This is a genomic window from Streptomyces sp. NPDC088812, assembly GCF_044750285.1.
Classification (GTDB): domain Bacteria; phylum Actinomycetota; class Actinomycetes; order Streptomycetales; family Streptomycetaceae; genus Streptomyces.
Window position 1 is genome coordinate 218,321 of record NZ_JBIVJP010000010.1, and the last position, 97,742, is coordinate 316,062.

Genomic DNA, 97,742 nt, shown 5'->3' on the forward strand with positions numbered 1-97,742 from the left:
CATGACGTCCGTCCGCCTCAGGCCAGCAGGTCGATCGCGTCGATCGAGGTGCCCGCGCTGAGATAGGCCGTCGTCCCCGAACCGCTCACCACGTCGATCCTCAGCACGTTGTACTGGCTGGTGTCCGTGAGCCAGGCACTCGCCGGAACGCTGTAGGTGAACGTGTAGTTGTTGCCCCGGTAGGACCCGTTGGTCAGCGACCGGGTGCTCGGCTGCGTGGGCGGGGAGGGGATCGACGACGTCCAGGCGCCGTTGACGACGACCTGCGGACGGCCGTTGGCGTAGGCCGTCGTCACTCCGATGCGCAGCGTGTGCGCGGCGGCGGCCTGGGCCGCGGTCAGCTTGAAGTACACCAGCAGCCCGCTGTTGACGTCCTTCCAGAGGTAGCAGGGGAAGGCCGAGGTCTCGGTGCCGCTGCCGATGACGACGTTGCCGGTCCAGGCCGAGGCCCGCACGTCGGAGGGATGCGCGTACGTCATCAGGTCGGCGTTCTTGAAGCCGCCGGGCGTGCCGTTCCAGTCGTTGATCCGCCAGATCGCGCTCGCGTTGCTCGGATCGTTCGAGGAGGGGATCGCGATGGTGTTGAGCGTGGTCGTTCCGCCGGCGGACACCGTCACCGAGGTGGTGTACACCGCCAGCTCGCCCTTGAAGACGGTCAGCGTGTACGTCCCCGGCAGGACCCCGGTGATCGAGAAGTATCCGTCCGAGGAGCGTGCCGAACCCCAGTACTGCGCCGCCGAGTTGGCGAGCCCCACCGTGTAGGCGTACGCCGTGTCCCGCCCGGTGATCCCGACGCCCGCGACCCGGCCGCGGCCGCCCGAGGCCACGTAGCCGGACAGGCCGAGCGAATCCGCCCACGAGGTGGTGAGGGTTCCCGGGTACAGCGAGGAGGAGGGCGCGCCGCCGTCCGTGAAGGCGATGACGTACGGGCCCTGGAGGCCGTAGCGCTCGGACTCGGTCTGGTTCTGGCCGTAGTACAGGATCTCGTACAGGCCGCCGCCGTCCGCGCTCTGGTGGCGCAGCAGCGAGCGGTAGAAGGGCCCGCCGGAGGCCTTCTCGTGGTTGCTGCGCACGATCCACAGGCCGACGCTGCCGGTCGTCCAGCCGATGTAGTCGTAGTCCATCACCCGCAGCTTCGAGTAGTGCTTCGAGCGGGTCTGGCCGTCGGACTTCGCGAACACGTCCGAGGCCTCGATGGTGGTGGGCGCGTAGGTGTAGGAATCGGGCTCGTCGTTGAGGAACAGGCCCGCCTTGACGCGCACGATGTAACGGGTGGCGCTGACCGAGCTGTCGGCCTTGTTGGTCCACAGGTAGATGTTGTTCTCGCCGCTGCGGGCCGCGTAGTAGTGCTTGAGCGTGCCGTACGTGACGGAGATCAGGATCGTCGAGCCGGACTGGGTGATGGTCACCGTGGAGGTGCCGAGGCCGGACTCGATGTGCGAGTTCTTGCCGTCGTAGCCCTGGTACTCGGTGCCCTTGTAGACCAGCGAGGTGAGGTCGCCGTTGGTCTTGCTGACCTTGAAGACGAGGCTGGCGCCGGTGTCGACGACGTAGTTCGAGCCGTCGTCGGTGTAGCCGAAGGTCGCGGCGGACGCGGGGGCGGCGAGCGGCCCGGCGAGCGCGGCCGTGCCCGCGGCCGCCGCGGTGCCGAGGACGAAGGCGCGGCGTCCGACCGTTCTGTTCGGTGCGGTTTCGGACATGGGGGTGCCTCCTTCGAGACATGTGGGGGTGGTGCGGGTGTGAGTGAGGGTGACAGTTGAATCGATTTCGCGAAAGGGCTTTCGCATTCGAGGAGTTGGCAATCGCTGGATGTGAGTCAAGGGTCTAGAAAGCGCTTGCTGAAGGCGGTACCGTCCAGCCGCCAGCCCTGTCACCCGTGATCGAGGAGCCGCAGTGAGACGTTTCACCCCAGCCGTGCTGGCGGCGCTGACCCTGACCACCGCCCTGACGGCCGTCCCCGCCGCCCAGGCCCACGACGGCGGCCCGGGTCTCGGCATCGAGAACTGCGCCGACACCGCCTGCCACTTCGACGTCCCGCCCGGCACCTACGACGTGACGGTCCTCCTCGGCGGCGAGGCGGCGTCGAGCACCGCCGTCGGCGGGGAGACCCGGCGCTCACTCCTCCCCGAGACCGCCGTCCCGGCCGGCGAACGCGTCGCCCGCAGCTTCACGGTGAACGTCCGTATCCCCGAGGGCGAACCCACCGGCGCCGCCGGGACCGCCGGTCTGGACCTCGTCCTCGGCGGTTCGGCCCCCGCGCTCGCGGACATCCGCGTCACCCCGGCCCGCCTCGCCGGCGCCTCGCGCGGCGGGACCTCCGCCACCCGCCAGATCTTCCTGGTCGGCGACTCCACCGTCTGCGACCAGCCCGGCGACCCCTACTCCGGCTGGGGCCAGCAGCTGCCGCAGTACCTGCGCAAGGGCGTCTCGGTCGCCAACTACGCGGACTCCGGGGAGAGTACGGTCAGCTACCTGGGGAACCCGCAGCTGTGGGCCACCGTGCAGCCCCAGATCCGCCGGGGCGACCTGGTGCTGGTCCAGCTGGCCCACAACGACAAGACGACCGACGAGGCGACCTACCGGGCGAACCTGGAGGCGCTGGTGGCGGGCGTCCGCGAGAAGGGCGGTGAGCCGGTCCTCGTCACCCCGATCGTGCGCCGCTGGTTCAACGCCGACGGCACGCTGAACAACGGCACGGCCCTGCTGGTCAACGGCCTCGGCGTCGACCACCCGGCGGTGATCCGCGAGGTCGCCGCCGCCCGGGACGTCCCGCTGATCGACCTCACCGCCCTGACGAAGGCGCTGGTCGAGTCCCTGGGCGTCGAGGGCTCCAAGGCGCTGTACCTCTACAACGAGAAACGGGACAACACCCACACCTCCGCGTACGGCGCCACCGTGTACGCGGGCCTGGTCCGCGATGCGCTCCTCGACCTGCGTCTGGTCCCCAGGGGCAAGGTGCGGGCGGGATGAGCCCCTGGGGGCGCCCCGACCGGAACCGGGACGCCCCCAGGCCCCTGACCGCGCCGGGACCGGCACGCCGGCCGGTCCCGGCCCCCGACGGAAGAGAGCGCCGATGCACCTGCCGCCGCCCGACCACGCCCTCAGTCCCCGCACCGGTTACACCCGCGCCCACTGGGAGGCGGCCGCCGACGCCCTGCTCGCCGCCGTGGAGCCGTACGCCACCGCGGACCACGCGCTCTACCACCTCCCCGGCGACCGTGAGAGCTGGTCCGGCCGTCTCTCCGACGGCCTGGAGGGCTACGCCCGCACCTTCCTCCTCGCCGCCTTCCGCCGTGACGAGACGGCCCTGGAACGCTACGCGGAGGGCCTTGCGGCCGGTGTGTCCGGCGTCTGGCCGCGCATCGAGGACCACGGCCAGCCGCTCGTCGAGGCGGCCTCGATCGCGCTCGCCCTGCGGCTGACCCGGCCCCTGCTGTGGGACCGCCTGGACGACCGCGTACGGCAGCGGGCGGCCGGCTGGCTCGCCGACGCGCTCACCGCCCGGCCGTGGCCGTGCAACTGGGAGCTGTTCCCGGTGACGGTCGGCGGTTTCCTGGACGCGGCCGGCTGCGCGACGGACGCCGCGCGCGCGGCCGTCGAGCGCGGCCTGGACCGCATCGAGCGGTGGTACGTCGCCGACGGCTGGTACACGGACGGCGAGCGCCGCGCCTTCGACTACTACAACGGCTGGGCGATGCACCTCTACCCGGTCCTGCACGCCTGGCTCGCCGACGACCCCCGCCTGCTCGACCTCTACGGCGGCCGGCTCGCACGCCACCTCGCCGACCACGCCCGCCTGTTCGGCGGCGACGGCGCCCCGGTGCGCCAGGGCCGTTCCCTCACCTACCGGTTCGCCACGGCGGCCCCCCTCTGGCTCGGCGCCCTGACCGGACACACCCCGCTGCCGCCCGGCGAGACCCGCCGGCTGGCCTCCGGCGCACTGAAGTACTTCCTGGAGCGGGGCGCCGTCGACGGACGGGGCCTGCTGACCCTCGGCTGGCACGGCCCCGACCCCTCCGTGCTCCAGGGCTACTCGGGCCCGGCCTCCCCGTACTGGGCGAGCAAGGGCTTCCTCGGTCTGCTGCTCCCGCCCGAGCACGCCGTGTGGACGGCGCCGGAGACGCCGGGCCCGGCCGAGCGCGCGGACGCGTCCACCCCGATCGCCGCGCCCAACTGGCTCCTCCAGTCGACGTGTTCGGACGGCGTGGTCCGCCTCCACAACCACGGCAGCGAGGACGTCCGCTACGACCCGTACTACACGCGGCTCGCCTACTCGACGGTGACGGCGCCCTCCTCGTCGTACGACAACAGCGTGATCGTCGGGGACGACCCGAGCCGTACCGGCATCGAGCCGCTGGGGGTCGGTGAGGGCTGGGCGGCCTCCCGGCACACGGCGGGCGGCGGGGCGCGGGTGACGAGCGTGGTGCTCGTGCGCGGGGCGGCCGAGGTGCGGGCCCATCTGGTGACGGGGGCCGCGCCGGGCACGCCGGTACGGGTGACCGGGTGGGCGGCGGAGGGGGAGGCGCGCGCCGAGACCCTGCCCGTCCTCGGACTGGGGGAGTCGCTGGCCGGGACGACCGGCGACGGCGACAGCCTTTTCGTCGCCCTCGCCCGGCTGACCGCCGAACCGGATCCCGTCCCGCTGGCGCAGACCGTGTCGGTCCGGGAGGAGGGGGCCCACGGGCTCCGGGTCCGCTGGAGCGAGGGCCCCGCGGTCCGGGTGGACCTCTCGGGGGACGCCGTACGGGTGGTCGTGGAGAAGCCCTGACGCCGGTGCCGACGCCGATACGAAGCCGTTCGATTCTTTGTTGCCCGGCGTCGGGGCCTGCACGAGAATCCCCGCATGACTTCCACGATCCGCCATGTGACGATCGACAGCTCCGACGCCCATGCGCTCGCCGGTTTCTGGTCGCGGGTCCTCGACCGGCCGCTCCACACGGACGGCGAGCCGGGCGACGAATGGGCGCTGATCGAGGACGCGGGCCTGCTCTTCGTCACCGTCCCGGAGGGCAAGAAGGCCAAGAACCGCATCCACTTCGACCTCGAGCCGCAGGACCGCACGCGCGACGAGGAGGTCGAACGACTGATCGCCCTCGGCGCCACCCTGGCCGACGACCGCCGCAACCCCGACGGCACCGGCTGGGCGGTCCTCACCGACCCGGAGGGCAACGAGTTCTGCGTGGAGCGGAGCGCGGGGGAGCGGAGGGAGGACTGAGGAGGAGCCGCCTGGGCCCGAAGGGGGCGCTTTTTGCTGCCCGTGAGGAGCTACGCGCCCCGCTCCAGTTCTTAGGGACTCAGACAGTCTTCCGGTGCTCCGCCCAGCGCTGGGACGCATCAAAGACAGTGGTTGTCCATGTGCCCGGGTCCGCTGAGGCGATGTCTTCCCACAGGTTCGCTGACGCCAGCGCGAAGGCCGTGACGGCTTCCGGTGCTGCCGTCTTCCATGCGGGAACACGTGCCGCCCATCCCTCCGCTGACTGGGGCTCTAGCTGGCCCGCCGCCATGAGCCACACGACCCAATGGGCAGCGTCCAGCCATGCGGCACCGCGCGTTGCCCAAGCCCAGTCAACGAGGAAAGCTGGGCCGTCCACCATGACGTTCTCGTTGTTCAGATCCGTGTGAAGCAGGGAGTTGCCCGCGAAGTGTGCAACGTCCGTGGGCTTGGCCACGTACGCCTCGAGGCGCTGTTCCGCGTGCCGCAACTCGATTGCGGGACAGGGGACTTCCCCCAGTCGGCAGAGCAGATCAGCCACCTTGGGAAGATCCGGTGAGCCTGCGGAGTAGTCGGCGTGGTGGCCGTCCAGCGCCTCGAATCCCAAGAGCACCCAACCGGCGTCTTTCACCTGCCAATGAAGCTCGGGTGCGATCCCGCGCAGATACGGGTTGACTTCGGCCTCCCGGCTCTGAGTCCATACGCGCTTGTGGTCGGCTCTCAGGCCCTTGACGAAGAAGGAACCGTCAGTGGTGAAAATCCGCGCCGCGATTTCGCTGTTGAAGCCCTGAATTACCGTTTCGGTCTTGATGATCTCCCCAGCGTGAGTTTCGACGTGAGAAAGCACGGTGGGCGGTAGATCGTCGAATGACATTCGTTGCGTTGCCACGGTCCCCAGACTCTCATACGACGGTCCGTGCGGACCCCGCAGCGTGAGAACGCCACGGAGCCCGCACGGACCGCGCTTGTATCGGCGTGGCTACCGGTACGGGTTGTCGTCGTTGCACCCCGGCACGGTGCCTTCGGTCAGCGACTCCACGTCGTCCACGATGACCAGCCCGACGGGTTCATAGGTCTTCGGCTGGTCGGCCGGGGCCGGAACCAGCCCCAGCGGCGGACGGGGAGTGATCTCGACTGCTACGGCGCTCATGCTGTGTCGTCTCCGTTTCCGTGTTGACAGTAGGTGTTCAGTGGTGCCTTCGCCGCCTGGTACGCCTTGGCAAGGGGCCGACAGACCCGGCAGGTTGCCGAGAGTCGGCAGCCGCTACAGCCACCGGAGCGAAGCATTTGGGTATCTGCAATGGCGGGAAGACGAGAAAGGCCGTCCAGTCCCTCAGCCATAAGACTTACAGGATTCTCGCGACCTACCTTGCACATGGTGGCAAACCCGTGGGGATCCACGTGGAAGAAAGTGTGGCCGGCCGGGCATCCCTGAAAGACCGTGGACCGGTCCAGAAAGCCGGGAGCCTGAGCGGCGAGCGGTTCCGGATTGCCGTCATAGGTGGGCGAGATATTCGCGTATTCGATGTACGTCGCCGCGTACTCACCTGCGATTTCTCGCATGGCCTCAATTTCGTGCGCGTTATGTTTGGTGACGATCAATGCGAGTTCGAGTGACACGCCCGCCTCTTTGGCGGCCTTGAGCCCTTTCAGGAGCAGCTTGTAAGCGCCCGGCTTACGGGTAAGGGAATCGAAACTTTCGTCAGACGCGCCGTAGAGGGAAACTGTCACCTTGTGCGGGGGCATCGCGGTAAGAAGCCCGATGGTTTCCGGCCGGTGCAGTCGAGACCCGTTCGTCAAAAGTTCGATGAGCATTCCAAGCCCGTAGGCCGTTCGGTAGGAGTGAGTGAAGTCGCGGTCAATGGTGGGCTCACCCCCGGTGAACTGGAGCCAGAGAACACCCGCGTCGCGGAGCATTAAGAGAAGCCGATCTTTGTCTTCGCGCGACAGGCCCTCAAATTTTCGTTCGGCAAGGTAGCAGTGCTCGCAGTTGAAGTTGCACCCCTTGTTGATTTCCCATGTTGCCCGGCTGTAATTCAGTGGAGTGAGGGGGCGAACCAGAACAGTGCCCTTGGCCGGGCACCCAGCAAGGTCGATCCCCCATGCCTGCCGCGCGGCGTCGGCAAGCCGCCCCGGTACCGCCTGACCGCCGGCCACGGCATCGGCAAGTTCTCGATGCATGGCGAACGGAACATGTACCCCCTTACGCGCTCCGGGGCGCGCGATGATGAACTTGTCACCCTGCGGACTGGCGATCACCTGGTGCATAGGGTTCCTCCGGGATTTGGGAACCCGCCCCTGCACTGAATGTCTTCCCATGGGGAAGATTCGGTGGGATCCGGCAGAGGCGGGGATTCTGATTGCCGTTCCGATGATGAAACCGCAGGTATCCGGTTCTCGACATCCGTGCTTGCACGACTCCAGACGGCACGGAACGTGTTGGGAACCGGGCGGGAAGCAGACCACTCCAGACTTGACGTCCAGCGCTTCCCCATATTCGGTCCACCAACCTGCGGGACTCTTCGCATACGGAGGGCCGGCGAACGGGCCGGTGGTGCTCTCGTCCGACACTCAGAGGCCTCGGCGCGTGCGGGTGTTCACCTCGGCCACCGCATCGCTCAGGGCGTCGGACTGTATGGCCGGACGCATGTCATCGGCTTCAGCTTCCCACTCCCTGCCGCCGTTCAGCGGACGGAGCTGGTAGTGGGGGCCGACGTGGCCCATGACACGCCCCACACGGCCCGAGCTTGTGTCGTGCACGACCTCCCCCGGCTCCCACACGCGTGGGTGCTCACGTGGCCTCTCAACACTGTTCACGGCGACTCCTGCGCTCCAGCCCGTCCCGGACCCGGAGCAGCACCGGCCATGCGGGCGATGCGTAGCCGCTCCGGGGCACCCACTCCGGCGCGAGCCGCCAGAACCCACCCGCCTGCATCAGGGCGGTCAACTGATTCATACCGTCTGTCTCACGGGCGAACTCGTGATCCATGTCGGGGTCCTTCACTGTGGCCTCGTCCCTTGCGCTGCTCGTTGCTCGCTCTAGCTAGACAACCGCCCCGCTACGCCGAGCGGTACTGTTGCAACAGCGGCAGGACTTAAGAGCTTTAAGTGGCTTCGCGGTGAGGGGAGTTGAGGAGTGGTGGCCCATCGGGAACCGAACGCGGAGCTTGAGCGGCTGCACAGGGAGACCAGGTGGACGCTGCGACAATTCGCGCAGGAGGTCAACCGCTTGGGGACGCAACGCGGGACGCCGCTCCGATACCGAGAGCCATCGGTGCACCAGTGGCTCAATGGGCACATGCCGAAGGAGGACGTCCGGCCGCTGATTCTGGAAGCTCTGGCGCGGAAACTCGGCCGTCCGATCACGCACAGCGAAGCGGGCTTTCCTCAGCCTCCTGCCGAATCGTCGAGCTACCTCTCCGGTACGGCGGAAGGACTACTTGACCTGGGGAGGCGCGACATGGATCCGTCCCGTCGGAGTGTTCTGGGGGCCGGTCTTTTCTCTGTCGCCCTCACCGTGCCCAATTGGCCGGACGTGATGGGACGGATGGAGGCCGTCCATAAAGGAAAGGTGCAGCGTATAGGGATGCCGGACGTTCAGTCAGTTATTGCAATGACCGAACGGCTCTCAGATCTGGACGATCAATTCGGCGGACGGACAGCGCGTCCCTTGGCTGCCGCATACATGGTCAACGCCGTGGTCCCCTACTTGCGCGCCGACGCTCCAGAGCATGTCCGCAAGGCCATGATGGCTGCTGCTTCGGATCTTTCGTATCTCACTGGCTACATGGCTGTTGATGAGGGTGTACATGGAATAGCGCAGCGGTATTACCTCAAAGCACTGGAATTGGCCGGTGCCGCAGAGGATCACTTGACGTACTGCACTACTCTTCGCGGAATGAGTGTCCAGGCAGTCGACTTGGGTCACAGCGCTGAGGCGCTGAGGCTTGCAGATGCGGCAGCCGCTGCGTCTCCTCAGGCGGGCCCCAGGATGCGTGCATTTCTTGCGGGACAGCAAGCACATGCGGCTGCGCAGGAGGGCGACGACCGAACGGCTCTGCGGTGCCTTAATGAAGCTGAGGTAGCCATGGAGAAAGCCGAGTCGCAGTCCAAAACGTTCGGCTCCTACAATCCCTCTTCGCTGGCTTACCACGTCGGTCAAGTGCGCTACGAGTTGGGCGACGTAGCAGGATCCATCGCCTCACTCAAGGAGTCCGACAAGCTGCGCCCCACCGTATTCCGGCGGACCAGTGTCCGCTATCTGTCCATGCTGGCCGAGCGGCAACTGCAAGTCGGCCACCTCGAAGCGGCTTGTGAGACGTGGGGACGAGTCCTGGATGTCTATCCACTAGTGCAATCCGGGCAGTGCGATCGCAGCATCTCCGCCATGTACAGTCGCCTTAGGCCGCACCTTAAGAACAGTGCCGCCCGAGACCTCTTCGAGCGAGGCCGCCTGGTAACCCCGGCCAGACTGCTTCCCCGTTGAACGCGTGAAGACTCCCGATGCTCGCTGCATCATAGAATGCAACAAGTGCGGGGGTTTCATGGTAGTTGGGCGCACCAGTAGACGGGCTCAGCCTTTCCCTTCCTCCTCTTCTTCTTCTTCCTCCTCGCGCGGCCAGTGGACGAGGGCCGTGTGCAGGGCGTCGACCGCCTTCTCCCACGAGCGCCGCACGTCGCGGGGTGCGCCGAAGCCGCCGCCGGCCTCCAGGGCGCAGTAGCCGTGGAAGGTGCTGCGCAGCAGGCGGACGGCGTCGGTGAGGTCGGGTTCCTCCAGGCCGTAGGCGCGGAGCATGCCGTAGGTGATCTCGGTGGTGCGGCGGAAGGCGGGGGCGTCGGCGACGAGGTCCCGGTCGGCCTGGTCGACGGGGATCTGCGTCGCGGCGTACCGTCCCGGATGCCGTAGCGCGTACTCCCGGTAGGCCCCGGCGAACCCGGCGAGCGCCTGCCGGCCGGCGCGCCCGGCGACGGCCTCGGCGATGGCGTCGATCATCTCGCCCCCGGCGAGGAGTGCGACGCGGGTGCGCAGGTCCTGGAGGTTCTTGACGTGTGAGTAGAGACTCGCGTCCTTGACGCCGAAGCGGCGGGCCAGCGCGGAGAGCGTGACGTTGTCGAACCCGACCTCGTCGGCGAGATCGGCGGCGGCCGCGACCAGGCGGTCGACGGTGAGGCCGGCTCGGGGCATGGGGTCCCTCACTGGTAGGGGAACGGGGTCTCTGGGCAGGTCAGGGGAATCCTAGAGGGTGCCGGGAAGCTGTCGCTTCGCGGCAGTTGTGACGTGATCATGCTCACTTCGCCCCGGAGGAGACCTGTGAACGTCTTGTGCTTCCACCCGCACAACCCTTAGATCGTCCCCACTCCTGATCATTTCGGGGTGGGCGGTTCTTCCCGGCCTCACTCCCCGTCAGAGGAACCCGGCCGGAGGAACCCGGCCGGAGGAACCCGGTCAGTGGAACCCGGTCGGTGGAACCCGGCCGGAGGAAGGAAGCACAGCAGCGTGGTCGGCAGATCCCCCGAAGAGCCCGAGGGCGGTTCGTCCCTGTCCGACGACGCGTTGCGCGCGTTCCTGGAGGAGAGCGAACGCGGCGCGGACTCCGCCCCCAAGGAGCCGTCGGCGCGCGCCCGCATGGTCACCGAGCGGCTGCGGCGGCAGGGTGAGCCGGAGGGATGGCGAACCGGGCCCGCCTGGCGGGAGCTGGACGGACGGGCCGCTCGGCGCCGGAAGGTCTGGTCCGTCCTCGGCGTGGCCGCGGCGCTCGGTCTGCTCGCCGTGGCGCTGAAGCCGTCGTTGCTGCCCGGGGACCTCTTCGGCGCGGGGGAGCCGGAGGCCGTCGCGGCCTCGCCCCTGCCCCCGGAGACGGCCGCGCCGACCGGGCCGCCCGCCGAGGCCCCGGAGGACACCCCCACCCTCGACCGGCCGTTCGCCGGCTCCCCGGCCCTCGACTGGGCCGACGGCGAGGCCGGTGTCGTCCTGCCGGCCGCGCGGGCGGTGGGCTCCGTCTCCGAGGAGCGGGTCGCACAGGCGCTGCGCCTGACCAGGCAACTGCTGGTCGGCGCCAACCTCGACGAGAAGACGCTGCGCGGCGGACGCCCCACGGCCGCGTTCGCGGTGCTCGACCCCCTGCAACCGGAGCTCGTCGAGCACCTGGACACCTCCCTGAGCGCCCCGGACGAGGCCCACGACCCGCTGGAGCTGTTCAGCCGCTTCGACCCCGAGGAGGTCCGGCTCGTCGGTGACGTGGTCAAGACCCGCGGCCGTATGACCTTCGGGAAGGGCGAGTACGGCGGCGTCGCCGTGCACGCCGACTACACCTTCGTCTATCCGGTCGTCCGCACCGACGGCTCGACCGAGGTCACCCGCACGATCGTGCGCCGCGTGATCGACGCCGAACTCGCCGACCCGGCGCGCTACCAGGTGACGTCCGGCCGGCTGCTCGTCCGCAGTTACGACCAGGACCTCGCCAACTCGGCGTGTGAGGTCCACGACGGCTTCCTGCACCCGCAGTTCGCGACCGCCGAGCCGACGGGTCCGCGGCCCTCCGGCCCGGCCACCGACCCGTACGACCGCAGCAAGGACGTCGGCGCCGACGCCTTCGAGGGCTGCGGGACGGTGTCCCGCGTCTGACCGCGGCCCCGGCGGCGGGCTCCGTCCGGACGGCCCTCACCGGGCGGCCCGGACGGATTCCCCGGGTACGCGCCGGGCTCAGCCGATCGGCGCGTACAGCTCAGCCGATCGGCGCGTACACCACGCCCAGCTTGTCCACCTCGTCGCCCGCGCGGCCCGTGAAGCCCACGATCTGCCGGCCCGCCGGAGCGGTGAAGGTCCTGGTATCCGCGGTGGCCGTGCCGGCCGACAGGGTGCGGCCCCGGTCCGTGGTGAAGGACGCCGAGAAGATCCGTGTCCGGTCGTCCTTCTGGCCCTGGGTCAGCCGGACGCTCGTGAGGTGTTCGCCCGCCCCGAGGGTGAGGGACGCCGCCGTCCCGCCGGTGCCGCCGTGGGTCAGGGAGGTGCCGCCGTCGTGCGTCAGGGACACCGCGTCCAGGCGTGCGCCGCCCCTCAGGGTCAGGGTGCGGGGGGAGACGGTCGCCGGCAGGTCGTCCGCGTCGTTGAACGCCGTGCCGTGCGGGCCGCCGAAGAAGTCGCTCGCCGTCAGCTCCGGGTCGAGCGTGTACGAGAAGCCGGCCGTGTGCGGGAAGTGGTCGGAGAGGTTGCCGCCCGCGGAGTCCAGGAAGGCCGCCCACTCGTTGTGGTAGCCGGTCGCCGTCAGGGAGAGCAGCGCACCGCTCCGGTAGAGGATCTTGTCGACGACCTCGCAGTCGTCCGGCGGCGCGGTGGCCGGGCAGAGCAGCGCGTCCGCGCCCTGGGCCGGCGGGGTGCCGCCCTTCACCAGGTCCACCCACGCGTCCGTCAGGCCGTTCTCGGTGACGAGGGTGCGGATGTTGTCCCCGGCGCGGGTGTAGCGCGTGTTCGTGTCCCCCATCACGATCACCGCGTTGCCGGAGGAGTTGTCCTGGACGAAGTCCGACAGCTGCTGGACGTTGGCGCGGCGGGCGGCCAGCGCCTCGTCCGTGTCACCGGCGTTGGTGTGGACGTTGTAGAGGTCCACGAACGCGCCCTCCGCGAGGCGGACCCGGGCCAGGGTGAAGCCCTTCGGGGTCAGGCAGTCGGTGCCGGTGCAGTCGTTCCAGCGGACGCGCTCGAAGTCCTCGAAGGGGAGGTCCGACAGGGTGTTCAGGCCGTCGCCGATGCCGGCCCCGCCGCTGGTGGCCGTACGGTACGGGTGGTCGTCGCCCGCGTACAGCGCCGCGTGGTAGTTGAAGTCCTCCTGGACGTTGACGAGGTCGTAGGCGCCCAACCGGGGCGAGATCAGCGGGGTGTTGGTCGCCGGGTGACCGGAACTCAGGCCTTCGGGCAGGCCGGCCACGTTGTACGTCAGGACGGTGAAGGTGCCGCCGGCGGCGGCCGCCGCGGGTGTCGCGCCGGTGCCGGCGAGGCCGGTGAGGGCCAGGGCGGCGGCCGCGAGGGCGCCGAGGAGTCGTCTCATGGGGGGAGCTCCGGGGGACGCGGGGAACGGACGGGAAGATGAACACTGCTCGCGTGCGATGGCCAACAGTGTGAGGGCCAGGGGCAGTTGAGGGAACAGTGGAAGAAGGGGCGAGCCGGACGCGTCCCGCCGGACGTCCGGCTGGTGACCCGGGACCATGTGCGGCCCCAGTGGCACGACGGGGAACCGGTCCTCACCGCCATGCCCGTCGGCGGCACCCTCGTCCCCTTCGAGGTGCCCGACCCGACACCCTGCTGCGCGGACCACTGACCTTCACGGACGCTCGCGGCGGTCCCCGCGCGGGCGGCGCGGCGCGTCCAACCCGCCCACCGGCGCCCGCGCATGGGCCGGGTCCCGCTCGCCGCCCGCGCACCACCACACCGCGGGGTCCTCGTCCTGGCTCAGGTGCATCCCGAGGCGGTGTTCGGCGCAGACCGGCCAGACCTGCCACAGGACCCCCATGACCGTCTCCTGAGCGGCCTCCGCCACCTCGGCGCTCGCGGCCGCGACGGAGGCCGTGGAGCCGTGCCACAGGTCGTTGCCGTGCCACCGCCCGTCGGGCAGGGCCACGTACACGTGCTCGCGCGGGTCCTCGTCCTCCTCCGCCGCCCAGGGCGGCAGGGCCAGCAGGCGCAGCGGGCCGGTGCCCGGCAGCAGTGCGGCCAGGTCCCGGTTGACGAGGTCCAGCGCCCGGTCCCACAGCGGGTACTCGCCGGGCCGGACCTCGCGGGGGCGCGGGGCGCCGTCGTAGCCGTCCATGGCGGTCATCCTCCACCACCGGCGGAGGCCGCCGCACGGCCGGTCCACCCGGTCGGTGCGGCCCTGCCCGTCCTACAGCCCGTGGACCGCCGAACGGGCCCGGGTGACGAAGTCCGTCAGCGACAGCCAGAAGGGGTCGTAGTACTGGTCGAACGAGGAGAGGGCGGTGGGGTCCCCGGTGATGGCCGCTTCGAGCGCCCGGTACGGCGGCCTGGTCGACAGCCGCAGGTTCTCCGCCGCCTCGGCCACCTCGTCGGGCCCTTCCAGGGTGATGACCCAGATGAAGTGCCGCAGCTTCGGGTACTCCTCGCGCAGACCGGCCCTGACCTCCTTCAGGGCGGGCAGCTGTTCGCTCCGGGGGGCCGCCGCCGCGTGGATGTCCGAAACCTTCCAGTACAACTCGGCCATCTTGTGGGCCTGTTCGATGAGGCTGACATAGGCCGTCCGGCGTGCCTCGCTCACCCGGACCGCACGCTGGGTCCGTTCGGCGGTGTGCGCCTGGATCTGTGCCGCGCGGGCGGTGCCACGGCTGGTGACCCAGCTCGCCAGCACGGCCGTACCCGCGGTCAACGAGGAGATCCACAGGGCGGAATCGGTCATGCGGTCGATCCTTCCCCGGACCGCCGGGTGTGATGGCTCCGCCGGGGACCGGCGTACGGCGACCACCATGGTTTCGGCCATCCCGCGACGGCCGGGACAGCGGTCGACGGCCAGGACGTCGGGGGCGGGGGAGCCGGGGCCGGCCGGGCGGTGCGCGGCCGGCCCCGGGACCGGGTCAGGCGCGCACGTCCGGGCCGGTCTGCGAGAACACGAAGGAGAACGCGGCCGGCGCGACGTCCAGGAAGTAGCGGGGCAGCGGGCCCGGACCGCAGGACTGCGAGCCGATGCCGTGCTGGCCGTGGTCGAGGTTGACCCACACCGTTTCGCCCGGCACCAGGTCCGTGCGGTGCCGCGCCGCGTCCAGCTGCTCGGTCGTCCAGCGCCGGGCGCTGAACCAGAACTCCGGCTCGCCCTCGATCCGCAGCCCGCCGAGCTCGGCCCAGCGCACGTCGGCGCGGGCGCCGTTCTCCTGCGGACGGACGTACGGCGTCTGGAGGCCGTCGACGGTCGACCGCCAGCGGCCGACCCGCGACGCCGACCGGGTGTCCGGGTACGCCTCGCCGGGGCCGCCGCCGAACCAGGTCACCGCGTCGGCCCCGGACAGCCCGAGGCGCACCCCGAGCCGGGGCAGCGGCACCGTCCAGGCGCCCTGCGGGGTCACGGACACCTCCAGCCGCAGCCGGGTCCCGTCCGACGTCCACCGGTACACCGTCGCAAGGCCCACCTCCCAGCCGGCCGGCGCCACCCGGGTCCGCACCGTCAGCGCGTCCTCGCCCGGCTCGACCGCGTCCACCCGGTGCCGCATGCGGTGCAGCCCCAGCTTGCGCCACAGCTCGCCGTACCGGACGTCGGACTGCCACGCCGCGCCCTCGTCGTTGTCGGTGAGCGCCCGCCACACGTCCAGCCGCAGCCCGGCCACCGCCACGGAGCCGATGGCGCGCGGCTCGCCCGTGCGGGCGTCGAAGACGGCCGGGCCCAGCGTGATCACACCCCCGTCGGTCACCGGAGCGGCGGTCGCGGCCACCGACGGCACCGCCCGCGGCGCGACCGGCACCTGGCCCCACGCCACCACGTGGCCGCGCGGCGCCCACGCCGTGTCCTCGGCCAGGACGGCCCGCACCGTCCACCCGGTCTCCGCTCCCGCCCGGACGCCCTCCGGCGGCTGACCCAGCTTCACCTCCGCCGACTCGCCCGCCGCGAGCGCCGGCACCGGCAGCGGGCCCGACGCGACCGTCTCGCCGTCCGCCTGGAACGCCCACTCGAAGGCCAGCGCCGACAGGTCGGCGAAGTCCTGCCGGTTGGTGACGCGGACGGTGCCGGCCGCGCCGTCGCCCACGATCGCGACCGGCTCGATCACCTTCTTGTACTCGACGAGGCCGGGGGAGGGGGTGCGGTCGGGGAAGAGCAGGCCGTCGCAGACGAAGTTCGCGTCGTGCAGCTCCTCGCCGAAGTCGCCGCCGTAGGCGTAGCCGTACCGCTCGTCCTCGATGCCGTGGTCGATCCACTCCCAGATGAAGCCGCCCTGGATCCGCTCGTGCGCCTCGAACAGCCGCTGGTAGTCGGCGAGGCCGCCGGGGCCGTTGCCCATGGCGTGGCCGTACTCGCAGAGGACGAAGGGCAGCGAGCGCCGCCTGAGGGTGCCGCCGTCGAGGCCGCGGCCGATCCGCTCGACCTCCTCGTGGAAGGCGTACATGCGGGAGTAGACGTCCGTGTCGCGGCAGTCGAGGTCGCCCTCGTAGTGCACGAGGCGCGAGGTGTCGCGGGCGTGGATCCACTCGGCCATCGCGGTCAGGCCGCGTCCGGTGCCGGCTTCGTTGCCCAGGGACCACATCACCACCGACGGGTGGTTCTTGTCCCGTTCGACCATGCGGGCGGCGCGGTCCAGCAGGGCCGGGGTCCAGCGGTCGTCGTCGACGGGGTTGTCCCGCCAGTCCTGCTCGACGAAGCCGTGCGTCTCCAGGTCGCACTCGTCGATCACCCACAGCCCGTACTCGTCGCACAGGTCCAGGAAGGCCGGGTGCGGCGGGTAGTGGGAGGTGCGGACGGCGTTGACGTTGTGCCGCTTCATCAGCAGCACGTCCTCGCGCATGGTCTCCAGGTCGAGCGCCCGGCCCGTGCGCGGGTGCCACTCGTGCCGGTTGACCCCCTTGAACAGGACGGGCCTGCCGTTCACCCGGATCAGACCGTCCGCCAGGACGACCGTACGGAACCCGATCCGCAGCGGGACCCGCTCGCCCGCCGTGACCAGCTCACCGTCGTACAGCCGGGGTGTCTCGGCGCTCCACGGCTCGACCGGCACCGTCACCGTCGCGCCCGTCACGACATCGATGTCCAGCGCGGGCACGGTCACCCGTCCGTCGACGTCGGAGTCGACGCGCAGGGTGCCCTCGCCCGTGACGTGGTCGTAGGAGGCGTGCACGAAGAAGTCGCGCACACCGCCCGCGGGCCGGTGCAGCAGCGTCACGTCACGGAAGATGCCCGGCAGCCACCACTGGTCCTGGTCCTCCAGGTAGGAGCCGGCCGACCACTGGTGCACCCGGACCGCCAGCACGTTGCCCGAGGCCTTCAGCAGCTCGCCGACCGCGAACTCGTGCGGCAGCCGCGAGCCCTTGAACTCGCCGATCTCCGTGCCGTTCAGCCACACCCGGGCGCAGGACTCCACGCCGTCGAAGCGCAGGACGGCGCCGCCGTCGGCGAGGTCGGGCCAGTCGTCGGGCAGGTCGAAGACCCGCAGGTGGTCGCCGGTCGGGTTCTCGGTCGGGACGTGCGGCGGGTCGACCGGGAACGGGTAGAGGTGGTTGGTGTAGATCGGGGCGCCGTGCCCCTGGAGAACCCAGTGCCCGGGGACCGTGACCTCGGCCCAGCCGGCCGCGTCGTACCCCTCCGCGGCGAACGAGTCGTCCTCGGCGTCGGCCGTCGCCGACAGGCGGAACCGCCAGCTGCCGTTCAGGGACAGGGACTTCGCGTCCGACGAGGCGTACCAGGCGCGGGGCGCGAGGGCCCCTCGGCCCGGCGAGACGTCCTCGACGTAGCCGGCGGACGGGAAGGTGGTGCGCAAAGACATCGGTCTCCAGGTCGTGAGTCGTGAGGTGTGAGTCGTGAGGTGTGGGTCGTGGGTTGCGCCGGGTGGTCGTCAGCCCTTGATGCCCGTCCGGGCGATCCCCTGCACCAGCCAGCGCTGGAGGAAGAGGAACACGAGCAGCAGGGGCAGGAGGGAGAGGGCCGTGGCCATGAAGATCAGGTGGTAGTTGACGGTCTGGTTGGTCATGTACGACGACAGCGCCACCTGCACCGTCCAGGCGCTGGGGTCCTGGCCGATGACCAGCGGCCACAGGAAGGAGTTCCAGCCGTTGATGAAGGTGATCGTCGCGATGGCGGCGAAGAAGTTGAGCGAGTTCGGCACGACGACGCGCCAGTACGCCCCCCAGTGGTTCAGTCCGTCCACGCGCGCCGCCTCCTCCAGCTCCTTGGGGAACCCCAGGAAGTACTGCCGGAAGAGGAAGCAGGTGAAACCACTGAAGAGGCCCGGAATGATCAGACCGCGGTAGGAGTCGATCCAGCCGAGGGACGACACCAGGACGAAGCCGGGCACGAAGGTGACGGCCGTCGGCACCATCAGCGTGAACAGGACGGCGTAGAAGACCTTGTCGGCGTGCCGGTAGGGGATCCGGGCCAGTCCGTAGCCGGCCAGGGAGCACACCAGCAGGGTGCCGGCCGTGTGCAGCACACCGACGACCAGCGAGTTCCACAGGGCACGCCCGAAGTCGACCGTCGGGTCGTCGAACGGCTCGGTGACGTTGCCCCACTGGATGTCGGTGGGGAAGAACGCCCACTCCTCACCGGTGATCTCCGGGTCCGTGGAGAGGGCGTTGCGGACGAGGACGTAGAACGGGACGAGGAAGAGCAGGGCGGCGACGCCGACGGCCGTGTACAGGCCGGCGGAGCCCATCACCCCGCGGCGGCCGGTACGGCGCGGCGCGGCGGCCGGAGCGGCCTCGCCCACCTCGGGTGCGGTGGCGGTCACCGGGATCCCTCCCCTCTTCCGAAGCCCATGACCTTGCCCTGGAACAGGGTCACGACGACGATCAGCAGGGTGAGGATCACCGCGCCCGCGCTGCCCGCGCCGTAGTCCTGGCTGTCGCCCAGGGCCGTGTAGTACAGCTCGACGAGCGGCGGCCGTCCCCAGGTGGTCTTCGACAGCAGGTTGAAGAACTCGTCGAAGGCCTGGTACGCCGCGATCAGCAGCAGCAGGATCACGGCGGTCGAGGTCGTCCGCAGCTGCGGCAGCGTGATGTGGCGGAAGGTCTGCCAGCCGGGCCGGGCGCCGTCCAGGGCGGCCGCCTCGTACAGCTCGCCGGGGATGTTCTGGAGCGCGGCCAGGAACAGGATCATGTAGAAGCCGGACTGGAGCCACAGCCGGGCGCTGACGATGACCAGCCAGTACCACGGCGGGTCGGGGTCGGCGAGCCAGGCGATGTTCTCCACGCCGAACCAGCCGAGCACGGTGTTGGCCAGGCCGAAGCGGACGCCGTTGAACAGGGACATCTTCCAGATCAGGGAGGCGGCGACGTAACTGCACGCCGTCGGCAGGAAGAAGACCGACCGGAAGAACGCCCGCGCGAACCGCAGCCGGTTCACCAGCAGGGCCAGCCCGAGCGAGAGCGCCCAGGTGGTGGGCACGATGATCGCGGCGAAGACGGTGAAGGTGACGAGGGCGCCGGTGAAGGTGCCGTTCTCCAGCATGTACCGGTAGTTGTCGAACCCGACGAACGTGCTGGGCGTGACGGTGAAGCGGGCCTCGAAGAAGCTGAGCCAGAGGCTCCAGCCGATCGGGACGTAGACGAAGATCAGCAGGCCGGTGAGGAACGGGCCGGTGAAGAGCCAGAAGGCGAGGGTGCCGCTGCGCCGCGGCCCGCGCCGCGACCGGCCCGCGGCGGTCTTCGCCGGGGCGGGGCGCGCGGGGCCGCGCGTGCTGGTCGTCGACATGGCGTGGTCCGTCCGCCGGGCTATCCGAAGAGCTTGTCGAGTTCGGCGCCGACGACCTTGTCGCACGTGTCGAGCGAGGCCTCGGGGTCGCCGTCCTTGCGTACGCAGTCGGCGAAGACGTCCTCGGTCGCCTTGATCATGGCCTGGGTCCAGCCGATGTTGTCGAAGTGCCCGTACTCGGTGAAGAGCCGGACGCCGTCGGCGGCCAGGCCGGACGTGAGCTTGTCGGCGGACCCGGCGATCGAGGTGCGCGGCGGGATGTGGAAGCCGTAGGAGAGCGCCCAGTCCTCCTGGTACTCCTTCTGGTCGATCCACAGCCACTTCACGTACTCCCTGGCCTCCTCGGCCCGGTCGCTCTTGGCGTTGACGAACATCGACCAGCCGCCGTTGTAGACGGCGGGCTTGCCGGCGGCGGTGACCTTCGGGAAGGGGAAGACGCCGAGGTCGTCGCCGAGCGCCTGCTGGAGGGCGGGCATGGCCCACATGCCGCAGAACTGGATGGCGGTCAGGCCCTGGTTGAGGGCGGACGGGTCCCAGTAGTCGGCCGGGGCGTCGAGGAGCAGGTCGCCGCTGGTGAACAGGGTGCGCATCTTCCCGAGCCCCTCGACGACCCCGTCCGTGTGGTAGGCGGGCCGGTTCTGGGCGTCGAGGGTGTCGGCGCCGGCCGCCCAGATCATCGGGCGGATGACCGCCTGGAGCGTGTTGCCGAGGTAGACGCCCTTGACCTTGTCCGTGGTGAGCTCGGCGGCGGCCGCGATCAGTTCGTCGAGGGTCTGCGGAACGCCCACGCCGGCCTTCTCCAGCAGCGACTTGCGGTAGAAGAAGAACTGCGGGTCGTCGATCATACGGATGCCGTAGACCTTGCCGTCGACCGTGTGCGACCGGATGTCGGCCTGGTTGAAGTCGTCCCGGACCGGCTCGACGAGGTCGGTGAGGTCCGCCACTTGACCGCTCTTGACGAGCTGGATCTGCGGGTGGAACTCGAAGAGATCGGGCGCGTTGTCCGTGAGCAGGCTCGCGAAGAGCTTGCTCTCGAAGTTCGACCCGGTGATCCACTGGGTCGTCACCTTCGCCCCGTCGTACGCGGCCGCGTACTTCTTGATCGCCTGCTCGGTGCCCGCTTCGCCGTACGCGTGGAAGTACTGCACGAGTCCGCCGCCCGCACTCCCGCCGCCCCGGCCGTTGTTGCTCCCGCAGGCGGTCAGCGCGCCGGCGGCGGCCAGGCCCGCGGCGGTCCGCAGGAGCGATCGGCGGGACCGGTTGCTGTTGATCGGTGCCGGCATGGTGACGTCCTTGTCTCGAGTACGGCTGCGGCGCGCTGTACGGCATCAGCGCCAGATGGCTCGGAAAGGCGTTGCGGTGCGGGACGTTAACCTTCGGCTAAGGCTTCGGCAAGGGGTTGGACGAAGGCGGTTCGAAGCGTTGTGTGACGTTCGGGATACCGGACGTGACGGGGTGGGGGTCGGGGGCCGGAAAGCGGGGCCCGGTGCCGGGGCGCGGGGGAACCGTCCGGGGCGCTGCCGCCGGGTCAGGGACCCTGCCTGCCGCGGCCCTTGAGGCCGGCGTCGGCGGTGCGCTGCGCGCTCCGCTGCCCGACGGACTGCAACGCCCCTTCGAGCGCGAACGTCGCCGCGCCCAGGCAGACCGGGTCGCCGGGGATCGGGGAGAGGACGATGGCGGTCGCGGCCAGCGGCCGGCGCAGTGCGTGCCGGGCGACGGCCTCGCGGACCTCGTCGAGCAGGGGCTCGCCGAGCCGGGCGGCGACCCAGCTGCTCAGCACGACGACCTCGGGGTTGAGCAGGTTGACCAGGTCGGCGATGCCCGCCGCCAGGTAACGGGCGGTGTCCCGGACCACCTTGACGGCCACCAGATCCCCCGCGGCGACCGCACGGGCCAGCGCGTCCACCGTGGCGGTCTGGTCCTCGGGGTGCAGCAGCGGGCTGCGCGGGCCGATCTCGCGCAGGTTCTGCATGATGCCCGGCGCGCCGACGTACGTCTCCACACAGCCGTGGTTGCCGCAGTGGCACAGTCGTCCGTCGAGGACGAGCGTGGTGTGCCCCCACTCGCCGGCGCTGTTGCTCACCCCCCGGTGCACCCCGCCGCCCAGCACCAGGCCGGCGCCGACCCCGGTCCCGAGGTTGACGACCACGGCGTCGCCGTGCCCGCGCGCGGCCCCGAACCACAGCTCGGCGACGGCGCAGGCGCGCAGCGGATTGTCCAGGTGGAGCGGGTGGGCGAGGTGTGCGGAGAGCAGGTCGAGCAGCGGCACGTCGTGCCAGTCCCAGTTGGGCGCGTACTCGCAGACGCCGGTGGAGCGGTCCACCTGCCCCGGCACGCTCACCCCGACGCCCAGCACCCGGGCCGGCTCCACGCCGGCCCGCGCGGTCACCGCCCCGACGGCCGCGGCGACATGGCCGACCACCTGTTCCGGCCGGCTCTCCCCGGGGCGCATGTCCTCCTCGGCGCGGGCCAGGACGTTCAGCGCGAGGTCGAACAGCTCGACGTGGACGTACGTCTCCGCGATGTCCACGCCGATCAGCGTGCCCCCGGACGTGTCGACGGCGACGAGGCCCCGCGGGCGGCCGCCGGCCGAGTCCTCGAACCCGACCTCGGTGATCATGCGCAGGTCGAGCAGCTCGCCGACGAGGGTGGCGACGGTGGCGAGGCTGAGGCCGGTGGCGGCGGCCAGCTCCTGTCGGGAGGTGGGCGACCGGGCGATGATCTGGCGCAGCACCTCGTAGCGGTTCGCGGTGCGGATGTCGCGTGACGTGCGCTTCACCGGGGAGCCCCCCTCCCGTCCGTGCGGCCGCGCCGGAGCGGTCGGGCACCGGCGCGGCGTCAGGCTATGGCGTGCGGACACCGTTCGACAAGGCCTTAAGAAAGGGGCTGTACGAAGTCCGGCGCGCCCGTTCCCCAGCAGCGTTCCTCAGCCGCCGAGGACGTCCGCGACGAACGCGTTGGTGAAGGCCCCCGCCGGGTCCAGCTCCCGTACCAGGGACCGGAAGTCGCCGATCCGCGGATACCGCCCGCGCACCACGCCGGCCGGCACGGCGTAGACCTTGCCCCAGTGCGGGCGCGGCGCGAACGGCTCCAGCGCGGCCTCCAGCTCCCGTACGACCGGCAGCACGGCCCGCGTGTCCTCGACCCAGGTGAAGTGCACGGCGACGCAGTCGTGTCCGTACGCCGGGCTCAGCCATTGTTCGTCGGCGGCGACGGTGCGCACCTCGCACGTCTGGAGCACGGGGGCGACCGTCGCGCGTATCGCGTCGATCGCGCGCAGCACGTCGACGGCGTGCTCCCGCGGCATCAGGTACTCGCTCTGGAGCTCGCTGCCGCTGCTCGGGGTGAACTCGGCGCGGAAGTGCGGCAGCCGCTCGTGCCACGGCCCCGGCACCCCGAACTGCTCGGTGCAGTTGACCGCGGGCATCCCCGGCACCGGGTGCAGCGCCTCGGTGGCCGGCGCGGCCCACGGGAAGCCGGCGAGCGGCTGGTCGGCGCGCCGCTTCAGCCACACCTGCCGGAACCCGGGCGCCCGCCAGTCGGTGAACAGGCTGACGCTGTACGCGGCCGCCGCCACGGTCTCGAAGTCCAGCTCCGCCAGGGGCAGCTCCGTGAAGACGTGCTGCTCGACGTCGAAGGCCGGCTCCAGGTCCAGGGTCAGCGCGGTCACGACGCCCAGGGCGCCCAGCGAGGTCACGGCCCCGCCGAACCGCTCGTCCGCCCGCCCGATCACGACCGTGGACCCGTTCGCCGTCACGATCTCCACCTCCCGCACGGCGGCCGCGAGGGACCCGTTGCGCACCCCCGATCCGTGGGTGCCGGTCGCCACCGACCCGGCCACCGAGATGTGCGGCAGCGAGGCCATGTTCGCCAGCGCGAGCCCGTGCGCGTGGACCCGCCGCGCCAGCTCGGCGTAGCGCACGCCGCCCCCGACCCGTACGGTCCGCGCCGCCGTGTCGACGTCGACCTCCACGGGCAGGGCGTCCAGCGACAGCAGCACCCCGCCGTCGCCCGGCTCGGCGATCTCGTTGAAGGAGTGCCCGCTGCCCAGCACCCGCACCCGCGCGCTCCCCGCCACGAGCGCGCGCAGCGCACCGAGCGTGGGCGGCCGGTGCAGCTCCTTGGCCGCGAAGGTGATGTTGCCCGCCCAGTTCGTCACGGTCTCGCCCATGCCGTCGCCCTTCCCCGAGGAGAACCAGAACCCGGTATTCCCAGGTGAACCTACCGTGCCGGCGACATGGGACCCCCCGCCCCCACCTCCCGCGGGGCAGGGGCATACCGTGAGGAGTCGTACGCCTGAGCCGGGAGGAGAGACGGATGGGCAGCCGTACCGCGCTGGTCGAGGATCTGATGGAGCGCTTTCCGCACGTGCCGCGGGAGGCGGTCTTCAAGGAGGACCTGCTGCGCGGGGGAGTGGCCTTCGACCCCTCCGCCCTCAGCGACAACGAGTCGGGCGAGGTCAAGCCCAAGTCGTACTTCATCTTCTCCTTCGACCACGGCACCCTCCCCGAACTGGGCGAGGCCGCGCTGCGGCGCCCCCCGGAGGAGATCATCCTCACCGGCGGCCCCTACGACCTGCGCCGGACGGTCGTGTCGGTGCGCGTCAATCCCTCCTCGCCGTACCGGGTGGCCGCGGACGACGAGGGGCTCCTCGGGCTCTACCTCGACGGGAAGCGGATCGCCGACGTCGGCGTGCCGCCCATGCCGGAGTACTACCGGCACACCCTCTCCAACGGGAAGTCCGTGATGGAGGTGGCCCCCACCATCCAGTGGGGCTACCTGATCTACCTCACCGTCTTCCGGGTCTGCCAGTACTTCGGCGCCAAGGAGGAGTGCCAGTACTGCGACATCAACCACAACTGGCGCCAGCACAAGGCGGCCGGCCGGCCCTACACGGGCGTCAAGGACGTCGAGGAGGTGCTGGAGGCCCTCGAGATCATCGACCGGTACGACACCGCGAAGGCGTCCACCGCCTACACCCTCACCGGCGGCGCCATCACCAAGACGGTCGCCGGCCGCGACGAGGCCGACTTCTACGGCCACTACGCCAAGGCCATCGAGGAGCGCTTCCCGGGACGCTGGATCGGCAAGGTCGTCGCCCAGGCGCTGCCGAAGGACGACGTCCAGCGGTTCAAGGACCACGGCGTGCAGATCTACCACCCCAACTACGAGGTGTGGGACGAGTACCTCTTCAAGATGTACTGCCCCGGCAAGGAGAGGTACGTCGGCCGCGACGAGTGGCACAAGCGGATCCTGGACTCGGCGGAGATCTTCGGCGCGCGCAACGTGATCCCCAACTTCGTCGCGGGCGTGGAGATGGCCGAGCCGTTCGGCTTCAAGACGGTCGACGAGGCCATCGCCTCCACCACCGAGGGCCTGCGCTTCTTCATGTCGCACGGCATCACCCCCCGGTTCACCACCTGGTGCCCGGAGCCCACCACCCCGCTCGGCAAGGCCAACCCGGCGGGCGCCCCGCTGGAGTACCACATCCGGCTGCTCCAGGCGTACCGGCAGACGATGGAGGACTTCGGCCTCTCCTCCCCGCCCGGCTACGGCCCGCCCGGCCCCGGCCACGCCGTCTTCTCGGTCAGCTCCTTCATGGACAGCCTGCCGGCGAAGGAGCCGTCGGAGCTCCGGTAGCCGCCCCGGGGAGCGGCCCGAGCCGGTCCGGGGAGCGGCCCGGGAGCGGCCCGAGCGGCTCGGGAGCGGCCCGGGTGGGGGAGCCGCCGGGGCCCGGCCGGGCTGTCCGGACATCCGCACACGGCGCTTGTCAGTTGTGCGGGACATGTGAAAAGCTCTGCCCCTGCCGCGAGGTTCCCCCCAACTCCATTGCGTTCAAGGTGAGTTGACCTCGCCTGTGGATGCAGGAGACTCATGCCCGACCTGCCGACCCCGAAGGACGCCGCCGAGGCCGCGCTGTTCTCGGAGTGCTGGGACGCCGTGCTGTCGTACGCCGACCTGTGCACGTCCGGCTCGACCGCGGCCAACCAGCTGGCCCGTGAGGCGTTCGCGCTCGGCATCCGTGAGGCCCGTGCCGCCGAGGACGGGTCCCGGCACAGCGTCGGCCGCCGCGCGTCCCGGCTGCCCCGGATCCCCCTGCTGCTGACCGCCGTGCGCACCACGGCGGCCGCCTGGGAGGCGCAGGGCCAGGGACACCGGCTCGACCCCGATCTACGGCTGTGGCTGAACTCGGAGAAGGCCGCACGCTACACCGGGCCGCCCCTGCGCCGCCCGATCGCCCTGCGCGGGCTGCGCGACATGCAGGAGCCGGACGCGGCGCTGCTGTGGCTGGCGGAGGTGGAGGCGCTGCCGCTGCGGGCCGTCGCCCGCCGGCAGGGGCTGGACCCGGCCGCCGCGACGGAGGAGCTGAACCAGGTCCGCGGCCTGTTCCGGGACCGCTGCCACCGCAACCACCTCGACACGCCGATGGACGCCGAGTGCCGCAGCTACGTCCGGCTGCTCGACGCCGTCACCCGCTCGCCCGTCGCCGACACCCCCGAGGACCTCTCCCGGCACCTCGCCACCTGCGTGGAGTGCGCGGAGGCCGCCGCCTGTCTGCGCCTGCACGGCGGCGGACTGCCCGCCGCCCTGGCCGGCGGGGTCATCGGCTGGGGCGGCCTCGCCTACCTGGAGCGCCGCCGCCGCGCCGCCGAGGTCCGCTTGGGAGCCGGCCGCCCCGACGCGCCCGACCCGGACGGCGACGCGCCGGACGCCGCCGCGAGCCGGGCACGCGTCCGGCGGGGCGGGCTGCTGCTCGCCGCCGGCGTCGTCTCCGCGCTGGCCCTCGCCGTGACGCTGATGCCGTCCGGCGGTGGCGGCGACAGCTCCGCCCAGGGCGGCGCGCCCACCGGCGGCAGCCCGGTCGCCGGCCCCGCCGTCTCCTTCTCCGCCTCGCCGTCGGCCGTCGCCCCCGGCCCGTCGTCCCCCTCCGCCTCCCCGGACCCGTCGACCGGCTCCGTTGCCCCCTCCGCCTCCTCGGGCACCGGCTCGCCCACGACGACGGACCCCGACCCGGAACCCCAGGGCACCACCTCGTCCACCGCCGGCGCCGGCGGCACCGGAGAGACGGTGGGCTGCACGGCCAGCTACGACCTGGTCAACCAGTGGCCCGACGGCTTCCAGGCCACGGTCACCGTCACCACCGACCGGGCCCTCAGCTCCTGGAGCGTGGCCTGGTCCTTCCGCGACGGCCAGCGGGTCGACCAGATGTGGGACGCGGGCTTCTCCCAGGACGGCTCCCGCGTCACCGCGACCGCCGCCGACTACAACCGGTCCGTCCCCGCCGGCGGCTCCCTCTCCTTCGGCTTCCTCGCCTCCTGGCAGGACCGCAACACGGCACCGTACGACTTCAGCCTCGACGGGGTCGGCTGCACGGCGTCCTGAGCGGCACCCCCAGGGCCTACACCGGCACGAGGCCCGGGTTGCCCGCCTCCGTCACGAAGGACGCGGCGGTGGAGACGGGGGCGTCCGGGACGGTCACCGCGGCGACCGTCCGGAAGTCGGCTCGGGCCAAGGCGCGGTCCAGCCGGACCCGCACATAGCCGCGCCGGCCGTCGTAGAACCTCAGGTGCGGGTTGGCGGTCAGGTACGTCTGCCAGTTCGCGGGGCGTTCGGCGCCGTCCCGGCCGCTGGCGATCGACGTGGCGACGATCTCGGTGCCCAGGGTCCGCGACGCGGGGTCGTCGAAGTCGGCCTTGATGTCGAAGGCGTATCCCACGTGGACGTCGCCCGTGAGGACCATCAGGTTCTCCACCCCCGCCGACCGCGCCCCGGTGAGGATCCGGCCGCGGGAGGCGCGGTAGCCGTCCCAGGCGTCCATCGACATCAGCGGCTGTGCGGTGAGGTCCAGTTTGCGCTGGGAGAAGCAGACCTGCTGCGGCATCACGTTCCACAGCGCCTGCGACGCCCGCCACCCGTCGATCAGCCACCGCTCCTGGGCCGCCCCGGTCATCGTGCGCGCCGGGTCGTCGGACTCGGGGCCGGGGACGTGCTTGCCGTCGCCGTAGGCCTGGTCGGAGCGGTACTGCCGGGTGTCGAGGACGTCGAACTGGGCGAGGGTGCCCCAGTGCAGCCGGCGGTGGAGCCGCATGTCGGGCCCGACGGGCTGCTGTGCGGCGCGCAGCGGCTGGTGCTCCCAGTACGCGCGGTAGGCGGCGGCCCGGCGCAGCAGGAACTCGGTCGCCGGGTTGCCGTGTTCGTCGACGGCACCGGCGTAGTTGTTCTCGGTCTCGTGGTCGTCCCAGGCGACGACGAAGGGGTGGGCGGCGTGGACGGCCCGCAGATCGGGGTCGCTCTTGTAGAGGGCGTACCGCAGCCGGTACTCCTCCAGGGTGACGGTCTCCCTGTTGAACGCGTCGGGCAGCACCAGGTCGGTGTAGCCGCGGGCGCCACCGGCGGAGTTCACGGCGTACTCGTAGAGGTAGTCCCCCAGGTGGAAGACGACGTCCACGTCCTCCTGGGCCAGATGCCGGTGCGCCGTGTAGTACCCGTCGTGGTAGGCCTGGCAGGAGACGGCGGCGAACGACAGGGACGCGACGGCGGAGGAGGGCGCGGGCGCCGTACGGGTGCGGCCGGTCTCGCTGATCCAGGTGCCCGTCCTGAACCGGTACCAGTACGTACGGCCGGGCTCCAGCCCGTCGACGTCGACGTGGACGGTGTGGTTGTACTCGGGCAACGCCAGGGCCGTACCGCTGCGCACGACCGTGGCGAACCGCTCGTCCCGCGCCACCTCCCACGCGACGGAGACGGACCGCCCGGCCAGCCCCCCGCCCGGCTCGTACGGGTCCGGTGCCACCCGCGTCCACAGGACCACGGCGTCCGGCAGCGGGTCCCCGGAGGCGACGCCCAGGGTGAACGGTTCGCCGGCGATCCGCGCCCCGTCGAGCTCACGGGCGGCCGCCGCGCCCGTCGCGGGTACCTGGGCGGCGAAGGCCAAGGCCGTGGCGGCGGCGCCGATCGTCAGGAAACGCCGGCGTCCGAAGTGCCCGGCGGCGGCGCGCGGTCCGTGCGGAGCGCGGCGGTGACCGGGGCTGTGACTCCGCCTCAGCCCGTGATCGTCACCGTACGGGGTGAGGGACCGCTCGGGGGTCAGGAGCCGCTCGGTCAGCAGCCGTTCGGGCAGGGACCGTGCGGGCAACGGGGTGTGACGGCCTGTCGGGCGCATCGGCCTGGGCTCCCGGGGGCAGGGGTGCGTCTGCGGCCCACGGGCCGGAGCCTGCGGGCGGCAGGCATCTAGATGCTAAGCAGATAAACTGCATAAATCCGGCAGGCGTGGCGGCGGACTCCGGCCGAGTCCACGGCGGTCCGGGCCCCGCTCCGGTCGCGCGGTTCGCGCCGTTCCGGCGCGCGTCGGGGCCGTGTTCGGTGCGCGTTCGGGGCGCAGCCGTCTCGGTGGCCGGTCCCTCCGGCGGCGCCACAGGGATGCCCCAGGGCGCCACGGGGACGTCACGGGACGTCACGGGGACGCCACAGGGGACGGAACCGACCGTGTCAGTAAGTGAGGTAGAAGCGGACGGTGGTGCCCTTCTCGGAGGTGTGCACGCGCACCAGGTCCGCCACGTAGTGGACCAGCATCAGGCCCCGGCCGCCGATCTGGCCGTGCTCGGGCGGCCTGCGTCCGGCGAGCGGATCGGTCAGCCGTCCCTCGTCGCGGACCTCGCAGACCACCTGGCCGCCCTCGGCCCAGACCGCCAGAGTTCCGCGTCCGCCGCCGTGCACCACGCTGTTGGTGGTCAGCTCCGCCACCGCCAGCTCGGCGTCCTGCAACCGCTGCCCGGCCAGGCCCAGCCGGGCGGCCCGCGCCACGGCGAAGTGACGGACCGCCGGCAGCTCCGCCGCCTCGAAGGCACGGACGGCGGCGTCGGCGGCGGGCACCAGCGCCTCGTTGTAGCGGGCGACGACGGCCTGCCAGTCGTAGGCCTCACTCGGCTGTTCGCGGCCGCCGGCGATGACGGTGGGGTGGGTGACCCGGGCGTCGGCCAGGACCTCCGCGTCCAGACGGGACTCGTCGTACGGACACAGGATCGTCACCGCGCGGCCCTTGAAGGCGGCGTTGATGAGCGCCTCGTGCTGCGCGCACGCCGGGTACTCCACCGTGCTGCGCTCCGCCCAGATCGGCTCGCCGATGATGCGCACCCGGCTCTGCCGATGGGCGTCGGCGAACGCCTTGAGGACGCCGGGGATGATGCGCCCCGGGTTGCGGCCGGCCTCGGTCATGTCCAGGAGGCGGACGTCCCGGGCGTCCGCCCCCAGCCCGGACCTGATCAGCTCCAGCCGAGGACCGGGCACCGCCACCGCCACGGGCTCGCCCGCGGCGAGGCCGTCCCGGACGAACGACACGGTCTGCTCGGCGTACTCCCGCGCGGTGCGGTAGAAGAGTGCCGGGTGGGCGAACAGCTCGTCGCCTGCCATGGAGCTCATCGGGGCGCCACCTCGATCCCGCGCAGGGCCGGCCAGAACAGTGCCAGCACCCGTGGCACCTGGGGCGGCGGGTGCTCCACCACCATCCGCCCGTGCGACAGGCTCATGGCCGTGACCGCGAGCGCCGACACCCCGGCCACGTCGACGAACCCGACGCGTGACAGCTCCACGTACGACACGTCCGTGTGCCGCCGGGCCAGTTCGGTGAGGGCCGCCTCCCAGGAAAGGCGGGTGGCGACACTGATCTCACCGCTGACGCATATCCCGGAACGACCGGGCAATGGGCTCACCTCCAGCACGGCCCCGCCCTGCACCGGAGCACGTTCCCCCGTGTCGTGTGCGGCCTCCACACTCGGTCTCCTCAACGGTCCGCCGCCCGCCGTCCCGGCGGAGTCCGGCGGAGACGACCCATTCCGGACAGGCAGCCTACCGTGCCGTCCGGGGCCGCCGGATGCGACGTGCGGCCGCGGCCGGGCGCCATCGTCCGTCCCCGGCGCCCGTCCCCGGCGCCCGTCCGCCACTGTTCATGCGTCACCGTCCGTCCGGCGGCGACCGGTCCAGCGCGTCACCGTCCGTCCGTCCGGCGGCGACCGGTCCAGCGCGTCGCCGCACGGCCCGGCGGGCGGCCCGGACGGCCCGGCGGCCCGGACGGCCCGGCGGCCCGGACGGCCCGGCGGCCCGGACGGCCCGCCCGCGTTCTCCCGCCGGGGCGTTTATCCGATCGCGCCGGGTACCCGGGCCCTCCTATGATGGGCCTCGCTTCACACGGGGGCGGGACACCGCCGCCGACAGCCGTACGAGGAACGGGAGGTGTGACCGATGACCGTCGCCACCACGGGTGCTGTCCACAGCGACCAGACGCTTGTCCACTCCACCTCCGCGGCCTCCGGCTGACCACCTGTCACTTCCGCGCGCCCCCGCGCGCCACCCGGGACCGCCCTGTGAAGGGTCCTCCTTGAACCTCTCCGGCCTCTCCGGCCTCTCCTCCCTCTCGCCCTCCCCCCACCCGCTCGCCCCCTACGGCTGGGACGGGCACTGGGAGGCCGAGTTCACCGGCCACGCCGAGCGGGGCCTGCTGCCCGGCCGTGTCGTCCGGGTCGACCGCGGGCAGTGCGACGTCGTCACCGCCGACGGTGTCGTACGGGCGGACACCGCGTTCGTCACCCCGCACGACCCCCTGCGGGTCGTCTGCACCGGCGACTGGGTCGCCGTCGACGCCCACGGCACCCCGCGCTACGTACGGGCGTGTCTGCCGCGCCGCACCGCCTTCGTGCGCTCCACCTCCTCCAAGCGGTCCGAGGGGCAGATCCTCGCGGCCAACGCCGACCACGCCGTCATCGCCCTGTCCCTGGCCGTCGAACTCGACCTCGGGCGGGTCGAGCGGTTCCTCGCCCTCGCCTGGGAGAGCGGCGCGACTACGCAGCGCTAGGAAGCTGCGCAGGGCGGACTCCTCCACTCGCGACCGCATCCGCACGCCGGTCCGGCCCATGGACCGCGTCACTCCCGGTCGGCGGCAGAGGCGGGCGAACTTCGCGGGCTGTTTCCCTGGACTCAACCGGTCGTAGCAGCACTGGATTCTTCGTCCGTGAGTCAGGCAGACCCCGGCTCGCGGAAACAGGGCCGTCTGGAGACGCGCCGCGACCGGTCAAAGATATAGGGGTACAGTTCATAGTTGTATGGTTCTACCTTCTGGAATCGGAGGGACGTGGACAAGCCCGTCGAGATGTTCGACCGTGACTACGAATGGTCGGCGCTGACGCGGTTCATCGAGGATGAACAGCCTGGAGCGACGCTCGGCGTGGTCTCTGGGCGGCGCCGACAAGGCAAGACCTTCTTGCTCGACGCGGCCAGCCGTGCCGCGGGCGGGTTCTATTTCGGCGCGACCGAGGCTGCTGATGCCGAATCCCTGCGGCGGATCAGCGCTGCGCTCACCGCGCATGTGCGACCCACGAGTCCGTACCACTTCGCCGACTGGGCTGAGGCCGTCGACGCGCTCCTCGCGCTGGGTACGGAGCGGCCCGTGCCGGTCGTGATCGACGAGTTCCCGTACCTGGCCAAGGCGAATCCGGAGCTTCCCTCGATCATCCAGGAGGCGCTGCGGACGCTGCGTGACCAGCGCAGCGGCTCCCGCACCCGCCTGTTGCTGTGTGGCTCGGCGCTGTCGTTCATGGGCAGGCTGCTGGCCGGCAATGCCCCCCTGCGAGGCCGGGCAGGGCTGGAGTTGGTCGTCCGGCCTCTCGACTACCGTCTGGCGGCCGAATTCTGGAACATCACAGACCCGCGTCTGGCCCTGCAGGTCAACGCGATTGTCGGCGGCACACCTGCGTATCGACGTGAATTCGCCCGTGGCGACACCCCGAACGGAGCCGAGGACTTCGACGACTGGGTCATCCGGACCGTCCTCAACCCAGAGACCCCCTTGTTCCGAGAGGCCCGCTATCTGCTCGCGGAAGAATTCGACCTGCGAGACACCGCCCTGTACCTGTCTGTGCTGGCAGCGGTCGCCGACGGCAACGCGACCCGCGGGGGTATGGCCGGGTACCTGGAACGCAAGGCCACCGACATTGCGCACCCCATCAACGTCCTCGAAGATGCTGGCCTGTTGCACCGGGACGCCGACGCCTTCCGTGACAACCGCCCGACCTACCGCATCGCCGAACCGCTGATCGGCTTCTATCACGCCATCATGCGACCGGTCTGGGACCAGCTCGAACGCCCCGGCAGCGCGGCCCGGGTCTGGCAGGCTAGCCGGCGCCGCTTCGCCAGCAATGTCCTCGGCCCTCATTTCGAACAGGTCTGTCGCGACTGGGCGCTGCATCACGCCGACCCGGAGCTGATCGGCGGTCTGCCCGCCCGGGTCGGACACGGCGTGGTACACGATCCCAAGGCTCGCGTCGGACACGAAGTGGATGTGGCGGTCATCGGTATTGCCGACGGCTCCAAGCCGCCCCTCCTGGCCATTGGCGAGGCCAAATGGAACGACACCATGGGCATCGCCCATGTCGAGCGCCTTCAGCACATCCGCGATCTCATCACCGAGGCGGGTCGCTACGACACCACCGGCACTCGGCTCCTGTGTTTCAGCGGTGCCGGCTTCAACGACAAGGCTTACGCCGCCGCGCATCTTGACCCTCATGTCGAACTGATCGACTTGAAGACGCTCTACGGCATGTCATGACGTGCGGCCAGAGGACACGAGCACGTTCAGGTCGGGGAGATAGGAGCGCACTCCCCTGATGCCAGGCGACCGAGGGTGACAATGGGACTTGCGGTTGGCCCCGTGCGACCGCTTGTGCGACCTGAGCCCAGTTGTCGGCGCAAGGAGCAAGAGCGATGGGGCGGCGCGGTTTCCTGTTTCCGATTCTCATTGAAGACAGGAAACGCCTAACGTCCTGCCTCTGTTTGGGGGATGCTACCTCCATGCACCAGGGTGATCCCGGTTCTGTGTTCTCGTTGGCAGTGGACGGCGCCGCGAAGGTGATTGCGGAGGTGCTGGGGGTGTGAACGAGATCTCTTGCGATTTTGGCAGTGAGCTCCGCCGGAGGCGTAGCGCGCGAGGATTCAGTCTAATTTCCTTCTCCAAGAAGATTTCTTGCAGCAAAAGTCATCTCAGTAAAGTTGAGAGAGGGCTGGCGATGGCGTCCCGTGATTTCGCCAAAGTTTGCGACGATGCCGGGTCTTCGAATTTAGTGGGGGTGCGCCTCTCGCCGGCTCCGGCGGGTGGTTGCGCAGCGTGAGCGCAGGCGTTGGTTGGCGCGGTTCCTGAAGCCGAAGGCGTTACGTGCTTCGAGCTTGATGAGGCGGTTGTTGCCTTCGGAGGCGGCGTCGGCCGGCGGGGAATGGTCGGCGGACAGGAGGACGTGATCACCGACATCGCCCTCGACCTGGCGGCGGCCCGCACCACCGGCTGACCGAGGCGCCCATGGATACCACCGGCCGCCGTGGGCGGCTCACCCGCCGGTGAGCCGCCCACGGCGGCTATCCGCTCGCCCTCCTGGCCACCCGCTGCTTGGCCTCGGTGAACGGCGGCTGGGCGAAGCGCAGGGTGTCCAGCACGTGCGGTTTGCGTACAACCGGCTTGCGATGGCTGAAAGTGTCGATCGAGTACTGCCCGTGATACGCGCCCATGCCGCTCGCACCGACACCCCCGAAGGGCAGGTCCCGGACTCCCGCCTGGAGCATGGGGACATCCAGCCCGACGCCTCCCGACGACGTACGGGTGACGAACGCGTGCCGGACGGCCGCGGAGGCGGAGAAGTCGTACAGGGCGAGCGGCTTGTCCCGGGAGACGACGTACTCGATGGCGGCGTCCGCCGAGGAGACGGGAACGATCGGCAGCACGGGACCGAACAACTCCTCCGTCAGGTACGTCGGTTCCGGGGCTGTCCGCGTGGGTGACGGCGCGTGCACGACGGTCGGCGCGAGATACCGATCCGCCGCGCTGTGCTGTCCCCCGAAGGCGATCGACGCGCCGTCGAGGTGTGCGGTGAGACGAGCCAGATGCCGGTCGTTGACGATGCGGCCGTAGTCGGGACTGCGTGCGGGATCGGCACCGAACATGGGGCGCTGCGGAAAAAGGCCGCCGTCCGGCTGTGCTTCGCTGTGTGGCGCTGCGGCCTCGCTGGAACCGCTGGCATTTCCGTCAGCCCTCCGAGGTATGGCACACGCCAGCAGCGGGCCGTTGATGGCGGGTGACCTGGGCGGACGCCGTAGTTCTCCGGGGCCACCCGCAGGTAGATCTCTGTCGGTTGCCCTGCATGATGCTGCTGCGGATGTGCCAGTGCGGGGTGGCCGTCGAGCGCAGGGGCGGAGGGTCAGCGGGGCTTCGTACAGGCCAGGGGTTCGCCATGGGCGTGCTCGTTCGCTGCCGGAGGCGGTTCCTTGCGTGCTGCTGGGAGTCAGGCTGTGGGTGCGGTAGCGGGGTCTCTGGGGCCGGAGGCGTGGCAAGTGGCGAAGGAGAGAACTTGGTTGGCCAGTCCGGTGAGCCGGTCGGCGGCGGGGCCGGTGCAGGCGCCGTCGCGGCCGAACGGGGGTGTGGCGGCGGTGTTGAGGGTGACGCCCAGGGGGGTGGGCCAGCCGCGCATGGCGTGGACGACGGAGCGCAGGGAGGTGAGGGTGGTGCCGCATGCCTGCCATCCGGCGGCGGTGACGATGCAGCCGACGGCGCGGCCGGTGAAGTAGGGGGAGGTGTCGGTGCGCAGGTCTTCCAGGAGGTCGAGGGCGTTCTTGACCAGGGCGGATATGCCGCCGTGGTAGCCGGGGGTGGCGATGATGAGGCCGTCGGCGTGCCGGACGGTCTCTACCAGTTCGTGTTGGGCGGCGGTGCGGGCGGGGTTTTCCGGGGTGTAGTGCGGAAGGGAAGCGAGGTAGGTGCCGCCGAAGTGGCGGGTGTCGGCGCCCTTGCGCTGCGCGGCGGCCAGGGCGGTGGCGACGGCGAGTTCGCTGGTGGAGCCGGGGCGGGTGGTCCCGCCGATTCCGACGATCAGCATGGGTATCACGTCTTTCGGTGGTGCGCGGACGCGGGTTCCCGGGCGAGCCGGGCGGGGCGCCGGTGCCGTTGGGCGGCACCGGCGAGGGAGGTCACGGCCGGTACTCGGCGCGGATCTGGTCGGTGGTGGGGCCGGGGATCAGTGAGGAGCCGACCTTGGGCATGACCTCGGTGGCGAAGAGTTCCAGGGACCGGCGGTAGATGCCGGGATCGGCGGCCGACCCGAACGCGAACCGCAGGTGCATGTGGGGCAGGCCGGCGTCGCCGTAGGCGGCGACCTCGCGGGCGACGGTGCCGGGGCTGCCCACGATGATGATGCGGTGCAGGTAGGCCGACAGGCTCTCGGGCCGGCCCATGGCCGGGGCGATCGGTCCGGTCGGCAGCTTCCACACCTCGCGCAGGGGCTTGCCCTGCTCTTCCGCGGTGGGGTGGATCCACGGCGGGGTGGTCAGCGGCCCGCGGAACGCCTCCTCGGCGTGGTCCCACGCCTCGGCGTCGGTGTCGGCGACCATCACCATCTTTGTGTGAATCAGCCATGACATCGCGTGCGCGACCGCCGCGTCGTCGGCCCCGCCCTCGGTCAGCGCACGCCGGTACAGCGCGGCCATGTCGGCGGCGGCCCGCAGCGGGAACGGGCCGAGATGGACCAGCCGGCCGGACCGCCCGGCCTCGGTGATCTTGGCGGGGGTATTGGTGCCGATCGCGTACAGCGGATGCGGGTCTCGGTAGGAGTAGGGCATGATCCGCTCACCGGAGCGCCCGCCGATCGATCCGCTCTCGCGTCCGGTGTCGAATTCCAGTTTTTCGCCGGGTCGGTGGGCCCAGGCACGCTCGACGACGTCGAGTTTGGCGTCGAACAGGGCGGCACGCTCGGGCGGGGTGAGGTCGGCGACGTGGAAGGCCGCGCCCTGCAAGGGGCGGCCGGCGGAGATCCCCACGATGCTCTTGCCCTTGGCGAGCTGGTCGAGGAGGTTGACCCGCTGGATGAACAGCAGCGGGTGGTGCACGACGAGCGGCACGACGCTGAGACCGACGTAGGCGTTGTTCAACTGGCCGGCGAAGTAGGCCGACATGCCCAGGCCGTCACCGTAGGGCTCGTAGTCGTTGAAGTGCTGCTCGCCGGAGTAGACGGCGGTGAAGCCGTGTTCGTCGGCGTAATGAGCCTGCTCGATGCCCAGGTCGATCGCGGCGGTATCGTGCGGCCAGCCGCTGACGGCCTGGCCGAGGAAGAGCGAGAAGTGCATGACGGGTTCTTTCTGCGAAAGGAGATGGGGCGGTTCAGCGCACACTGCGGATCGGCAGGATCGTGGCGGCGGACAGGGCCGCGAACAGCACGCCGGCCAGGTACAGGGCGGTGTAGTTCTGTCCGGACAGCCCGGTCAGGGACAGCAGGGGTATCGCGAGGAAGACCGGTGCGACGGCAGGAGCGATCGACTGGGGGATGAGGTTGGCCATCCCGAGCACGCCCAGGTCCTTGGCAGCGTCCTTGTCCTTGTTGGGCAGTACGTCGGCGACGAGGGCGAGGTCCACGGCGAAGTAGGCGCCCTGGCCGAGCCCGACCAGCGCCATCGCCAGCAGGAACAAGGGGAACGACGAGGTGCGGGGCGGCGCGAGCGCCAGGACGGCCGTTCCGGCGCCGGCCACGAGGGCCGAGCCCAGGACGAAGACCTTGCGGCGGGTCAGCCGGTCCGACAGAGGCCCGAGGGTGACGCTGGCGAGGATGGTCAGGACGGTCTGCACCCCGACGGCGGCCGGGATGAGAGAGGTGGCCTCGTGCTTCGTGTAGCCCAGGTGCGAGGTCAGGTAGAAGACTTGGTAGTTGAGGACCAGCGAGATCGCCATGAACATCGCGAACCGGCTGATCCACGCCCACCCGAAATCGGGGAAGCGGCGCGGGTCCACCCAGAAGCTGCGGACGAACTCGCCCAGGTCGAACGGCGGCCGGTCGGCCGGCGCCAGCCGCCGGTCGTCCAGGGTGAGGGCCGCGACGGTGACCAGCACCAGCGCCAGCGCCGACGGCACCACCAGCGCCGCGGCCGAAGACACCTCCGACAGCCCGGAGACCAGCCCGACACCGGCCATGGCGGCGATCGCCTGGGTCAGGCCGATCAGTCCAGAAACCGCACCGCGGCGCTGGGTCGGCACCTGGTCGGGGATCAGAGCGAGAAGCACGGCCAGGGTGGCGTTCAGCCCGATCTGGTTGACCGCCCACCCCGCCGTCACGGCGGCCAGATTGCCACTGACGCCGACGGTGACCGCTCCGGTGGCCGACAGGATCGCGCCGGTGAGCAGCCAGGGACGGCGCATGCCGAACCGCCAGGTCGTCCGGTCGGAGATCCGGCCGAAGACCGGGTTGGCGAGGATTCCGAAGACAGCGCCGACGCCGAGCACGATCGACAGGGTGATTCCCTGCGTCTTGGGGTCCGGGTCGATAGCGTCGGTCTTCAGCGGGAGCGACACGATCATCGGCGGGATCGTCGCCATCCACAGCCCGAAGCTGGCCAAGGAGTAAGTGATCAGGAACTTCCGTGGAATGCGGGGTGTGCCCCGGCCTGCGGCGACCTCTTCCACGTCGCTCATCCGCCGGTCCCCCCTGGCCGCGCGGTGACGTCGGCGCCGCGCGCCAGCACACCGTCCGCCTCCGGCTGCGACAGGTTCGCCCGCAGCGCCGCCATGGCGCGGGGGGCGCTGCCCCACGGGCTGTCGGAGCCGAACACGAGCCGGTCCACCACCTGTGCCTGACGGGCGGCGAGGGCGAGGACGGGGTCGAGGGCGGCGGTGTCGTACCAGACGTGCTCGCGCAGCAGCGCCAGGACGGCGTCGGCGTCGCGCGTCTCCTCGTGCCGCTTGCCGCGCTGGAGGCTGTCGGCGAACTTGGCCTGGGAGACCAGCAGTGACCCGCCCATCCCGCACACCACGAACCGGATCCGCGGGAACCGCTCCAGGGTGCCCGCCAGGGCCAGCCGGGCCACGGCGACAGCCTGCTCCGCCGGGGAGCCGAACACCGGGCCGAGCAGCATCGGGTAGTCGGCGACACCGACCAGCCCGGTGTTGGCGACGCCGGGATGCAGGTAGGCGACGGCGCCGCGGGACTCCAACTCGGTCCACAGCGGGTCGAAGCGCGCATCGTCCAGCGGCACGCCGTCCGCCGAGCAGCCCAGCCCGATCCCGTCGAATTCCAGCTCGTCCAGGCAGCGCGCCGCCTCGGCGGCGGCTTCCTGCGGGTGCGGGAGCGGGACCGCGCCGAACGCGCGCAGCCGCCCGCCGTTGCCCTCGACGATCTCGGCGTACAGGTCGTTGGCGAACCGCGCTCCCTGAACGGCGGCCTGGCGGTCGGGCCAGTAGGGCTGCACCGCGCCCAGGCCGAGGATCTGCACGTCGACACCGGCGGCGTCCAGGTCAGCGATCCGGCGGGCCTGCTCATCGGCGTGCCGCAGGGGATAGGGAGTTCCGGACAGTTCGAAGAACCGCTCACCGAGCCGTGCCGGCAGATGGTGAGCATGTACATCCACGACGGTCATGGGGTGGGTACCTGGCCTTCCTTGTGCGGGGTGAAGTGGATCGTACTGGTCCAGTACAGTTCTTCAAGAGGCAGTCCAATTCGGGATGTGAAGGAGAGCCGATGACGCGTGAAAGCGTGCGGGCGCCGCAGCAGGACCGCAGCCGCGACAAGCTGGAACGCATCTACGCCGCCGCGGTCACGCTGCTGATCGAGGGGGGCTGGGACGCCATCACCGTCGGCGAGGTCGAAAGACGCTCGAAAGTCAGCCGCAGCACCTTCTACCTGCGCTTCCCCAACCGCGACGCCTTGATCGACTACACCCGGCAGCGCCTGCTCCAGGAAGTTGCCGAAGCCGAGGCCGGAACGTTTGAGCAAGCACGCAGTGCACATCCCGCAACCCTCGACGCCGCCGTCCGCGCCGCCGTCGACGCTCTGGCGGCCGTCTGCCGCACCTACGGTCCGGTGATGCTCCGCATGGACAACCCCCAAGAACCCGGCATGACCGACAAGGCCATGAACACCCTCAGCACCCGTTTCCGCTCCGTCATCGAACCCGTCCTTCCCACCGAAGCCACCCGGGAGCGCGTGGAGTTCGCCATCGAACTCGTCTTCGCCAGCCTCGTCGGCAAGATGCGCCCCCAGCAGCCCTTCACCGCCCACGCCCGCCGCACCTGGGACACCTACCTCGACCAGCTCAGCCGCGCCACCGTCCGCTACCTCACCGGCTGATCCGAGACGCCCTTCCGTGATACGACGGCCAGGCGTCTCGACAGCCATTGAGGTCGTTCAGCGTTGCCGCTCCAGCGTGAGGACGGCCGCGGCGATTGCGGTCATTCGATTCGGGCTGCACCGGGATCTGCGGAAGATGCGCCAGGACTTCAGTCTCGCGACACCGCGCTCGACCGGTGCCCGGGCCACGGACAGCGCACGGTTGACGGTTTGCTGGGTCGGTGTGAACTCGCGGCCCGGTGGGCGTCTGAGGGGCGTCGTCACCCACGAGCCGGCTCCCATCAGCTGCACGTTCACCCCGTGCCGGCGGTGCTTGTGGGAGTAGTCGGCGCGGCTGTCGCCGACCCGGTCGCACTCCACGAGCGTGCCGTCCAGCAGGACATTAGGGGTCGGCTTCGCGCAGGGCATGCAGGAGGCCGGGCGCGCGGTCGGCGAGCAGATTGATGACGGCGGCCGTGTAGGCATAGGCGGTGCCGACGGATATGCCGAAGCCGGCCGCGATCTGCGCGAGTGTGTCGTGCCGGCGCAGATACACCAGGCCGACCAGCGCACGCTGGTGCGGCGGGAGCTTGCAGCGGCGGTCACCCTCCCGGGTAACGATGGGCATCGTGACTCACTCGACCAGGGCGTGAGGCAGGTCGAGTGCGGCAGATTACGGATCCAACGCGGCTCCTGCGCCTGTGGGTTGAGACTTCGCACACCTACCCCAACGGCACGGGAGCCTCGTGCGTTTCGCACACCACCAGCGTCACCCGATCAGTGGCCGTGCTGAAACGCTCACTGACCCGGTTCTCTCTGGAGTAGCCGAGCATGTAGCGCAGGACGATGACCGTGGACAGCTGCTCAGGCAACGCGAGGATCGCCTTGTAGAGGTCGTTCATGCTGTCGCTCTCAACGGTGCGGAGGCCATGGAGGTAGCTGACGAGCCCTCGGGGCGACGCTTCGTTCACCTGGTTCCTGGAGCCGTTGCGAACGCGGACTCCGGTGTCGGTGTCCTCCTGGAGGCGGCAGGCGATGTGGTTGCGCAGGATCGCCTGCGTCTGCTGTTCCTTCACCACGCACTTCTCCGCCGTCGACATCGCACGGCACTCGGCGTGGCAGGACGCCTGCCGCGCCTACGCCCGAGGCTTCACCGACAGTGCCGTCGCCGCCGGTGTGCTGGCCGACCGGATCCGGCTGAGCGACCCGTACGTCACCAAGGTGCTCGAACCGACCGAGGCCGTGCTGGAGGTGATGGTGCGGGCGGGGTTCGACGACGAACACGCGATGCGCGTGCTGTCGCTGCTGGCCAACATCTGCCTGGGCTACGCCCGGGACGTCGCGACCGCCGCCCGCAGCGGCGTGACCCCACGGCCGTACATCCTGCGCAAGGCACTGGACCGGCGGGACGCCGCCGACTTCGAGACGCTCGCGCGCATCGCCGACCTCCCGGTCACCACCTATGACGAGCGGCAGTTCGAACTCAGTGTGGACCTGTTCATCTCCGGCGCGGAAGCGCTGCTGCGCGACCTGACGCGAGACCGGGACTGAGCGGGCGCGGCACCTCTCGGGGCGCCCGCTCCCCTCGTCGCGTGACGGAACCGGGCTGTACGCCCGTCGGCCCACGGTTGCGACACCGTGTGGACCAGTTGCACCGCCGGCTGCCTGCTCGGTGGGCCAAGCAGGGCAAGGGCTGCCCGCCGGTCCTGACCGGGTCCTCCCGTAGCAGCCCCGGTCCGGGCCGGAACCGGAGGCAGTCTGGTCCGGCCCGGACAGGGGCGGTACGCGAAGGCGGCGGCCCTGCTACTTCTTGTAGCCGGTCACCTTGGCGACCCAGGTGATGAAGTCGCCCGGGTCGGTGTTGGTGGCGTGTCCCTGGTCCCAGTAGTACTCGTGGTTGACGTCGTCGCCGATGTTGTCCAGGGCGGCGGCGAGGTTGGCGGAGACCGTGAGCGAGGTGTCGCTGTCACTGGTGCCGAGGCGGATCCACCAGTGCTTGGACCGGCTGCGGTTGCGCTGCTCGACGTAGTACATCGGATTCATCAGCCGCAGCAGCTCGGGGATGTCGCTGTCGAGGCGCTTGGTGGTCAGGCCGGTGGTGTCGTTCTTGAGGCTGTAGGCCGTGAAGTGGCGGTCCTTCGTGGTGCCGGTGCCGAACTCGTTGTTCTCGCCGGCCGACAGGTCGAAGGCGTCGAAGGCGGGAGCGGTCTTCTTGCGGGCCCCGACGTGGCTGAGGTAGTCGCCCCACGTGAAGGTCGCCTTGCCGCCGGACCAGGTGATGAAGGTGTTCTTGGCCAGGTACGCCGTACGCTCGGACTCCGACAGCGCCGCCAGATACTTCGTGGCCGAGGGCTGGATGTACGTCTTCAGCAGGTACTCGTCGTAGTTGCGCGCCGTCAGCGGACCGAAGCCGTTCAAGCCCTTGAGCTTGAGGGACGCCTGGTACTCGGCGAACTGGGACTGGAGTTCCTTGGAGACGGTCTGGTCGACGGTCTTGCCGGTGGACTGGGTGACGTTGGTGCCCCAGTTCCACTCGTAGGCGGCGTCGGCGTGCTCCAGGTCCATGATCGGACACCAGGTGCCGGTGGCGAAGATGGCGTCGGAGGCGTCTGCCGCGCCTGCTTCCTTGAGGTACTCGTCGTACAGGGGGCTGTCGCCGGACGCGCCGAGCAGGGCGGACATGGCGCCGCCGGCGCTGGTGCCGGTGGAGACGATCCGGTCGGTGTTGCCGGGGATACGGCCCTTGTTGAACCGGATGTACCGCACGGCGGCCTTGAGGTCGACGATGGCGGCCGGCGCGGTGCCGTAGTACGCGCCGGAGGAGTCGGTGAGACTGCGGCCCCGGGCGCCGGGCTCGACGACGACGTAGCCCGCCACGAGCGCCAGGTTCGCCAGGTTCACCATGCCGTTGATCGCTCCGGTGCCGCCGCTCGGCATCCCGCTGGGCATCCCGCTGGAGGTGCCCCCGCCGGGCATGGCGCCCATGACGGTCATCTCCAGCGCGTTCTGCCCCACGCCGGTGGCCTTGGCCACGCTGGACGGCATGTAGGCGCCTATGGCGTTGGCCAGGACGATCGGGGCGCCGGAGGCGTCGACGGCCTTGCCGTCGATCTTCACCGGGACGCTGACCACGAGGCTCTGGTGGGTGTCGTCGGACGGGTTCGTGACGTAGTCGCGCGGCTTGTAGAAGTGGTAGACCACCTCGTGGTCCTTGCCGGCCGCGTCGGCGATCGTCTCGGTCAGCTCCGTGTAGTCGTCCTGGTCGAAGACCAGAGCGTCGGACGAGCCCGAGACGCCCTTGCCCTTGCTGCTGGACGCGTTGGCGGTCAGGGCGATGCCCCCGACCGCTGCGACCCCCGCCGCCGCGCCGATCCCCATGACGACGTTCCGCCGCTTGATGTCCCTGTGCTTCACGATCTGTCTCCTCATCGCGGCAGTACCCCTGCCTTGTGACGGTCGAGGGCGCCGACCGGGCTGGATCAAACGGCTTTACGGCGCCCCGTGTAGGAACCTAGAGATGATTCGCGTTGATCGTCAATGTATGCAACGACTTCACGCGAAATGCCCAGTTTCGCATCAATGCAACGCGGAGGGGTCGACTGGCGAACCGGTCGACGGCAATTATTTTCGATGCCCGAAAAAAAGATACCGCAAGTCCCCGCCCGTCCTCGACGGCGGGCGGGCATCAGGAACAATTGCTCCGTGAACGCTCCAGCCGCATCCGCCGACGTACGGCGCTCGAACCTCTCCCTCGTCCTGCGGCATGTCGACGACTGCGGGCCGTGCGCCCGCACCGAGATCGCCGCGGCCACCGGGCTGGCCCATGCCTCGGTGACGGCGATCGTCGCGGACCTGGCCGGGCGGGGACTGGTGGAGGAGGTCGGCGCGGGCGTGTCAGGAGGGCGGGGCAGACCACGTCGCCTGCTGCGGGTGGTGTCCGGCAGGGTCTGGACGGTGGCCGTGCAGGTGACCCACGACATGATCAGACTGCGGGCGACCGACCTCTCCGGTGTCACGGTGCACACCGACGACAGACGGCACGGGGCTCCCTTCGGAGATCCGGAGCCCGTGGCCAGAGAGATCGCTGGGACGGTCGCGGGAACGGTGGAACGGGCCGGCGGCGCGCAGCTCGCCATCGTGGTCATCGCCGTGCCGGGAGCGGTGATCGACGGCAAGGTCGGCCACGCGATCGGCCTGGGCTGGCGTACTACGGACCTGGCGGCCCTGGTCGCCGCGCACCTGCCGCACGTCGACTGCCCGGTCGAGGTGGTGAACGAGGCCAACATGGCCGCGCTCGCGGAGTACCACGCGCTCGCCGCGCAGGGCGTCAAGCATCCCGACACCGTCGTCTATGCGACCGCCCACGCCGGAGTGGGCGGCTGTCTGCTCATCGGCGGGCGCGTGCACCTGGGCAGCCATGGGATGGCCGGGGAGATCGGACACGTGCCGGTGTCCCTCGACGGCCCGCCCTGCCGCTGCGGGGCACGCGGCTGCCTGACCACCTATCTCCACCTCCGGGCACTGACCCGGGCCGCCGGAATCCCCGAAGGGACGGGAGGACCGGGACCCGCCGCCGCCCGGGCTGAACTGAACCGCCGGCTGCGCGCCGGTGACGAGCGGGCCCGCGCGGCCCTCGACACCGCCGGACACGCCCTGGGCGCCGCCCTGCTGGCCGTCGCCAGCGTCACCGACGCGGGAGAGGCCATCCTCGGCGGCCATCTCGCCGACTGGGCCCCGTGGCTGATGCCGGGCATCGACGCCCGACTCGCCGGCCGGCGTACCGCCATCGCGGATGTGGGGTTCGCGGTCTCCACCGGCGTCCTCGGCGACGATGCCACGCTCAGGGGTGTCATCCACGTAGGCAGAGAACATGTCCTGGCGATGCCCACTGTCGTGCCGCTGTCGGTGTCTCCGCAGGCCGGCTCATGACCCGTCGGGCGCCCGAGAACATGTCCGCGAGATCGCTGTGCACAGCCGTCGGCCGCCCGGCTCGAGACAGTGGCCCGGCAGTACATCACTCCTGGTAGTCGGGATACCAGGGCCGCGGGTCGACATCGCGGAACTTGGCGCGGGTGAACATATCGCGCAGACCGTAGGGCCGGGTGGCGTCGTAGACCATCTTGGCGGTGACGCCCTTGGCGGGGAGGGCCGGGTTGTACTGCGGTGTCTGGGAGGGGTCGAGGACGTGTCCGGCGACGCCGGGCAGGACCACCAGGTCCCGGTCGGCCTGGAAGCGGGTGGTCATCGCCCACAGCACGTCCTCGGTGTCGAACGGATCGACGTCCTCGTCGACCATGACGACGTGTTTGAGCTCGGTGTAGATGCCCAGCGCGAGAAGGCCGACCTGGCGGGCCCGCCCGTCGTCGAACTCGGCGGTCTTCTTCACCTGGATGACCTGGAGGAACTTGCCGCCGCCGGAGGAATGCGCGTAGGTCTGGAGTACGAAGCCGGGGTACTCGTCCTCGCACATGCGCAGGACGGCCGCCTCGGTGGGGATGCCCGCCAGCGAGACGTGTTCCTCGCCGGGGCCGACGAGGGTCTGCACGATGGCGTCTTTCCGAGTGGTGACGGCCTTGACCTTGATCACCGGCAGGGACGGATTGGCGGGCCCGTCGTAGCCGGGGAACTCGGGCATGGCGTGCCCGGTGTTCGTGTTCTGGTCCTCGGCGACCCGGACCTCGGGGGGATCTCGCCCTCGATGATGATCTCGGCGCGGGCGATGGCCTTCTGGTCGATGGTCAGGCAGTCGACGAGCTGGACGCCTTCGCCGCGCAGGGCGCCGCCGATGGTGAGTTCGTCGAAGCCGAGCGGGGTGGTAGGGGCTTCGAAGGAGGTGCCGAGGTAGACGGCCGGGTCGAGACCGATGTTGATGGAGACCGGCAGCGCCTTCCCGCGCTCCTCGGCCTTCTTGCGGAAGGCGTCGATGTGTCGGCCGGGCGCGAAGAAGATGGAGATCTCGTCCTTGCTCTGCACACAGAGCCGGTGGATGGTGACGTCGGTGTGCCCGGTCTCGGGGTCGGAGCCGAGGACGAGGGCCTCGCAGAAGTAGGGTCCCGCGTCGTCGTCGGTGTTGGTGGGCGCGGGCAGCAGGGTGCGCAGGTCGAAGCCGTCGTCGTCGACCCGGTGCACGACCTCCTGGCAGGGGGCCTGGTCAGCGCCGACGAACACCGGCTCCACCGGATTGCGCACCGCATCGGTCATCCGCTGGGTCAGCTCACGCGGCGGGCAGTCCAGCAGCAGGCCGACCCGGTCCCGGCTGGCGAGGAGGCCCACCAGGATGCGGGCGCCGGGGTAGCCCTTGACGTTCTCGAAGAGCATGGCCGGCCCGACCCGGGTCGGCCGCTCCACCGTGCCACCGGCGCCGACGCGTTTATAGACACCCGCTAGTTCGCCGTACGGGTCGATGGGGTGGTCGGTGGTGTGCAGCTGGCCGGGGTGCTGCTCCAGCAGGGCCAGCGCCGAGCGCAGGTCGTTGACGGAAGCGGGCTGGTCGGACATGGCACATCTCCAGATCGGAACAGCGGTGCGGGCGAGGTCAGGACGGCGGGGCTCCGGCGTCCGGGCTCGCCTCGCGGCGGGCCGCCGACAGGCCGGTCCAGCGGCCGGGGTGGTCGGTGACCAGGCCCAGCTGGTCCAGGACGCGGGCCACCAGGTGGTCGACGAGGTCGTCGATCGTCTCGGGCCGGTTGTAGAAAGCGGGCACCGGCGGCACCACCACCGCGCCCATCCGGGACAGCGCGAGCAGGTTCTCCAGATGGATCTCGCTCAGCGGCGTCTCGCGGGGCACGAGGACCAGACGCCGCCGCTCCTTCAGAGTGACGTCGGCGGCCCGCCCGATCAGGTCCTCGGCGTATCCCGTGCGGATACCGGCGACCGTCTTCATGCTGCACGGCGCGATGACCATGCCGTCGGTCGGGAACGAGCCCGAGGACACGGCGGCGGCTTGGTCGCCGGGGCCGTACACGACATCGGCGAGCTTGGCCACCTCCCGGGCGCTGTAGGGGGTCTCCAACTCGATGGTGCTGCGGGCCCAGCGGGACGTCACCAGGTGGGTCTCCACCGTGTCGATGGAGCGCAGGACCTCCAGCAGCCGGACTCCGATCGGCGCGCCGCTGGCACCGGTCATCCCGACCACGAGCCGGGTGGTCACGCCTCGGCTCCTCGTGCCGTACGGGAGGCCGCCCGTTCCACGGAGGCGCGGCTGCCACCCTGCTGCCAGGCGTAGTAGTCGCTCTGGTCCAGGCCGACGAAGCCCAGCAGCCGCTCGGGAAGACGGTTGTACCGCCGTGCAGACCGAGGCTTGGTGGGCCTGGTTCGACGGAGCGGCCAGTCAGTGGCCGGGCCGGTGGCGCAGCTCCCTCGCCAGGAACCCGCGTACTGACGCCGGGTGACCGGCTCGAAGCAGGTGCCGAAGTCGACGAGCGCGGTCAGCGGCCTGGCCGGTTCGCGGTAACGGGGCAGAGCGGTCGGACCCGGCCGGCCGTGCTCGGGCCGGACCGGCTCGGCCCTCCTGCTCGGGCGGGTCCGCCGCCCGACCGGGCTCAGCACTACACCCGAGTTCCGGTTCGATCAAATGGCCCCCCCTCGGAGATCCTCGCTCCATCTGGTTACGTCCATTCGGCCTGGCCCCTGGGGAGCGCCATCACCACCAACCGCGACTTGATGCCCTTGCGGGGGAGTGCCAGGCGCTCCATGTAGCTGCGGTGTCCGAAGCGGTAGCTGAACGAGGCGATCCCTGCCCGAGGCGCGATCTGGGTCGTGCTCTTGAGCTGGACGTAGCAGCTCGTCTCTTCTCCGAACGGGTCGACGGACGGGCGCACGATCATGGCGTCCATGCCGAACATGTCCCGTTCCTGCTTGATGAAAAGACATCCCGCCGTCGCGGCGACACACTGCACGTAGCCCTCTTGGAACTGCTCCATACAGGTCGTGAATAATTCGCAGGAAGACCCCTCGTTCGCCACGGTAGTCATCGCCACTGACAGTCCGAGCTGCGTCCGAGTCGCCCTGCGTCAGCCGAGGGGAAAAGCACTCGCGGCCGTCGACGCGAGTGGCTACGCTCATGCTCGTTCTCGCGGCCGTTGCGTGCCGCTGCTGTCCGCTGTGCGTGTTCTTGGAGGTGTCGACCGATGGCTGTCGCCGCGACGGGCGTTGCCCGCGTCCGGAAGTTCGTCAAGTCCACCTCTGTGGCCGCCGGCTGACCTCACTCCTTCTTCCGTGCCCGTGGGCGCGGTGCCGGGGCCACCCTTGTGAAGGGTCACCCCTTGTCTTCCTCTTCTCTCCCGAGCCCGTCCTCCTCGCATCCGCTCCAGCCGTATGGCTGGGACGCGGGCTGGGAGGCTGAGTTCGCGCCGTCTGCCGAGCGGGGTCTTGTGCCCGGTCGCGTCGTCCGGGTCGATCGCGGGCTCTGCGACGTCGTCACGCCGGCCGGCATGGTCCGTGCCGACACTGAGTTCGTTGTTCCTCGCGACCCGATGAAGGTCGTGTGCACGGGGGACTGGGTCGCCGTAGACCCTGAAGGCAGCGACCCGCTGTACGTGCGGAGGCTGCTGCCGCGCCGTACCGCCTTCGTGCGGTCGACATCGTCCAAGCGTTCCGAAGGCCAGGTGCTGGCCACTAACATCGATCACGTCGTCATCTGTGTGTCGCTCGCGGTCGAACTCGACCTCGGGCGGATCGAGCGGTTCCTGGCGTTGGCCATGTCCAGTTCGAGCGGTGAGGCCCTGCTGCATAAGTCGGCACTCTCCTGGGAGTCCGGTGCCCAGCCCGTCGTCGTCCTCACCAAGGCCGACCTCGTGCCCGACCCGGCCGTACGGGCGTACCTCGTCGAGGACGTCGAGCGCAGCGCGCCCGGGGTACCCGTCCACACCGTCAGCGCCCTCGTCGGCGAGGGCGTCCGGGAGCTGACGGGCGCCCTCGGCGGAGGCACCTCCGTGCTGCTCGGAGCCTCCGGCGCGGGCAAGTCGACGCTCGCCAACGCGCTCGTCGGCGAGGACGTCATGGACGTCCAGGCCACCCGCGACCTGGACGGCAAGGGCCGGCACACCACCACCACCCGCAACCTGCTGACGCTGCCCGGCGGCGGGGTGCTCATCGACACGCCGGGACTGCGCGGCGTCGGGCTCTGGGACGCCGGGCACGGCGTCGGCCAGGTGTTCTCGGAGATCGACGCACTCGCCCGCGGCTGCCGCTTCCCCGACTGCGCCCACGTGTACGAGCCGGACTGCGCGGTGCTGGCCGCCCTCGACGCCGGCGACCTGTCCCCGCGCCGCCTGGACAGCTACCGCAAGCTCGTCCGCGAGAACCAGTGGATCACCGCCAAGTCCGACGCCCGGGTCCGCGCCGACGTCCGGCAGGACTGGAAGCGCAAGCAGGCCGACGGCCGGGCGGCCGGACGGGCCAAGCGCGGGCAGTGGCGATGAGCGACGGCGGCCGGCGGAGGCGGTGAGCGCACCGCGTCCCGCGGGGGTGGTGGGCGCATGGCGTCCCGCCGGGGTGGTGGGCGTACGGCGGTCGGCGGGGGTGGTGGGCGGCGACCGGCCGCCCACCACCCCGTCCGAATCCCGCTAGCGGAGCCCTCCGCACGGGCGAAGACTGGAACCCGTGAAGGACGAGGAGACCAGGTACGAGGCGGTGCGCAGCCGGGACGCCCGGTTCGACGGCGCGTTCTTCTTCGCCGTCGCGACGACCGGCATCTACTGCCGGCCCAGTTGCCCCGCCGTCACCCCGAAACGGCGCAACGTGCGGTTCTTCCCGACGGCCGCCGCCGCGCAGGGCGCGGGGTTCCGGGCCTGCCGGCGGTGCCGCCCGGACGCCGCGCCCGGCTCGGCCGACTGGAACGCGCGCGCCGACGTGGTCGGGCGGGCCATGCGGCTGATCGGCGACGGCGTCGTCGACCGGGAGGGCGTCGCCGGGCTCGCCGCACGCCTCGGCTACAGCGCCCGCCAGGTGCAGCGGCAGCTCACCGCCGAGTTGGGGGCCGGGCCCGTCGCCCTCGCGCGGGCGCAGCGCGCGCACACCGCGCGGGTGCTGCTCCGGACCACCGACCTGCCGGTCACCGAGATCGCCTTCGCCTCGGGCTTCGCGAGCGTCCGGCAGTTCAACGACACCATCCGCGCCGTGTACGCGCTGACCCCGACCCGGCTGCGGGACGCCGCCCCCCGGCGGGGCCGTACGGCCGCCCCGGGCGGCGGGATCCCGCTGCGGCTCGCCCACCGCGGCCCGTACCATGCGACCGCCGTGTTCGACCTGCTGCGACGCGAGGCCGTGACCGGCGTCGAGGAGGTCGACGGCCCTCCCGGCCACCGCACCTACCGCCGCACGCTCCGCCTGCCGTACGGCACCGGGATCGCCGCCGTCGAGGAACGGACGGGCTCCGCGCCCGCCTCCGCCGTCCACCCCGGCGGCTGGCTCCCCGCCCGGCTGCACCTCACCGACCCGCGCGACCTCACCACCGCCGTCCAGCGGCTGCGGCGGCTGTTCGACCTCGACGCCGACCCCTACGCCGTCGACGAGCGGCTCGGCGCGGACCCGCGGCTCGCCCCGCTCGTCGCCGCCCGGCCCGGACTGCGCGCGCCCGGCGCCGCCGACCCGGACGAGTACGCGGTGCGGGCGCTGGCGGGCCGGAGAACCACCGCACACCTGGTGGCCGCCCACGGCAAGGCCCTGGACGCCCCCAGCGGAAGCCTCACCCACCTCTTCCCCGAACCGGCGGCGCTGGCGGGGGTCCCGGGCCCCGTGGGCACCCTCGCCACCGCCCTCGCCGACGGCACCGTGCGCCTCGACGCGGGCGCGGACCGGGACGACGCCCAGGCGGCGCTGCTCGCGCTGCCCGGCCTGGACGGGCGCACGGTCGCCGACGTCCGGGCCAGGGCCCTCGGCGACCCCGACGTCGCGCCGCCCGGCGCCGACGTGCCCGACACCTGGCGCCCCTGGCGGACGTACGCCCTCCACCACCTGCACGCAGCGAAGGAAACCCATGTACTGGACTAGCGTCGACAGCCCGCTCGGCCCCCTGCTCCTGACCGCCGCCCCGGACGGCGCGCTGACCTCGCTGTCCGTGCCCGGCCAGAAGGGCGCACGGCCCGTCCTGGACGGCCGGCGGCAGGACCGCGGCCCCTTCCGTGCCGCCGAGGAACAGCTCGCCGCCTACTTCGCCGCCGAACTCAGGGAGTTCCACCTGGAGCTGCGGGCCGAGGGCACCGCCTTCCGGGAGCGGGTGTGGGCCGCCCTCGACACCGTCCCCTACGGCGCCACCACCACCTACGGCGAGATCGCCGCCCGGATCGGCGCCTCCCGTCCCGCCGTACGGGCCGTCGGGGGCGCGATCGGCGCCAACCCCCTGCTGATCGTGCGCCCCTGCCACCGCGTCATCGGCGCCGACGGCTCCCTCACCGGCTACGCGGGCGGCCTGGAACGCAAGGTGCGGCTGCTCGGGCTGGAGGGGACGTGGTGAGGGCGTGTCAGGGGGCTGGGGGTCCGGTCCGGGTTCCGGTCGGATCCCCTCGATCTCGCACATCAGTACATAGAAAATAGATCCGGTTCTGTCGGTGCCCCCTGCTAGCCTCCAGCGACCCGAACGGTGCGCTACGTACCGGCGCTGCACGCCTGGCAGCTGGTCGTGCCGCACGAGGACGCGGCCGGGGCCCCGGAGAGGGTGGTGTCCCAGGTCGTGACTCTCCACGGCAGCCAGAGTGCGGGGCACCGGCTGGCCGTGGTGTACGACGACGCGACCGACCGCATCAAGCTCTACGTCGACGGCGTCACGAACGCCGGCGCCACCGCCGTCCTTCCCGACGGCCGGCCCGGCTCCGGCGCCCTCCAGGTCGGCCGGGCCATGTCCGGTGACGGGTGGGGCGAGTACCTGCACGGTGACGTCGACGAGATCCGGGCCTATCGGGGCGCCCTGACAGACCGCGGCGTCCTCCTGCTGGGCTGAGGGCCGATCGGTCCCCGCCCCTGCCGAGCAGACCGCCGGGGCCGTCCCGGGTCCCCGCGTGCCGGCCGCACGCGGGGACCCGCGCTCTCACGGCCGTACCTCACCCCCACAGCACCGCGCCCAGCCACGCCCCCATGACCAGCAGGCAGGTGAAGAGTTCCGCGAGGACGCGGGAGCCGCCGGCGCGCATCGCCGTGCGCAGGGACGCGCGGGCCGCGTCGGACCGGCCGAGGCGCAGGCGCTCGGCGAGGTAGCCGCCGGCCAGGAATCCCGGGATCGCGCCGAGCACGGGCAGCAGGAAGAAGCCGAGGAACGCCCCTGCGCCCGCGTACACCGCCATCCGCCGGGTGGTGCCGTCCACGCGCAGCCGGCGGGGCGGCAGGGTCCAGCGCACCACCTGGGACAGGAACAGGGCGACCGTCGCCCCCACCAGCACCGCCCAGGCGACGGGCTGCGGGTCCTTCAGCGCCCACCACAGGACCGCGGCCCACACCAGCCACGACCCCGGAACACCGGGCACCATCACTCCGCACAGGCCGAGCAGGATGACCAGCCCGACCAGCAGGAGCTCCCACACGTCCATCTGCCCAGCCTGCCGGAGACCGGGCGAAGGCGCAGGTCAAGGGGGGCGCCCGGGGTTTCGTGGGTGCGGGGGGCTCAGTGTTCCCGGGTCACCCAGCCGCGTTCGTACGCGTGCCAGCCCAGCTGGAGACGGGTCGTCACGCCCGTCAGCTCCATCAGCCGCTTCACCCGGCGCTGCACGGTCCTCAGGCCCAGGCCGAGCTGTTTGGCGACGCTCGCGTCGGTCAGGCCGGCCAGCAGCAGGGACAGGATCTCCAGGTCGGTGTCGTCCGGGCCGTCGGGGCGGGCGGGGTCCCGGTCGGCGACGCCGTCCGCGCCGAGCCGCAGCGGCAGTGCCTCCCGCCACACCGACTCGAACAGCCCCGACAGCAGCTCCAGCAGCCCGCTGGCGTGCACCACCAGCGCGGCGGGCTCCGCCGAGCGGCCGGTGAGCGGCACCAGGGCGAGCGAGCGGTCCGCCACGACGAGCTTCGTCGGAACCCGGTCCACGACCCGCACCTCCTCGTCCCGGCCGAGCGCGGCCGTCAGCTCCGTCACGCCGTCCGGCTGGTCGAGGACCGCCCGTTCCAGCACCACGCGGTAGCGCACCCCGCGGGCCGCGGCCTGCTCCTCCGCGTCGTTCTCCACGCCGGTCACGGCCACGGGCGTCCCGGTGACCAGCGCGCACACCTCGTCGCTCGCGCCCAGCTGGATCTGTAGGAAGCGCTGCGCGACCGCCGCCCCGCCCGTCACCACCTCCACCAGATCGTGCACGGACGGCTCGGCCGCCGCCGCCCGGTACTCCTCCGCCAGCAGCGCCGCCGCCAGCTCCGCCTGCTCCAGCTCGTGCCGCCGCTGGGTGAGCAGCGCGGCCAGGGCCACACCGGGCGGCGCGGCGACCCAGCGGCCGGCCCGTCCCGAGGACTGCGCGACCAGCCCGTGCCGCTCCAGTCGGCGCAGCGCGCGTTCGGTGTCGTGCTCGCCCAGGGCGAGCCGGCGTGCGAGGTCCGGTACGTCGGCAGCGCCCACGGACACCAGCTCCCGGTACGCCGACTCGTGTGTCCCGTCGAGCCCGATCGCTCCCAGCATCCGCCGTCGCCCTCCCCGATCACCCCGTCGTCCATGGCGGGAAACCGCCACGGCGCAATCCCGCCGCCGCACATCATCGCCCTACCCGGGGGCGCTCTGCCATGGTGTGGCAGGGCGGCCGCCGGTGATCATCCGCGGCCGCGACCGCGATCACCCGCGGCCGCGATCATCCGTCAGCGCGGATCCGATCGCGATCCGGGGCGTACACAGGTGACCGCCGGCCGCATCGGCACGGCATCGGCGGGCACCCGGAACGTGACGCGGGCTCATGACGCGCAGGGGCGCCCAGGGGATCTGAGCCCGGGTCACCCGAGGCCGCCGGACGGTCCTCCCGTGGGGGGTGGGACCGCCCGGCGGCCTCTCCACCCACTCATCGCACCCCTGTTCGGGCGGTCGCCCGTCGGGCCCCGGCAGGCCGGTCGCATTTTCCCGATGCCCCGTTCCCCCAGGGCCCGTGCCGTGGACAATCGGGGGCATGAGCCAGCAGGGGGGTAGGCCCACCGGTCACGAGGACGACTGGTGGGGGCAGCTGTACGACGACTCCGCCGAGGACCACGGGCCGGCGGCGGCCGGCGACTCGCTCGACGACCGCTTCGCGTCGGCGGCGGGGGCGGTGTGCCCCGAGAGCGCGGCGCGCAGGCCGGACGTCGGGCCGGGCGCCCAGCCAGGTGCCGGACCGGGTGCCGGTCCCGCCGCCGAGTGGGGTGCCGGTCCGAGGCCAGCCGCCGGATCGGGTGCCGGTCCCGCCGTCGAGCCGGGCGTCGGACCTGTCACAGGGGCGGAAGCCGGTCCCGCCGTCGAGCCGGGCGTCGGACCTGTCACAGGGGCGGAAGCCGGTCCCGCCGTCGGGCCGGAGGGCGGTCCCGTCACCGGGCCGGCCCCCGCTCCAGCTTGGCCGTCCGTCGCGCCCCCCGCCGGCCCACCCCCACCTGGACGCCGACACGCCCCCTGGGAGCCCCCGTCGGCCACCCCGCCCGGCCCCACCACCTTCCCGCCCGGTCCGCTGCCCCCGGGCTTCGACCAGCGGGCGGCCCAGCGGCCCGCACCCTCCGCCTCCCCCGGCCGTACACCCCCGGAGCCGGTGGCGGAGCCCGCCCCCGTGTCCGCCCCCGAGCCCTTGCCCGCACCCGCCCCCGTGTCCGCCCCCGAGCCCCTGCCCGCACCCGCCCGCGTGTCCGCCCCAGAGCCGGAGCCCAAGCCGATGCCGGAGACCGCGTCCACCCCCTCCCGGCCGGCACCCCCGGCACCCACCGCGCCCCCCGGCACCCACCCCACACGCCCACCCGCCCCCGCACAGCCCTACGCGCCCCCCGCACCCCCGCACGCCCCCACCGCCTCCGCCACCGGTGCGGCGACCCCCTTCCCGCCGGCCGCCACCGGTGCGGCGACCCCCTTCCCGCCGGCCGTCACCGCCCCGCGATCCGCCCCCCGGCACGCCGCGCGACCCGCCGTGCAGCCCTACGTCGGGTCCGGGCCGCCCACGTACGACGCCGAGCCGACCGCGCTGCCGCCCGCCGACCCGGACGCGCTCGACGACGTGGTGCCCGACACCGTGCTGGACGGTGCCCGGTACGGGGTCTGCACGCTGCGGGCCGCGTCCGTGCGGGGCGACTCGGCGCGCTACCGGGGCGAGCCGCGCCGCGACGCGCTGCTCACCGCGCGGTTCGGCACCGGCGAGCAGGCGTTACTGCTGGTCGCGATGGCGACCGGAGCCCGGGCCACGCCGGGGGCGCACCGGGCGGCCGCCGAGGTGTGCCGGTGGATCGGCCGGGCCGTGGGCCGCAGTCACGTCCGGCTCGCGGAGGACATAAGGGCCGGCCGGCGCGGCGACCTGAAGTCGGGCCTGCACCGCCTCACGGACCGCAGCCTCGGCCGGCTCCGCGCCGACGCCGCCGAACAGGGCCTGGAACCGCAGGAGTACGCGGCCACCCTGCGGTGCCTGCTGCTGCCCGCCGACCCGGCGTGCCGTACGCGGGTCTTCTTCGGTGTCGGACCGGGCGGTCTGTTCCGGCTGCGGGACGGCGCGTGGCAGGACATCGAACCGCGGGTCGGTGAGGTCGCCGGCGAACCGGTCGTCGGTTTCGGCTCCCCGCCGGCCGAGACCCCCGAGGGCGACCGCCTCACCATGGACCTGGGCATCCCGACCCCGTCGAACCCGTACGAGCCGTCCTCCGGGCCGTCCTCCGGGCCGGCCCGTGAACCGTTCCGCTTCCGGGCCTCCGTAGCCCGCCCGGGTGACACGCTCCTGCTGTGCACCGGCGGCCTCGCCGACCCGCTGCGCGGTGAGCCCGCGCTCCTCGGCCACCTGGCGGAACGGTGGTCCGAGGCCGTCCCGCCCGGACTGGCCGCGTTCCTCGCCGACACCCAGGCGCGGGTCAAGGGGTACGCCGACGACCGTACGGCCGCCGCGGTCTGGGAGGCATGACGGCGTCCGCTGGGGACTCATGGAATCCGGAGGGTCCGAGGGGACCGACGGATACCGAAGGGACACGAGAGCACCATGGCCCGCTCCCACCTCCGCAACGTCCCGCGCCCGTGAGGGCGGACGCGCGACCTCGGCCGGCCGGCCCCTACGCGTAGGGGACCCAGCGGCGGGCGGAGGTGTCGTACGCGTGGCGCGGCAGGCCCTCGAGGGAGCGGGTGCGGAACGGGCGGCCGCGGTCGTCGACGCGGACCGTGCCGGCGCGGCCCTGGGAGGACCAGTCGAGCTCCAGGTACCAGGAGCAGTCGCAGCCCCGCGTCGACGCGGTCACCAGCAGCACCTCGGGGTCCTCGGCGGACACCCGGTACGGCAGCCGGACCGCCGGGAGCGGTGTGCCGGAGTCGTTGCCGGGGACCGCGCGGGCGACCGGCCGGTCCTTGTCCAGGTCGACGGCGAAGTGACGGGGGCTGACCGCGCCGCCGCAGCCCTGTTCCATGGCGTAGGCGTGGCCCGGCCCTGGCTCCGCGCGACCGACGACGCGGACCCGCAGCGCGGTCAGGACCACGGCCGTGGAGCTGCGGCCCTGCACCGAGATCTCCACGGTGGTCTCCCGCCCGTGCACGGCCCCCTGCGCCGCGGCCCACGCCGCGGCGTCCTGCGGTGCCGGGGGCGGTGGGACCCGCGCGGGCGGCTCGGCAAGGACGTAGTCGTGACCGCAGCCGAATGCCCAGGCGTGGGAGTCGGCCGTCCAGGTGAGGGGAACGGCCGCGGCCGTCGACGCGGTGGCGTCCGGGGCGGACGGGGACGGCCCGCCGGTGCCGGGCGTGGGCGTGCCGGCGCGGGAGCGGGAGGGGGAGGGGGAGCCCGCCGACGTGGGGGACGTGGAGGGGGTGGGGGAGGGGCGGTGCGGGGCCGCCGGGGCGGTCGTCCGGAACGGGCCGGCGCCGGACGGCCCGGCCCCGGCCCCGGTGGCGGGCGGTCGGTCGGAGGGCAGCCCGGACAGCGCGCCGAGCGTGGCGACGAGGGCGCAGGCCAGGCTGCCCAGCAGCACCGGGACGCGACGGCGGTACCGGGCGGGGGCGGGCGCAACGGCGGTGTCCGCGGGGCGCGGAGCGTCGGGCAGGTCGGCTTCCGCCGCCGTCCTCGGTAAGCGTGGGGAGTCCGCCGTGCGGGGCCGCTGTCGCGCCGCCACCGCCGCCAGCCACCGGCGGTGCAGTTCGAGCCGCTCCGGCGGGGACGCCCCGCAGAACTCCGCCAGCCGCTCCACGGGCGCGAAGTCCTGGGGTACGGCCTCCCCGGCGCAGTAGCGGTGCAGGGTGGAGGTGTTCATGCCGAGCCGGCGCGCCAGCGAACCGTAGCTCCGCCCCGTCCGCACCTTCAGCTCCGTCAGCAGCGCCGCGAACTGAGCGACTTCGTCCGTACGGTCACCGGTCGACACTGTTCCCCCGCGCTCGCCCAGACCCGCCCCGGCCCGGGACGGCATCCCAGGCACTCATGTACCTGCACGTCAGACGGCCTGGGACGGTTCCATGCCGGCCGGCCGGGCCCCGGAGCTTGCCGTCGGCCGGCGCGGCCGCCGATGCTCTGGGTGTCGCCGCCGAGCAGGCCCGGACCGGCCCTCCGCGCCACCGGCGCGACGTCCACGCACCCACGCACCCACTCCGCACGGGGGACACCCATGTCCAAGCGCATCCGCACAGGCGCCCTCACCGCACTCGCCGCCGCAGGCCTCACCCTCGGCACCGTCCTCGCCGCACCGGCCGGTGCCGCCCCGAGGACGCCCGGCTTCCTCGCGGCCCGGGACCTGCCGCCGCACCCGTCGTCGGCCTGGACGGCCGGCAGGATCACCCGCGGCGTGCCCGAAACGGTGGCGGCGGACCGCTGCCTGGGCCGGGCGCTGCCGGGCCACGCCGCCGCCTGGCACCGCGAGTTCCGCACCGACCTGGACACCGGCGCCCGTCAGATCACCGTCGTACTGAAGGACACCCGCGCGGCGAAGAGCCTGGTCTCGCGCCTGAACCGGGACATCGCCTCCTGCCCGGCGCGGATCGAGCGGGCCGACCCGGAGACCGACGCCGCCCGCAGGGACTACGGCGCGCTGGACGTGGAGGAGGGCGCCCGTGTGCACGGACTGCACACGGAGACGTCCTGGGGAGCCTCCGACATCCGCCTCCTCTCCGTCGGCCGTGACGGCCGGACCGTGACGGTCGTGGACTGGGCGCAACTGGGCGACTTCGGCGACGCGCCGGTCAAGGCCTTCAAGAAGACGACCACCCGAGCCGTCGACAAGCTCCACTGACCGGACGGCCACCGAGGAATCGGGACGGCTGCCGATTCGGGGGTGGTTGCCGGGGGATCGGGAGGGCCGCTGAGTCGGGGGTGGTTGCCGGGGGATCGGGAGGGCCGCTGAGTCGGGGGTGGTTGCCGGGGGGTCGGGAGGGCCGCTGAGTCGGGGGTGGTTGCCGGGGGATCGGGAGGGCCGCTGAGTCGGGGGTGGTTACTGAGGAATCGGGACGGTTGCCGATTCGGGGGCGGTTGCCGGGGAATGGGGAGGGCCGCCGAGACGAGGACGGTCACCGCGAAATCCGGACGGCCGCCGAAAGAGAGAGCGGCCACCGCAGAAGGACGGGGCCGCCGCCCTCCCGCCAACGGGGGTCGGGAGGGCGGCGGCCCGTACGGGCGACGTCGACGGGTGCGCCCGGTCGGGCACCACCGGATTCCGGCCAACTTCACGAGCCGTGTCGGGGCGGCGGCGCGGAGGGGGGGGCGTTGGCGGGCCCGGCGCGCGGGCGGGGCCCGCCGGGCCCGCGCGCCGGCGCCCGTGGAGCTGCTACCGAGGTCTCGCGCCCCACCTCTTCCCGGACTACGGCCGGAGCGGCAGACACGCATCGGCCGGGCGGCCCACCCCGGGCGGTCGGCCCGTCCCCGGTCACCTAGGCGCGAAGACGCGCGGGACGGCCGCGGCCGGCGGCCCTCGCGTACCGGCGGCGCCGGTACGCGCCCCGCACGGGCACGCACGGGCACGCACGGGCATGCACGGGCACGCCCGGGCCGTCGTACGGCGGTCGCGTCGCGCGGGCCGGGGCCGCCGCCGGCGCTCGGCGGCGAGACGGCCGTCTGCGGCCGGGCGGTCCTCCCGCCCGCCGTACGACCGCCCATCCGTCCGCGGCCACCGCGTCGACCAGCCTCTTCCCGCGACGAGCCGGGGACGAGGAGCGGGTGGGCCGCCCTCGGACGCCGGCCGGGGCCCAGGGGCGGTGGCCCCGCAGCCGGACCCCTCCGCCCGCCTTCCCGGGGGACGGCACCGGCGGCACCCGGGCCCGGCGGCGCACGCGGCGAACGCCGCGCACACGGCGCACGCACCGCCGTGCCCCGCGCCGGCGGTCCCGGCCGGGACCCGGAGGAGGGCCCGGGCGAGGGCCCGGGCGAGGCCCGGGGCCGTGGCCGAAGACCTGGTCGTCGACGATCCGGCATGACTGCCCCCGGGCCCACGGGGCAAGCATCCCGATGAACGTGTTCGAGCAGGGGGGAACCGACAATCGGCACGCGGGCGGGGATCATGAAGAGGCAGGCACGAGGCAGCGGTGGGGCCGTGATCGCGGGCACCTCGGCGGAGCGGACGGCGGAGGACGGGGCCGACGGAGCCGAGGGGCACGCGCGGGCGCCCCAGTTGCGGCGCAGACTCGGGCGGGCGGATCTGAGAGCCGTCCCCGAGACGCGGCGGGCGCTGCGCGAGATGCTGCGGCACTGGGGCCGGACGGGACGCACGGACATAGCGGAACTGCTCACCAGCGAGCTCGTCACCAACGCGCTCGTCCACACCGATCACGACGCGGTGCTCACGGCGACCGTGGGACCGGCCGGTCTGCGGGTCGAGGTACGGGACTTCGTCTCCCGCCCTCCGCAGCCGCGCCCGGCGGCCACCGACGGCGCCACGCACGGCCGGGGCCTGCTCCTGGTGCAGTCCCTCGCGGACGCCTGGGGTGTCCGGGCCCACGGGGTCGGGAAGGCGGTGTGGTTCGAGCTGGAGGCGGGAGCGGCCTGAGACGACGGGAACGGGGCAACGGGAAGGGGGCGCGGCCCGCATGGCCGCGCCCCCTTCCCGTTACCGCTCACCGGTCAGCCGAACTGCTGCTCCAGGTCCTTGAGCTTGCGCTCCAGGGAGTCCAGTCGCGGCAGGGCCATGGTGTCGTCCTCCGCCGTGAGGTCGACGGTGAGTGCGTCGGAGCCGTGGCGGACGGGCTGGAGGGAGGGGCGCGGCCGGACCGGCAGCTGCTCGGCCGAGTTGGCTATGGCAGGCTCCGCGGGAACGCGCTCGGAGGTGGCCCGCTCCAGGGTCGCCTGGGCCTCCAGCTGGCGGGTTCCACCGCCACCGCCGCCACCGCGGCCGGGCCAGCGGCCGTGGCCGCGGCTGATCGCCTTCAGCTGGGCCCGCTCGACACGCTGCTGCTCGCGACGGCGCAGCTTGGTCTCTTCCTTGCGGACCTTGTCCTCGCGGACCTCCTCGACGGCCTCGTCCAGGCTGCGCACGCCCTCCAGGAGCATCAGCGACCACGCCTTGTACGTCTCACGGGGGGCCCGCAGCCAGCGCACCACGCGGATCTGCGGCAGCGGACGGGGCACCAGGCCCTGCTCGCGCAGCGCGGCGCGGCGGGTCTGCTTCAGCGCGCGGTCGAAGAGCACCGCGGCGGACAGGGACATGCCCGCGAAGAACTGCGGAGCGCCGTCGTGACCGAGGCCGCGGGGCGCGTGCACCCAGTTGAACCAGGCGGCGGCACCCGCGAACGTCCACACCAGTATCCGGGAGCCGAGCGCCGCGTCACCATGGCTGGCCTCGCGCACCGCGAGGACGGAGCAGAACATGGCCGCGCCGTCGAGGCCGAAGGGGACCAGGTATTCCCAGCCGCCGGAAAGGCTCAGGTTCTCGCGGCCGAAGCCGACGAGTCCTCGGTAGGAGAGCGCGGCCGCCACGGCGGCGCAGCAGAACAGCAGGACGTAGGAAGCGATTCCGTAGATGGCTTCCTTGCGCCTGCGCCGCTCCTCGCTGCGCTCCCACGAGTCGTCCGCGCTGGTGTCCTTCCCCGAGGAGTTCTTGCCGCGCCGGAGCACCGCCACCGCCGCCAGCATGCCCAGGAGCAGTACGGCGCCCGGAAGCAGCCAGTTCAGCGATATGTCGGTCAATCTCATCTGGGGTCCCTTGCATTGGGATAGGGCGTAACGCCCGCCATAGTGGACCAATCCCGCCGGCCCTCAGGGGGTTTCGGGGCAAGAGGCCGCCAAGGAGGTGCAAGGGGATGCCCAGGGCGACGTTCTGCTCGAACTGCCGCGTGAGGGGCGGGAGTTGAGTTCTAATAAGACTACCCGCACGGGTGGTTCCGCGGAAAGTTCCTGCGCCGGGTGAGGGGATTGTGAAGTGCCTGTGACCGAGCGGGAGTCTCGTTCGGGTGATCTTACGGGACCCTGGTGAGGGCGTCGTCCCCGGGGCGTCCCCAGATGTTTTCCTGAGGGGTGTTCAACTTGCGGCGGCGGCGGTGAGCTTGGAGACGCGGTCCGCGTCGCAGGTGCGCGGGCAGGTGGCGCAGGTGTCCGCGGGGCGCACCGTGTAGAACATGCAGCAGCTCGCCCGGTCGCGGGTGGGCAGCGCCTGCCCGTCCGGTCCGGTCAGCTCACGGAAGGCCGCCGATCCGACGTACGGCCGGGTCGCCCCCGGCAGCAGCAGTTCGAGCTCGTGCCGCGCCCGTTCCTGCTCGCCCTCGCCGAGCAGATGGGCTATGTACCAGAGCCCCTCCACGACCTCGTCCGTGATCATGCCCCACAGGGCGCGGCCGCGCCGCCGCGCACGCGGAGCGAAACCGGCCAGGACCGGCTCGTGGTGTTCGGCGACCGCCGCCCGCACCTCGGCCCGCAGCGCCTCCTCGTCCGCGACCACCCGGGCGCCGGGCAGCGCCGCGGCGGGGTCGTCCGGCAGGCAGGCGAACGAGGCGGGCGCGCGGACGGCCATCCGCATGCCCTCACCCGCGCGGTCGTACGACACATGGGTCACGGGGAAGCGGGGCACGCGGCGGTGCAGGAACCACGGGACGGTGACGAGCAGGCAGGCGGGCCAGGCGTACCGGTGCAGCCCGAAGCTCGCGATGACGTCGGGGCGGGCCTTCTGTCCGTAGTCGCGCAGCACCTGGGCGTCGTCCCAGGCCAGGAAGGACTCCAGGGCCGGTCCGCCCTCGGCGAGTTCGGAGGCCGCGACCCAGCCGCCGCCCCGGGGCGCCGGGTCCCCGTCCTCCAGCTCCATGACGGTGAAGCCCGGGAAGACCTCGGACAGGCGCCGGTAGGCGTCCGTCACGGCCGAGGGGGCCGAAGGGCGTACGGGCATGCCGGGACCACCGATCCATGAGTGCTGTGGAGGTAAGCCTTACCTTACTCATTGTGGCGTGGATTTGAACTGGGGGCCAGTACGCCTAAGGTGCTTGACGGGCGAGTAACAACCCGCCGTAATGACCCCAAGTACCGATACGTCCCTCAGGAGGACCCCGTGGAGCGGAGCGCGCAGGGCTTTGCCGGGACGGGGATCCCCGAAGGGCACGGCGGATCCGCCGTCGTGCCGGGCGTCCCGCGCGCGGCGGAGCGTGAACGGGGCGCGGCCGGCTCCGCCGGGAACGCGTCCGCGCCCGGCGCGGTGCGCGGCGAGCACACGCACGGCGAGGTGCCCCTTCCGCGGCCGCGTCCCGTCGTCCAGCGCGCCTCCGTGCGCGGCCAGATCCTCGACGCCCTGCGCACCGCGCTCGTCGCCGGCGACCTCACCCCGGGCGAGGTGTACTCGGCACCGGTCCTCGGCGAACGCTTCGGGGTGTCCGCGACCCCGGTCCGCGAGGCCATGCAGCAACTCGCCCTGGAGGGCGCCGTCGAGGTGGTGCCCAACCGGGGCTTCCGGGTGGTCGTGCGCGGCGCCCGCGAGCTGGCCGAACTGGCCGAGGTGCGCGCGCTGATCGAGGTCCCCGTGATGCTGCGGCTCGCCCGCACACTCCCCGCCGCCCGCTGGGCGGACCTGCGCCCGCTCGCCGAGGACACCGTCCGCGCCGCGGCCTCCGGCTGTCGCGCCACCTACGCCGAGGCGGACCGGGCCTTCCACCGCGCCGTCCTGGCCCTGTCCGGCAACGAACAGCTCGTCGGCGTCGCCGAGGACCTGCACCGCCGCTCGCAGTGGCCGCTGGTCGGCGGCCCGGCCTCCCGGGGCCGCGCGGACCTCGTCGCCGACGCGGCGGAACACACGGCCCTGCTGGAGGCACTGACGGCGGGCGACCTGGACGCGGTGCAGGCCCTGGTGCGGGAGCACTTCACGACGGCGGGCTGAACACGCCGCCGACGGCGCGTTCAGCGCCGTCGGCGTCCCTGGCGGGTCGGCGCCCCTGGCGGGTCGGCGCCCCCGGCGGGTCGGCGCCCCCGGCGGGTCGGCGCCCCCGGCGGGTCGGCGCCCCCGGCGGGTCGGCGCCCCCGGCGGGTCGGCGCCCCCGTGCCCCCGGCGCCCCCGTGCCCTCGGCGCGGTGAGCACCGCCGCGCCCGCGTTCGCCGTGCCTGCGTTCGGTGAGCCCTGGGCTCTCGGCGCGGTGAGCACCGCCGCGCCCGCGTCCGTCGTGCACGCCTCCGGCGTGTCCGCCTGTGGCGCGCTGCCGCCGGGTGGCCGTTGCCGGGCGCTGTTCGCGCGGGGTCGCGGTGATGTCCCGTCGTGGTGCCCGCGCCGCGTGGGGGCGGGAGTGCGGGCGGGGCGCCGCCCGGCACGGCCCGGCGGCCGCCGCACCCACGGCGGCGGGTCGGGGTCGGCCGGCGGCCCCGTGTCCGCCTCGCCGTGTCCGCCTCGCCGTGTCCGCCGCGCCGTGTCCGCCGCGCGACCCGCGCCCGCGTCACGGCGGACGCCCGTGCCTGTCTCGCGGCGGGCGCGGGTCGTGGGTGGCCGCTGCCGGGCGCTGTTCGCGCGGGGCCGTCGTGATGTCCCGTCGTGGTGCCCGCGCCGCGTGCGGGCGGGAGTGCGGGCGGGGCGCCGCCCGGCACGGCCCGGCGGCCCGCCACACCCCGCGGCAGCGTGCCGAGGCCGGGGCCGGCCGACGGCGTGGCCTTCCGGGGCCGGGGCCGGCCGACGGCGTGGCCTTCCGGGTGACCGAGGGAGGCCCCGGGCAGGAGTCGAGGCCCGCCCGGACGCGAGAGGGACGGCGCGGGTGCGTGTGCTGGGGCAGCCCGGGTGCGTGTGCCGGGGCTGCCCGGACGCCTGCCCGGTCCGCTACGCCGTCGCCGCCGGCGGGGTCAACTCCCGTGCCAGCCAGGTCGGGACGCCGCCGAGCAGACGGAACAGCCGACGGGCCTCCTCCCGCAGCCGGGACGCCTCCGGCTCGGTCTCCGCGTCCGCCAGGGAGGCCAGGGCCGGTGCCGTGCCCACCAGGTAGCCCAGCTCCTCCCGGATCCGCAGGGACTCGGCGAAACCGTGCCGTGCCTCGGACCGGTCGCCGTCGCGCAGGGCGAGGCCCGCGAGGTGGCGCCAGGTGAAGGAGAGCAGCAGGGCGTCGGAGTGGGCCGCGGCGGCCGTGTGGGCGCGCCGGTAGGCGGTGCGGGCGGCCTGCGGGGAGCGGGCGATGTTCTCGGCGAGCAGCCCGCGCCGGAAGTCCAGCAGCGCCCGGCCCGGCGCCTCCGGAGGGATCAGCGCCGCCGCCCGCCCGAGCGCGGCCCGCGCCTCGTCGACCCGGTCGCGGACCCCGTGCACGGTCGCCGCGTACGCCAGGTGCCCGCGTTCGCAGGCGGCGGCGCCCCGCTCCTCGTCGGAGTGCGCCAGCGCCTCGGCCGACCGCAGGGCGTCCTCCGCGTCCTGCCAGCCCTGCTCGGTGTACAGGCACCGCTCCACGAGCAGTGCGGCCCGCTGGATGGCGCCCGCCGCGGTGCCCGGCGGGAGCAGGGCCGCGGCGTCGGCCCAGCAGCCCCGCGAGCGCAACCGCCATACCGCGGTCCGGAGGGGATCGTCACCAGCGGTCGTTCCGTTACCAGACATGGCGGTGTACGCCACGTTGCCCTCCCCAAGGTCCGGTCCTTCGGCTCAGCCCGGGGTCACGGGACGTGGCGCGCGCTCCCCGGGAGGGGACGTCCTCGGCGGTGTCGCCGGCCGCCGGTGCTCCGCACCGGCGCCCGCCCGCGCCCCGAGGCCGCACGCACCAAGCCCCGCTCACCGGCGTCACCAGGCACCGTCCCTCCTCGTCGGCCTGATCCGGAGGGCAGGCCCAAGCGCGCCGTCGAGCTGTGAGTGGTGGCCGCATCTCAGCACGACTGGCCCGGCCGGGCCAAGGGGGCGGGTGAAGGATTTCACAAAGTCGTGGGACTCGTGGGGCCCACAGGTTTCGGCCCCGCGGCCGCCGATCCGTCAGCCGATCCGTCAACTCATCCGCAGCGCCAGGAAGAAGTCCAGCTTGTCCTCGAGCCGCGACAGGTCACGGCTCGTCAACTGCTCGATCCGGCCGACCCGGTAGCGCAGCGTGTTGACGTGCAGGTGGAGCCGGGAGGCGCACCGCGTCCAGGAGCCGTCGCAGTCGAGGAAGGCCTCCAGCGTCGGGATCAGCTCCGCGCGGTGGCGGCGGTCGTAGTCGCGCAGCGGGTCCAGCAGACGGGCGGTGAAGGCGCGGCGGACGTCGTCGGGCACGAACGGCAGCAGCAGCACGTGGGAGGCGAGCTCCTGGTGGCCCGCCGCGCACACCCGGCCGGGGCGTGCCGCCGCCACCCGGCGGGCGTGCCGCGCCTCCTCCAGGGCGCCGCGCAGCCCCTCCGCCGAGTGCACCGCCGCGCTGACACCCAGGGTGACCCGGCCGTCGTCGTCCAGGCCCGCCGACAGCGGTTCCCGGACGGCGGCGAGGAGGGCGTCGGCGAGAACGCCCGGCTCCGGACCGTCGTGCTCGGTGGAGACCGCCGGGAGCGGGACGAGGGCGATGGCCTCGTCCCCGATCTGGGCGACGGCGATGCGGTCGGAGGGCTCGGGGCCGGTGGCGCGCGGGTCCACCAGGATCTCCTCCAGCAGCGCCTGGGCGACCGGACCGCCCTCGGTCTCCCCGTCGGCCCACTCGGCGCGCGCCACCACCACCTGCCAGTGCGGGGCGGCCCCGAGGCCCGGCAGCAGCACCGGCGCCGCCACCCGCAGCCGCGCCGCGATCTCGGCGGGGGCCGCGCCCGTCTGGACCAGCTCCAGCACCTCCTGCGCGAGCCGCCTGCGCACGGTGCGCGCCGCGTCGCGCCGGTCCCGCTCGACGGCGATGAGCTGGGTGACGCCCTGGAGCAGGTCCAGACGCTCCTCCGCCCAGTCCCCGGCGTCCGCCTCGACGGCCAGCAGCCAGTCCGACAGCACCGTCTCCCGCACGTCCCGCACGTCCCGCACGTCCCGCACGTCCCGCGGAGCGCGCGGGGAGCGTCCGCCGGAGCGGACGGGGAAGAGGGAGTACGTCCTCTGGCCCACGACCGCCCGGTGCGGGCCGCGGCGGCCGGTGCGGGCGGCCGCCAGGTGCTCCGCCGCGAGCTGCGCGCACACCTCAGGCGCCGGCCCGGGGCCCGACACCTTGGGGCCGGCGATGAGCCGCCCGGTGGGGGAGAGGACCCAGGCGCGCAGGTCCAGGTCGGAGCCGAGCAGGTCCAGGACCACGTCGGGACCGCCGCCCGCCGGGCCCGAGGTCATCATCCGCCGGTGCCGGTCGACGACGGCCGCGAGGTCCCCGGCGCGCTCGCCGGACACCTGCCGGACGACGTGCTCGGTGATCGTCGCGAACGCCACCGACTCGTGCACCGCGAACAGCGGCAGCCGGTGCCGGGCGCAGGCGGTGACCAGGTCGTCCGGCACCGCGCCGAGCTCGGCCTCGCCGGCGGCCAGCGCGGTCACGCCGGCCTGCACCAGGATGTGGACGAAAGGATCAGAGTCCGCCGCGTCCCGCCGCCAGGCCAGGCCCGTCAGCACCAGCTCACCCCCGGAGAGGTAGCGGCTCGGGTCCCGCAGGTCGGTGGTCATCACACCCCGTACGGTGCGGTCCAGCTCGTCCTCGCCGCCGAGCAGCCGCAGCCCCAGCGCATCGGTGTCCAGCAGTGCGCGCAGCCGCATTCTCGTCGCCGCCGTTCCTTGTCTCGAAAACCACGAAATCCATGAAGTCCACGAAGTCCACGAAGTCCCCGAAAACCACGATGGAGCGTGAGGGCCGGCCGGGGGCCGTCGGGTTCGAGGGGGTCCGCCGACGGGTCCGGGCCCTCATCAGCCGCATTCTGTGCTTGCCGGGCTGTTTCCCACGTTTCCACAGGAGAACCGGGAGGTTACTGATGGCCTCCGTTCATACGAATCTACAAGATGCCCGCCCCGACCAGTGAACTCCTTCATGGTTTCGGTGACTGACCCCGTCGGAGTACGCGGCGGTGTACTGGCTCCACAGCGCGTGAACAGGTCAGGAACGAGCCGGGTCCGCCGCACCCGACTCCGGCTCGATCCGCACCCCACGAGACCAGGAAGAGAGCCGGTCATGGACTTCCTTCGCCCCGCCAGCTGGGAGGAGGCGCTCGCCGCGAAGGCCGAGCACCCCACCGCTGTGCCGATCGCGGGCGGCACCGATGTGATGGTCGAGATCAACTTCGATCACCGGCGGCCCGAGTACCTCCTCGACCTGGGCCGTGTCGCCGAGCTCCACGAGTGGGAGGTCGGCGAGGACGGCGTGCGGCTCGGCGCCTCCGTCCCCTACACCAGGATCATGGAGAACCTGCGGGCGGAGCTGCCCGGCCTGGCCCTCGCCTCCCACACCGTGGCCTCCCCGCAGATCCGCAACCGCGGCGGCGTCGGCGGCAACCTCGGCACCGCCTCCCCGGCCGGGGACGCCCACCCCGCGCTGCTCGCGGCCGGCGCCGAGGTCGAGGCCGAGTCGGTGCGCGGCAGCCGCCGCATCCCGATCGACGCCTTCTACACCGGCGTGAAGCGCAACGCGCTGGCGCCCGACGAGCTGATCCGCGCCGTCCACATCGAGAAGGCCGACGGACCGCAGCAGTTCTCCAAGGTCGGCACCCGCAACGCCATGGTCATCGCGGTCTGCGCCTTCGGCCTGGCCCTGCACCCGCGGACCCGCACGGTCCGCACCGGCATCGGCTCCGCCGCCCCCACCCCGGTCCGGGCGACGGCGGCCGAGGACTTCCTGAACGCCGCGCTCGACGAGGGCGGCTTCTGGGAGAGCGGAAAGACCATCACCCCGTCGGTCGCCCGGCGGTTCGCGGACCTGTGCGCCGCCGCCTGCAACCCGATCGACGACGTCCGGGGCACGGCCCGCTACCGCCGGCACGCGGTCGGCGTCCTGGCCCGCCGCACCCTGACCTGGACCTGGGAGTCGTACCGCGGCCCCCGCCGCGCCGTCGAGGGAGCCGCGTGATGCGCGTCCACTTCACCGTCAACGGACGACCGCAGGAGGCGGACGACGTGTGGGAGGGCGAGAGCCTCCTGTACGTGCTGCGGGAGCGCCTGGGCCTGCCCGGCTCCAAGAACGCCTGCGAGCAGGGCGAGTGCGGCTCGTGCACGGTCCGCCTCGACGGCGTGCCGGTGTGCGCGTGCCTGGTCGCCGCCGGGCAGGCGGAGGGCCGTGAGGTCGTCACGGTGGAGGGCCTGGCGGAGTACGCCGCACAGCGCTCCCGCACCACCGGCGCCCGCGGCGGCGGCACCTCCCTCGGCGAGGCCAGGCGCTGGGACGCCCAGGGGGACACCGGCCCGTGCACCGGCGAGGGCCCGGAACTCTCCCCCGTCCAGCAGGCCTTCATCGACGCCGGCGCCGTCCAGTGCGGCTTCTGCACGCCCGGTCTGCTGGTCGCCGCCGACGAGCTGCTGGAGCGCACCCCCGACCCCTCCGACGCGGACATCCGCGAGGCGCTCTCCGGCAACCTGTGCCGCTGCACCGGCTACGAGAAGATCATGGACGCGGTCCGCCTGGCGGCCGCCCGGCAGGGAGAGGCGGTCTGACGATGTCTCCCGACGGCGCCCCCATCGGCGCCCCCACCAAGATCACCCAGGGTTCGCGGACCCGCGGCGGCATCGGCGAGTCCACCCTCCGCCCGGACGGCACCCTCAAGGTCACCGGCGAGTTCGCGTACTCCTCCGACCTGTGGCACGAGGACATGCTCTGGGGCCAGATCCTGCGCTCCACGGTCGCCCACGCCGAGATCGTCTCCATCGACACGGGCGAGGCGCTCGCCACCCCGGGCGTGTACGCCGTCCTGACGTACGACGACCTGCCGACCGACGTGAAGCACTACGGCCTGGAGATCCAGGACACCCCCGTCCTCGCCCACGGCAAGGTCCGCCACCACGGCGAGCCGGTCGCCCTCGTCGCCGCCGACCACCCGGAGACCGCCCGCCGCGCCGCCGCCAAGATCAAGGTCGAGTACCGCGAACTGCCCGTCGTCACCGACGAGGCCTCCGCGACCGCGCCGGACGCGATCCTGGTCCACGAGCACCGCACCGACCTCCCCCAGTCTCAACCTGGTTCGACCGGGGGGACCCCCATCATCGGCCACGTCCCGCACCCCAACATCGTCCACCGCCAGCCCATCGTCCGCGGCGACGCCGACGCGGCCGCCCGGCGGGCCGACGTGATCGTCCGCGGCGAGTACACCTTCGGCATGCAGGACCAGGCCTTCCTCGGCCCCGAGTCCGGTCTCGCCGTGCCCGAGGAGGACGGCGGCGTCCACCTCTACATCGCCACCCAGTGGCTCCACTCCGACCTGCGCCAGATCGCCCCGGTCCTCGGCCTGCCCGAGGAGAAGGTGCGGATGACGCTGGCCGGCGTCGGCGGCGCGTTCGGCGGCCGCGAGGACCTGTCGATGCAGATCCACGCCTGCCTGCTGGCCCTGCGCACCGGCAGACCCGTCAAGATCGTCTACAACCGCTTCGAGTCCTTCTTCGGCCACGTCCACCGTCACCCGGCCAAGCTGTCCTACGAGCACGGCGCCACCCGCGACGGCAAGCTCACCCACGTCAGGTGCCGCATCGTCCTGGACGGCGGCGCGTACGCCTCCGCCAGCCCCGCCGTCGTCGGCAACGCCTCCTCCCTCGGCATCGGCCCCTACGCCGTCGACGACGTCGACATCGAGGCCGTCGCCCTCTACACCAACAACCCGCCCTGCGGCGCCATGCGCGGCTTCGGCGCGGTCCAGGCGTGCTTCGCCTACGAGGCGCAGATGGACAAGGTGGCGAAGGAACTGGGGCTGGACCCGGTGGAGTTCCGGCAGCTCAACGCCATGGAACAGGGCACGCTCATGCCGACCGGCCAGCCCGTGGACTCCCCGGCCCCGGTCGCCGAACTCCTGCGCCGCGTCAAGGCGATGCCGATGCCGCCGGAGCGCCAGTGGGAGAGCAGCGAGGGCGCCGACGTACGGCAGCTGCCCGGCGGTCTGTCCAACACCACGCACGGCGAGGGCGTCGTCCGCGGCGTCGGCTACGCGGTCGGCATCAAGAACGTCGGCTTCTCCGAGGGTTTCGACGACTACTCCACCGCCCGGGTCCGCATGGAGGTCGTCGCGGGCGAGCCCGTCGCCACCGTGCACACGGCCATGGCGGAGGTCGGCCAGGGCGGTGTCACCGTCCACGCGCAGATCGCCCGCACCGAGCTGGGCGTCGACCAGGTGACCATCCACCCGGCGGACACCCGCGTGGGCAGCGCCGGCTCGACGTCGGCCTCGCGCCAGACGTACGTCACCGGCGGGGCCGTGAAGAACGCCTGCGAGCTCGTCCGCGAGCGGGTGCTGGAGATGGGGCGCCGGAAACTGGGCTCCCACCACCCGGCCTGGGCCACCGCCGAACTTCTGCTGGAGAGCGGCAAGGTGGTCACCGACGGCGGCGAGGTCCTGGCCGACCTGGCCGACGTGCTCGGCGACGAGGCCGTGGAGGTCGAGGAGGAGTGGCGGCACCGGCCGACCGAGCCGTTCGACCTGCGCACCGGCCAGGGCAACGGACACGTCCAGTACTCCTTCGCCGCCCACCGGGCCGTCGTCGAGGTCGACACCGAGCTCGGCATGGTGAAGGTCGTCGAGCTGGCCTGCGCCCAGGACGTCGGCAAGGCGCTCAACCCGCTGTCCGTCGTCGGCCAGATCCAGGGCGGCACCACCCAGGGCCTGGGCATCGCGGTGATGGAGGAGATCATCGTCGACCCGAGGACCGCTAAGGTGCGCAACCCCTCCTTCACAGACTACCTGATCCCCACCATCCTCGACACGCCGACCATCCCCGTCGACGTCCTCGAACTCGCCGACGACCACGCCCCGTACGGGCTGCGCGGCATCGGCGAGGCCCCCACCCTGTCGTCGACCCCGGCGGTCCTCGCGGCGATCCGCGACGCGACGGGCCTGGAGCTGAACAGGACGCCGGTCCGGCCGGAACACCTCACCGGAACCGCGTGACAGACCCCCCGGGCGGCGCGAGGCCGACGAGCAGGGCCGGAAGCCCGGCCCGTCCAGGGCGCTGTTCGTCGACGGCACAGGCTTCGTCGACGGCACGGGCTTCGCCGACGGCACGGGCTTCGCCGACGGCGCGGGCGAGAGCCGGCCGGGCGTGCGTCGGCCCTGGCGTGGAACACCGTCCACAGGACCGCAGACAAGGAGACCGAGACATGCTGGACATCGCCGAGGAGCTGAACCGGTGGGTCGAGCAGGGCCGTGACTTCGCCGTCGCCACCGTCGTGGCCGTCAGCGGCAGCGCACCCCGCCGGCCGGGGGCCGCGCTCGCCGTGGACACCGACGGCACGGCGATCGGCTCGGTCTCCGGCGGCTGTGTGGAGGGCGCGGTGTACGAGCTGTGCCGACAGGCCCTTGAGGACGGCGAGCCGGTGCTGAAGCGCTTCGGCCACAGCGACGACGACGCCTTCGCCACCGGCCTGACCTGCGGCGGAGCCATCGACGTCCTCGTCACGCCGGTCCGGGCCGCGGACCGGGTCCGCCCGGTGGCCGCGGCCGCGCTGGCCGCCGCGGCCCGCGGCGCGGCGACGGCGACGGCCCGGATCACCGCGGGCCCGCCGGACCTCGTCGGCCGCGCCCTCCTGGTCCGCCCCGACGGCTCCCACGACGGCGGTTTCGGCGCCCACCCCGAGCTGGACCGCACGGTCGCCGCGGAGGCCTGCGCCTTCCTGGACGCCGGCCGCACCGGCACCCTGGAGATCGGCGCGCGGGGCTCCCGCTGCGGGGCCCCGCTCACCGTGTTCGTCGAGTCCTCCGTGCCGCCGCCGCGGATGATCGTGTTCGGCGCGATCGACTTCGCGTCGGCGCTGGTGCGCATCGGCAGGTTCCTCGGCTACCGGGTCACCGTCTGCGACGCGCGCCCGGTGTTCGCGACGCGGGCCCGCTTCCCGGACGCCGACGAGATCGTCGTCGAGTGGCCGCACACCTACCTGGAGCGCACCGGCGTGGACGGCAGGACCGTCCTGTGCGTCCTCACCCACGACGCCAAGTTCGACGTCCCCCTGCTCCGGCTCGCCCTGCGCCTGCCCGTCGCCTACGTCGGCGCCATGGGGTCGCGCCGCACCCACCTCGACCGCGAGGAACGGCTGCGGGAGGCCGGCGTCTCCGAGCTGGAGCTGGCGCGGCTGCGGTCACCCATCGGCCTCGACCTGGGCGCCCGCACGCCCGAGGAGACCGCGCTGTCGATCGCCGCGGAGATCGTCGCCGCCCGGCGGGGCGGCAGCGGGGTCCCGCTGACCGGCGCGCACACGCCGATCCATCACGACGTGACGCCGCTGCCGCCGGGGCGGATCGGATCGGTCGCCTGAGGCGGCACCGCGATCCGGCGCACCGTCGGCTGGTCCGGCCAGGCGAACGCGTAGTGCGGATCTCCCGACTCGCTCAGCCGGACGAAGCGCAGCAGCTCCCGCACGATGCCCGCGGTGCCCGCGCCCCAGCCGGTGCGCGCCTCCAGCGTGCTCGGGACGACCCGGTGCTCGACGTTCGACCAGCGCGCCCCGCGGGCGTCCCGGGTGGCGCGGGCGAGCAGGTCCGCGACCAGGACGCGGGCGAAACCCGGGGCGTCGCCCTGCTCGGCCATCCGGTCGCAGGCCAGCGCCAGGACGCCCGCCGTGCCGCAGCAGCGGGCGTTGTTGTCCCAGAACCCGGGCCGCAGCCGGCGCGGCAGCCCGGAGTGCGTCACGGTGTGCCAGCAGCGGTCCGCCAGCGACTGCCAGGAGGGGTCGGCCAGGACGTCCCGCAGCAGCCGGAAGACCTGCGCGTCACCGGCCGGCCCGTGGCACCAGCCGTAGCTGTACCGCTCGATCAGGTCGGGCAGGTACTGCGGATCGGAGTGCGGCACGAGGAAGCCCTCCGGGCCCGCCTCGTCGCGGGCCACCAGGCCCGACGCCCCGGCCCGCGCCAGCTCCGTGAAGTCCGCGCGGCCCGTGGCCGCTCCCACGGCGGCCAGCCCGTACACGATCCCGAGCGTGCCGTGCGAGAGATGGTGCAGCCGCGCCTCCACACCGGGCCGGTGCGCCCACTGCACGCCCCCCGCGACCTCCTCGGCCGTCCGCGTGTACGGCTCCAGCGCGAGCACCGCCAGCTCGGGGTCGCCGGCCGCGAGCGCGCCGAGGCCGATGCCCGCGTTGCCGCCCATCAGCTCGAACAGCTCGCCCCAGCGCGTTCCGTCGAAGCGCTCCCGCACCCGGGCCAGGGCCCGGTCGGCGGCCCGGCCGGACGCGGCGTCGCCCAGCTCGCGGTGGACGGCCCGCAGCACCAGCGCCACCCCGGTGCGCCCGAAGTAGAGCGAGTCGTCCCGGCACTCCTCGGCCGCGACCGCCAGGCCGCGGGCCGCGCGCAGGGCGGCGTCCCCGTAGACGTCGTCCCCGAAGTGCCGGCGCGCCTCCAGCAGCGTCGGCACGATCCCGGCGGTGCCGTCGTAGAGCATCGCCTCGACCTCGGTGTCCGAGGGCCGGTCCGGCCAGCCGAGGCCGCCGCCCGCCGTCTGCCGCGCCACCCCCAGCAGCCAGCGCAGCCCCTCCACGGCCAGTGTCTCGACCTCGTCCACCGCCGGTGTCTCGACCTCGTCCACCATCGGTGTGCCGTCCTCGTCCACCGCCGGTGCCGCCCCGCCCCTGTCCACCCCTGTCATGGATCCACCCTGGCACGGGCCACGACACCTGCCCAGGGGGCCGGTCCGGGAGCCGCCGGGGGCGCGACGCGGCACGGAGCGGCACGCGGGAGCGCGCGGCGGCCCGGCGGCCCCGCGCTGTCTGATCAGCCGTTCACGCTCTGCCGATGCAATGCCGATGCCGGTGTCGATGCTGATGGCGATGGCGATGGCGATGGCGATGGCGATGGCGATGGCGGTGCCGGTGTCGGTGATCGGGTCGGTCGGCGCCGCGTCACGGTCGGCGCAGCAGACGGTTGGCCGCCCGTCCGAACACCGCCCGGCCCGCGGTCCGCAGCAGCGGATCGCACAGGGACGGCAGCGGCCGCAGCCGGAGCTCCTCGCGCCAGATCACCCGGGTCCGCCCGCCCGGCCCGGGCCGCACCTCGATCTCGGCCCAGCCCCGCACCACGCGGCCGCGCTTCTCCAGCCGGCACAGGCCCGGCTCGCCCTCGGCCGGAGGGCACCAGACGGTGACCTCCATCCGGTCGTCGACGGCGAACGGTCCGACCCCTGAGCGGGCCACGAACACCGTGCCCACACGGGTCGGCCCTGGGGTGACCACGGTGACGCGGGTGAGCGGCACCACGTCACCGTGCCGCGGCCACTCGGTGAGCCGGCGCCAGGCCTCCTCGAGGGGGAGCGGCGCCGTACGTTCGAACTGGAAGGTGACCACGTAGCGATCGTAGGGACTCCGGGCGGCCCGGCGGCAGGTTCCCCGGCGGGTCACACACTTGGCCCAGCCGGGTGTCGGCGGCCGAGCCTCAGGAGCCCGCCGTTCCGGACGCGGACGCCTGACGCAGACGTACGGGCGCCCCCGCCCGGGGCGCCCGTCCAGGGGACGGGACGCCCCGCCGGCCGTGACCTCCGGAGGGGGGACTCACCGGCCCCTTCGGCCTCCGCCGGGCGGACGGACGGGACGGCGCTCGGCGCGGTGGGGGAGGCGGACCCGCGCGGTCGCTGAGCCGGACCCGCCCGGCCGCCCCTGCCGCCACCCACCCCGCCGGACACTCCGGCGCCCCGCCGCACCGCGCGGCGCGGGTTTGAGGTGGTGGTCATCTGGGACCCGGAGAGTCCGGAGCCGTCCAGCCGCCGCCCGGGGCGGAGGAAGGCGTACGCATGACCGCCTACACCGTCGTGATCCCGACCCGCGCGCGGGCCCCGCTCGCCGACTGCCTCGCCGCGCTCGCCGCCGCCAAGGGGCCGGCGCCGGCCGAGATCGTCCTCGTCGACGACCGGCCCGAGCCCGGACCGGCCCCGCTGGAGCACCCCTTGAGCGTCCTGGGAGACCTGCGCGAACGCACCACCGTGCTGCGCGGCGCCGGCAGCGGACCCGCCGCCCGGAACGCCGGCCTGCGCCTGGTCCGTACGCCCTGGGTCGTGCTGCTGGACGACGGCGTCCAGGTCGGACCCCACTGGGGCGAGCAGCTGGCCGACGACCTGGCCGACGCGACCCTGGACACCGCCGCGGTGCAGGGTGTGCTCGCCGTGCCCCTGCCGGGCGGGCGCCGCCCCACGGACCGGGAGCGCACCACTGCGGGCCTGGCGCGCGCCCGCTGGATCGCCGCCGACATGGCCTACCGCACCGAGGCGCTCAAGCAGGCCGGCGGCTTCGACGAACGCTTCGGCCACCCCTTCCGTGAGGACACCGACCTCGCCCTGCGGCTGCTGGACGCCGGATGGCGCATCCGGCAGGGGCGGCGCACCACCCGCCGTCCCGTCCTGCCCGCCGACCGCCGGGAGTCCCTGCGCGCCGAGCGCGGCAACGCCGACGACGCCCTGATGCGGCGACTGCACGGGCCGGGCTGGCGGCACCGGGCGTTCGCGCCGCGCGGCCGGATCCGCTCCCACCTCGCGACCAGCGCCGCGGGCCTGGCGGCCGGCGCGTACGCCGTGACCGGCCACCGCCGGGCCGCCGCGGCCGCCGCGCTGGGCTGGGCGCTGGGCACCGGCGCGTTCGCGTGGGCGCGCATCGCACCCGGCCCGCGCACCCGCGACGAGGTCACCACCGTGCTCGCCACGAGCGTGGCGATCCCGCCCGTGGCCGCCTGGCACCGGATGAGCGGCACCTGGCGGCACCGCAACGCCGCGCCCTGGCAGGAGGTGGCGCCGTGAACCGCGTCCGCGTCGTGCTCCTCGACCGCGACGGCGTGCTCGTCGAGGACGTCCCGCACCACGCCGACCCCGGCCTGGTCCGCCCCGCGCCCCACGCCCGCGAGGCGCTCGGCCTGCTCCGTGCGCGGGGCGTGCACACCGGCGTCCTCACCCATCAGCCGGGCGTCGCCCGCGGCCTGCTGACCCAGGCCGACCTGCGCCGCGTCGACGAAGGTGGCGATCGGCAGCCCATGAGCGTGTTCTGGCGTGTATGAGTGAGTGCTCCGGTCGGCGGCAGGGGTACTCGCGGGGAGGGAAAGAAGGTTCTCATTTCGAATGCGTGACCTTCGCCGGTGGTGGTCGTTGGGTGTGGTGACGGATTTCTGCCGGTACCGGGGGAGGGGGTGACGGGGTGGGTGGGCTGCGGGAGTTGGCGGCACCCTTCGTGGTACCCGGCCCTGCCGGGGTCGCGGTCCGGACCCGGCTGAAGGGTCTGACCGCCGGAGACGAGAAGGTGCTGCGCCTGGTCGGCGACCATCTCGGTTCGCTCGCCTCCCGTGATCTCAAAGCCTGCTGCGCGGCCGGGCAGGACCACGGCAGCGAACAGTGGGCCGAGCGCAAGCGGACCCTGTCCGTCGAGTCGTCCTCGCGCTGGGCAGGCAGCATCACGAAGGCCACCCACGACCAGTGGGCGCTGGCCCGGCGCGGTCAGCTCGCCCACATCCAGAACCTGGAAGCCGGCATCAGTACGATCACGCACCGCCTGTCTCTGCCCATCGGGCAGAAAGGCGGCAAGAAGGCTCCGGGCGGCTATCACAGCAGGCAGGAGTGGTTCGCCAAGTCCCGCCGCCTGCACGTGCTCGACGACCGGCTTCACGCGGCGCGGGCCGACCGGGAGGCCGGACGCGTGTGTGTGGTGCGCGGCGGGAAGCGGCTCTTGAACACCCGCCACCACCTGGACGCCGCGCAGCTCACCGAGGAACAGTGGCGTGCCCGGTGGCAGGCCGGGCGCCGGTTCCTCCAGGCCGACGGCGAGTCCGGCAAAAAGTTCGGCAACGAGACCATCCGGGTCACTCCTGATGGTGAGGTGTCTCTCAAGCTGCCCGCGCCGCTGGCGCACCTGGCCAACGCCCCGCACGGCCGGTACGTTCTCGCCGGCCGCGTGGGCTTCGCGCACCGGGGCGAGCAGTGGGCCGACCGCATCACCGCCAACCGGGCTGTCGCGTACCGCGTCCACGAGGACACCGGCCGGGGCCGCTGGTACCTGACCGCCTCCTGGACCATCCCGCCGGCCCGGACGGTGCCGCTGGACGCGGCCCGCGCGCAGGGTCTGGCCGGGGTCGATACCAACGCCGACCACCTCGCCGCCTGGCGCCTCGACACCCACGGCAACCCCGTCGGCGAACCGCTCCGCTTCGGCTACGACCTCACCGGTACCGCCCGCCACCGGGACGCCCAGGTCCGCCACGCCCTGATCCGCCTGCTCCACTGGGCCAGACGTCACGGTCTCGCCATCGCGGTCGAAGACCTCGACTTTGCCGCGGAGACGACCCGGGAGAAACACGGCCGCAGGAAGCGGTTCCGCAAGCTGATCTCCGGCCTGCCCACCTCCAGGCTGCGGGCCCGGCTCGTGAGCATGGCGGCCGAACTCGGCATCCCCGTCATCGCCGTGGACCCCGCCTACACCTCCCGCTGGGGTGCCCAGCACTGGCGGAAGCCACTGACGAGCAAGACCCGCACGCCCACGCGCCATCACGCGGCAGCCGTGGCGATCGGGAGACGCGCCCTGGGGCACCCGGTCCGGCGACGGACGGCACCGCCCCCTGCTCACCGGAGTGATGAGCAGGGGCATCGGACCGTCCAGGCCGGACCGGCGGCCCCGGGGCGTGAGGGACACCGCCCCCGCATTCCCGGACCACGGACACGATCCGTGCGCGCCGGACGCGGAGGGAAAGCGGTCGACCAGAACGCCCAACACCGCTCGGGGCGTTCGACTGAGCATGAGTCCTGGCAACAGGACTCACTCCCGCTCAGTCTCTAGGAACGGTTGGCCAGCCTGGCGACGGTGTTCCTCGGCCGGGTTGCGCTGCGCCCAGGCGAGGTAGCGGACGCCGCCCACGACGAAGGTGGTGGCGTCCAGGGAGAAGCTCTCCCAGGTGGTCCTGATCTGCCCCTTCTCCGTCCAGGTCGCGGTCAGCGGGTTGGCTCCGGTGCCCTCCAGGACGTACATGCGGATCGCCCACACGTCGTCGGGGCGCCGGCCGCGAAGTACACGTACCACTTGCCGTCGATGAAGTGGATCTCCGGTGCCCAGATGTGGGCGCCCATGACCCCGCTGGTGTGCCTGGTCCAGATGGTGACCTCCTGGGCCGTCGACAGGCCCTGGACGGTCGTCGCCCGGCGCAGCACGATGCGGTCGTACTCGGGGACCGTCGCGGTGAAGTAGTAGTAGCCGTCGGTGTGCCGGACGATGTGCGGGTCGGCCCGCTGCTCGGCGACCGGGTTGGTGTACGTCAGGGCGGGGGAGTCGGGGACGGCGGCCCGGGCGGTGGCGCCCGGTCCGGTGAGGGCGGCCGTGAGGGCCACGAGGACGGCCAGGAGCAGCCGGACGGCGATACGTCGCAAAGGAGTTCTGCAGGGGGAGGGGAGGAGGGGGGCGAGTGGTGGGGCGAGCCGCCACTCCCTTGTCCGTGATGTCGAACGTGGTTCGCGAGTCCGGCCAGTACTTAGGTGTTGGTCATGCTCTCGTCAATACGATGGGCGCGAACCGTACCGGCGGGACGCCCGCGACGCCCGCTGGTCAGTGCGTCCGGCGCGCCCCGGTGGTCTCCAGCAGGGCGCGGGCCGTCCGGTGGGCGGGCTCCGTGGTCTCCTCGGCGACGCGCCGGAAGGTGTCCTGGGCGGGGCGGGCCGGCCAGGCGGGCGGAAGGTGCCGGGCGGGGAGCCGGGGGTCCGTGCGGATGGTCCCCAGCCACTCGCTGACCAGGCGCAGCCGTGTGCCGATCGGGTCGTTCCCGGCCCCGTCGCTCAGATGGGCGGTCCACCGCTTGTCGAAGGTGACGTAGCGGGCGGCGATGCTCTCCAGGTCCCAGGTGTCACGGACCATCAACGCGATGTCGGTGGCCTCGTCGGCCCGGGCGTGGAAGATCTTGACATGGGCGGTGAGTCCCAGCTCCGCGACCAGGGCGGAGACGTCGACGTGGCCGGGCGCGATCCACAGCCCGCTGTACAGCGCGCCGAACCCGGACCAGGTCAGCCGCGAGCGCAGGTCGTGGCGCTGGCGTTTCCAGGAGTCGGGCAGGGAGAAGCCCAGCAGGGTCCAGGAGCCGTCCCAGTCGTCGTTGACGGCGCCCTGCGTCCAGATGCGGGTGCGGCCGTCCTCCAGCACGCGGGTCGCCTGCGGCGTCAGCCCGAAGTACATCCTGCGGCCCTCCCGCTGGCGCCGCAGCATGCCCCGGTTGACCATGCGGGTCAGCGTGGAGCGCACGGCCTGTTCGCCGACGCCGACACGGCCCAGGACGTCGATGATGCTGCCCGAGTAGACGCACAGGTCCCCCTCGTCCAGCACGTGGTTGCCGAAGAAGGCGAGCAGGAGCGACTGCGGGCGCGGCTGCGGCCCGTCCGCGGTGTCGCCGTCGCCGCCCGGGGCGTCGCGGCCCGCGCCACCGTCGTTCGAGGGGTCCAGGATGTCGTCGTCCTCCACGGTGGCAAGCGTACGGCCGTCCACCGGCGGCGCGGCGGGCGGCCGTACGGCGTTCACCGGCCGTCGGCGGTGCGGGTGCCGGGCAGCACGGGGAGGTCGGCGGGAACCTCCTCGGCGTGGGGGCCGGCGGGCTGTTCGGCGGGGTCGGCGAGGGAGGCCCGGCTGGTCTCCCGCACACAGCAGACGGTCAGCGCGGTGACGACGGCGCCCCCGCACAGCAGCAGGGCGACGGGCGTGCCGCTGCCACTGCCGGCCACCAGGCTGCCGGCGATCATCGGGGAGAAGCCGGCGCCGATGAGGGTGGCGCCCTGGTAGCCGAGGGACGCGCCCGTGTAGCGGACCCGGGTGCCGAACATCTCGGTGAGCAGCGCGCCCAGCGGGCCGTACATCGTGGACTGGGCGACGCCGTGCCCGAGGACCACGGCGAGGATCAGCAGTCCGGGCGACCCGGAGTCGACCAGCGCGAGGACCGGGAAGGCGAGCACCGCGGAGGCGACGGCCCCGGCGAGGACGACCGGGCGGCGGCCCACCCGGTCGGACAGCGCGGAGGCGCACGGCAGGACGACGAGCGCGACGCACGCCGACACGGTGAGCGCGGTCAGCACCTGCGGGCGGGCGTAGCCGATGCCGGTGGCGTACGCGATCAGGTAACCGGTCAGCAGCGACTGGGCGGTGAAGGCGCCGATGCCGACACAGCAGGCCAGCAGCACCGGACGCGGGTGCCGCAGCACCTCCAGGACCGGCAGCCGCGCCTCGCCGCGCTCCTTCTTCACCTCGGCGAACAACGGGCTCTCCACCACCTTGAGCCGGACGAAGAGCCCGACGCCGAGCAGCACCACGCTCAGCAGGAACGGCACCCGCCAGCCCCAGGCCACGAACTCGTCCCGGGGCAGGGCGACCACGAGGGTCACGACGACGGTGGACAGCAGGGAGCCGAGCGGGGCCCCCAGCTGCGTGAAGCTGGACCACAGACCGCGGCGCCGCTCTCCGGCGTGCTCGACGACCATCAGGGTGGCGCCGCCCCACTCGCCGCCGATGGCGACGCCCTGCACGACGCGCAGGGTGATCAGCAGGACCGGCGCCCACACGCCGACCGTGCCGTAGGTGGGCAGCAGGCCGATGAGGAAGCTCGCGCCGCCCATCAGGCCCATGGTGAGCAGCAGCATGGACTTGCGGCCGAGCCGGTCGCCGAAGTGCCCGAAGAGGACGCCGCCCACCGGGCGGGCCACGTAACCGGCGGCGAAGGTGCCGAAGGCGGCGATGGTGCCGACGGCGGGGTCGGCGCCCGGGAAGAACAGCTCACCGAAGACGAGGGCGGCGACCGTGCCGTAGACGAGGAAGTCGTAGAACTCCACTGCGGTGCCGAGCAGCCCGGAGAGGGCGACCCGGCGGAGCCGGCGGAGGCGTTCGGGGCTCGGAGGCGGTGGGGCGACGGGGGGCGGGGACATCGCGGTCTCCCTTGACCGGGGGAAGGACACCGCGAAAGTAGGCTCAGAATCGACCGCCGTCAAGAAAGTGCACAACATCAAACCGCGTGGGACCGCGCCGGGACACGGAGCAGGACACGGAGCAGGACACGGAGCAGGACATGGAGAGGGGGCGCTGCGGGCCGCTCGTGGAGGCCCGCAGCGCCCCCTGGTCGTGCACCTGAGGGGTACTCAGGAGTTCTTCCGGGTCACGAGGCGACCTGTGCCGCCACGAGGCTGGAGAAGGTGGTCAGCCGGGTGTACACACCCGGGTAACCGGCCTCCGCGCAGCCCTCGCCCCAGGAAGTGATGCCTGCCAGGACGCCCCCGATGAGCAGGGGACCGCCGCTGTCGCCCTGGCAGGTGTCCACGCCGCCGGAGGTGTATCCGGCGCACACCATGTCGCTCGCGACGAAGTCGGAGCCGTAGGAATTGCCGCAGCTGGAGTCGGACACGATCGGGACGGTCGCGGTCCGCAGCTGGTTGGAGGAGCTGCCGCCCGAGGAGGTGGTCCCCCAGCCGAGGACGCGGGCCGTGGTGCCGGCCGCGTACACACCGGTCTGGCTGGACGTCACGTACGACGCCGGCGTGTACGACATCGACGTCGACAGGGTCAGCACGGCCACGTCGTCACCGTTGGTGGCGTCCGTGTAGTCCGGGTTGATCCAGATCTTGCTGACCCGGCTGACCGTGCCGTTGGTGCCGTTGAGGTACGTGCGGCCGCCGACGACTCTCACGCTGCTGGTGGTCTCGCCGACCATACAGTGCGCGGCCGTGACCACCTTGGTGGGAGCGACGAGCGTGCCGCCGCAGAACTGGTTCTGCGAGGCGTCCGTGATCTGCATCATGAACGGGTACGCCGTCGTGGTGGTCGTCGTACCACCGACGATCGGCTGGGGGGCCGCGACAGCGGTGGGGGCGCTGAGCAACGCCGTCGCGGCGGCGGCAGCGGTCACGGCCACGACGGCCGCGGTCTTCTTCGCACGGGTGAGCCCGAACATGGATCTCCTTGCTGGGGGAGTTGCCGGTGGGGGGTCGCGCGGGTGTGGGGGTGTGCACGGGGGCGGGCACCCTTCCCATTCGGACGGAGCCTGGAGTGGGTGAGGGGCCGTTCCCCGTGTGACCGGGCGAGCGGCACGCCCCTTACGCTAGGGGCCGGCCCCTCGTCTCCCAATGAGGGAACCCCCTAGGGGAGTTGGGGAGGGAAAACCCTCGGTCGCCGCTCGGCGAACCCCGCGCTGCACACCACGCGCGGCAAACCCCCGCGCGGGAGACCGTGCGCGGCGAACCCCGCGCGGTCCACCCGTGCCGTGAGCCCGCGCTGGCAGTTAACCCGCGGAATCGCTACTTCGCGTGACGCCCCGCCGCCAGTCGGACGATGTCCACCCGCGAGCGGATCCCCAGCTTGCGGTAGACCCGGGTCAGGGTCGCCTCCACCGTCTTGACGCTGATGAACAGGCGCGCGGCGATCTCCCGGTTGGTCGCGCCCTCCATGACCAGCGCGGCGACCTGACGCTCCATCGCGGCCAGCCCCTCCAGCGCGTCCGGAGCGGGAACCGGCGCGGGCGGCTCCACCGGACCGGCCCCGCCCGCCGCGGCCACCGCCGCGTCGACCTGCCGCAGCCACGGCAGCGCCCTGCACCGCCGGAACAGCCGCGCGGCCTCCTCGTACGCCGTCGGCCCCGGCCGCCCGGTGCGCAGCCGGGCCAGCGCGAACGCGGCCCGCGCCTCCTCCAGGCCGTACCCCAGCCCCGCGAGCCGGTCCTGAGCGGACGTCAGACGGGCCACCGCGCCCTCCCGGTCGCCGCGCGCGGCCCGCACCAGCGCCTCCGCCCGGTCCAGCACGGCCAGTACACCTTCGCGGCCCAACCGCAGCGCGTGCGCGCGGGTGACGTCGATGAGGTCCTGCGCCTCGCCCGGCTCACCGATACGGACCAGGGCCTCGGCGAGATCGCCCTGCCAGCGGCCGCGTGCCGGGTCGGTGATGCCCATGCCCTGCTCCAGCTCCCGCACCCGGCGCAGGCTGGCGACCGCGCCCGCCGCGTCCCCGGCCACCGACTGGGCGTAGCCGAGCGCGGCCAGGGCCCGGGAGAGGTACATCTGGTCGCCGTCCTCCTCGGCCCGGTCCGCGGCCTCCCGGGCCAGCGCCAGCGCCCGGTCGACATCGCCGCCGGAGGCCTCCGCGAGGGAGGTGAGCATGGCGGAGGCGCCCAGGCCGATACCGGAGTCCCGGGCCAGGCGCAGGCTGTCGCGGGCCAGGTCCAGGGCGCGTCCGCAGTGCCCCGAGCGCAGTTCGGTGTCCGCGAGGAAACGCTGGAAGTGCACCTCGCTCTCGACCATGCCGCGCCGGCGCACCTCGCGCAGCAGCGCGGTGATGGTGGAGCGGGCCTCGGGCAGCTGGTCGCTCATCAGCAGCCAGCGGAAACGGGCGGTGCCGGCGCCGTTGTGGTGGCAGGCCACGTAGGGGTCCTGAGGCTCCTTCAGCGCGTGCTTGATGGTCGCGGGCGCGTCCGGATGGCCCATCAGGGTCTCGGTCGAGGCCTGGAAGGACAGCGCCATCAGCTCGGTGCGCCGGTCACCGCCCCGCGCCGCCAGGTCGGCGGTGTGCGCGGCCTCCTGCCGGGCCTCGGCGAAGTCGCCCTCGACGACCAGCTTGCGCCAGGCCAGCCGGTAGTGGACCAGGGCGAGCAGCCGCGGGTCGTCGCCGGCGTCGGCAAGGGCCTGCGGGAAGGCGGCGTCGACCTCGCCGAGGGACTGTCCGGCCGCCTCGATCACCACCTCCCACGCCCGTACCCGCTCGGCGGGCACCGTGGCCCGGGACAGCACCTCGCGCGCGACGTCCCGGGCGAGGTCCACCTCGCCGGCGGTGATGGCGTCCTCCGCGGCCTGCAACCGGTGCCCGTCCGGGCCGGGGGTGCCGTCCGGCGGGGCGTGCCGGGCCGCGAGCAGACCGAGCGAGGCCGCCACCGAGGGGGCTCCCCGGTCCCGGGCCAGCGCGGCGGCCTCGGCGAGCCGGGCGGCCACCTCCGGGTCGGTGCCGGTGGTCGCCAGGGCGAGGTTGCGGGCCCGCTCGATCGGATCGGAGGCCGCCGTGGACAGCGCGGCGTGCGCGGCCCGCCGTTCCTGCGCGGGCGCCTCCGCGTACAGCGCGGCCGAGATCAGCGGATGCGCGAACCGTACGGCCGGACCCTCCGGCTCCGTCGCCAGCAGCCCCAGGGACGCCGCCCGGGCCGTCTCGGCCTCGGCGTTCTCCCGGCCGGCCGCGTGCAGCAGCGCCAGGGTGGGGCGGGCGCCCGCACTGGCGACGAGCAGGGTGCGGCGGGCCTCGTCGGAGAGCATCTCCAGACGGCTGAGCACCAGGGCACGCAGCGAGGTCGGCACCGGCAGCGGCTCACCCGGGCGCGGCGGGGTCGTGCTCTCGCCGAGGGCGCGGCCCAGTTCCAGGGCGAACAGCGGGTTGCCGCCGCTGGTGCGGTGGATCTCGCGGACCGTGGAGCGGGGCAGGTCGGTGTAGCCGCGGTGGTCGAGCAGGGTGGAGACCTGGGAGCGGGAGAGCGGGTTGAGGCGGACGGCGAGGGTGTCGGGCGGGGACGCGCGTAGCTGGCGGTCGTACTCCTGGCCCTCGGTCCGGACCGCGCAGAGCAGCTGGACGGGCGTGTCGCCCAGCCGGCGGGCGGCGAAGCCGAGGAGCTCGGCGCTGGCGGAGTCCAGCCACTGGAGGTCGTCGGCGACGACCAGGACGGGACCCGCGGCGGCGAGGGCGCGCAGCGCGGACAGCACGGCCAGCCGCAGGGCGAGGCCGTCGCGTTGCAGGGTCGATTCGCCGCGGCCGGTCAGGGCCGCCTCCAGCGCGGTGCGCTGGGCGGCGGGCAGCCGGCCGGAGACCTCGTCGAGGACCAGGCCGAACAGATCGGCCAGGGCCAGGAAGGGGAGGTGGGATTCGGACTCGGTGGCCGAGCAGCGCAACACGGTGCGGGCCGTCTCGCCGTAATCGGCGGCCAATGCCCGCAGCACGGTCGATTTGCCTATTCCGGCGGGGCCGTGCAGCAGCACGCTGCCGCCGCGCGCCAGCTGCTCGCGGGCCGCCGTGAACAGCTCCTCCCGGCCGACGACCAGGTCGGGGCGGCGGCTGGCAGACTCCGTGAAGTCCCGTCGCACGGTCACCGCTCCCTCCGAGTGTCGTGTCCGGGGCAAATTCTAGGCATTGGCGCATGGGAATTCGGAGGGACGGCATGGTGAGGGAGACAACAATCGGCGCATGGGGCAATTCGTCGCGGCGCGCTGTAACGGACGGACGCCGGGGGCGGGCCCGCCACGGCCCCGACGGGCACGCCCGGCCCCGCCTGCCGGGGCCCGTCCGGCCGCCGCCCCGCCCGCCAGGCCGCCCGCTCGCCCGGATGCCTTGCCTGTTCGGTCGTCGGGTCGCGTGGCTTGCCCGCTCGGTCGTCCGGCCGTCTCCGGCCGCCTGTCTGTACGCCACGCCCGCCTGCCCGCTCGGCCGCCCGTACGCCCTGCTTGCTCGCATGCCCTGCTTGCCTGTCCGGTCAGTCGCCCGGCCAGGGGGCCACAAGAAATGCTGGCCGCACGCGGCCATATCATGGCCCGATGGGCAACAACCGCCGTGGTGACGGCGTCTCCGGCGATCCGCGGGACCGTATCCTCGCCTCCGCGCTGACCGTCTTCTCCTCCCGGGGGTTCCGCGGTGGCAGTCTGAACGACATCGCCGCCGCTGCCGGGCTCACCCGGGCCGGGCTGCTGCACCACTTCCCGAGCAAGCAGGCCGTCCTGCTGGCCCTGCTGGAGCAGCGGGACGCCCAGCTTGACCTCTCCGACCCCGACAGCCGTACGACCCTGCTCCAGCTGATGGACCAGATCGGCCCGCTCACCGAAGAGGTGGTCATGAACCGGGAGATGGTGCAGCTCGCCCACATCCTCACCGCAGAGGCGTCCGGTGAGGACCACCCGGCCCGTGAGTGGGTGGCACGGCGCTACGCACGGCTGCGCGCCGATCTGGCGATTGTGGTGCGGCGCTCGATCGAGGCCGGGGAGCTTCGCGCCGACCTCGACCCGGAAACCTTCGGCGCCCTGATCCTCGCGGTCGTCGAGGGTGCCGAGAACCAGTGGCTGATCAGCCCGGACGAGGTGGACCCGGCGACCGTGGTGGGCCAGTTGCGCACCCTGTGCTCCGTCGCACGGCCCTAGGTGTGCTGTCCCGGGACGTTGGTGACACGCGTGCTGGGTGCTTGAAAGGGTGAGGGCCTTCTGGGTTCGGTGTGGACTGGTACAACTACCACCGACCCCACACCGGCATCGGCGGCCAGACACCAGCCAGCCGCGTCACCAACCTGCCCGGACAGCACACCTAGGCCCTGGGCCTAGGGCGCTTCTGACGGATCTTCGCGGCGTCGCGACGCCCGGCACGCTCCCCCACTGCCTGAACGGCGTGGGCGGTACCCCCACTCACCGCACGGTGTGCGGGGCCAGGTGGCTCCGCCACATGACCCTGCACACCGCACGCCGAGGGCACGCACCGAACGCCGCTCCTTCTCCCACGGAGATCCGTCAGAAGCGCCCTAGCGGGGCAGTGTCCGGCGCATGATCGGCGGAGCCATCGGCGGATCGCTGCCGCGGTCACGGTGTCTTGGAAGACATGGGCCCGTCCGTCGTCGCGAGTCGCGACGGCCCGGGAGTCCGTGAGCCCGGTCCATCGTTCGCTCGACCTCGTGGCGGCAGCGGCAGCGGCAGCGGCAGCGGCGGCGCTCGCGGTCGAAGCCGGTGGGCCTACCGCCTGTGCTGCCCGGCACCGGCGGTTGCTGCGGGAGCTGTATGCCTTGTCGCCGCTGACGTGGTCAGGCCGGTCCGGGGCCGTCCGCCCAGCGGGCGGGGTACCCCCCGGGATCTCCGGCCCAGGACCTCGGCCGCCCGGGGGTGTCACCCCACTGGCCCGGTGTGACCGGCAGGGCCGGTGGGCGGCCCCGCCCCGACGAGCAGCCGGCCAGAAGGTCGCGTGATCCGCCGGACAGTGCCCGAGGCGTCCGGACCGGCGGAGCCCGTCAGGCGAGCGGTACCCGGACGTGGCCCGGCTCGTACGAGCACTCCCGGCCGTCCGGCAGGACCAGCGTGTACGGCAACGGGCTGTCCACCTCGACCGCCGCCGTGTCGAACGACACCGTCAGCAGCCCGGCTGGGGTCGGCACCGCGCCCTCGGCCCGCTCCAGTACCCCGTACGCCGGAGCGACCCGCACACGCGCGAAGCCCGCCTCGCCGGGGGTCACGCCGAGCACCCTGGTCACCAGGTCGCGGGTGGGCGTGGCGCTCCAGCCGTGCACCGGGGAACCCCAGCCCCAGCACTCGCCGAAGGTGTCGTAGCCGTCCTTGAGGAAGACGCTCCACCCGCGCATCTCCCGGACCAGGTCCGCGGTGCGGCCGGCCAGCGCCGCCGCGTCGTGCACGACGTACCCGAAGAAGGGCTGGGCGCGGACGACCTCTTCCTCGGCGTCCCAGTCCACCCGCTGGATGCCGCGCACCTGGTCCGCCATCTTCCGCTCGTCGTAGCCGCCGTCGGCGCCGCCGATCCAGGAACGGGTCACCAGCCGCGTCGGGTCCATGACACGGTCGATGATCCGGTCCCAGCGGTCGGCCGGGGCCAGCCCCGAGACGATCGCCGCGGAGCCGGCGGCCTGTGAGGTCTCGGGCCTCGGCACGCCCTCCACGACATGGTCGACGTAGGTGCCGCGCCGCTCGTCCCAGAACGTCTCGTAGCCCGCCCGCGCCCGCTCCCACAGGCCCTCGGCCCAGGCCGCGTCGCCGTGGTTGCCCAGGGCGGCGCTGATCTCCGCGTACTCGCCCAGCCCTCGCGCCCACAGCGCGGTGAGCAGGGAACTCGCGCCGTCGACCAGCACGCTCGACCAGTCGACCAGATTCCACTCGGGGACGTCGGCCAGCACACCGTCCTCGTTGAGGTACGGCACGTACCAGGCGAGGATCCGCCGTGCGGTCGGGGCGAGTTCGGCGACGAACGCGCGGTCGGGGCTGTAGCGGTGGAAGGTGTGCAGCCCGTGCAGCCAGTGCAGGGCCCAGTCGGGTATGGACACGCCCCCGCTCGCCTCGATCTCGCCGACCACGCTCATCGGCAGCATGCCGTCCGGGCGGGGCGAGTTGCCCAGTTCGAGGTAGCGGCGGGCCAGCCGCCAGTCGGTGGAGGTGGTCAGATGCACCATCTGGTGCACCACTCCGTCGCCGACCCAGGCGCGCTGCTCCCGGGTCGGGCAGTCGGTGAAGGCGTCATGGGAGTTGAGCGCCACGGTGCGCACCCCGGCGGCGTACAGCGCGTCGAGTTCCGGGTCGCTGCTGCGGAAGTACGCGTTCCCGGCGCGCGGGTAGAGGTGCTCGCGCACCTCGACGTACTCCACACGGACCGGGCCGTCCGCGTCGATCAGTGCGTGGAGGTAGCGGAAACCGTTGACCTCGAAGGCCTCGAAACGGTCGTCGGTGCCCCGGGCGATGTAGCGGGCACCGGTGTTCGGGGCCGTCCCCGGTTCCGGCACGCCGGGAGGGTAGGGCAGCTCACGGTAGATCAGGTCGATCTGCGTCCCGGGAGCCGCGGACAGCTCCAGGCGGACCAGTCCGCACACCACCCGGCCCATGTCGAGCATGACGTGCCGGGCCTGTCCGGCACCACCGGGCTCGAGCACCAGCGGGAAGGCGGTGTCCCGCAGGTCCCAGTCGGTGAGTCCGGCGAGATGGGCGCGAACCCGGGCGACAGGGTGCGGGTGGCCCGCGGCCTCGGCGGGCGGCGCGACCGAGACCCGGACGGGGGTGACGACGTCCCCGCCCAGCGGGCCGATCGGGCGGGGCAGCAGCGGCCCGTAGGGGTCGGTGGGCGGCTGCGAACGGGCGAGCGATCCCACGTGGCTCGTCGGCACGATGTGGGCGGGCCGCCAGTCGGCGTCCGGCGCGCCGGTCCGCCAGTCGGCGGGCAGCCGGCGGGCATCGAGGCATTCGACGGGCACCCCGTCCAGGCCGCTCATGGAGCCCGGCAGTTGCCAGGCACCGGTGTCGAGCACCTGCCAGCTCTCGTCACTGACCAGCATCCGGTCGCCCAGGTCGGCCTCGAAGACGAGCACCGCGTCACCCCCGAGGGTGGGGTTGGCGGCGGCGGGCATCCAGAAGGAATTGGCGTGCCCGTAGTAGGTGACGGTGACCACCAGGGTGTTCTCGCCGGGCACGGCGAGCGGCGCGAGCTGGAGGTCGTCGTAGGTCAGCCGCCGGGGCTGGCTCCGGATCGGCCCGCGCCCGGCCTCATGGCCATTGAGGTGGACGGTGTAGCGCGAGTCGGCGGTGATCCGGGCCGGCAGGGACTCGGGGACGGTGTCCAGGTCGAAGGTGGTACGGAACAGGAAGCGGCCGAATCCGGCCCGTTCACCGGCCGTGCCCAGCACTATCTGCCCCTGCTCGGGGCGGGTGTCGCGGGGGCCGATCCAGTGGCCCTGCCAGCGGGTGTCGCGCAGGACTGCGGGGGTGGACGCGGGGGTGGACGCGGGGGCGGACGCGGGGGCGGACGCGGGGGTGCGTTCGGACATGGGTGGTTCTCCGGGGTGGGGGTCGGGTCAGACGGCGTTCGGCGCGGCGTCGGAGGCGGTGCCGGACGGGCTGGGGGAGGAAGAGGAAGGCTTGGCCCAGGGCGCGGTGCCCCGAGAGCGTTCCAGGGCCGGTATCACCAGGCCGCCGATCAGTCCGCTGCCGAGCATGAAGCCGGCGAGCAGCCCGACCAGCAGCTGAGGGTCGGAGGCGGCGATGGAGGGGGTGACGACCGCGAAGCCGGCGGTGAGTGCCCGGGTGACGCCGTAGGTGATGCCCTGGGCGGTGGAGCGCAGCAGGGTCGGGAAGAACTCCTGCGACCAGACCTTGTAGATGGCCTCGCCGGCGAACGACTGGCCGATGCCACCGGCGAGCGACAGCAGGAACAGCGAGGTGGTGGAGAACCCGAGCACCACCGGTGTCGCGTAGCCGACCACCTGGAGCACCGCGCCGATGACGAAGAACACCCGGCGCAGCCTGGAGTCGGCGATCCGCATGAACACGTAGGTGGTGCCCAGGCCGAGCGGCATGCCGATCAGCCCCAGCATCGAGGCGGTGGAGACCTCGGTGTGCGCGACATTGACGTACAGGTAGGTGGAGAACTGGCCGAGGGTGTTCGCGCACAGGTTCCACAGCGTGTAGTAGAGGCCGGTCATGACCAGGGGCATCAGCAGCACGGGGCGCAGCAGCTGCCGGGCCGAGGCCCGCAGGGTTTCCCCGGCGGTTTCCCGCGGGCCGCTGTCGCTGGCCTGCCGCCACTCGGCCGACTCACGCATCGAGCGGCGCAGGAACCAGGTGATGACGGCGACGATCAGCAGGTGGGCGTAGAGGATCCGGGCACCGGTCATCCCGAGGTCCGCGAAGAGCGCGGCCAGTACGGTGACCGCCACGATGCCGACCAGCCAGAGCATGGAGGAGACGCTGACCATGCGGCCCCTGCGGCCCTCCGGTGAGGTCTCGGCGATCAGCGCCAGCGAGGTGGGGATGTCAGCGCCCATGGCGAGGCCGGCCACGACGACGCCGACGTAGAGCATGGGCGTGTTGACGGCGCACAGCAGGATGACGATGCCGGCCGTGTAGACCAGCAGGTCCACCGAGTAGACCCGCTTGCGGCCGACCATGTCGCCCAGCCGGCCGCCGACGAGGGCGCCGAGCGCGATGGTGAGGGTCAGCAGTGACGACAGGACGCCGATCGACAGGCTGGTGAGGCCGAACGCGGCCTGAAAGATCACCAGAGCGATGGAGGTACTGACGATGGTGGCCGAGTCCAGGTAGGAGGCGAGTCCGGCGAGAACCGCGTTCTTCAACGGTGCTCGGGGTCGGTCCACGGTGACGGAGGTGGCCGAAACCAGGGGGTCGTGCGTCATGAACACACCTCTTCGAAGCGTCGTTGCTTGGGTGCAGGGCGGAGGCCTGGCCGATTTCCGCCCGTTGGCGGAGGACAGTAGAACACAACCTCCCAACCAGTTGGTAGGTGTGGTGTCCGACCAGTCTCGCGCGAGGGCCGCGACGGACCCGCACCATCGCCGGCACCGCCGCTCCCGGAGCGGAGTCGGAGCCTCCGCCGGAGCCCGGTGGCACGGAGAGGGCCGGTCCGGCGTCCGCCGGAGCCCGGTGGCACGGAGAGGGCCGGTCCGGCGTCCGCCGTCGACCGCGGCGTTCGGGGTGCGGTCGGCCGGCGGCCGCACCGTGCGCGGGGCGCCGTACCGGACACCGCGCATCCGGCGGTGTACGACCACCGGGACCGCGAGCGCCGGGCAGGTCCTGCTCGGCCACCGCCGCGTCGTAGCCGTGGCTGATCCTCCAGGAGGGGGACCGGTCGGTCACGGCGCGCGGGCGGCCCACGGCGACCGCCTTGCCGCCGAGGCCGTACCCGGCGATCACCGCCTTTCCGCGCATCGTGCACGTGGCCGCGCTGCTCGGTTCGCCGACGCGCGTCCGCCGCCGCCCCGGCTCCACCGGCCCGCCGAAGGCCACCGGGAGCCCCGCCGGACGCGGCGGCGCCGGCGCACTGCCGGCTCCGTCGCCGCGGCCGTACCCGCTGTCACCGCCGGCCCGCCCTCTCCCCGCGGTGCGCCACCCGTCCGGGCCCCACCATGGCGCACACCCCGTTCGGGGGTAGTGAGACCTGCGGCACGGACTGCACGATGGCGGAAGAGCCGCCCGGCGATGATGGTCCGGCACCCAGGAGGACAGATGACGACGGCGACGGAACAGTTCCGCAGGGCCAGGGACTTCCTGCTGGAACACCGCGAGGACTACGCCACGGCCCACCGGGACTTCACCTGGCCCCGACCCGAGCACTTCAACTGGGCCCTGGACTGGTTCGACGCCATCGCGGACGGGAACGACCGCACCGCCCTGCACATCGTCGAGGAGGACGGCTCCGAGGTCCGGCTCTCCTTCGCCGGCCTCTCCGAACGGTCCGACCGGGTCGCCAACCTGCTGCGCGAGCGCGGTGTCGGACCCGGCGACCGGATCCTCGTCATGCTCGGCAACCAGGCCGAACTGTGGGAGACCGCCCTGGCCGCGATGAAGCTGCGCGCCGTCGTCATCCCCGCCACCCCCCTGCTCGGCCCCGCGGACCTGCGCGACCGTGTGGAGCGCGGGCAGGTCCGGCACGTCGTCGTACGCGCCGCGGACACCGGCAAGTTCGATGACGTGCCCGGCGACTACACGCGCCTCGCCGTCGGCGGGGTCCCGGAGGGCTGGCAGCCGTACGAGGACGCCGACACCACCTCCGCCGCGTTCCTGCCCGACGGCCCGACCCTCGCCGGCGACCCGCTGATGCTGTACTTCACCTCCGGGACGACGGCCCGCCCCAAGCTGGTCGAGCACACCCATGTGTCGTACCCGGTCGGGCACCTCGCCACCATGTACTGGATCGGGCTCCGGCCCGGCGACGTGCACCTGAACATCTCCTCGCCCGGCTGGGCCAAGCACGCCTGGTCCAACCTCTTCGCCCCGTGGAACGCCGAGGCGACCGTCTTCCTGCACAACTACACACGCTTCGACCCGGCGCGGCTGATGGCCGAGATGGACCGTGCCCGCGTGACGACCTTCTGCGCCCCGCCGACCGTCTGGCGCATGCTCATCCAGGCCGACCTCACCCAGTTGCGCACCCCGCCGCGCGAGGCCGTGGCGGCCGGCGAACCCCTGAACCCCGAGGTCGTCGAACAGGTACGGCGGGCCTGGGACGTCACGGTCCGGGACGGCTTCGGCCAGACGGAGACGGCCGTGCAGATCGCCAACAGCCCCGGCCAGCCCCTCAAGACCGGCTCCATGGGCCGCCCCAGCCCGGGCTACCGGGTGGAACTGCTCGATCCGGTGTCCGGCGTGCCCGGCGCGACGGAGGGCGAGATCGCGCTCGACCTGTCGCAGCGCCCGGTCGGCCTGATGACCGGTTACCACGGCGACCCCGACCGCACGGCGGAGGCGATGGCGGGCGGCTACTACCGCACGGGCGACATCGGCACCAGGGACGAGAACGGATACATCACCTATATCGGGCGCAGTGACGATGTCTTCAAGGCGTCCGACTACAAGATCAGCCCCTTCGAGCTGGAGAGCGCGCTGCTGGAGCACGAGGCCGTCGCCGAGGCGGCCGTCGTCCCCGCCCCCGACCCGCTGCGGCTCGCCGTGCCCAAGGCGTACGTCGTCCTCGCCGAGGGCTGGGAGCCCGGTCCCGACACCGCGAAGGCGTTGTTCGAGCACTCCCGCGAGGTCCTCGCGCCCTACAAGCGCCTGCGCCGCCTGGAGTTCGCGCCGCTGCCCAAGACCGTCTCCGGCAAGATCCGCCGCGTCGAACTGCGCGAGGCCACGGCGGCCGGCTCGGCCGCGGAGTACCGCGAGGAGGACTTCCGGTGACCCCGGGAGCCTGACGCGCCGTCGGCCCCGCCGGGGTGGAGCGCGACGGTGCGTGTGTCCGGAGTGCTCGCCCCGACGGTTGTCAGGAGTGCGGGTGGACTTCTACAGTCCCCTCACGCCTTGTTCATGGGAGCGCTCCCAAAAGGCGTTGGCAGGGAGCGCCCCCGGTGCCGCGTCACCGATCCGGTTGTCCCTCCTGGAGAGGCCCCCCACATGCAACCGTCACCGCACCGCCCCCGGACTCCGCGCGGACTGCTCGGTGCGCTGCTCACCGCTCTCCTCACCCTCACCGCCTTGGTGGCCGCCGCGCCGTCCGCCGAGGCCGACACCACCCTCTGCGAGCAGTACGGAACGACGACGATCCAAGGGCGCTACGTCGTCCAGAACAACCGCTGGGGCACCAGTTCCACCCAGTGCGTCACCGCCACCGACACCGGATTCCGGCTCACCCGGGCCGACGGCTCCGTGCCCACCGACGGCGCCCCGAAGTCGTACCCGTCCGTCTTCAACGGCTGCCACTACACCAACTGCTCACCCGGAACCGCACTCCCCGCCCGGGTCAACGGCGTCTCCAGCGCACCCAGCAGCATCTCGTACGCCTATGTCGGCGACGCCGTCTACAACGCGTCGTACGACATCTGGCTGGACCCCACGCCCCGCACCGACGGGGTGAACCGGACCGAGATCATGATCTGGTTCAACCGGGTGGGCTCGGTCCAGCCGATCGGCTCCGCGGTCGGCACGGCGACCGTGGCCGGGCGCGCCTGGGAGGTCTGGACGGGCAGCAACGGCTCCAACGACGTGATCTCCTTCGTCGCCCCGTCGGCGATCTCCGACTGGAGCTTCGACGTCATGGACTTCGTCCGGGAGACCGTGGCCCGGGGGATGGCCCAGGACACCTGGTACCTGACGAGCATTCAGGCCGGCTTCGAACCCTGGCAGAACGGAGCCGGGCTCGCGGTGAACTCCTTCTCGTCGACCGTCGAGACCGTCCAGGCCGGCGGCACCGGCGGACCGGCCGTGACCTGAAGGACCCGCCGCAGGACCCGCTCCGGGGCTCGCCCAGACCCCCCACCTCCACCCCCACCCCCAGTCCCCCCGCCCGTCCGGCGGCACCCTCCCCGGACGGGCGGGGCTCCACGGGTCCCCGCCCACGACCGCGCCGGGGCTCCACGGGTCCCCGGCGCGGTCGTGGGCGGGGAGGCGGGCGGCGCGGACGTCCAGGTCCTCGGCAGGGCCGTTCGGTTGCCTACCCGCGCCCTGTACCGACAGGGGCGGGCGCCGCGCCAAGACGGCCCAGGTCAGGTGAGGCAAGAACCCGGGCCGTGTAGCCGCCTGTTGACCGGCACGGGCCCCGTGCCGGAAGCGCACCAGACGCACATGACGGCGACCGTGCTGCACCGGCAGGGCGGCAGCGCGTCTCACATCCGTCGGATCTGTGGCAGACGGCCGAGCCGCGGCCCCAGGAGGTCCAGGGCCTCGTCCCAGCGGAAGCGGTCCGCTCCGCCGCCGGCCTTGGGCGGGTGCGGCTCGTACGAGCCGATCAGGACGTCCATCTCACGAAGTCGGTCGAGGCTCTGCCGGTAGGCGGGGTGAGCCGCTTGGGCGGCGTTCAGGTAGGGCAGAGCAGCGATGGGGACGCCCATGCCGTACGCCTCGCACAGGATGCCCAGAGCGAGTGTGTCGGAGATGCCGGCTGCCCACTTGTTGATCGTGTTGCAGGTGGCCGGGGCCACGGCGATGGCGTCCGCCGGAGGCAGGGGGCGCGGCTCGCCGTGGGTGCGCCAGGCGGACCTGACGGGGTAGCCGGTCCGGGCCTGGATGGTCTCGGTGTCGAGGAAGCCGAGACCGTGCGGGGTGGCGATGACGCCGACGTCCCAGCTACGTCCCTGCGCGGCGGTGATCAGCTTGCCGACGTCGGAGGCGACACCGGAGGCGCAGACGACGACGTACAGGAAGGGCTTCTTGTCCTCAGTGGTCGGCTCGGTCACGCGGGGGCTCCCAGGAGGCGGCTGAAGTGGTGCAGTTCCGGCAGCGTACGGCGGTGATCGCGGGCGGCCAGGTCGGCGACCAGATCGCGTACGGCCGGGCGGCGGACGTCCTGGGCGGCACAGCTCTCGGCGACGCGCAGGGCCCGGTAGGCGTCGGAGAGGCGGTCCTGCCGGCTGTAGGCCCGGGCGGCCTCCACCCACAGCGCGGCCCGGCGCTCGGGCACGGGGATGGGCCGACGCATGAGCGGCCGGGCGGCTTGGAGGGCAAGGCCTGCGTCACCGAGCGACACCAGGGCACTGACCTCGTGGAGAGCGACGTTGGTGGAGCTGAAGCCGGCCCAGGCGTCCGGCCGGTCGAGTGAGACGTACCGGGCCACTTCTCTTGCCTCGGCGAGAAACTCGTCGGTCGCCGCCCGGTCGCCCTCGCTGCTGGCCGCGGTGGCGCCGCGCAGCAGTAACAGTCCTACGGCCGCCAGGTACTCGGGGTGACGGCGGTCGCAGGAACCGGCGAGTTGGCCGGCGGTGTGCCGGACGAGGGTGACGGCCTGGGCGGTGTGGTTCTCACGGGCCAGGACGTGGGCCTGGACGCGAACGCTGGAAGCGAGGACCACCAGGTCACCGGAGCGCTCGGCCTCGGTCGTCGCGCGGCCGGCCGCCAGCCAGGCATGCCGGGGTCGTGCTGCTTGAGCAGCAGACTGGTCGAGGTCTGATATGCCGTCGCCAGGAGCCCGCCGAGCTCGTCCGGGCCGGCCGGGGTGTCGGCGGCCGCCTGCCGCAGGTCGGCGATCAGGCCGGGGAGCGTACGGGCCAGAGCTGTGTAGTCGCAGGTGTGGAAGAGCCTACGGGCGGCGCCGACCCGTTCACGGAGCGCTGTCGCGTCCAACGGGACACCGGTACCCGCCAGGCTCGTGCCGGGCAAGAGTGCTCGGACGAGATCGTGGTGGGCCGGGACCCCGGAGGGGGAGGGTGCCAGCGCGGCAAGACCTGCGGCGAGGACGGTGCGGCGGTGCATGCCCACAACCTCGTGATCAGGGAAGGGAGCGTCGGTCAGGACGGCAAGTCCCAACTGCGCGTCAGGGATGCCGAGTTCCCTTGCGACGGCACGCAGGACACGGGTGTCCTCAATACCTCGGCCGCTCTCCAGCCGGCTCACCTTGGACTGGTGGTAGCCGAGTGCGGCGGTGATGTCCCGCTGGGAGCGTCGCAGTGACACCCGGGCATGACGGATCACTTCACCGAGTCGTCGCGCTTCACCGTGTCCCTCGGTCATCTACCACGGCTCCTTCTGTCGTCGCAGAGCATGTCTGCCCAACCTGGTGCAGGTCAGCCCGTTTCGGGTTGATGCGGTTTCTGCATGAGCGATGCAGCACCGACGAGGGGGAAGGCGAACCTCTGTGGCGGGCTGGTCACCAACGCTGTCCGGTACGGAGACACCGGTCAGGTGTCCCTGACGGCTCAGCTGGTCAGGGAGGTCCTGCGCATCGAGGTCTGCGATTCCAGCTCCTTGCTGCCTGGGCCCGCTGTTCCGGACGAGAACAGCGAGAGGGGTCGGGGCCTGCTCCTCGTCTCCGCCCTGGCCGACCGTTATGGCGCTGAACCGGCCGGCAACGGGAAACGGTGCTGGGCCGAGATCGTCGTACCCTCCGGCTCCACCGCGGCCCTGCTGACCGAGGCCATCGGGCAGGCTCCCGTCCCCTCGTACGCCGGAGACGCCGCCGACACTGAAGCCGAGAACACCACCGCTCAGCAGCCCCGGCGTGGATCACTCGACCAGTCAGTCGGTCAGAGGGACTGACCGACCGACGTCGACGGCCTTCGCATCCCTCCTTGCCCGCTCGGGCCCGGAAACAGACCGACGGGTCACCGAAGCACTCCGCACCAGTTCACCCGCGTGGGACCAAGGAACCTCCCAGGAACCTGGGAGGTGCTGTGCAACGAGCGCCACTCTCATCGCCCACCTACGGAGGGACCGCGCGTCGGCGGCCTTGCCTGGGGCCGCCGACGCGACGGCGGCCCCAGGGCAAACAGGAAGATGACGAAGCAGGCCGAGCCAAGCCGTCACGCAACTCCGTCGATAACACCCCGGGCCGGATCTCGGCGACGGTCGAATGCTGACCCTCTGACGGCGGATCAAAAGTGACCCACTTGGTGATCTTCGTCTGACTCTGGCCTTGGTGATCAAGGT

78 protein-coding genes and 7 pseudogenes (1 of these 85 cut by a window edge) are annotated in these 97,742 nt (G+C 72.7%); 35 read left to right on the forward strand and 50 right to left on the reverse strand.

The window, feature by feature from the left end; genetic code table 11:
• Positions 1 to 5, forward strand: partial view of an RICIN domain-containing protein gene (locus ACIP67_RS19710; RefSeq protein ID WP_401693176.1) — the final stretch only. The gene continues 1,411 nt to the left of window position 1, outside the view; 5 of the gene's 1,416 nt are visible here — the last part of the coding sequence; the start codon falls outside the window, past its left edge; its stop codon occupies positions 3 to 5.
• A gap of 12 nt (positions 6 to 17) precedes the next feature.
• On the opposite strand, the gene ACIP67_RS19715 is transcribed toward ACIP67_RS19710, so the two are convergent.
• Positions 18 to 1,700, reverse strand: a complete 1,683-nt coding sequence (locus ACIP67_RS19715; RefSeq protein ID WP_401693177.1) for a rhamnogalacturonan lyase B N-terminal domain-containing protein — start codon at positions 1,698 to 1,700, stop codon at positions 18 to 20.
• A gap of 193 nt (positions 1,701 to 1,893) precedes the next feature.
• On the opposite strand from ACIP67_RS19715, the gene ACIP67_RS19720 reads away from it, so the two are divergent.
• From ACIP67_RS19720 to ACIP67_RS19730, 3 genes are all read left to right on the forward strand, one after another.
• Positions 1,894 to 2,970, forward strand: a complete 1,077-nt coding sequence (locus ACIP67_RS19720; RefSeq protein WP_401693178.1) for a rhamnogalacturonan acetylesterase — start codon at positions 1,894 to 1,896, stop codon at positions 2,968 to 2,970.
• A gap of 103 nt (positions 2,971 to 3,073) precedes the next feature.
• Complete coding sequence (locus ACIP67_RS19725; RefSeq protein WP_401693179.1) at positions 3,074 to 4,768, forward strand: DUF2264 domain-containing protein; 1,695 nt, start codon at positions 3,074 to 3,076, stop codon at positions 4,766 to 4,768.
• Between the two features lie 75 nt (positions 4,769 to 4,843).
• Positions 4,844 to 5,215 carry a VOC family protein gene (locus ACIP67_RS19730; protein ID WP_401693181.1) on the forward strand — a complete coding sequence of 124 codons (372 nt, stop codon included), beginning with the start codon at positions 4,844 to 4,846 and terminating at the stop codon, positions 5,213 to 5,215.
• 79 nt (positions 5,216 to 5,294) lie between these two features.
• On the opposite strand, the gene ACIP67_RS19735 is transcribed toward ACIP67_RS19730, so the two are convergent.
• The 4 genes from ACIP67_RS19735 to ACIP67_RS19750 all read right to left on the reverse strand — a co-directional run bounded on the left by ACIP67_RS19735 (position 5,295) and on the right by ACIP67_RS19750 (position 8,201).
• Positions 5,295 to 6,101 carry an aminoglycoside phosphotransferase gene (locus tag ACIP67_RS19735; RefSeq protein WP_401693182.1) on the reverse strand — a complete coding sequence of 269 codons (807 nt, stop codon included), beginning with the start codon at positions 6,099 to 6,101 and terminating at the stop codon, positions 5,295 to 5,297.
• A 90-nt stretch (positions 6,102 to 6,191) separates the two neighbouring features.
• Positions 6,192 to 6,362, reverse strand: a complete 171-nt coding sequence (locus ACIP67_RS19740) for a hypothetical protein (protein ID WP_401693184.1) — start codon at positions 6,360 to 6,362, stop codon at positions 6,192 to 6,194.
• Positions 6,359 to 7,480, reverse strand: coding sequence for a radical SAM protein (locus tag ACIP67_RS19745; RefSeq protein ID WP_401693185.1), 1,122 nt, complete (start codon positions 7,478 to 7,480; stop codon positions 6,359 to 6,361). Before ACIP67_RS19745 ends, ACIP67_RS19740 begins: the two co-directional genes overlap by 4 nt.
• A gap of 535 nt (positions 7,481 to 8,015) precedes the next feature.
• Entirely contained in the window at positions 8,016 to 8,201 is a 186-nt protein-coding gene (locus tag ACIP67_RS19750) for a hypothetical protein (RefSeq protein ID WP_401693186.1), read from the reverse strand.
• Between the two features lie 150 nt (positions 8,202 to 8,351).
• On the opposite strand from ACIP67_RS19750, the gene ACIP67_RS19755 reads away from it, so the two are divergent.
• The gene (locus ACIP67_RS19755) at positions 8,352 to 9,698 is read left to right on the forward strand and encodes a tetratricopeptide repeat protein (protein WP_401693187.1); all 1,347 of its coding nucleotides are present in this window, start codon (positions 8,352 to 8,354) and stop codon (positions 9,696 to 9,698) included.
• A gap of 87 nt (positions 9,699 to 9,785) precedes the next feature.
• Here the strand turns inward: ACIP67_RS19755 and ACIP67_RS19760 are convergent, their stop codons facing one another.
• Complete coding sequence (locus tag ACIP67_RS19760) at positions 9,786 to 10,397, reverse strand: TetR-like C-terminal domain-containing protein (RefSeq protein WP_401693188.1); 612 nt, start codon at positions 10,395 to 10,397, stop codon at positions 9,786 to 9,788.
• Between the two features lie 312 nt (positions 10,398 to 10,709).
• Between ACIP67_RS19760 and ACIP67_RS19765 the strand changes: the two genes are divergently transcribed.
• Positions 10,710 to 11,837, forward strand: coding sequence for a hypothetical protein (locus ACIP67_RS19765; protein ID WP_401693189.1), 1,128 nt, complete (start codon positions 10,710 to 10,712; stop codon positions 11,835 to 11,837).
• 100 nt (positions 11,838 to 11,937) lie between these two features.
• On the opposite strand, the gene ACIP67_RS19770 is transcribed toward ACIP67_RS19765, so the two are convergent.
• Positions 11,938 to 13,257 (reverse strand): jacalin-like lectin, encoded by a 1,320-nt coding sequence (locus ACIP67_RS19770; RefSeq protein ID WP_401693191.1) that lies wholly within the window; start codon positions 13,255 to 13,257, stop codon positions 11,938 to 11,940.
• 87 nt (positions 13,258 to 13,344) lie between these two features.
• On the opposite strand from ACIP67_RS19770, the gene ACIP67_RS19775 reads away from it, so the two are divergent.
• Entirely contained in the window at positions 13,345 to 13,527 is a 183-nt protein-coding gene (locus ACIP67_RS19775) for a hypothetical protein (protein WP_401693292.1), read from the forward strand.
• A gap of 3 nt (positions 13,528 to 13,530) precedes the next feature.
• On the opposite strand, the gene ACIP67_RS19780 is transcribed toward ACIP67_RS19775, so the two are convergent.
• The 8 genes from ACIP67_RS19780 to ACIP67_RS19815 all read right to left on the reverse strand — a co-directional run bounded on the left by ACIP67_RS19780 (position 13,531) and on the right by ACIP67_RS19815 (position 23,773).
• The gene (locus ACIP67_RS19780) at positions 13,531 to 14,025 is read right to left on the reverse strand and encodes a hypothetical protein (RefSeq protein ID WP_401693193.1); all 495 of its coding nucleotides are present in this window, start codon (positions 14,023 to 14,025) and stop codon (positions 13,531 to 13,533) included.
• Between the two features lie 63 nt (positions 14,026 to 14,088).
• Complete coding sequence (locus ACIP67_RS19785) at positions 14,089 to 14,616, reverse strand: hypothetical protein (RefSeq protein WP_401693195.1); 528 nt, start codon at positions 14,614 to 14,616, stop codon at positions 14,089 to 14,091.
• A 175-nt stretch (positions 14,617 to 14,791) separates the two neighbouring features.
• Positions 14,792 to 17,680, reverse strand: coding sequence for a glycoside hydrolase family 2 TIM barrel-domain containing protein (locus ACIP67_RS19790; protein ID WP_401693197.1), 2,889 nt, complete (start codon positions 17,678 to 17,680; stop codon positions 14,792 to 14,794).
• Between the two features lie 69 nt (positions 17,681 to 17,749).
• On the reverse strand, positions 17,750 to 18,640 hold the full coding sequence (locus tag ACIP67_RS19795; RefSeq protein WP_401693199.1) for a carbohydrate ABC transporter permease: 891 nt from the start codon (positions 18,638 to 18,640) through the stop codon (positions 17,750 to 17,752).
• Positions 18,637 to 19,602, reverse strand: coding sequence for a carbohydrate ABC transporter permease (locus tag ACIP67_RS19800; RefSeq protein WP_401693201.1), 966 nt, complete (start codon positions 19,600 to 19,602; stop codon positions 18,637 to 18,639). The genes ACIP67_RS19795 and ACIP67_RS19800 overlap by 4 nt, the downstream gene beginning before the upstream one ends.
• Positions 19,603 to 19,622: 20 nt before the next feature.
• On the reverse strand, positions 19,623 to 20,885 hold the full coding sequence (locus ACIP67_RS19805; protein ID WP_401693202.1) for an ABC transporter substrate-binding protein: 1,263 nt from the start codon (positions 20,883 to 20,885) through the stop codon (positions 19,623 to 19,625).
• 245 nt (positions 20,886 to 21,130) lie between these two features.
• Positions 21,131 to 22,381 carry an ROK family protein gene (locus ACIP67_RS19810; protein WP_401693203.1) on the reverse strand — a complete coding sequence of 417 codons (1,251 nt, stop codon included), beginning with the start codon at positions 22,379 to 22,381 and terminating at the stop codon, positions 21,131 to 21,133.
• Positions 22,382 to 22,528: 147 nt separating this feature from the next.
• Positions 22,529 to 23,773: an FAD-binding protein gene (locus ACIP67_RS19815; RefSeq protein WP_401693204.1), complete on the reverse strand. Its 1,245-nt coding sequence runs from the start codon at positions 23,771 to 23,773 to the stop codon at positions 22,529 to 22,531.
• A gap of 146 nt (positions 23,774 to 23,919) precedes the next feature.
• Here ACIP67_RS19815 and ACIP67_RS19820 point away from each other — a divergent pair, with 146 nt between their 5' ends.
• Both ACIP67_RS19820 and ACIP67_RS19825 read left to right on the forward strand, forming a co-directional pair.
• Positions 23,920 to 25,242, forward strand: a complete 1,323-nt coding sequence (locus tag ACIP67_RS19820) for a radical SAM protein (protein WP_401693205.1) — start codon at positions 23,920 to 23,922, stop codon at positions 25,240 to 25,242.
• A gap of 234 nt (positions 25,243 to 25,476) precedes the next feature.
• A complete protein-coding gene (locus ACIP67_RS19825) occupies positions 25,477 to 26,985 on the forward strand; it encodes a cellulose binding domain-containing protein (protein ID WP_401693207.1) in 1,509 nt (502 codons plus the stop codon).
• A 16-nt stretch (positions 26,986 to 27,001) separates the two neighbouring features.
• Here ACIP67_RS19825 and ACIP67_RS19830 read toward each other — a convergent pair whose 3' ends face one another.
• The 3 genes from ACIP67_RS19830 to ACIP67_RS19840 form a co-directional block, all read right to left on the reverse strand.
• Positions 27,002 to 28,765: an alkaline phosphatase D family protein gene (locus ACIP67_RS19830; protein ID WP_401693208.1), complete on the reverse strand. Its 1,764-nt coding sequence runs from the start codon at positions 28,763 to 28,765 to the stop codon at positions 27,002 to 27,004.
• 326 nt (positions 28,766 to 29,091) lie between these two features.
• Entirely contained in the window at positions 29,092 to 30,021 is a 930-nt protein-coding gene (locus ACIP67_RS19835; protein ID WP_401693209.1) for an anti-sigma factor RsbA family regulatory protein, read from the reverse strand.
• Positions 30,018 to 30,302, reverse strand: a complete 285-nt coding sequence (locus tag ACIP67_RS19840) for an STAS domain-containing protein (protein WP_401693210.1) — start codon at positions 30,300 to 30,302, stop codon at positions 30,018 to 30,020. Before ACIP67_RS19840 ends, ACIP67_RS19835 begins: the two co-directional genes overlap by 4 nt.
• A 674-nt stretch (positions 30,303 to 30,976) precedes the next feature.
• Between ACIP67_RS19840 and ACIP67_RS19845 the strand changes: the two are divergent.
• The 4 genes and pseudogenes from ACIP67_RS19845 to ACIP67_RS19860 all read left to right on the forward strand — a co-directional run.
• Positions 30,977 to 31,435: pseudogene (locus ACIP67_RS19845) on the forward strand (GTPase RsgA); the annotation flags it as partial.
• Positions 31,436 to 31,726: 291 nt separating this feature from the next.
• Positions 31,727 to 33,199: an ATP-binding protein gene (locus ACIP67_RS19850; RefSeq protein WP_401693211.1), complete on the forward strand. Its 1,473-nt coding sequence runs from the start codon at positions 31,727 to 31,729 to the stop codon at positions 33,197 to 33,199.
• Between the two features lie 322 nt (positions 33,200 to 33,521).
• Positions 33,522 to 33,758 (forward strand): helix-turn-helix domain-containing protein, encoded by a 237-nt coding sequence (locus ACIP67_RS19855; protein ID WP_401693213.1) that lies wholly within the window; start codon positions 33,522 to 33,524, stop codon positions 33,756 to 33,758.
• Positions 33,759 to 33,845: 87 nt separating this feature from the next.
• Positions 33,846 to 33,932, forward strand: a pseudogene (locus tag ACIP67_RS19860) (hypothetical protein); the annotation flags it as partial.
• A 67-nt stretch (positions 33,933 to 33,999) separates the two neighbouring features.
• Here ACIP67_RS19860 and ACIP67_RS19865 read toward each other — a convergent pair.
• The 5 genes from ACIP67_RS19865 to ACIP67_RS19885 form a co-directional block, all read right to left on the reverse strand.
• Entirely contained in the window at positions 34,000 to 34,581 is a 582-nt protein-coding gene (locus tag ACIP67_RS19865) for an aldehyde dehydrogenase family protein (RefSeq protein ID WP_401693214.1), read from the reverse strand.
• A 338-nt stretch (positions 34,582 to 34,919) separates the two neighbouring features.
• Positions 34,920 to 35,510 carry an NADPH-dependent FMN reductase gene (locus tag ACIP67_RS19870; protein ID WP_401693215.1) on the reverse strand — a complete coding sequence of 197 codons (591 nt, stop codon included), beginning with the start codon at positions 35,508 to 35,510 and terminating at the stop codon, positions 34,920 to 34,922.
• Between the two features lie 91 nt (positions 35,511 to 35,601).
• Positions 35,602 to 36,753 carry an LLM class flavin-dependent oxidoreductase gene (locus tag ACIP67_RS19875; protein WP_401693217.1) on the reverse strand — a complete coding sequence of 384 codons (1,152 nt, stop codon included), beginning with the start codon at positions 36,751 to 36,753 and terminating at the stop codon, positions 35,602 to 35,604.
• A 34-nt stretch (positions 36,754 to 36,787) separates the two neighbouring features.
• A complete protein-coding gene (locus ACIP67_RS19880) occupies positions 36,788 to 38,089 on the reverse strand; it encodes an MFS transporter (protein WP_401693219.1) in 1,302 nt (433 codons plus the stop codon).
• Entirely contained in the window at positions 38,086 to 39,030 is a 945-nt protein-coding gene (locus ACIP67_RS19885) for an amidohydrolase family protein (RefSeq protein WP_401693220.1), read from the reverse strand. Before ACIP67_RS19885 ends, ACIP67_RS19880 begins: the two co-directional genes overlap by 4 nt.
• A 101-nt stretch (positions 39,031 to 39,131) precedes the next feature.
• Here ACIP67_RS19885 and ACIP67_RS19890 point away from each other — a divergent pair, with 101 nt between their 5' ends.
• Positions 39,132 to 39,740, forward strand: a complete 609-nt coding sequence (locus ACIP67_RS19890; RefSeq protein ID WP_401693221.1) for a TetR/AcrR family transcriptional regulator — start codon at positions 39,132 to 39,134, stop codon at positions 39,738 to 39,740.
• Between the two features lie 57 nt (positions 39,741 to 39,797).
• On the opposite strand, the pseudogene ACIP67_RS19895 reads toward ACIP67_RS19890, so the two are convergent.
• Positions 39,798 to 40,347 (reverse strand): annotated as a pseudogene (locus tag ACIP67_RS19895) (transposase family protein).
• A gap of 94 nt (positions 40,348 to 40,441) precedes the next feature.
• Positions 40,442 to 40,795: a hypothetical protein gene (locus ACIP67_RS19900; RefSeq protein WP_401693222.1), complete on the reverse strand. Its 354-nt coding sequence runs from the start codon at positions 40,793 to 40,795 to the stop codon at positions 40,442 to 40,444.
• Between ACIP67_RS19900 and ACIP67_RS19905 the strand changes: the two genes are divergently transcribed.
• Positions 40,761 to 41,270 (forward strand): TetR/AcrR family transcriptional regulator C-terminal domain-containing protein, encoded by a 510-nt coding sequence (locus ACIP67_RS19905; protein ID WP_401693223.1) that lies wholly within the window; start codon positions 40,761 to 40,763, stop codon positions 41,268 to 41,270. The two genes, ACIP67_RS19900 and ACIP67_RS19905, sit on opposite strands and share 35 nt — an antisense overlap.
• A 252-nt stretch (positions 41,271 to 41,522) precedes the next feature.
• Here the strand turns inward: ACIP67_RS19905 and ACIP67_RS19910 are convergent, their stop codons facing one another.
• On the reverse strand, positions 41,523 to 43,097 hold the full coding sequence (locus tag ACIP67_RS19910) for a subtype B tannase (RefSeq protein WP_401693286.1): 1,575 nt from the start codon (positions 43,095 to 43,097) through the stop codon (positions 41,523 to 41,525).
• A 324-nt stretch (positions 43,098 to 43,421) separates the two neighbouring features.
• Between ACIP67_RS19910 and ACIP67_RS19915 the strand changes: the two genes are divergently transcribed.
• A complete protein-coding gene (locus tag ACIP67_RS19915; RefSeq protein ID WP_401693224.1) occupies positions 43,422 to 44,648 on the forward strand; it encodes an ROK family protein in 1,227 nt (408 codons plus the stop codon).
• Positions 44,649 to 44,733: 85 nt separating this feature from the next.
• On the opposite strand, the gene ACIP67_RS19920 is transcribed toward ACIP67_RS19915, so the two are convergent.
• From ACIP67_RS19920 to ACIP67_RS19940, 5 genes are read right to left on the reverse strand one after another with little or no spacing between them, the layout of a single operon-like run.
• Entirely contained in the window at positions 44,734 to 45,354 is a 621-nt protein-coding gene (locus ACIP67_RS19920) for a hypothetical protein (protein ID WP_401693225.1), read from the reverse strand.
• Positions 45,303 to 46,217: a UbiD family decarboxylase domain-containing protein gene (locus ACIP67_RS19925; RefSeq protein WP_401693227.1), complete on the reverse strand. Its 915-nt coding sequence runs from the start codon at positions 46,215 to 46,217 to the stop codon at positions 45,303 to 45,305. The genes ACIP67_RS19920 and ACIP67_RS19925 overlap by 52 nt, the downstream gene beginning before the upstream one ends.
• A 37-nt stretch (positions 46,218 to 46,254) precedes the next feature.
• Positions 46,255 to 46,845, reverse strand: coding sequence for a UbiX family flavin prenyltransferase (locus tag ACIP67_RS19930; protein WP_401693288.1), 591 nt, complete (start codon positions 46,843 to 46,845; stop codon positions 46,255 to 46,257).
• A 20-nt stretch (positions 46,846 to 46,865) separates the two neighbouring features.
• Positions 46,866 to 47,267: a hypothetical protein gene (locus ACIP67_RS19935; protein ID WP_401693228.1), complete on the reverse strand. Its 402-nt coding sequence runs from the start codon at positions 47,265 to 47,267 to the stop codon at positions 46,866 to 46,868.
• A 59-nt stretch (positions 47,268 to 47,326) separates the two neighbouring features.
• The gene (locus ACIP67_RS19940) at positions 47,327 to 47,641 is read right to left on the reverse strand and encodes a DUF4365 domain-containing protein (protein WP_401693229.1); all 315 of its coding nucleotides are present in this window, start codon (positions 47,639 to 47,641) and stop codon (positions 47,327 to 47,329) included.
• Between the two features lie 342 nt (positions 47,642 to 47,983).
• Here ACIP67_RS19940 and rsgA point away from each other — a divergent pair, with 342 nt between their 5' ends.
• The 4 genes from rsgA to ACIP67_RS19960 all read left to right on the forward strand — a co-directional run bounded on the left by rsgA (position 47,984) and on the right by ACIP67_RS19960 (position 51,657).
• The gene (rsgA, locus tag ACIP67_RS19945; protein ID WP_401693230.1) at positions 47,984 to 49,141 is read left to right on the forward strand and encodes a ribosome small subunit-dependent GTPase A; all 1,158 of its coding nucleotides are present in this window, start codon (positions 47,984 to 47,986) and stop codon (positions 49,139 to 49,141) included.
• Positions 49,142 to 49,322: 181 nt separating this feature from the next.
• Positions 49,323 to 50,711 (forward strand): bifunctional transcriptional activator/DNA repair enzyme AdaA, encoded by a 1,389-nt coding sequence (locus ACIP67_RS19950; RefSeq protein WP_401693231.1) that lies wholly within the window; start codon positions 49,323 to 49,325, stop codon positions 50,709 to 50,711.
• Positions 50,698 to 51,174 (forward strand): methylated-DNA--[protein]-cysteine S-methyltransferase, encoded by a 477-nt coding sequence (locus ACIP67_RS19955; RefSeq protein ID WP_401693232.1) that lies wholly within the window; start codon positions 50,698 to 50,700, stop codon positions 51,172 to 51,174. Before ACIP67_RS19950 ends, ACIP67_RS19955 begins: the two co-directional genes overlap by 14 nt.
• Before the next feature lie 126 nt (positions 51,175 to 51,300).
• A complete protein-coding gene (locus ACIP67_RS19960) occupies positions 51,301 to 51,657 on the forward strand; it encodes a LamG-like jellyroll fold domain-containing protein (RefSeq protein WP_401693233.1) in 357 nt (118 codons plus the stop codon).
• 100 nt (positions 51,658 to 51,757) lie between these two features.
• On the opposite strand, the gene ACIP67_RS19965 is transcribed toward ACIP67_RS19960, so the two are convergent.
• Both ACIP67_RS19965 and ACIP67_RS19970 read right to left on the reverse strand, forming a co-directional pair.
• Positions 51,758 to 52,240 carry a DUF456 domain-containing protein gene (locus tag ACIP67_RS19965; RefSeq protein WP_401693234.1) on the reverse strand — a complete coding sequence of 161 codons (483 nt, stop codon included), beginning with the start codon at positions 52,238 to 52,240 and terminating at the stop codon, positions 51,758 to 51,760.
• 74 nt (positions 52,241 to 52,314) lie between these two features.
• On the reverse strand, positions 52,315 to 53,307 hold the full coding sequence (locus ACIP67_RS19970; protein ID WP_401693236.1) for a winged helix-turn-helix transcriptional regulator: 993 nt from the start codon (positions 53,305 to 53,307) through the stop codon (positions 52,315 to 52,317).
• Positions 53,308 to 53,782: 475 nt separating this feature from the next.
• On the opposite strand from ACIP67_RS19970, the gene ACIP67_RS19975 reads away from it, so the two are divergent.
• On the forward strand, positions 53,783 to 55,732 hold the full coding sequence (locus tag ACIP67_RS19975) for a protein phosphatase 2C domain-containing protein (protein WP_401693237.1): 1,950 nt from the start codon (positions 53,783 to 53,785) through the stop codon (positions 55,730 to 55,732).
• Positions 55,733 to 55,877: 145 nt separating this feature from the next.
• On the opposite strand, the gene ACIP67_RS19980 is transcribed toward ACIP67_RS19975, so the two are convergent.
• On the reverse strand, positions 55,878 to 57,167 hold the full coding sequence (locus tag ACIP67_RS19980; protein ID WP_401693239.1) for a helix-turn-helix domain-containing protein: 1,290 nt from the start codon (positions 57,165 to 57,167) through the stop codon (positions 55,878 to 55,880).
• 240 nt (positions 57,168 to 57,407) lie between these two features.
• On the opposite strand from ACIP67_RS19980, the gene ACIP67_RS19985 reads away from it, so the two are divergent.
• The gene (locus ACIP67_RS19985; RefSeq protein ID WP_401693240.1) at positions 57,408 to 58,028 is read left to right on the forward strand and encodes a hypothetical protein; all 621 of its coding nucleotides are present in this window, start codon (positions 57,408 to 57,410) and stop codon (positions 58,026 to 58,028) included.
• A gap of 1,260 nt (positions 58,029 to 59,288) precedes the next feature.
• A complete protein-coding gene (locus ACIP67_RS19990) occupies positions 59,289 to 59,774 on the forward strand; it encodes an ATP-binding protein (RefSeq protein ID WP_401693241.1) in 486 nt (161 codons plus the stop codon).
• 74 nt (positions 59,775 to 59,848) lie between these two features.
• On the opposite strand, the gene ACIP67_RS19995 is transcribed toward ACIP67_RS19990, so the two are convergent.
• Together ACIP67_RS19995 and ACIP67_RS20000 are read right to left on the reverse strand one after the other, a co-directional pair.
• Positions 59,849 to 60,916, reverse strand: coding sequence for a DUF2637 domain-containing protein (locus ACIP67_RS19995; protein ID WP_401693243.1), 1,068 nt, complete (start codon positions 60,914 to 60,916; stop codon positions 59,849 to 59,851).
• 325 nt (positions 60,917 to 61,241) lie between these two features.
• Positions 61,242 to 62,099, reverse strand: a complete 858-nt coding sequence (locus ACIP67_RS20000) for a (2Fe-2S)-binding protein (protein WP_401693245.1) — start codon at positions 62,097 to 62,099, stop codon at positions 61,242 to 61,244.
• A 159-nt stretch (positions 62,100 to 62,258) separates the two neighbouring features.
• Between ACIP67_RS20000 and ACIP67_RS20005 the strand changes: the two genes are divergently transcribed.
• Positions 62,259 to 63,077 carry a GntR family transcriptional regulator gene (locus ACIP67_RS20005; RefSeq protein ID WP_401693247.1) on the forward strand — a complete coding sequence of 273 codons (819 nt, stop codon included), beginning with the start codon at positions 62,259 to 62,261 and terminating at the stop codon, positions 63,075 to 63,077.
• A 921-nt stretch (positions 63,078 to 63,998) separates the two neighbouring features.
• On the opposite strand, the gene ACIP67_RS20010 is transcribed toward ACIP67_RS20005, so the two are convergent.
• Positions 63,999 to 64,757: a hypothetical protein gene (locus ACIP67_RS20010; RefSeq protein ID WP_401693249.1), complete on the reverse strand. Its 759-nt coding sequence runs from the start codon at positions 64,755 to 64,757 to the stop codon at positions 63,999 to 64,001.
• A gap of 378 nt (positions 64,758 to 65,135) precedes the next feature.
• Positions 65,136 to 66,836 carry a PucR family transcriptional regulator gene (locus ACIP67_RS20015; protein WP_401693251.1) on the reverse strand — a complete coding sequence of 567 codons (1,701 nt, stop codon included), beginning with the start codon at positions 66,834 to 66,836 and terminating at the stop codon, positions 65,136 to 65,138.
• Positions 66,837 to 67,245: 409 nt separating this feature from the next.
• Between ACIP67_RS20015 and ACIP67_RS20020 the strand changes: the two genes are divergently transcribed.
• The 4 genes from ACIP67_RS20020 (at position 67,246) to ACIP67_RS20035 (ending at position 72,513) form a co-directional block, all read left to right on the forward strand.
• Positions 67,246 to 68,136 carry an FAD binding domain-containing protein gene (locus ACIP67_RS20020; RefSeq protein WP_401693252.1) on the forward strand — a complete coding sequence of 297 codons (891 nt, stop codon included), beginning with the start codon at positions 67,246 to 67,248 and terminating at the stop codon, positions 68,134 to 68,136.
• On the forward strand, positions 68,136 to 68,717 hold the full coding sequence (locus ACIP67_RS20025; RefSeq protein WP_401693253.1) for a (2Fe-2S)-binding protein: 582 nt from the start codon (positions 68,136 to 68,138) through the stop codon (positions 68,715 to 68,717). Before ACIP67_RS20020 ends, ACIP67_RS20025 begins: the two co-directional genes overlap by 1 nt.
• 2 nt (positions 68,718 to 68,719) lie before the next feature.
• Complete coding sequence (locus ACIP67_RS20030; RefSeq protein ID WP_401693254.1) at positions 68,720 to 71,152, forward strand: xanthine dehydrogenase family protein molybdopterin-binding subunit; 2,433 nt, start codon at positions 68,720 to 68,722, stop codon at positions 71,150 to 71,152.
• A gap of 209 nt (positions 71,153 to 71,361) precedes the next feature.
• The gene (locus ACIP67_RS20035) at positions 71,362 to 72,513 is read left to right on the forward strand and encodes an XdhC family protein (RefSeq protein WP_401693255.1); all 1,152 of its coding nucleotides are present in this window, start codon (positions 71,362 to 71,364) and stop codon (positions 72,511 to 72,513) included.
• Here ACIP67_RS20035 and ACIP67_RS20040 read toward each other — a convergent pair.
• Both ACIP67_RS20040 and ACIP67_RS20045 read right to left on the reverse strand, forming a co-directional pair.
• Complete coding sequence (locus ACIP67_RS20040) at positions 72,465 to 73,781, reverse strand: lanthionine synthetase LanC family protein (protein ID WP_401693290.1); 1,317 nt, start codon at positions 73,779 to 73,781, stop codon at positions 72,465 to 72,467. The two genes, ACIP67_RS20035 and ACIP67_RS20040, sit on opposite strands and share 49 nt — an antisense overlap.
• Positions 73,782 to 74,091: 310 nt before the next feature.
• Complete coding sequence (locus ACIP67_RS20045) at positions 74,092 to 74,532, reverse strand: SRPBCC family protein (RefSeq protein WP_401693256.1); 441 nt, start codon at positions 74,530 to 74,532, stop codon at positions 74,092 to 74,094.
• 443 nt (positions 74,533 to 74,975) lie between these two features.
• Between ACIP67_RS20045 and ACIP67_RS20050 the strand changes: the two genes are divergently transcribed.
• From ACIP67_RS20050 to ACIP67_RS20060, 3 genes are all read left to right on the forward strand, one after another.
• Positions 74,976 to 75,971: a glycosyltransferase family 2 protein gene (locus tag ACIP67_RS20050; RefSeq protein WP_401693257.1), complete on the forward strand. Its 996-nt coding sequence runs from the start codon at positions 74,976 to 74,978 to the stop codon at positions 75,969 to 75,971.
• Entirely contained in the window at positions 75,968 to 76,225 is a 258-nt protein-coding gene (locus ACIP67_RS20055; RefSeq protein WP_401693259.1) for a hypothetical protein, read from the forward strand. Before ACIP67_RS20050 ends, ACIP67_RS20055 begins: the two co-directional genes overlap by 4 nt.
• A 137-nt stretch (positions 76,226 to 76,362) precedes the next feature.
• A complete protein-coding gene (locus ACIP67_RS20060; protein ID WP_401693260.1) occupies positions 76,363 to 77,991 on the forward strand; it encodes an IS200/IS605 family accessory protein TnpB-related protein in 1,629 nt (542 codons plus the stop codon).
• Between the two features lie 33 nt (positions 77,992 to 78,024).
• On the opposite strand, the pseudogene ACIP67_RS20065 reads toward ACIP67_RS20060, so the two are convergent.
• The 5 genes and pseudogenes from ACIP67_RS20065 to ACIP67_RS20085 all read right to left on the reverse strand — a co-directional run.
• Positions 78,025 to 78,575: pseudogene (locus tag ACIP67_RS20065) on the reverse strand (family 43 glycosylhydrolase); the annotation flags it as partial.
• 175 nt (positions 78,576 to 78,750) lie between these two features.
• On the reverse strand, positions 78,751 to 79,653 hold the full coding sequence (locus tag ACIP67_RS20070) for a PaaX family transcriptional regulator C-terminal domain-containing protein (RefSeq protein WP_401693261.1): 903 nt from the start codon (positions 79,651 to 79,653) through the stop codon (positions 78,751 to 78,753).
• A 53-nt stretch (positions 79,654 to 79,706) separates the two neighbouring features.
• Positions 79,707 to 81,101, reverse strand: coding sequence for an MFS transporter (locus tag ACIP67_RS20075; RefSeq protein ID WP_401693262.1), 1,395 nt, complete (start codon positions 81,099 to 81,101; stop codon positions 79,707 to 79,709).
• Between the two features lie 227 nt (positions 81,102 to 81,328).
• Positions 81,329 to 82,120: a S1 family peptidase gene (locus ACIP67_RS20080; protein ID WP_401693264.1), complete on the reverse strand. Its 792-nt coding sequence runs from the start codon at positions 82,118 to 82,120 to the stop codon at positions 81,329 to 81,331.
• A 343-nt stretch (positions 82,121 to 82,463) separates the two neighbouring features.
• Entirely contained in the window at positions 82,464 to 85,283 is a 2,820-nt protein-coding gene (locus ACIP67_RS20085) for an AAA family ATPase (protein ID WP_401693265.1), read from the reverse strand.
• A gap of 441 nt (positions 85,284 to 85,724) precedes the next feature.
• Here ACIP67_RS20085 and ACIP67_RS20090 point away from each other — a divergent pair, with 441 nt between their 5' ends.
• Entirely contained in the window at positions 85,725 to 86,321 is a 597-nt protein-coding gene (locus ACIP67_RS20090; RefSeq protein WP_401693266.1) for a TetR/AcrR family transcriptional regulator, read from the forward strand.
• Positions 86,322 to 86,718: 397 nt separating this feature from the next.
• On the opposite strand, the pseudogene ACIP67_RS20095 reads toward ACIP67_RS20090, so the two are convergent.
• The 3 genes and pseudogenes from ACIP67_RS20095 to ACIP67_RS20105 all read right to left on the reverse strand — a co-directional run.
• Positions 86,719 to 87,118: pseudogene (locus ACIP67_RS20095) on the reverse strand (IS5/IS1182 family transposase); the annotation flags it as partial.
• Between the two features lie 54 nt (positions 87,119 to 87,172).
• Positions 87,173 to 89,701: a family 78 glycoside hydrolase catalytic domain gene (locus ACIP67_RS20100; RefSeq protein ID WP_401693268.1), complete on the reverse strand. Its 2,529-nt coding sequence runs from the start codon at positions 89,699 to 89,701 to the stop codon at positions 87,173 to 87,175.
• A gap of 27 nt (positions 89,702 to 89,728) precedes the next feature.
• The gene (locus ACIP67_RS20105; protein WP_401693269.1) at positions 89,729 to 91,066 is read right to left on the reverse strand and encodes an MFS transporter; all 1,338 of its coding nucleotides are present in this window, start codon (positions 91,064 to 91,066) and stop codon (positions 89,729 to 89,731) included.
• An 829-nt stretch (positions 91,067 to 91,895) separates the two neighbouring features.
• On the opposite strand from ACIP67_RS20105, the gene ACIP67_RS20110 reads away from it, so the two are divergent.
• The gene (locus ACIP67_RS20110) at positions 91,896 to 93,566 is read left to right on the forward strand and encodes an AMP-binding protein (RefSeq protein ID WP_401693270.1); all 1,671 of its coding nucleotides are present in this window, start codon (positions 91,896 to 91,898) and stop codon (positions 93,564 to 93,566) included.
• A 213-nt stretch (positions 93,567 to 93,779) separates the two neighbouring features.
• Positions 93,780 to 94,583: pseudogene (locus ACIP67_RS20115) on the forward strand (glycosyl hydrolase family 5); the annotation flags it as partial.
• Between the two features lie 404 nt (positions 94,584 to 94,987).
• Here ACIP67_RS20115 and ACIP67_RS20120 read toward each other — a convergent pair.
• Positions 94,988 to 95,557: a flavoprotein gene (locus ACIP67_RS20120; protein WP_401693271.1), complete on the reverse strand. Its 570-nt coding sequence runs from the start codon at positions 95,555 to 95,557 to the stop codon at positions 94,988 to 94,990.
• Positions 95,554 to 96,827, reverse strand: a pseudogene (locus ACIP67_RS20125) (helix-turn-helix domain-containing protein). The gene ACIP67_RS20120 and the pseudogene ACIP67_RS20125 overlap by 4 nt, the downstream one beginning before the upstream one ends.
• 84 nt (positions 96,828 to 96,911) lie before the next feature.
• On the opposite strand from ACIP67_RS20125, the gene ACIP67_RS20130 reads away from it, so the two are divergent.
• Positions 96,912 to 97,352 carry an ATP-binding protein gene (locus ACIP67_RS20130; RefSeq protein WP_401693272.1) on the forward strand — a complete coding sequence of 147 codons (441 nt, stop codon included), beginning with the start codon at positions 96,912 to 96,914 and terminating at the stop codon, positions 97,350 to 97,352.
• Positions 97,353 to 97,742: the final 390 nt, after the last annotated feature.

Coding starts and splice junctions, on each gene's coding strand:
- ACIP67_RS19715 (WP_401693177.1), bottom strand. CDS start 1,700: ATGTCCGAAACCGCACCGAACAGAACGGTCGGACGCCGCGCCTTCGTC.
- ACIP67_RS19725 (WP_401693179.1), top strand. CDS start 3,074: ATGCACCTGCCGCCGCCCGACCACGCCCTCAGTCCCCGCACCGGTTAC.
- ACIP67_RS19730 (WP_401693181.1), top strand. CDS start 4,844: ATGACTTCCACGATCCGCCATGTGACGATCGACAGCTCCGACGCCCAT.
- ACIP67_RS19740 (WP_401693184.1), bottom strand. CDS start 6,362: ATGAGCGCCGTAGCAGTCGAGATCACTCCCCGTCCGCCGCTGGGGCTG.
- ACIP67_RS19745 (WP_401693185.1), bottom strand. CDS start 7,480: ATGCACCAGGTGATCGCCAGTCCGCAGGGTGACAAGTTCATCATCGCG.
- ACIP67_RS19750 (WP_401693186.1), bottom strand. CDS start 8,201: ATGGATCACGAGTTCGCCCGTGAGACAGACGGTATGAATCAGTTGACC.
- ACIP67_RS19760 (WP_401693188.1), bottom strand. CDS start 10,397: ATGCCCCGAGCCGGCCTCACCGTCGACCGCCTGGTCGCGGCCGCCGCC.
- ACIP67_RS19770 (WP_401693191.1), bottom strand. CDS start 13,257: ATGAGACGACTCCTCGGCGCCCTCGCGGCCGCCGCCCTGGCCCTCACC.
- ACIP67_RS19780 (WP_401693193.1), bottom strand. CDS start 14,025: ATGACCGCCATGGACGGCTACGACGGCGCCCCGCGCCCCCGCGAGGTC.
- ACIP67_RS19785 (WP_401693195.1), bottom strand. CDS start 14,616: ATGACCGATTCCGCCCTGTGGATCTCCTCGTTGACCGCGGGTACGGCC.
- ACIP67_RS19790 (WP_401693197.1), bottom strand. CDS start 17,680: ATGTCTTTGCGCACCACCTTCCCGTCCGCCGGCTACGTCGAGGACGTC.
- ACIP67_RS19800 (WP_401693201.1), bottom strand. CDS start 19,602: ATGTCGACGACCAGCACGCGCGGCCCCGCGCGCCCCGCCCCGGCGAAG.
- ACIP67_RS19805 (WP_401693202.1), bottom strand. CDS start 20,885: ATGCCGGCACCGATCAACAGCAACCGGTCCCGCCGATCGCTCCTGCGG.
- ACIP67_RS19815 (WP_401693204.1), bottom strand. CDS start 23,773: ATGGGCGAGACCGTGACGAACTGGGCGGGCAACATCACCTTCGCGGCC.
- ACIP67_RS19820 (WP_401693205.1), top strand. CDS start 23,920: ATGGGCAGCCGTACCGCGCTGGTCGAGGATCTGATGGAGCGCTTTCCG.
- ACIP67_RS19825 (WP_401693207.1), top strand. CDS start 25,477: ATGCCCGACCTGCCGACCCCGAAGGACGCCGCCGAGGCCGCGCTGTTC.
- ACIP67_RS19830 (WP_401693208.1), bottom strand. CDS start 28,765: ATGCGCCCGACAGGCCGTCACACCCCGTTGCCCGCACGGTCCCTGCCC.
- ACIP67_RS19835 (WP_401693209.1), bottom strand. CDS start 30,021: ATGAGCTCCATGGCAGGCGACGAGCTGTTCGCCCACCCGGCACTCTTC.
- ACIP67_RS19865 (WP_401693214.1), bottom strand. CDS start 34,581: ATGTTCGGTGCCGATCCCGCACGCAGTCCCGACTACGGCCGCATCGTC.
- ACIP67_RS19870 (WP_401693215.1), bottom strand. CDS start 35,510: ATGCTGATCGTCGGAATCGGCGGGACCACCCGCCCCGGCTCCACCAGC.
- ACIP67_RS19875 (WP_401693217.1), bottom strand. CDS start 36,753: ATGCACTTCTCGCTCTTCCTCGGCCAGGCCGTCAGCGGCTGGCCGCAC.
- ACIP67_RS19880 (WP_401693219.1), bottom strand. CDS start 38,089: ATGAGCGACGTGGAAGAGGTCGCCGCAGGCCGGGGCACACCCCGCATT.
- ACIP67_RS19885 (WP_401693220.1), bottom strand. CDS start 39,030: ATGACCGTCGTGGATGTACATGCTCACCATCTGCCGGCACGGCTCGGT.
- ACIP67_RS19890 (WP_401693221.1), top strand. CDS start 39,132: ATGACGCGTGAAAGCGTGCGGGCGCCGCAGCAGGACCGCAGCCGCGAC.
- ACIP67_RS19910 (WP_401693286.1), bottom strand. CDS start 43,097: ATGGGGATCGGCGCGGCGGCGGGGGTCGCAGCGGTCGGGGGCATCGCC.
- ACIP67_RS19920 (WP_401693225.1), bottom strand. CDS start 45,354: ATGCCCGAGTTCCCCGGCTACGACGGGCCCGCCAATCCGTCCCTGCCG.
- ACIP67_RS19925 (WP_401693227.1), bottom strand. CDS start 46,217: ATGTCCGACCAGCCCGCTTCCGTCAACGACCTGCGCTCGGCGCTGGCC.
- ACIP67_RS19930 (WP_401693288.1), bottom strand. CDS start 46,845: ATGACCGGTGCCAGCGGCGCGCCGATCGGAGTCCGGCTGCTGGAGGTC.
- ACIP67_RS19940 (WP_401693229.1), bottom strand. CDS start 47,641: ATGGAGCAGTTCCAAGAGGGCTACGTGCAGTGTGTCGCCGCGACGGCG.
- ACIP67_RS19955 (WP_401693232.1), top strand. CDS start 50,698: ATGTACTGGACTAGCGTCGACAGCCCGCTCGGCCCCCTGCTCCTGACC.
- ACIP67_RS19965 (WP_401693234.1), bottom strand. CDS start 52,240: ATGGACGTGTGGGAGCTCCTGCTGGTCGGGCTGGTCATCCTGCTCGGC.
- ACIP67_RS19970 (WP_401693236.1), bottom strand. CDS start 53,307: ATGCTGGGAGCGATCGGGCTCGACGGGACACACGAGTCGGCGTACCGG.
- ACIP67_RS19975 (WP_401693237.1), top strand. CDS start 53,783: ATGAGCCAGCAGGGGGGTAGGCCCACCGGTCACGAGGACGACTGGTGG.
- ACIP67_RS19985 (WP_401693240.1), top strand. CDS start 57,408: ATGTCCAAGCGCATCCGCACAGGCGCCCTCACCGCACTCGCCGCCGCA.
- ACIP67_RS19990 (WP_401693241.1), top strand. CDS start 59,289: ATGAAGAGGCAGGCACGAGGCAGCGGTGGGGCCGTGATCGCGGGCACC.
- ACIP67_RS19995 (WP_401693243.1), bottom strand. CDS start 60,916: ATGAGATTGACCGACATATCGCTGAACTGGCTGCTTCCGGGCGCCGTA.
- ACIP67_RS20000 (WP_401693245.1), bottom strand. CDS start 62,099: ATGCCCGTACGCCCTTCGGCCCCCTCGGCCGTGACGGACGCCTACCGG.
- ACIP67_RS20010 (WP_401693249.1), bottom strand. CDS start 64,757: ATGTCTGGTAACGGAACGACCGCTGGTGACGATCCCCTCCGGACCGCG.
- ACIP67_RS20015 (WP_401693251.1), bottom strand. CDS start 66,836: ATGCGGCTGCGCGCACTGCTGGACACCGATGCGCTGGGGCTGCGGCTG.
- ACIP67_RS20020 (WP_401693252.1), top strand. CDS start 67,246: ATGGACTTCCTTCGCCCCGCCAGCTGGGAGGAGGCGCTCGCCGCGAAG.
- ACIP67_RS20025 (WP_401693253.1), top strand. CDS start 68,136: ATGCGCGTCCACTTCACCGTCAACGGACGACCGCAGGAGGCGGACGAC.
- ACIP67_RS20030 (WP_401693254.1), top strand. CDS start 68,720: ATGTCTCCCGACGGCGCCCCCATCGGCGCCCCCACCAAGATCACCCAG.
- ACIP67_RS20035 (WP_401693255.1), top strand. CDS start 71,362: ATGCTGGACATCGCCGAGGAGCTGAACCGGTGGGTCGAGCAGGGCCGT.
- ACIP67_RS20040 (WP_401693290.1), bottom strand. CDS start 73,781: ATGGTGGACGAGGTCGAGACACCGGCGGTGGACGAGGTCGAGACACTG.
- ACIP67_RS20050 (WP_401693257.1), top strand. CDS start 74,976: ATGACCGCCTACACCGTCGTGATCCCGACCCGCGCGCGGGCCCCGCTC.
- ACIP67_RS20075 (WP_401693262.1), bottom strand. CDS start 81,101: ATGTCCCCGCCCCCCGTCGCCCCACCGCCTCCGAGCCCCGAACGCCTC.
- ACIP67_RS20080 (WP_401693264.1), bottom strand. CDS start 82,120: ATGTTCGGGCTCACCCGTGCGAAGAAGACCGCGGCCGTCGTGGCCGTG.
- ACIP67_RS20090 (WP_401693266.1), top strand. CDS start 85,725: ATGGGCAACAACCGCCGTGGTGACGGCGTCTCCGGCGATCCGCGGGAC.
- ACIP67_RS20100 (WP_401693268.1), bottom strand. CDS start 89,701: ATGTCCGAACGCACCCCCGCGTCCGCCCCCGCGTCCGCCCCCGCGTCC.
- ACIP67_RS20105 (WP_401693269.1), bottom strand. CDS start 91,066: ATGACGCACGACCCCCTGGTTTCGGCCACCTCCGTCACCGTGGACCGA.
- ACIP67_RS20110 (WP_401693270.1), top strand. CDS start 91,896: ATGACGACGGCGACGGAACAGTTCCGCAGGGCCAGGGACTTCCTGCTG.
- ACIP67_RS20130 (WP_401693272.1), top strand. CDS start 96,912: ATGAGCGATGCAGCACCGACGAGGGGGAAGGCGAACCTCTGTGGCGGG.